The organism is Lentzea pudingi (genome assembly GCF_014646255.1).
Taxonomy (GTDB): domain Bacteria; phylum Actinomycetota; class Actinomycetes; order Mycobacteriales; family Pseudonocardiaceae; genus Lentzea; species Lentzea pudingi.
This window is the reverse complement of record NZ_BMNC01000013.1, coordinates 112,600-215,477: the sequence shown is the minus strand read 5'-3', so window position 1 is coordinate 215,477 and position 102,878 is coordinate 112,600. Positions and strand designations below refer to the sequence as shown.

Annotated in this window: 117 protein-coding genes and 1 tRNA gene (1 of these 118 running past the window's edge); 60 read left to right on the top strand and 58 right to left on the bottom strand. The window is 68.7% G+C overall.

The features are described 5' to 3' along the window. Window positions 1–228: hypothetical protein (locus IEY88_RS33685; RefSeq protein ID WP_189158932.1), on the top strand; the 228-nt coding region annotated here is incomplete at its 5' end. A gap of 148 nt (window positions 229–376) precedes the next feature. Here the strand turns inward: IEY88_RS33685 and IEY88_RS33680 are convergent. Together IEY88_RS33680 and IEY88_RS33675 are read right to left on the bottom strand one after the other, a co-directional pair. Beyond that, window positions 377–661: a MoaD/ThiS family protein gene (locus IEY88_RS33680; RefSeq protein ID WP_189158931.1), complete on the bottom strand. Its 285-nt coding sequence runs from the start codon at window positions 659–661 to the stop codon at window positions 377–379. After that, window positions 658–1,737, bottom strand: coding sequence for a WD40/YVTN/BNR-like repeat-containing protein (locus IEY88_RS33675; RefSeq protein WP_189158930.1), 1,080 nt, complete (start codon window positions 1,735–1,737; stop codon window positions 658–660). Before IEY88_RS33675 ends, IEY88_RS33680 begins: the two co-directional genes overlap by 4 nt. Window positions 1,738–1,865: 128 nt before the next feature. On the opposite strand from IEY88_RS33675, the gene IEY88_RS33670 reads away from it, so the two are divergent. Continuing rightward, window positions 1,866–3,575 (top strand): acyl-CoA dehydrogenase family protein, encoded by a 1,710-nt coding sequence (locus IEY88_RS33670; protein ID WP_189158929.1) that lies wholly within the window; start codon window positions 1,866–1,868, stop codon window positions 3,573–3,575. Here the strand turns inward: IEY88_RS33670 and IEY88_RS33665 are convergent. Further along, on the bottom strand, window positions 3,572–4,201 hold the full coding sequence (locus IEY88_RS33665; protein WP_189158928.1) for a TetR/AcrR family transcriptional regulator: 630 nt from the start codon (window positions 4,199–4,201) through the stop codon (window positions 3,572–3,574). The genes IEY88_RS33670 and IEY88_RS33665 overlap by 4 nt on opposite strands. 68 nt (window positions 4,202–4,269) lie before the next feature. Here IEY88_RS33665 and IEY88_RS33660 point away from each other — a divergent pair, with 68 nt between their 5' ends. Beyond that, entirely contained in the window at window positions 4,270–4,710 is a 441-nt protein-coding gene (locus IEY88_RS33660; protein ID WP_189158927.1) for an ester cyclase, read from the top strand. Here IEY88_RS33660 and IEY88_RS33655 read toward each other — a convergent pair. The 5 genes from IEY88_RS33655 to IEY88_RS33635 all read right to left on the bottom strand — a co-directional run bounded on the left by IEY88_RS33655 (window position 4,707) and on the right by IEY88_RS33635 (window position 8,160). Next, window positions 4,707–5,606, bottom strand: coding sequence for an asparaginase (locus IEY88_RS33655; protein WP_229694017.1), 900 nt, complete (start codon window positions 5,604–5,606; stop codon window positions 4,707–4,709). The genes IEY88_RS33660 and IEY88_RS33655 overlap by 4 nt on opposite strands. After that, on the bottom strand, window positions 5,587–6,354 hold the full coding sequence (locus tag IEY88_RS33650) for an amino acid ABC transporter permease (protein ID WP_189158926.1): 768 nt from the start codon (window positions 6,352–6,354) through the stop codon (window positions 5,587–5,589). The genes IEY88_RS33655 and IEY88_RS33650 overlap by 20 nt, the downstream gene beginning before the upstream one ends. Continuing rightward, complete coding sequence (locus IEY88_RS33645) at window positions 6,354–6,968, bottom strand: amino acid ABC transporter permease (protein ID WP_189158925.1); 615 nt, start codon at window positions 6,966–6,968, stop codon at window positions 6,354–6,356. The genes IEY88_RS33650 and IEY88_RS33645 overlap by 1 nt, the downstream gene beginning before the upstream one ends. Then, window positions 6,965–7,843 carry a glutamate ABC transporter substrate-binding protein gene (locus IEY88_RS33640; protein ID WP_189158924.1) on the bottom strand — a complete coding sequence of 293 codons (879 nt, stop codon included), beginning with the start codon at window positions 7,841–7,843 and terminating at the stop codon, window positions 6,965–6,967. Before IEY88_RS33640 ends, IEY88_RS33645 begins: the two co-directional genes overlap by 4 nt. A 110-nt stretch (window positions 7,844–7,953) precedes the next feature. After that, complete coding sequence (locus IEY88_RS33635; RefSeq protein ID WP_030479190.1) at window positions 7,954–8,160, bottom strand: cold-shock protein; 207 nt, start codon at window positions 8,158–8,160, stop codon at window positions 7,954–7,956. A 237-nt stretch (window positions 8,161–8,397) separates the two neighbouring features. On the opposite strand from IEY88_RS33635, the gene IEY88_RS33630 reads away from it, so the two are divergent. Together IEY88_RS33630 and IEY88_RS33625 are read left to right on the top strand one after the other, a co-directional pair. After that, complete coding sequence (locus IEY88_RS33630) at window positions 8,398–8,625, top strand: hypothetical protein (RefSeq protein WP_189158923.1); 228 nt, start codon at window positions 8,398–8,400, stop codon at window positions 8,623–8,625. Window positions 8,626–8,637: 12 nt separating this feature from the next. Continuing rightward, window positions 8,638–9,405, top strand: coding sequence for a hypothetical protein (locus IEY88_RS33625; RefSeq protein WP_229694016.1), 768 nt, complete (start codon window positions 8,638–8,640; stop codon window positions 9,403–9,405). Between the two features lie 7 nt (window positions 9,406–9,412). Here IEY88_RS33625 and IEY88_RS33620 read toward each other — a convergent pair whose 3' ends face one another. Then, window positions 9,413–10,510: a sugar ABC transporter substrate-binding protein gene (locus tag IEY88_RS33620; protein WP_189158922.1), complete on the bottom strand. Its 1,098-nt coding sequence runs from the start codon at window positions 10,508–10,510 to the stop codon at window positions 9,413–9,415. Between the two features lie 229 nt (window positions 10,511–10,739). Here IEY88_RS33620 and IEY88_RS33615 point away from each other — a divergent pair, with 229 nt between their 5' ends. From IEY88_RS33615 to IEY88_RS33595, 5 genes are all read left to right on the top strand, one after another. Continuing rightward, on the top strand, window positions 10,740–12,440 hold the full coding sequence (locus tag IEY88_RS33615; protein WP_189158958.1) for a S8 family serine peptidase: 1,701 nt from the start codon (window positions 10,740–10,742) through the stop codon (window positions 12,438–12,440). A gap of 167 nt (window positions 12,441–12,607) precedes the next feature. Beyond that, complete coding sequence (locus tag IEY88_RS33610) at window positions 12,608–13,324, top strand: helix-turn-helix domain-containing protein (protein ID WP_189158921.1); 717 nt, start codon at window positions 12,608–12,610, stop codon at window positions 13,322–13,324. 52 nt (window positions 13,325–13,376) lie between these two features. After that, the gene (locus IEY88_RS33605) at window positions 13,377–14,834 is read left to right on the top strand and encodes an alpha/beta hydrolase (protein WP_189158920.1); all 1,458 of its coding nucleotides are present in this window, start codon (window positions 13,377–13,379) and stop codon (window positions 14,832–14,834) included. A gap of 87 nt (window positions 14,835–14,921) precedes the next feature. Next, window positions 14,922–15,374: a hypothetical protein gene (locus IEY88_RS33600; protein WP_189158919.1), complete on the top strand. Its 453-nt coding sequence runs from the start codon at window positions 14,922–14,924 to the stop codon at window positions 15,372–15,374. 178 nt (window positions 15,375–15,552) lie between these two features. Continuing rightward, a complete protein-coding gene (locus tag IEY88_RS33595; protein WP_373294238.1) occupies window positions 15,553–16,335 on the top strand; it encodes a chitosanase in 783 nt (260 codons plus the stop codon). A 60-nt stretch (window positions 16,336–16,395) separates the two neighbouring features. On the opposite strand, the gene IEY88_RS33590 is transcribed toward IEY88_RS33595, so the two are convergent. Then, complete coding sequence (locus tag IEY88_RS33590) at window positions 16,396–19,326, bottom strand: glycine--tRNA ligase (RefSeq protein WP_189158956.1); 2,931 nt, start codon at window positions 19,324–19,326, stop codon at window positions 16,396–16,398. A 329-nt stretch (window positions 19,327–19,655) separates the two neighbouring features. Between IEY88_RS33590 and IEY88_RS33585 the strand changes: the two genes are divergently transcribed. The 4 genes from IEY88_RS33585 (at window position 19,656) to IEY88_RS33570 (ending at window position 23,998) form a co-directional block, all read left to right on the top strand. Then, window positions 19,656–21,347 (top strand): LCP family protein, encoded by a 1,692-nt coding sequence (locus IEY88_RS33585; RefSeq protein WP_229694014.1) that lies wholly within the window; start codon window positions 19,656–19,658, stop codon window positions 21,345–21,347. A 115-nt stretch (window positions 21,348–21,462) separates the two neighbouring features. Further along, complete coding sequence (locus IEY88_RS33580; RefSeq protein WP_229694013.1) at window positions 21,463–21,948, top strand: helix-turn-helix domain-containing protein; 486 nt, start codon at window positions 21,463–21,465, stop codon at window positions 21,946–21,948. 102 nt (window positions 21,949–22,050) lie between these two features. Beyond that, window positions 22,051–23,298, top strand: a complete 1,248-nt coding sequence (locus IEY88_RS33575) for a MurT ligase domain-containing protein (RefSeq protein ID WP_229694012.1) — start codon at window positions 22,051–22,053, stop codon at window positions 23,296–23,298. Next, window positions 23,291–23,998, top strand: a complete 708-nt coding sequence (locus tag IEY88_RS33570) for a type 1 glutamine amidotransferase (protein WP_189158918.1) — start codon at window positions 23,291–23,293, stop codon at window positions 23,996–23,998. Before IEY88_RS33575 ends, IEY88_RS33570 begins: the two co-directional genes overlap by 8 nt. On the opposite strand, the gene IEY88_RS33565 is transcribed toward IEY88_RS33570, so the two are convergent. After that, window positions 23,964–24,539, bottom strand: coding sequence for a TetR/AcrR family transcriptional regulator (locus tag IEY88_RS33565; protein WP_229694023.1), 576 nt, complete (start codon window positions 24,537–24,539; stop codon window positions 23,964–23,966). The genes IEY88_RS33570 and IEY88_RS33565 overlap by 35 nt on opposite strands. A 115-nt stretch (window positions 24,540–24,654) precedes the next feature. On the opposite strand from IEY88_RS33565, the gene IEY88_RS33560 reads away from it, so the two are divergent. Further along, a complete protein-coding gene (locus tag IEY88_RS33560; RefSeq protein ID WP_189158917.1) occupies window positions 24,655–26,127 on the top strand; it encodes a flavin-containing monooxygenase in 1,473 nt (490 codons plus the stop codon). On the opposite strand, the gene IEY88_RS33555 is transcribed toward IEY88_RS33560, so the two are convergent. Further along, window positions 26,111–27,145, bottom strand: a complete 1,035-nt coding sequence (locus IEY88_RS33555) for a zinc-dependent alcohol dehydrogenase family protein (protein ID WP_189158916.1) — start codon at window positions 27,143–27,145, stop codon at window positions 26,111–26,113. The two genes, IEY88_RS33560 and IEY88_RS33555, sit on opposite strands and share 17 nt — an antisense overlap. Before the next feature lie 110 nt (window positions 27,146–27,255). Between IEY88_RS33555 and IEY88_RS33550 the strand changes: the two genes are divergently transcribed. Further along, the gene (locus IEY88_RS33550; RefSeq protein ID WP_229694011.1) at window positions 27,256–28,392 is read left to right on the top strand and encodes a carboxylesterase family protein; all 1,137 of its coding nucleotides are present in this window, start codon (window positions 27,256–27,258) and stop codon (window positions 28,390–28,392) included. After that, entirely contained in the window at window positions 28,389–29,147 is a 759-nt protein-coding gene (locus IEY88_RS33545) for a class I SAM-dependent methyltransferase (protein ID WP_189158915.1), read from the top strand. The genes IEY88_RS33550 and IEY88_RS33545 overlap by 4 nt, the downstream gene beginning before the upstream one ends. Here the strand turns inward: IEY88_RS33545 and IEY88_RS33540 are convergent. Further along, complete coding sequence (locus IEY88_RS33540; RefSeq protein ID WP_189158914.1) at window positions 29,119–29,397, bottom strand: hypothetical protein; 279 nt, start codon at window positions 29,395–29,397, stop codon at window positions 29,119–29,121. The two genes, IEY88_RS33545 and IEY88_RS33540, sit on opposite strands and share 29 nt — an antisense overlap. Before the next feature lie 322 nt (window positions 29,398–29,719). Between IEY88_RS33540 and IEY88_RS33535 the strand changes: the two genes are divergently transcribed. Continuing rightward, window positions 29,720–30,334, top strand: coding sequence for a TetR/AcrR family transcriptional regulator (locus IEY88_RS33535; RefSeq protein WP_229694010.1), 615 nt, complete (start codon window positions 29,720–29,722; stop codon window positions 30,332–30,334). On the opposite strand, the gene IEY88_RS33530 is transcribed toward IEY88_RS33535, so the two are convergent. Next, window positions 30,331–30,552: a DUF3618 domain-containing protein gene (locus IEY88_RS33530; protein WP_189158913.1), complete on the bottom strand. Its 222-nt coding sequence runs from the start codon at window positions 30,550–30,552 to the stop codon at window positions 30,331–30,333. The two genes, IEY88_RS33535 and IEY88_RS33530, sit on opposite strands and share 4 nt — an antisense overlap. Window positions 30,553–30,661: 109 nt before the next feature. Between IEY88_RS33530 and IEY88_RS33525 the strand changes: the two genes are divergently transcribed. Next, window positions 30,662–30,735: transfer RNA gene (locus tag IEY88_RS33525), tRNA-Leu, on the top strand. 11 nt (window positions 30,736–30,746) lie between these two features. Here IEY88_RS33525 and IEY88_RS33520 read toward each other — a convergent pair. After that, window positions 30,747–31,835: an ATP-binding protein gene (locus tag IEY88_RS33520; protein WP_189158912.1), complete on the bottom strand. Its 1,089-nt coding sequence runs from the start codon at window positions 31,833–31,835 to the stop codon at window positions 30,747–30,749. A 345-nt stretch (window positions 31,836–32,180) separates the two neighbouring features. On the opposite strand from IEY88_RS33520, the gene IEY88_RS33515 reads away from it, so the two are divergent. Beyond that, window positions 32,181–32,795, top strand: coding sequence for a DedA family protein (locus tag IEY88_RS33515; RefSeq protein WP_229694009.1), 615 nt, complete (start codon window positions 32,181–32,183; stop codon window positions 32,793–32,795). A gap of 1,025 nt (window positions 32,796–33,820) precedes the next feature. Here the strand turns inward: IEY88_RS33515 and IEY88_RS33510 are convergent. Continuing rightward, window positions 33,821–34,867 (bottom strand): NAD(P)-binding domain-containing protein, encoded by a 1,047-nt coding sequence (locus tag IEY88_RS33510; RefSeq protein WP_229694008.1) that lies wholly within the window; start codon window positions 34,865–34,867, stop codon window positions 33,821–33,823. A 94-nt stretch (window positions 34,868–34,961) separates the two neighbouring features. Between IEY88_RS33510 and IEY88_RS33505 the strand changes: the two genes are divergently transcribed. The 5 genes from IEY88_RS33505 to IEY88_RS33485 all read left to right on the top strand — a co-directional run bounded on the left by IEY88_RS33505 (window position 34,962) and on the right by IEY88_RS33485 (window position 38,725). Then, window positions 34,962–35,714 carry a hypothetical protein gene (locus IEY88_RS33505; RefSeq protein WP_189158910.1) on the top strand — a complete coding sequence of 251 codons (753 nt, stop codon included), beginning with the start codon at window positions 34,962–34,964 and terminating at the stop codon, window positions 35,712–35,714. A 7-nt stretch (window positions 35,715–35,721) separates the two neighbouring features. Continuing rightward, entirely contained in the window at window positions 35,722–36,750 is a 1,029-nt protein-coding gene (locus IEY88_RS33500; protein WP_189158909.1) for an LLM class flavin-dependent oxidoreductase, read from the top strand. Window positions 36,751–37,087: 337 nt separating this feature from the next. Next, window positions 37,088–37,615 carry a hypothetical protein gene (locus IEY88_RS33495; RefSeq protein WP_189158908.1) on the top strand — a complete coding sequence of 176 codons (528 nt, stop codon included), beginning with the start codon at window positions 37,088–37,090 and terminating at the stop codon, window positions 37,613–37,615. Window positions 37,616–37,636: 21 nt separating this feature from the next. Beyond that, window positions 37,637–38,104, top strand: coding sequence for a thioredoxin-dependent thiol peroxidase (bcp, locus tag IEY88_RS33490; protein ID WP_189158907.1), 468 nt, complete (start codon window positions 37,637–37,639; stop codon window positions 38,102–38,104). Window positions 38,105–38,386: 282 nt separating this feature from the next. Next, a complete protein-coding gene (locus IEY88_RS33485; RefSeq protein WP_189158906.1) occupies window positions 38,387–38,725 on the top strand; it encodes a DMT family transporter in 339 nt (112 codons plus the stop codon). 55 nt (window positions 38,726–38,780) lie between these two features. Here the strand turns inward: IEY88_RS33485 and rdgB are convergent, their stop codons facing one another. Both rdgB and rph read right to left on the bottom strand, forming a co-directional pair. Next, complete coding sequence (gene rdgB / locus IEY88_RS33480; protein ID WP_189158905.1) at window positions 38,781–39,380, bottom strand: RdgB/HAM1 family non-canonical purine NTP pyrophosphatase; 600 nt, start codon at window positions 39,378–39,380, stop codon at window positions 38,781–38,783. Then, window positions 39,377–40,141 (bottom strand): ribonuclease PH, encoded by a 765-nt coding sequence (gene rph, locus IEY88_RS33475; RefSeq protein WP_189158904.1) that lies wholly within the window; start codon window positions 40,139–40,141, stop codon window positions 39,377–39,379. The genes rdgB and rph overlap by 4 nt, the downstream gene beginning before the upstream one ends. 49 nt (window positions 40,142–40,190) lie before the next feature. Between rph and IEY88_RS33470 the strand changes: the two genes are divergently transcribed. After that, the gene (locus IEY88_RS33470) at window positions 40,191–40,685 is read left to right on the top strand and encodes a DUF2231 domain-containing protein (protein ID WP_189158903.1); all 495 of its coding nucleotides are present in this window, start codon (window positions 40,191–40,193) and stop codon (window positions 40,683–40,685) included. On the opposite strand, the gene IEY88_RS33465 is transcribed toward IEY88_RS33470, so the two are convergent. The 4 genes from IEY88_RS33465 to IEY88_RS33450 are packed head-to-tail and all read right to left on the bottom strand — an operon-like array spanning window position 40,643 to window position 43,200. Continuing rightward, on the bottom strand, window positions 40,643–41,059 hold the full coding sequence (locus IEY88_RS33465; RefSeq protein ID WP_189158902.1) for an OsmC family protein: 417 nt from the start codon (window positions 41,057–41,059) through the stop codon (window positions 40,643–40,645). The genes IEY88_RS33470 and IEY88_RS33465 overlap by 43 nt on opposite strands. Continuing rightward, on the bottom strand, window positions 41,056–41,823 hold the full coding sequence (locus IEY88_RS33460) for an MBL fold metallo-hydrolase (RefSeq protein ID WP_189158901.1): 768 nt from the start codon (window positions 41,821–41,823) through the stop codon (window positions 41,056–41,058). The genes IEY88_RS33465 and IEY88_RS33460 overlap by 4 nt, the downstream gene beginning before the upstream one ends. A 1-nt stretch (window position 41,824) precedes the next feature. Beyond that, a complete protein-coding gene (gene murI / locus IEY88_RS33455) occupies window positions 41,825–42,577 on the bottom strand; it encodes a glutamate racemase (RefSeq protein ID WP_189158948.1) in 753 nt (250 codons plus the stop codon). Window positions 42,578–42,588: 11 nt separating this feature from the next. After that, window positions 42,589–43,200 (bottom strand): rhomboid family intramembrane serine protease, encoded by a 612-nt coding sequence (locus IEY88_RS33450; RefSeq protein WP_229694007.1) that lies wholly within the window; start codon window positions 43,198–43,200, stop codon window positions 42,589–42,591. Window positions 43,201–43,397: 197 nt separating this feature from the next. Between IEY88_RS33450 and IEY88_RS33445 the strand changes: the two genes are divergently transcribed. Next, a complete protein-coding gene (locus tag IEY88_RS33445) occupies window positions 43,398–44,258 on the top strand; it encodes an SMP-30/gluconolactonase/LRE family protein (protein ID WP_189158899.1) in 861 nt (286 codons plus the stop codon). A 91-nt stretch (window positions 44,259–44,349) separates the two neighbouring features. Here the strand turns inward: IEY88_RS33445 and IEY88_RS33440 are convergent, their stop codons facing one another. From IEY88_RS33440 to IEY88_RS33430, 3 genes are read right to left on the bottom strand one after another with little or no spacing between them, the layout of a single operon-like run. Next, complete coding sequence (locus IEY88_RS33440; protein WP_189158898.1) at window positions 44,350–45,300, bottom strand: PLP-dependent cysteine synthase family protein; 951 nt, start codon at window positions 45,298–45,300, stop codon at window positions 44,350–44,352. A gap of 8 nt (window positions 45,301–45,308) precedes the next feature. Then, window positions 45,309–45,581, bottom strand: coding sequence for a MoaD/ThiS family protein (locus IEY88_RS33435; RefSeq protein ID WP_030479225.1), 273 nt, complete (start codon window positions 45,579–45,581; stop codon window positions 45,309–45,311). A gap of 31 nt (window positions 45,582–45,612) precedes the next feature. Then, window positions 45,613–46,023: a M67 family metallopeptidase gene (locus IEY88_RS33430; RefSeq protein WP_268241277.1), complete on the bottom strand. Its 411-nt coding sequence runs from the start codon at window positions 46,021–46,023 to the stop codon at window positions 45,613–45,615. Window positions 46,024–46,101: 78 nt separating this feature from the next. Here IEY88_RS33430 and IEY88_RS33425 point away from each other — a divergent pair, with 78 nt between their 5' ends. After that, window positions 46,102–46,521 (top strand): SRPBCC family protein, encoded by a 420-nt coding sequence (locus IEY88_RS33425; RefSeq protein ID WP_189158897.1) that lies wholly within the window; start codon window positions 46,102–46,104, stop codon window positions 46,519–46,521. On the opposite strand, the gene IEY88_RS33420 is transcribed toward IEY88_RS33425, so the two are convergent. From IEY88_RS33420 to clpS, 4 genes are read right to left on the bottom strand one after another with little or no spacing between them, the layout of a single operon-like run. Then, window positions 46,505–46,801 (bottom strand): hypothetical protein, encoded by a 297-nt coding sequence (locus tag IEY88_RS33420; protein WP_189158896.1) that lies wholly within the window; start codon window positions 46,799–46,801, stop codon window positions 46,505–46,507. The two genes, IEY88_RS33425 and IEY88_RS33420, sit on opposite strands and share 17 nt — an antisense overlap. An 18-nt stretch (window positions 46,802–46,819) precedes the next feature. Next, complete coding sequence (locus IEY88_RS33415) at window positions 46,820–47,731, bottom strand: P1 family peptidase (protein ID WP_189158895.1); 912 nt, start codon at window positions 47,729–47,731, stop codon at window positions 46,820–46,822. Continuing rightward, on the bottom strand, window positions 47,728–48,285 hold the full coding sequence (locus tag IEY88_RS33410) for a DUF2017 domain-containing protein (protein ID WP_189158894.1): 558 nt from the start codon (window positions 48,283–48,285) through the stop codon (window positions 47,728–47,730). Before IEY88_RS33410 ends, IEY88_RS33415 begins: the two co-directional genes overlap by 4 nt. Further along, a complete protein-coding gene (clpS, locus tag IEY88_RS33405) occupies window positions 48,282–48,581 on the bottom strand; it encodes an ATP-dependent Clp protease adapter ClpS (protein WP_030479230.1) in 300 nt (99 codons plus the stop codon). The genes IEY88_RS33410 and clpS overlap by 4 nt, the downstream gene beginning before the upstream one ends. A 79-nt stretch (window positions 48,582–48,660) precedes the next feature. Here clpS and IEY88_RS33400 point away from each other — a divergent pair, with 79 nt between their 5' ends. Together IEY88_RS33400 and IEY88_RS33395 are read left to right on the top strand one after the other, a co-directional pair. Continuing rightward, the gene (locus IEY88_RS33400) at window positions 48,661–49,944 is read left to right on the top strand and encodes a nicotinate phosphoribosyltransferase (RefSeq protein ID WP_189158946.1); all 1,284 of its coding nucleotides are present in this window, start codon (window positions 48,661–48,663) and stop codon (window positions 49,942–49,944) included. Window position 49,945: 1 nt separating this feature from the next. Next, complete coding sequence (locus IEY88_RS33395; protein WP_189158893.1) at window positions 49,946–50,485, top strand: isochorismatase family protein; 540 nt, start codon at window positions 49,946–49,948, stop codon at window positions 50,483–50,485. A 30-nt stretch (window positions 50,486–50,515) separates the two neighbouring features. Here the strand turns inward: IEY88_RS33395 and IEY88_RS33390 are convergent, their stop codons facing one another. From IEY88_RS33390 to IEY88_RS33375, 4 genes are all read right to left on the bottom strand, one after another. Further along, window positions 50,516–51,172, bottom strand: coding sequence for a hypothetical protein (locus IEY88_RS33390; protein ID WP_229694006.1), 657 nt, complete (start codon window positions 51,170–51,172; stop codon window positions 50,516–50,518). Between the two features lie 123 nt (window positions 51,173–51,295). Beyond that, window positions 51,296–52,468: a non-hydrolyzing UDP-N-acetylglucosamine 2-epimerase gene (gene wecB / locus IEY88_RS33385; RefSeq protein ID WP_189158892.1), complete on the bottom strand. Its 1,173-nt coding sequence runs from the start codon at window positions 52,466–52,468 to the stop codon at window positions 51,296–51,298. Window positions 52,469–52,540: 72 nt separating this feature from the next. Beyond that, window positions 52,541–52,732, bottom strand: coding sequence for an LAXTG motif-containing small protein (locus IEY88_RS33380; protein WP_189158891.1), 192 nt, complete (start codon window positions 52,730–52,732; stop codon window positions 52,541–52,543). 16 nt (window positions 52,733–52,748) lie between these two features. After that, window positions 52,749–53,513, bottom strand: a complete 765-nt coding sequence (locus IEY88_RS33375; RefSeq protein WP_189158890.1) for a choice-of-anchor protein CoaP — start codon at window positions 53,511–53,513, stop codon at window positions 52,749–52,751. Window positions 53,514–53,808: 295 nt separating this feature from the next. On the opposite strand from IEY88_RS33375, the gene xrtP reads away from it, so the two are divergent. The 6 genes from xrtP to IEY88_RS33345 all read left to right on the top strand — a co-directional run bounded on the left by xrtP (window position 53,809) and on the right by IEY88_RS33345 (window position 59,942). Continuing rightward, window positions 53,809–54,327 (top strand): exosortase P, encoded by a 519-nt coding sequence (gene xrtP, locus IEY88_RS44570; protein ID WP_373294236.1) that lies wholly within the window; start codon window positions 53,809–53,811, stop codon window positions 54,325–54,327. Further along, entirely contained in the window at window positions 54,324–55,694 is a 1,371-nt protein-coding gene (locus tag IEY88_RS33365) for an XrtP-associated glycosyltransferase (protein WP_505744129.1), read from the top strand. Before xrtP ends, IEY88_RS33365 begins: the two co-directional genes overlap by 4 nt. 100 nt (window positions 55,695–55,794) lie before the next feature. Beyond that, window positions 55,795–56,367, top strand: coding sequence for a biotin transporter BioY (locus IEY88_RS33360; RefSeq protein WP_229694005.1), 573 nt, complete (start codon window positions 55,795–55,797; stop codon window positions 56,365–56,367). Window positions 56,368–56,461: 94 nt separating this feature from the next. Then, the gene (locus IEY88_RS44565) at window positions 56,462–57,040 is read left to right on the top strand and encodes a hypothetical protein (RefSeq protein ID WP_229694004.1); all 579 of its coding nucleotides are present in this window, start codon (window positions 56,462–56,464) and stop codon (window positions 57,038–57,040) included. Between the two features lie 22 nt (window positions 57,041–57,062). Continuing rightward, window positions 57,063–57,848 (top strand): TIGR04222 domain-containing membrane protein, encoded by a 786-nt coding sequence (locus tag IEY88_RS33350; RefSeq protein WP_189158888.1) that lies wholly within the window; start codon window positions 57,063–57,065, stop codon window positions 57,846–57,848. Window positions 57,849–57,938: 90 nt separating this feature from the next. Then, entirely contained in the window at window positions 57,939–59,942 is a 2,004-nt protein-coding gene (locus IEY88_RS33345; protein ID WP_308426029.1) for an ATP-dependent DNA helicase, read from the top strand. Here the strand turns inward: IEY88_RS33345 and IEY88_RS33340 are convergent. The 8 genes from IEY88_RS33340 to ctaD form a co-directional block, all read right to left on the bottom strand. Further along, window positions 59,911–60,507, bottom strand: a complete 597-nt coding sequence (locus IEY88_RS33340) for a DUF8817 family protein (RefSeq protein ID WP_189158887.1) — start codon at window positions 60,505–60,507, stop codon at window positions 59,911–59,913. The genes IEY88_RS33345 and IEY88_RS33340 overlap by 32 nt on opposite strands. A 48-nt stretch (window positions 60,508–60,555) precedes the next feature. After that, complete coding sequence (locus tag IEY88_RS33335; protein WP_189158886.1) at window positions 60,556–60,840, bottom strand: hypothetical protein; 285 nt, start codon at window positions 60,838–60,840, stop codon at window positions 60,556–60,558. Continuing rightward, window positions 60,837–61,142, bottom strand: a complete 306-nt coding sequence (locus tag IEY88_RS33330; RefSeq protein WP_189158885.1) for a PadR family transcriptional regulator — start codon at window positions 61,140–61,142, stop codon at window positions 60,837–60,839. The genes IEY88_RS33335 and IEY88_RS33330 overlap by 4 nt, the downstream gene beginning before the upstream one ends. Before the next feature lie 10 nt (window positions 61,143–61,152). Then, the gene (locus IEY88_RS33325) at window positions 61,153–61,725 is read right to left on the bottom strand and encodes a DUF8817 family protein (protein WP_189158884.1); all 573 of its coding nucleotides are present in this window, start codon (window positions 61,723–61,725) and stop codon (window positions 61,153–61,155) included. A 22-nt stretch (window positions 61,726–61,747) separates the two neighbouring features. Next, a complete protein-coding gene (locus IEY88_RS33320) occupies window positions 61,748–63,127 on the bottom strand; it encodes a phospholipase D-like domain-containing protein (RefSeq protein WP_229694003.1) in 1,380 nt (459 codons plus the stop codon). A gap of 30 nt (window positions 63,128–63,157) precedes the next feature. Continuing rightward, the gene (locus IEY88_RS33315) at window positions 63,158–63,835 is read right to left on the bottom strand and encodes a peptidyl-tRNA hydrolase (protein ID WP_189158883.1); all 678 of its coding nucleotides are present in this window, start codon (window positions 63,833–63,835) and stop codon (window positions 63,158–63,160) included. After that, entirely contained in the window at window positions 63,835–65,049 is a 1,215-nt protein-coding gene (gene serB / locus IEY88_RS33310) for a phosphoserine phosphatase SerB (RefSeq protein ID WP_189158882.1), read from the bottom strand. The genes IEY88_RS33315 and serB overlap by 1 nt, the downstream gene beginning before the upstream one ends. 81 nt (window positions 65,050–65,130) lie before the next feature. Then, a complete protein-coding gene (gene ctaD, locus IEY88_RS33305; protein WP_189158881.1) occupies window positions 65,131–66,921 on the bottom strand; it encodes an aa3-type cytochrome oxidase subunit I in 1,791 nt (596 codons plus the stop codon). A gap of 133 nt (window positions 66,922–67,054) precedes the next feature. Between ctaD and IEY88_RS33300 the strand changes: the two genes are divergently transcribed. After that, window positions 67,055–67,570: a DUF305 domain-containing protein gene (locus tag IEY88_RS33300; RefSeq protein ID WP_229694002.1), complete on the top strand. Its 516-nt coding sequence runs from the start codon at window positions 67,055–67,057 to the stop codon at window positions 67,568–67,570. A 40-nt stretch (window positions 67,571–67,610) separates the two neighbouring features. Continuing rightward, window positions 67,611–68,384: a phosphotransferase family protein gene (locus IEY88_RS33295; RefSeq protein ID WP_189158879.1), complete on the top strand. Its 774-nt coding sequence runs from the start codon at window positions 67,611–67,613 to the stop codon at window positions 68,382–68,384. On the opposite strand, the gene IEY88_RS33290 is transcribed toward IEY88_RS33295, so the two are convergent. The 3 genes from IEY88_RS33290 to IEY88_RS33280 all read right to left on the bottom strand — a co-directional run bounded on the left by IEY88_RS33290 (window position 68,381) and on the right by IEY88_RS33280 (window position 71,090). Continuing rightward, on the bottom strand, window positions 68,381–69,106 hold the full coding sequence (locus IEY88_RS33290; protein WP_189158878.1) for an LPXTG cell wall anchor domain-containing protein: 726 nt from the start codon (window positions 69,104–69,106) through the stop codon (window positions 68,381–68,383). The two genes, IEY88_RS33295 and IEY88_RS33290, sit on opposite strands and share 4 nt — an antisense overlap. A gap of 383 nt (window positions 69,107–69,489) precedes the next feature. Next, window positions 69,490–70,755, bottom strand: coding sequence for an aKG-HExxH-type peptide beta-hydroxylase (locus tag IEY88_RS33285; protein WP_189158877.1), 1,266 nt, complete (start codon window positions 70,753–70,755; stop codon window positions 69,490–69,492). A 182-nt stretch (window positions 70,756–70,937) separates the two neighbouring features. After that, on the bottom strand, window positions 70,938–71,090 hold the full coding sequence (locus tag IEY88_RS33280) for a hypothetical protein (RefSeq protein WP_189158876.1): 153 nt from the start codon (window positions 71,088–71,090) through the stop codon (window positions 70,938–70,940). Between the two features lie 158 nt (window positions 71,091–71,248). Here IEY88_RS33280 and IEY88_RS33275 point away from each other — a divergent pair, with 158 nt between their 5' ends. From IEY88_RS33275 to IEY88_RS33245, 7 genes are all read left to right on the top strand, one after another. Next, window positions 71,249–72,046: a FadR/GntR family transcriptional regulator gene (locus tag IEY88_RS33275; protein ID WP_189158875.1), complete on the top strand. Its 798-nt coding sequence runs from the start codon at window positions 71,249–71,251 to the stop codon at window positions 72,044–72,046. A gap of 129 nt (window positions 72,047–72,175) precedes the next feature. Further along, on the top strand, window positions 72,176–73,270 hold the full coding sequence (locus IEY88_RS33270; RefSeq protein WP_229694001.1) for a hypothetical protein: 1,095 nt from the start codon (window positions 72,176–72,178) through the stop codon (window positions 73,268–73,270). Window positions 73,271–73,493: 223 nt separating this feature from the next. After that, entirely contained in the window at window positions 73,494–74,477 is a 984-nt protein-coding gene (locus tag IEY88_RS33265) for a LacI family DNA-binding transcriptional regulator (protein ID WP_189158874.1), read from the top strand. 109 nt (window positions 74,478–74,586) lie between these two features. Beyond that, entirely contained in the window at window positions 74,587–75,924 is a 1,338-nt protein-coding gene (locus IEY88_RS33260) for an ABC transporter substrate-binding protein (protein ID WP_189158873.1), read from the top strand. Next, on the top strand, window positions 75,925–76,782 hold the full coding sequence (locus IEY88_RS33255; protein WP_189158872.1) for a carbohydrate ABC transporter permease: 858 nt from the start codon (window positions 75,925–75,927) through the stop codon (window positions 76,780–76,782). Continuing rightward, entirely contained in the window at window positions 76,779–77,612 is an 834-nt protein-coding gene (locus tag IEY88_RS33250) for a carbohydrate ABC transporter permease (RefSeq protein WP_189158871.1), read from the top strand. The genes IEY88_RS33255 and IEY88_RS33250 overlap by 4 nt, the downstream gene beginning before the upstream one ends. 11 nt (window positions 77,613–77,623) lie before the next feature. Further along, window positions 77,624–79,105, top strand: coding sequence for a glycoside hydrolase family 13 protein (locus tag IEY88_RS33245; protein WP_189158870.1), 1,482 nt, complete (start codon window positions 77,624–77,626; stop codon window positions 79,103–79,105). Between the two features lie 37 nt (window positions 79,106–79,142). Here IEY88_RS33245 and IEY88_RS33240 read toward each other — a convergent pair whose 3' ends face one another. Genes IEY88_RS33240 through IEY88_RS33225 form a run of 4 tightly spaced genes read right to left on the bottom strand, consistent with a single transcriptional unit; the run spans window position 79,143 to window position 81,296 of the window. Then, the gene (locus IEY88_RS33240; protein WP_189158869.1) at window positions 79,143–80,018 is read right to left on the bottom strand and encodes a WXG100 family type VII secretion target; all 876 of its coding nucleotides are present in this window, start codon (window positions 80,016–80,018) and stop codon (window positions 79,143–79,145) included. Further along, on the bottom strand, window positions 80,015–80,353 hold the full coding sequence (locus tag IEY88_RS33235) for a type VII secretion target (RefSeq protein ID WP_229694000.1): 339 nt from the start codon (window positions 80,351–80,353) through the stop codon (window positions 80,015–80,017). Before IEY88_RS33235 ends, IEY88_RS33240 begins: the two co-directional genes overlap by 4 nt. 4 nt (window positions 80,354–80,357) lie before the next feature. Then, on the bottom strand, window positions 80,358–80,819 hold the full coding sequence (locus tag IEY88_RS33230) for a YbaB/EbfC family nucleoid-associated protein (RefSeq protein WP_189158867.1): 462 nt from the start codon (window positions 80,817–80,819) through the stop codon (window positions 80,358–80,360). Further along, complete coding sequence (locus IEY88_RS33225; protein WP_189158866.1) at window positions 80,820–81,296, bottom strand: DUF6346 domain-containing protein; 477 nt, start codon at window positions 81,294–81,296, stop codon at window positions 80,820–80,822. It lies immediately after the preceding gene. A gap of 276 nt (window positions 81,297–81,572) precedes the next feature. Here IEY88_RS33225 and IEY88_RS33220 point away from each other — a divergent pair, with 276 nt between their 5' ends. From IEY88_RS33220 to IEY88_RS33180, 9 genes are all read left to right on the top strand, one after another. Continuing rightward, entirely contained in the window at window positions 81,573–82,334 is a 762-nt protein-coding gene (locus IEY88_RS33220) for a DeoR/GlpR family DNA-binding transcription regulator (RefSeq protein WP_090068339.1), read from the top strand. A 74-nt stretch (window positions 82,335–82,408) separates the two neighbouring features. Next, window positions 82,409–83,743, top strand: coding sequence for an ABC transporter substrate-binding protein (locus IEY88_RS33215; protein WP_189158865.1), 1,335 nt, complete (start codon window positions 82,409–82,411; stop codon window positions 83,741–83,743). A gap of 1 nt (window position 83,744) precedes the next feature. Continuing rightward, a complete protein-coding gene (locus IEY88_RS33210) occupies window positions 83,745–84,674 on the top strand; it encodes a carbohydrate ABC transporter permease (protein WP_189158864.1) in 930 nt (309 codons plus the stop codon). Next, entirely contained in the window at window positions 84,671–85,471 is an 801-nt protein-coding gene (locus IEY88_RS33205; protein ID WP_189158863.1) for a carbohydrate ABC transporter permease, read from the top strand. The genes IEY88_RS33210 and IEY88_RS33205 overlap by 4 nt, the downstream gene beginning before the upstream one ends. Further along, entirely contained in the window at window positions 85,468–86,457 is a 990-nt protein-coding gene (locus IEY88_RS33200) for a zinc-dependent alcohol dehydrogenase family protein (RefSeq protein WP_189158862.1), read from the top strand. The genes IEY88_RS33205 and IEY88_RS33200 overlap by 4 nt, the downstream gene beginning before the upstream one ends. A 74-nt stretch (window positions 86,458–86,531) precedes the next feature. Further along, window positions 86,532–86,801: a hypothetical protein gene (locus IEY88_RS33195; protein WP_189158861.1), complete on the top strand. Its 270-nt coding sequence runs from the start codon at window positions 86,532–86,534 to the stop codon at window positions 86,799–86,801. Beyond that, window positions 86,780–88,654: a sensor histidine kinase gene (locus IEY88_RS33190; protein ID WP_189158860.1), complete on the top strand. Its 1,875-nt coding sequence runs from the start codon at window positions 86,780–86,782 to the stop codon at window positions 88,652–88,654. The genes IEY88_RS33195 and IEY88_RS33190 overlap by 22 nt, the downstream gene beginning before the upstream one ends. 11 nt (window positions 88,655–88,665) lie before the next feature. Continuing rightward, window positions 88,666–89,310: a response regulator transcription factor gene (locus IEY88_RS33185; RefSeq protein ID WP_229694021.1), complete on the top strand. Its 645-nt coding sequence runs from the start codon at window positions 88,666–88,668 to the stop codon at window positions 89,308–89,310. A gap of 72 nt (window positions 89,311–89,382) precedes the next feature. Beyond that, window positions 89,383–89,928, top strand: a complete 546-nt coding sequence (locus IEY88_RS33180; RefSeq protein WP_189158859.1) for a radical SAM family protein — start codon at window positions 89,383–89,385, stop codon at window positions 89,926–89,928. Here the strand turns inward: IEY88_RS33180 and IEY88_RS33175 are convergent. From IEY88_RS33175 to IEY88_RS33165, 3 genes are all read right to left on the bottom strand, one after another. Beyond that, on the bottom strand, window positions 89,915–90,088 hold the full coding sequence (locus IEY88_RS33175) for a DUF397 domain-containing protein (protein WP_189158858.1): 174 nt from the start codon (window positions 90,086–90,088) through the stop codon (window positions 89,915–89,917). The two genes, IEY88_RS33180 and IEY88_RS33175, sit on opposite strands and share 14 nt — an antisense overlap. Next, window positions 90,063–90,908 (bottom strand): helix-turn-helix domain-containing protein, encoded by an 846-nt coding sequence (locus IEY88_RS33170; protein WP_189158857.1) that lies wholly within the window; start codon window positions 90,906–90,908, stop codon window positions 90,063–90,065. Before IEY88_RS33170 ends, IEY88_RS33175 begins: the two co-directional genes overlap by 26 nt. A 61-nt stretch (window positions 90,909–90,969) precedes the next feature. Beyond that, a complete protein-coding gene (locus tag IEY88_RS33165; protein WP_189158856.1) occupies window positions 90,970–91,905 on the bottom strand; it encodes an asparaginase in 936 nt (311 codons plus the stop codon). Window positions 91,906–91,929: 24 nt separating this feature from the next. On the opposite strand from IEY88_RS33165, the gene IEY88_RS33160 reads away from it, so the two are divergent. Continuing rightward, a complete protein-coding gene (locus tag IEY88_RS33160) occupies window positions 91,930–92,418 on the top strand; it encodes a GNAT family N-acetyltransferase (protein ID WP_189158855.1) in 489 nt (162 codons plus the stop codon). Here the strand turns inward: IEY88_RS33160 and IEY88_RS33155 are convergent. The 7 genes from IEY88_RS33155 to IEY88_RS33125 form a co-directional block, all read right to left on the bottom strand. Next, complete coding sequence (locus tag IEY88_RS33155) at window positions 92,403–93,080, bottom strand: polysaccharide lyase family 7 protein (protein WP_189158854.1); 678 nt, start codon at window positions 93,078–93,080, stop codon at window positions 92,403–92,405. The genes IEY88_RS33160 and IEY88_RS33155 overlap by 16 nt on opposite strands. Before the next feature lie 109 nt (window positions 93,081–93,189). Continuing rightward, a complete protein-coding gene (pip, locus tag IEY88_RS33150) occupies window positions 93,190–94,122 on the bottom strand; it encodes a prolyl aminopeptidase (RefSeq protein ID WP_189158853.1) in 933 nt (310 codons plus the stop codon). Then, entirely contained in the window at window positions 94,119–94,682 is a 564-nt protein-coding gene (locus tag IEY88_RS33145) for a 1,2-dihydroxy-3-keto-5-methylthiopentene dioxygenase (RefSeq protein ID WP_189158852.1), read from the bottom strand. Before IEY88_RS33145 ends, pip begins: the two co-directional genes overlap by 4 nt. Further along, window positions 94,679–95,275, bottom strand: a complete 597-nt coding sequence (gene mtnB, locus IEY88_RS33140; protein WP_189158851.1) for a methylthioribulose 1-phosphate dehydratase — start codon at window positions 95,273–95,275, stop codon at window positions 94,679–94,681. Before mtnB ends, IEY88_RS33145 begins: the two co-directional genes overlap by 4 nt. Beyond that, entirely contained in the window at window positions 95,272–95,928 is a 657-nt protein-coding gene (gene mtnC / locus IEY88_RS33135; RefSeq protein ID WP_189158850.1) for an acireductone synthase, read from the bottom strand. The genes mtnB and mtnC overlap by 4 nt, the downstream gene beginning before the upstream one ends. Then, window positions 95,925–96,926, bottom strand: coding sequence for a s-methyl-5-thioribose-1-phosphate isomerase (locus tag IEY88_RS33130; protein ID WP_189158849.1), 1,002 nt, complete (start codon window positions 96,924–96,926; stop codon window positions 95,925–95,927). Before IEY88_RS33130 ends, mtnC begins: the two co-directional genes overlap by 4 nt. Beyond that, window positions 96,926–98,026, bottom strand: a complete 1,101-nt coding sequence (locus IEY88_RS33125; protein ID WP_189158848.1) for an acyl-CoA dehydrogenase family protein — start codon at window positions 98,024–98,026, stop codon at window positions 96,926–96,928. Before IEY88_RS33125 ends, IEY88_RS33130 begins: the two co-directional genes overlap by 1 nt. A 141-nt stretch (window positions 98,027–98,167) precedes the next feature. Between IEY88_RS33125 and IEY88_RS33120 the strand changes: the two genes are divergently transcribed. The 5 genes from IEY88_RS33120 to IEY88_RS33100 all read left to right on the top strand — a co-directional run. Continuing rightward, the gene (locus IEY88_RS33120; RefSeq protein ID WP_030479286.1) at window positions 98,168–98,371 is read left to right on the top strand and encodes a cold-shock protein; all 204 of its coding nucleotides are present in this window, start codon (window positions 98,168–98,170) and stop codon (window positions 98,369–98,371) included. Window positions 98,372–99,018: 647 nt separating this feature from the next. Continuing rightward, window positions 99,019–99,429: a hypothetical protein gene (locus IEY88_RS33115; protein WP_189158847.1), complete on the top strand. Its 411-nt coding sequence runs from the start codon at window positions 99,019–99,021 to the stop codon at window positions 99,427–99,429. A 304-nt stretch (window positions 99,430–99,733) separates the two neighbouring features. Next, window positions 99,734–100,930 (top strand): PI-PLC domain-containing protein, encoded by a 1,197-nt coding sequence (locus IEY88_RS33110; protein WP_189158846.1) that lies wholly within the window; start codon window positions 99,734–99,736, stop codon window positions 100,928–100,930. Window positions 100,931–100,960: 30 nt separating this feature from the next. After that, window positions 100,961–102,037, top strand: a complete 1,077-nt coding sequence (locus IEY88_RS33105) for an aminotransferase-like domain-containing protein (protein WP_229693999.1) — start codon at window positions 100,961–100,963, stop codon at window positions 102,035–102,037. A 104-nt stretch (window positions 102,038–102,141) separates the two neighbouring features. After that, window positions 102,142–102,878, top strand: the 5' portion of a protein-coding gene (locus tag IEY88_RS33100; RefSeq protein WP_189158844.1) for an FAD-binding oxidoreductase. Its footprint extends 586 nt past the window's final position; the window shows 737 of its 1,323 coding nt (coding positions 1–737); its start codon is at window positions 102,142–102,144; the stop codon falls past the right edge of the window.

Here is a 102,878-nt window from a genome sequence, read left to right as displayed (position 1 = left end):
AGGGCGGCAGCGCGGCGGCGCGGCGGCGCGGCGGCGCGGCGGGGCGGTGCCGCAGCCGAGCAGGCGGTCAGCGGGCGCGGACGGCTGCCTGGCTGGCGGTTCGACCGGCTGAACAGTGCGCAGGCCCGAGTCGCCGAGTGGCTGCCCGCTGACCGGCTGGCGAGTGGATCGCAGGGCGCCGAAGTCGCCGCGACAGCGGCGGCAGCGGCTCGACATCGGCGTTCTTGAGGCGCCCACTTCGCCGCGCTGCCAGGTCACCGCGCTGCCAGGTCACCGCGAGGCGGGGCGCCGCGAGGCGGCGGTGCCGGCATGCGGGGGCGCCGCGGGGCCGGGTTGCGCCGCCATCCCCGGTCGGCGCGGCCCGGCGCCGCGGCCGTCAGCCGCCTGCCACGCTGGGCAGGATCTGGATCTCGGCGCCCGCCGGCAGCGGGGTGGCCGGGCCCGCGAGGCGGCGGCATTCCTCGCCGTTGACGTAGAAGTTCACGTAGCGGCGGAGGGTGGCGCGTTCGTCTCGTAGGCGGCGGTCCAGTAGTGGGTAGGTGTCTGCCAGGACGTCCAGGGCTGCGCCCAGGGTGGCTGGGTCTGGCACTTCCACGTCCAGGTGGGCCGCGCCGTCGGTCGCCGCGCGCAGGACGCCTGGGATCAGGACCTTGACCTTCACGTCGGGATCACCGCCGCCCGGACCGACATCACGTCCGGGAGGTGTGCTGCCACCCGGTGCCAGGTCTCGCCCTCGTCCGGGCTGGCGTAGACCTCGCCCGAGCGGGAGCCGAAGTAGACGCCGGGGACGTCGGCGTTGTCGGTGCACATGGCGTCGCGCATCACCGCTGTCCAGAAGTCGTCGGGCAGGCCGGTGCCCAGGGCCTGCCAGGTGGTGCCGGCGTCCTGGGAGCGGTAGACGCGGCACTTGCCCTCCGGTGGGAAGCGGCGGCCGTCGGCCTCGATCGGGAACGTGAAGATCGTGTCCGGGTCGTGGGGGTGGACGACCATCGCGAAGCCGAAGTCCGTGGGGAGACCGTCAGCTATGGACTGCCAGGTGTCGCCTCCGTCGTCGCTGCGGTAGACGCCGTGGTGGTTCTGGGCGTAGAAGCGCGATGGTGACGCGGGGTGCTGGGCGACCTTGTGGACGCACTGGCCGAACTCCGGCCACGGGTCCGGGAAGAAGTACGCCTTGATGCCCTTGTTGCGGGCCTCCCAGGACTTGCCGCCGTCGGCCGTGCGGTAGACGCCGCCGGTCGACATCGCCACCAGCATCCGGTCCGGGTCGGCCGGGTCGGGCACGATCGTGTGGACGGCCTGGCCGCCGAAGCCCGCCTCCCACTCCGGGCGGTGCGGGTGGTTCCAGAGGCCCTCGACGAACTCGAACGAGCGGCCGCCGTCGGTGGACTTGAACAGCGCCGACGGCTGGGTGCCCGCCCACACCACGCCCGGCTGCGAGGCCGGGGCGGGCTGGAGCTGCCAGACGCGCTCCAGTGCCGCGTCGTCCACCGGGAACGCGATCGGGGGTGTGGAGGGCTCCTCCCAGCTCGCCCCGAGGTCGTCCGAGATGGACACGCCGGGGCCGAAGTGCGGTGAGGCCACGCCCGCCAGCAGACGGAGGCCCGAACGCGCGTCGAACGCGACCGCGTACACCTCCTGCATCGCGTGGTGCGGGCCGTCGACCTGCCACGAGACACGGTCCTCACTGCGGGCCAGCCACAGCCCCTTGCGCGTACCGATCGCCACGACCACCGTCATCGCAACGCAACCTCCAAAGCCGGGAAGATGTGATGCGGAGCACGTTACGCCGGGGGTCTGACAATTTCTGAGCAGGAGGGAAACCCCACGTAGACCCACATGTTACTGACTGGTAGCGTCCGAGCGAGATGACGGCAAGGAGGCGCACAGTGCTGCTCGACCCGAACCACTACGACCCCGCCCACCTCGACGACGAGACCCGCCGCCTGCTCAGGGCGACCGTCGACTGGTTCGAGGCCCGCGGCAAGCGGCAGCTCATCGCGGACGCGCAGGACAAGGTCTGGTACACCGAGTTCCTCGACTTCGTGAAGCAGGAGAAGCTCTTCGCCACCTTCTGCACCCCGAGCAGCGTCGACGGCACCAAGCGCTGGGACGCTGCCCGCAACGCCGCGTTCAGCGAGGTGCTCGGCTTCTACGGCCTGCAGTACTGGTACGCCTGGCAGGTCACGGTCCTCGGCCTCGGCCCGATCTGGATGAGCAGCAACGAGGAGGCCAAGCAGAAGGCGGCGACCCTCCTCGACAGCGGCGCGGTCTTCGCGTTCGGCCTCTCCGAGAAGGAGCACGGCGCCGACGTCTACAGCACCGACATGATCGTCACGCCCACCGAGAACGGCTACACGGCCACCGGCGGCAAGTACTACATCGGCAACGGCAACGTCGCCGGCATGGTCAGCGTCTTCGGCAAGCTCGCCGACTCGGACGAGTACGTCTTCTTCGCCGTCGACAGCCGCCACGAGAACTTCCACCTGGTCAAGAACGTCGTCGACAGCCAGATGTTCGTCAGCGAGTTCCGCCTCGACGACTACCCGCTGACCGACGCCGACATCCTGCACCGCGGCCCCGACGCCTTCTCCGCCGCGCTCAACACCGTCAACGTCGGCAAGTTCAACCTCTGCACGGCCAGCATCGGCATCTGCGAGCACTCGTTCTACGAGGCGATCACCCACGCCCACAACCGGATCCTCTACGGCAACCCGGTCACGGACTTCCCGCACGTGCGCCAGAACTTCGTCGACGCCTACGCGCGCCTCACCGCGATGAAGCTCTTCGCGGACCGCAGCGTCGACTACTTCCGCAGCGCCGGCGAGAACGACCGCCGCTACCTCCTCTTCAACCCCATCACCAAGATGAAGGTGACGAGCGAGGGCGAGCAGGTGATCGACCTGCTCTGGGACGTCATCGCCGCCAAGGGCTTCGAGAAGGACACCTACTTCACCCGCGCCACGGCCGACATCCGCGCGCTGCCCAAGCTCGAGGGCACCGTGCACGTGAACCTGGCGCTGGTGCTCAAGTTCATGCCGAACTACCTCTTCAACCCGAAGAGCTACGACGAGGTCCCGACCCGCCACGACGCGACGGACGACGACTTCTTCTGGCACCAGGGCCCCGCACGCGGCCTCGGCAAGATCCAGTTCCACGACTGGGAGCCGATCTACCGCGAGCACGCCCACCTGCCGAACGTGAAGCTGTTCCACGAGCAGGCCGAAGCCATCAAGACCCTGCTCACGAAGGCCGCCCCGGACGAGGCCCAGCAGAAGGACCTCGACTTCCTGCTGAACCTCGGCCACCTCTTCACCCTCGTCGTCTACGGCCAGCTGGTCCTGGAGCAGGCGAAGATCACCGGCACGGACGACAGCGTCCTCGACCAGATCTTCGACGTCCTGGTCCGCGACTTCGCCGGATACGCGACGGCCCTGCACGGCAAGGCGAGCAGCACCGAGGCCCAGCAGCAGTGGGCGATCGGGCAGATCCGCAAGCCGCACGCCGACCAGGACCGCTTCAACGCCGTGTGGCAGCAGGTGGAAGCGCTCTCCGGCCGGTACGAGATGCGCCCCTAACGCCGGTACCGCTCCAAGGCCGCGATCATGAGTTCGAGCCCGAACTCGAACTCGTGATCGTGGTCGTAGGTGCCCAGCTCGTCGATCACCCCGGCGGACAACGGGAACGCCGTCACGTCGACGTCCGAATAGGGCGACAACGCGATCCCGCCGAGCTCGGGCGAGGTCGCGACCTCCCTCATCAACGTGCCCAGCAGGTACGACACCATCGCGCGCATCATCCCGACGGCGATCTTGCCGCGGAACCCGGCGCGGTCGAAGTTCAGCAGCGCCGCCTCGATCGTCCGGAACCCCGCCTCGCCGCTCAGCCTCCGCGTCGCCAGCATCACGAACGCGCGGGGGTGCCGGCGCGCCATCGCCCGCACCGCACGGGCGTGCGCCCGGATGTGGTCGCGCCAGTCGTCGCTGTCCACCTCGTACGGCTGCGCCTCGGCCATGAGCCGCTCGGCGGCGAGGTCGACGAGCACCGCCTTGTTCGGCACGTGGTTGTACAACGACATCGTGCCCGCGCCCAGTTCGGCGGCGAGCCGCCGCATCGAGACGGCCTCGACACCCTCGTGTTCGATCAACCGCACGGCCGCCTCCACGATGCGGGCGCGGGTCAGCGGCTCACGTGACGAGGACACTGGCGGAGACCACACGACGTGGAGTAACTTCCCTGCGACGTACGGCGTACGTAGGAGGGTCGGCCGGCATGACCGAGTCCAAGGCGCTCAGAGCGCTGCGTGAAGCGATCGTCTTGGAGCACATGGAGTCGCAGAACGACCACGACTTCGACACCTCTCTGAACACGTTTCCGCACCCCCGCTACGAGATCATGGCGTCCGGCCAGGTCCTCGACGGCGTCGACGCCGTCCGCGCCTACTGGCAACGCACCCGCGCCGCCTTCCCGGACCAGCGCAACAAGGTCATCGACGTCCACCACGCCGACAGCGCCGTGATCGTCGAGTTCGAACTCCAGGGCACGCACCTGGGCAGCCTCACCGGAGAAGAAGTTACCGGACGGTCGTTCAAGGTCAGGATGGCCGGTTTCTTCTTCTTCGACAAGGACGTCCTCATCTGCCAGCGGGTGTACGGCGACACGGCGACCGTCATGGCCCAGCTCGGCATGCTCGAAGTGCCCGAGCAGTTCTAGAACACGACCCGAACCTCACCGACGACCTGCCCGCCGCCGAGCACCGGCACGGACAGGGACTCCTTCGCGGGTGACACGTCGAACCCCAGCGCTGCCAACGCCGTGAGCCCGATCGCCGTGGTGGCGCGCGGATTGCCGTCGAGCACCTTGACCGCGACGGCGTGCCCGGCGTCGGTCGCCAGCACCAGCACGCCCTCCGCACCGCCCTTGGCCACCACTCCCGGCAGTTGCCGCATGACCACGGTGTTCACGTGCCCGGTTCCGCCGACGTACTCGGGAAACCCGCGCATGGCACCGGCAACGGGCGTGCGCTCCAGCCCTTGCATCGCGCGCGCCAAGCCGTGCAACGACAACCCGTACACCGGCGCGCCACAACCGTCGACCGCGGTGTGCGCCACGGACTCGCCGGACAGCTCCTCCACCGTCCGCATCACCAGTTGCTGCAACGGATGCGACGTCTCCAAATAGGTCTGCGTCGGCCACTGCGCCGCCAGGCACGTCGCGAGCATCGCCGCGTGCTTGCCGGAACAGTTCATCCGCACCCGGGAGGGCTCGGTCATCCGCCGCCGCGTCGGCTCGTCCTCCGGCCAGGACGGCGGGCAGCGCAACAACCCCACGGGCAACCCGCCGAGCAGCTGCATCACCAGCTCGACGTGCCGGTTCTCCCCCGTGTGCGACCCGGCCGCGATCGCCAGCGCGGGCCCGGCCAGCGGCGCTCCGGCGGCCAGGCACGCCAGCGCCTGGAACGGTTTCATGCACGACCGCGGCAGCACCGGGTCCTCCACCGCGCCAACGGAAACGCCCACGGCACCGGACGGCAGCAGGCCGACGACGCTGCCGTGGTGCAGGCTCTCCACGAACCCCGACCGGGTCACCTCAGCGAGCAGTGCGGGCACGGGCAGCCTCCAGCCGGTGGGCCAGCCTGGACAGCGCCAGGTTGACCACGAGGTACACGAGAGCGACGACGATGAACGTCTGGACCAGCAGACCGTTGTAGTTCGCGAGCACCCGCCCGTTGAACAACAACTCCGCGTAGGACACGACATAGCCCAGCGAGGTGTCCTTCAACAGGCTGACGGCCTGGGTCACGAGCAACGGTGTCATGTGCCGAACGGCCTGTGGCAGCACCACGAACCGCGTCACCACGCCGTCCGGCATGCCCAGCGCCAGCCCTGCCTCGCGCTGACCGGGATCGACCGACCCCACCCCCGCCCGGAAGATCACCGCGCAGGACGCCGCGTGCGACAACGCCAGCGGCACCACGAGCTTCCAGAACAGCGGCAGGTTCACGCCGAACGACGGCAGCACGAACAGCATCACGTACACGAGCAGCAGCACCGGAACCGTGCGCATGACCTCGGCATAGGCACGCGTGAACCGGTTGGGCCGCAGGGCGAGCAGCAGCCCGCCCGCCATCGCCAGCACACCCGTCGCACATGCCGCCACCACCGTCGACCACAGACCCCCGAGCAGATAACGCCAAACGGGCCAGGTCAGATACGGCCTCCACCGAACCGGGTCCAGCTGGCCGTTCGACGCGAACTGCCGCAACCCCAGTGCCAGCAGCCCGAGCAGCACCACGGCGGACACCGCGGAGACCCAGAAGACCCGGCGGCGGAACCGGGGGCCGGGAGCGTCGAACATCAGGCCAACCGCCGTTCCAGCGCACGGGCACCGAACCCGATCCCGGCCGCCATCACCAGATAACAGAGCCCGACGCCGGTGAACACCAGCAACGGCTGGGCGAGCTCCAGGTTGATCCGTTGCGCCGCACGGGTCATGTCCACTACTCCGACCACACCAGCGAGTGCCGTGGCCATCGTCAACGCGATCGCGATGTTCGCCAGCGGCTGCACCACGCGTTTCAAGGCCTGCGGCAGGACCACGTGCCACAACGACTGCCGGAACGAGAGCCCCAGCGCCCGCGCGGCCTCGCCCTGCCCGGACGCCACCGACCGCACGCCCGACCGCAGCGCCTCCGCCACGAAAGCCGCCTCGTACAGCGCGATCGCCGTGCAGGCCGTCCAGAACAACGGCATCGTCACGCCCACCTCGGGCAGTCCGAACACGAACAGCACCAGCCACGCGAGCAGCGGGACGTTCCGCCACACCTCGACGTAGACAGCGCCTGCCCCGCGCAGCAACGGCACCGGCACGATCCTCAGCACGGCCACCAGCAGCCCGACGAGCAGGGCGACGGCGAACGACAGCACGGTCAGGGCGACGGTGTTCAGGAACCCTTCGAGGACCAGGCTCATGAGGCGATCGCGGGTGGCGCCGGCGCGTCGCCGGTGACCACGGTGCCGATCGTCTGCTTCCAGACCTCCTGCCACAGCCCCGACTCGCCGATCTCACGCAGCCAGTCGTTCACGACCTTCGTGAACTCCGCGTCCCCGTGCCTGATGCCGATGCCGTACAGGTCCTCGGTGAACGGTTCGCCGACGAGCTGCAGCTCGCTGTCCTTCGACGCGTCGGCCACCAGGATCGCCTGGTCCTGGACGTAGGCCTCGCCGCGGCCCTGCTTCAGCGCCGTCACGCACTCGGGATCCGAGCCGAACTCGACGATCTTCGCGCTGGGCGCCGCGTCCCGCACCGCCTTCACCGCGGGGGTGTTCGCGCCGACGATGACGGTCTTGCCCGCCAGATCAGCGGGTCCGCCGATGCCGGACGTGCCCCTGCGCACCGCGATCGACTGCCCCGACCGGTAGTAGGGGCCGGCGAACGACACGCGCTCCTGACGGGCGGGCGTGATCGTGTAGGTCTGGATGATCACGTCGACGGTGCCGTTGGCCAGCAGCGGCTCACGGGTCTCCGACGTGGCGGACAGCAGCTCCGTCGAGGGCTTGCCGACGATGTGGTGCGCGAGCAGCTTGCCGAGGTAGGCGTCGAAGCCGGTGAGCTCGCCGCTGATCGGGTCGAGCTGGGACAGCAGCGGCGCGTCCTGGGAGCCGCCGATGAGCAACTCACCACGCTTCCTGATCCGGTCCACGGCCGAGCCAGGAGTAACTTGACCTGCGTAAACGGGCGCCTTCGCCAGCAGGGCGTCGATCTTGCCGCCGCCCGGCACCGCGTCCGAACCGCCGGAGCACCCGGCGACGAAGAGCAACAGAGCGGCTACGAACAGTCTCCCCATGCCCCGAAGCTACTGATCACGATCGAACGGGCACAAGACGCAGCAAAGCCGCCTGTCCGATAAAGGACAAGCGGCTTTGACTTCAGATCAGCTGTGCTGACCGATCAGACTCAGACGGCGCGAACGCCCTGGGCCTGCGGGCCCTTCTGGCCCTGACCGATCTCGAACTCGACCCGCTGGTTCTCGTCGAGGGACTTGTAGCCGTTCCCCTGGATCTCCGAGTAGTGGACGAACACGTCGGCGCCACCGTTGTCGGGGGAGATGAAGCCGAAGCCCTTCTCCGCGTTGAACCACTTGACGGTGCCCTGTACTGCCATCTTGCTACTTCTCCTCTAACAGGTGCCGGATCGCGCTCGCGACCACCGGGTCAAGTCACAGCGGCGTCTTCTCCGGAACCTGGAGAACCCGCGCACTCGCGACCTCGTTCCGCGAGCGGGGTAATCCACGAACACGAAACGTACGACCGAAGACAGTCAACCATGCCTCTCGCGCTCAGTCGAGACGTCGATTTCGCTGTTATCGTAAGACCCCAGACGAACCACGCGGAGGTCCTCGTGTCGGAGCAGACGACGGTGTCGATCACGGTCTGCGTCGGGCCCCACGCCTCCGGCGGCCTCGCCGCGCTCGCCGCGGCGCACCTCGCGGACGCCCTGGCCGAGTCCTCGCGGAAGGAGCGCCGCAAGGACCGCCCGACCATCTCGAACAAGCTGACCGGCCCCGTCCACGGCACCGTGTTCCAGATCGGCACCGTCCACAACAAGAACCCACCGGACGGCCGGTAACCTGGAGGGTCGTTGACCCAGGGGGCCGTGGCTTTGACCGGCAGCGAACGACTGCTCTTCTTCTTCATCGGCTTGGTGACCACATTCGTGTTCATCCGCATCAGCGTGCGCATGATCAGGGCGAAGGTGCGCTGGTGGCCGGGCAACATCGTGCACGGCGACACGCACGTGCACCACGTCGTGTTCGGCACCGTGCTGCTGCTGTTGTCCAGCGTCACGAGTCTCGTCATCCCGGACGACATGCACGGCGCCAGGCTCGTCGCCGCGGCCGGGCTCGGCGTGGGCGCGGCCCTGGTGCTGGACGAGTTCGCGCTGATCCTGCACCTGAGGGACGTCTACTGGACGAAGGCGGGCCGGCTGTCGGTCGACGCGGTGTTCCTCGCCGTCGGCCTGACCGGGACGTTCCTGCTGGGCGCGCGCCCGTTCGGTTACGACGAGGTGCTGCAGCTCAACCCGGAGACGACGCCGGCCTCCACGTTCACGCTGAGGGTGATCACCATCGGCGTGAACCTGTGCTTCGCCATCGTGGCGCTGCTCAAGGGCAAGATCTGGACCGGGCTGCTCGGCCTGCTCGTGCCGGTGGTGCCCGCCGTGGGCGCCGTGCGGCTCGCACGGCCCGGCTCACCGTGGGCGCGCTGGCGTTACCTGGAGGGCTCGCGCAAGCTGAGCCGGGCGTACCGCCGGGAGGCGAGGATCCGGCAGCCGATCATCAAGGCGAAGATCGCCGTGCAGGAGTTCATCTCGGGACGTCACGACCTGCCGGATCACGACAGGTCGTGACGGGGCTTCACCCTCCGAGGATGTCCTGCTGGGCACAGGCCGGGGCCAGGGCACCGGCGCACAGCTCCGCCGGCTTGACGATGCCCTCGGTGACCAGCGACCGGACGTTCTCCTTCTTGATCAGCGTCGCGCCGAGCAGCACCGACTTCATGTCGCGCCGCGACACGGGGTCCCTCAGGTTCCCGGTGGCGAGGTCGTCGGCACCCGAGAGGTCTCCGCGGGCGACGGCGATCGCCAGCCTGGCCGCGGCCTCGGCCTCGTCGCGCACCGGCTTGTAGACGGTGACGCACTGGTCGCCCCCCAGCACGGCCCGCAGACCGTCCACAGTGGCGTCCTGGCCGGTGACCGGGACCCTCAGGTTCTTCTTCTTGAGCACCGCGATGACCGCGCCGGCCAGGCCGTCGTTGGCGGCGACCACGCCGTCGACCTTGCCGCCGTTCTCGTTCAGGATCTGCTCGAACAGCCTCCCGCCGAGCTCGTTGTCCCAGTTGTCGACGGGTTGCGACTTGACGAGCTTGAGCGAGCCGCTGTCGTACTTCGGCGCGAGCCGCGACTTCTGGCCCTGGGTGAACAGCGTGGCGTTGTGGTCGGTCGGGGCGCCCTCGATCTCGATGATGTTGGCGCCCGGCTTGTCACCGAGGCAGCCCAGCAGACCGTCCGCCTGCAGCTGGCCGACGTTCACGCTGTCGAAACCGACGTGGTACTCCGCCTGGCCGCCGAGGGTGACGCGGTCGTAGTCGATGACCGGGATGCCCGCGGCCTTCGCCTTCTTCTGCACCGCGAGACCGCCCGCCGCCGACAGCGGTGTGATCATCATGACCTTCACCTTGCGGCGGATCATCTCGTCGGCGATCTGCGCGAACTTCCCCTCGTCGCCCTCCGCGTTCTCCATGAACGGTTCGATGTCGGCGTAGTTGAACGCCTGTGTGAGCAGAGGGCGGTCCTGCTCTTCCCAACGCGCGGATGTCGTTCGGTCGGGAAGGATTACCCCGACGATTGGTTTGGGACCGCGCGTGGGCAGCGTCGGAGCACCCTGACCAGCGTCACCACAGGCAGAGAGGAGAAAGAGCAGGCACGCCGACGATGCCATTACCCGTCTTCGCATAAACGCGGAGTCCAGTCCTTGAATCTTGTTAAGTCAAGATTTCTTCTCATAACATCACGCTCCGCTTCCGGACGGCTACAGTTCGATTCCGTACGAAAGGCGCTGATGCGCAGCCGAATTTCGTGTCAGTGTGTCCAACTTGGGCGGCGATCGGGGGCCGCACCGTGTTGTTGGATCCAGCCCTGACCGGGTGTGAGGAGACAGCTAGGTGAGAACGCGCAGAACCGTGATGGCGGTGGCGGCAACGGTGTCGCTGATCGCAGCGGGCACTTCGGCGGCGGGGGCCGCGCCGGCCACCACAGGGCCGACCACGGAGTACACCGTCCTTCTGGAAGAACCCGGAAACCGCGACTTCGCGATCGACGCCGTGGAAGCGGCGGGCGGCGAGGTCGTGCGGAGCAACGACGCCGTCGGTCTGCTGACGGTCAAGGCGCCCGCGAACGGCTTCGCGGAGAAGGTTTCCGCTTCGAGCGCGATCGTCGGTGCAGCTCGGTCCAAGCCGATCGGGCACGCGCCCGCGGCGAAGGCCGAGAAGACCAAGCGCGACAACGTCGAGAAGGAGAACAGGGGCGCGAAGCCGAACAAGGCTCCCGCGCAGCAGGGGTCCACGGCCGGCATGGACCCGCTCGACGGGGACCTGTGGGGCCTGAACCTCGTCCGCTCCAACATCGCGCGGGCCAAGCAGGCAGGCGACAAGCGCGTGTACGTCGGCGTTCTGGACACCGGTGTGGACGGTTCCCACCCGGACATCGCGCCGAACTTCAACAACGAGCTCTCCCGCAACTTCACCATCGACATCCCCAACGACTCCGATGGTGGCGTCTTCGACGGCCCGTGTGAGTTCCGCGGCTGTGTCGACCCGGCGAACTGGGACGACGGTGGCCACGGCACGCACGTCGCCGGCACCATCGGCGCCGCGGCCAACGGTTTCGGCATCTCCGGTGTCGCGCCGGGCGTCTCGCTCGTCAACATCCGCGGCGGCCAGGACGCGGGCTCGTTCTTCCTGACGCCCGTCGTCGACGCGATCACCTACGGCGCCGACATCGGCCTGGACGTCATCAACATGTCGTTCTACGTCGACCCCTGGTACATGAACTGCGCCAACGACCCCACGGCCTCGGCCGAGGAGCAGCTGGAGCAGCGCACGATCATCGCGACCGTTCAGCGCGCGCTGAACTACGCGCACCGCAAGGGCGTCACGCTGATCGGTGCCGGTGGCAACAACCACGAGGACCTGGGCAAGCCGCGCCAGGACACCGTGAGCCCGAACTACCCGCCGGGCCACAACCGCCCGCGTCCGGTCGACAACGCGACGTGCCTCAACCTCCCGACCGAGGGCAACCACGTCATCTCCGTGTCGTCGCTCGGCCCGTCGACCGCCAAGGCCGACTACTCGAACTACGGCGTCGAGCAGACCGCGCTCTCCGCTCCCGGTGGTTACTTCCGCGACTACTTCGGCACGCCGTGGTACCGCACCAACGAGAACATGATCCTGTCGACCTACCCGCGCAACGTCGCTCTCGCCGAGGGCAACATCGACGAGGCCGGCAACATCACGCAGATCGGTCTCGACGCCGGCGTGAAGAAGGCCGTGCAGGGCGACAAGGTCGGCTACTACCAGTACCTGCAGGGCACCTCGATGGCCGCCCCGCACGCCGCTGGTGTCGCCGCGCTGGTCGTCAGCGAGTACGGCAAGAAGGACAAGAAGAACCCCGGCCTGACCCTCGACCCGGACAAGGTCGAGAAGGTCCTCTACAAGACCGCGACGCAGCGCGCATGCCCGAACCCGCGCACCGTGTCGTACGTCAACGTGGGCCGCACGCCGGAGTTCGACGCCACCTGTGAGGGTGACGCGAAGTTCAACGGCTTCTACGGTCACGGCATCGTCGACGCCTATGGCGCCGTCACCCGCGGCAAGCAGTTCCTGTAAGTCCTTGTGAGTCGACAAAAGGCCCCCGGTGTCTTGCCGGGGGCCTTTTGCGTACGACGAAAGTGAACTCTCCCCGCAACCTTCGGCTGAACGTTCCGGCCTGCCTTGACCGTGCCGTAGCGGCATGGTTTCAACTGGGTCCCGTCAGCAACCGGGAGGAGGACGTCGTGGCGTGGAGCACCAGCCAGCTGGCCGATCTCGCCGGCACGACGTTGCGCACGATCCGGCACTACCACGACGTGGGCCTGCTCGCCGAGCCGGAACGCCGCGCCAACGGTTACAAGAGCTACGGCGTGCCCCACCTCGTGCGGGTGCTGAGGATCAAGCGCCTCACCGACCTCGGACTGTCGCTCACGCAGATCGCGGAGCTCGGTGAGGGGGACGAACATCCCCGCGAGGCGTTGCGGGAGCTCGACACCGAACTGGCCGCGCAGGTCGAACGCCTGCAGCGGATCAGGGCCGAGCTCGCACTGGTGCTGCGCCAGGAGGTGCCGACCGACCTGCCGCCGGACGTCGCGGCGATGATCGAGAACGCGGACCTGTCACCGCAGGACCGCTCGTTCACCGTCGTGCTGGCCCAGCTGCTCTCGCCGGAGACGCTGGTCAGGTATGCCGAGACGTTGAAGGACTACTCGAGGAACCCGGCGGTCGTCGAGTTCGACTCGCTGCCGGAGGACGCGGACGAGGAGACCCGGCAGAACCTGGCCGAACGCATGCGCGAGATGCCGTACATGGCCGAGATGCGGGCCGCGTTCCCGGATCCGGCCGGTCTGTACAGCGATGCGCCGCGCGGTGTGGAGCACGCGAGGCAGACGGTCGTCAAGGTGATGGTCGAGCTCTACAACAAGGCCCAGCTGGACGTCCTCGTCCGCATGGGCGGCTGAGCACTCATTTGTGGCGCGCCGATCGGGCGCGTCGTCGGGGAGGGATTTGCTAATGCGAAAAACGATGTCGTTGGCCGCGGTGGTGACCGCGGCGGCAGCGCTGGTGGTCGCACCGGGGGTGTCGTCGGCGGCGCCGGTCAACGAGGTGAAGTGGGTGGCGTGCCCGTCCGACGTGGCCGTTCCCGGTGTCGAGTGCGGCACGTTGAAGGTGCCGCTCGACTACACCAGGCCCCAGGGCCGCCAGACCGAGGTGATGATCTCGCGGCTGGCCAGCAAGAACCCGGAGAAGCGCAAGGGAATCCTGCTGACCAACCCCGGCGGGCCGAGCGAGGGCCTGACGTTCCCGGCGCTGCTGAAGCTCGTGGGCATGCCGCAGGACGTGCTGGACCGCTACGACGTGATCGGCATGGACCCGCGCGGCCTCGGCTACAGCTCACCGTCCACGTGCGACATGACCGAGGAGCAGATGGCGGCGGGCAGTGTGCCGCCGTACGCCGTGACGCCGGCCGACGTGCGCAAGCACGCCGATCTGACCAAGAAGATCGCTGAGCAGTGCCTCAGGTCGGCGAGCGCGGAAGCGTTGCCGTACAACACGACCAGGAACATTGCTCACGACCTGGACCGCGTGCGTGCGGCGCTGGGCGAGAAGAAGGCCTCGTTCCTCGGTTACTCGTACGGCACGTACCTGGGCTCGGTCTACGCGACGCTGCACCCGCGGACGACCGACCGCGTCGTGATCGACAGCAACCTGCCTGCGAGCGGCTGGGACGTCGAGGGCGGCCGGCTGATGGCCCGCGGCGTCGAGGACACGTTCCCGGACTTCGCGAAGTGGGCGGCGGCGCACCCCGAGTACGGTCTCGGCACCACGCCGCAGCAGGTGCGCGCCAAGTACTTCGACCTGGCGGGACGACTGGACGCCAAGCCGTCCGTCGAGGGCATCAACGGCCAGATGTTCCGCATGGGCACGTTCGCGGGCCTCTACGGCACCGGTGACGCGGCGTTCTCGAAGCTCGCCGCGTCGTGGAAGGCGTTCGACCTCGGCCAGCCGCAGCCGCCGCAGGAGTACCCGGAGGTCCCGCGCGTCCAGGCCCTGCTCGCGGGCCGGTTGAACGTGATCTGCGGTGACTCGCAGTGGCCTGCGAACGTCCGCGCCTACGAGCGCAACGTGGCCGTGGACCGCGTCCGCTACCCGATGTTCGGTGCGGCGGCGGCGAACATCCAGCCGTGCGCGTTCTTCCCGAAGCCGGTGGAGAAGCAGGTGCGGCTGTCCGACCGCGGACCGCGCAACATCCTGATGGTGCAGAACGAACGCGACCCCGCGACGCCGCTGGCCGGCGCTCGTTCGACGCGCGGCGCGTTCGGCGACAGGGCCGCGATGATCACCATCGACCAGGGCGGCCACGGCGCTTACCTGCTCGGGAAGAACAAGTGCGCCAACGACAAGGTGTCGGCGTACCTGCTCGGCGGAGACCGTCCGAAGGACACGAAGTGCGCCGCTGAGAACAACTGATTCAGCTAGTCTCGGCACCACAGCAGAAGAGGGGCACTCCACCTGGAGTGCCCCTCTTCGCACATCCACCATCTTCCTGGGGGAACGATGAAGGACTTCCGCAAAGGCGCCACCGTCCGTGCTCACTGGAGTTTCTCCTCCGACACCGAACACAGCTGGGTGTTCGGCGAGATCCTCTTCCTCAGCGACGGCAGGCTCCTGCGCCGTTACGGCGGCAGCAGCTACGGGGGCCAGCCGGCCGAGACGACCTGGAAGTTCACGGAGTGGTCCCAGATGGCCACCCTGACCGGCGATCTCTCCGTCGAGGGCGCGGCCCGCGCCCTCCGCGGCTGGGCCTACGACCTCTCCCTGCCCGGCCCCACGCGCATCGACCGCCTCACGGCGGGTCCGGTGCCGGGATCACCCGGCCGAGCAGTGGAGTACACCTCGCCGGACCAGCTTCCCGACTACACCGACCTGGAACTCGATCTGGAGGAGGACGACAGCTCCGACGAGAGGAAGCGGCCGTTCTCCGCTCTCAAGCGGTGGCTCCGCCAGTGAAAGATCCGGTAACACCGCTTGCCCATAAATTCCGTTGTGGAGCAAGGCTTTAGGCGTTTTGTCGCATCACGTGCGACGCGTGGCCCGCACTTTGGTAAACACTCTTGCCGATAGAGGGGCAGACCCCTTACCGTTGGCCCCACTGCCGCCCGGGACAACCCGGAGGACCTACGTGAAGATCACGGGCCGCCTCGCGGCCACGCTTCTGACGTGCGTCGCGCTCATCGCCACGACCACCAGCACCGCGCAAGCTGCCGACCTGGACGACCCGCGCATGAAGGACATCGCGATGCAGATCGTGTCCAGCGCGGAGAACTCCTCTACGAACTGGAAGGCCCAGTTCGGCTACATCGAGGACATCGAGGACGGCCGCGGCTACACCGCCGGCATCATCGGCTTCTGCAGCGGTACCGGCGACATGCTCGACCTGGTCGAGCTCTACAAGAAGCGCAAACCCGGCAACGTGCTGGAGAAGTACCTGCCCGCGCTGCGCAGGGTGAACGGCACCGACTCGCACGCGGGTCTCGATCCCGACTACACCAGGGATTGGAAGACCGCGGCCAAGGACTCCGTCTTCAAGGCCGCGCAGGAGTCGGAACGCGACCGCGTCTACTTCAACCCGGCGTTGAGGCAGGCGAGGGCCGACGGCGTGCGCGCGCTGGGCCAGTTCGCCTACTACGACGCGATCGTGATGCACGGCGACGGCTGGGGCAGCCTGGACTTCTCCGGCATCCGCAAGCGCGCTCTGGCCAAGGCGAAGCCGCCGTCGCAGGGCGGTAACGAGACCACGTGGCTCAACGCCTTCATGGACGCCCGCGTGTGGACCATGAAGCAGGAACCCGCGCACGAGGACACGACCCGTGTCGACACCGCGCAACGCGTGTGGCTCAAGGCCGGCAACCTCGACCTGAACACACCGCTGAAGTGGAAGGTCTACGGCCAAAGCTTCAGCATCAACTAACTCGTTGCCACAGCAGAAGAGGGGCGCTCCAGACCGGAGCGCCCCTCTTCGCACGTCGTTCTACAGCTGGGTCCAGTCCAGCACCGGCGCCGCGAAGTCGCGGATCGACGCCAGCAACCCGAGCCGGGCGGCCTTCACCTTCTCGTCCTCGGCCATCACGAGCACCTCGTCGAAGAACGTGTTGATGGGCCCGGTCAGCCCTTCGGCAGCGGCGAAGAACGCCGCCAGACCGACGACGTCGCGCGAAACCCCGTCGAACGCCTTGTGCAGCGCCACTTCCGCGGGCTCGGACAGCACCGAAGCGTCGTAGGAGGCCTCAACCGCCCCGGGCACGATCCGCCGCACTCGCTGCAGCGCGGCGGCCAGCGCGTCGAACGACTCGTTGCCCGCCAACGACTCCAGCTGCGTCAACGTCTCGTCGGCCAGCACCGGCGAGTCGGCCAGCGGCAGCACCGCCTGCACGAACCGGTGCTCGTGCCCACCGTCGAGCAGCGCCTGCTCGTACCGGCGGACCGCGAACTCCCGTGCCGTCTCCAACGCCTCCGCGGAGACCTCGAGCCCTTCCGCGGCAAGGGAAAGCGCGACCGGGAGGGTGATCGCCCGCAGGTCCGGGAACGCCCGCAGCACCGTCACCGCGCCGAGCGCCGCCCTGCGCAGCCCGAACGGGTCGGACGAGCCGGTCGGCTGCGCGCCGATCCCGAACAGCCCGGCCAGCAGGTCGAACCGGTCAGCCAGCGACAGCAGCGCACCCGGCACCGACGACGGCAACGCGTCACCGGCCGACCGCGGGAGTTCCATCTCCCACAGGGCCAGGGCGACCTCGGAGGTCTCCCCCGCCCGTGCCGCGTACTCCCGCGCCATGACACCGGCCAGCGACGACAGCTCGATCACCATCTGCGAGCCGAGGTCGAACTTGGCCAGTGCGCCGGCCCGGTCCAACGTCTCACGATCGACGTCCACCACGCCCGCGAACCGACCGGCGAGCGCGGCGATGCGGCCCGCGCGGTCCGCCATCGAGCCGAGCTTGTCCGCGAACGTCAGCTTCGCGAGCCCGGCCTTCATCTCCTCCAGCGGCGTCTTGAGGTCCGCCCGCCAGAAGAACGCCGCGTCCTCGTACCGCGCCCGCAGCACGGCCTCGTTGCCCGCCCGGACCAGATCGGCGTCCACGGAACCGTTCGCCACCGCCACGAAGTGCGGCAGCAACGAACCGTCCGCCGCGCGCACCGGCAGGTACCGCTGGTGCTTGCGCATCACGGTCGTGAGGATCTGCGCGGGCAGTTCCAGGTACCGCTCCTCGAACGAGCCGAGGATCGGCGTCGGCCATTCGACGAGGTTCGTGACCTCGTCCAGCAGTCCGTCGACCTCGACGACGCCGCCGACCGACGCGGCCAGCTCCTGCGCGGCCTCGACGATCGCGGCCGAACGGGCGGCGGCGTCGACCTGGATGCCGTGCGAGGTCAGGAACTCCAGGTAACCGTCCGCAGTGGACACCGCGACGACCGGCTCCGCTGCGGTCCGGTGCACGCGCGTGGAGGTGCCCGACGCGAGCGACGACACCGCGACCGGCACGGGCGTCTCCCCCAGCAGCGCGAGCAGCCAGCGGATCGGCCGGGTGAACGACAGCTTCGGGTCGTTCCACTTCATGTTCTTCTCGGAACGCAGGTCCGACACGACCTCGGCCAGCAGCCCGCTCAGCACCTCGACGGCGCCACGGCCGGCGTCGGACTTCGTCAGCGCCACGAACTCGACGTCGTTCTCGACCACGCGGCCCAGCGCCGGCACCTCGACGCCCTGGCCGCGCGCGAAGCCCTGCACGGCCTTCGTCGGGTTGCCGTCGGCGTCGAAGGCGGCGGAGACCCTCGGTCCACGCACGGTGCGTTCGGCATCGGGTTCACGCGGCGAGACCGCGGGCACCAGCACGACGATCCGGCGCGGCGTGCCGTGCACGGTCACCTCGCCGGAGGTCAGCCGGGTCGCGGCCAGCTTCGCCGTCACGGCCGCGCGCACCGCGTCGACGGTCCGCAGCACCTCGTGCGGCGGCAGTTCCTCGGTGCCGATCTCGAACAGCAGCGTCGACGGCGCGACGACGTCCGCGAAGGACGAGGGCTTCTCGACGGCGGCGGGCAGCTCGGCGACGCCCAGCGGGTGCCCGAGCTCGGAACGCCGCTCCGCCCACAGCGCCGCGACCTCCCGCGCCAGTCCTCGCATCCGGCCGAACGCGCGGGCGCGCTCGGTCGTGGAGATCGAACCGCGCGCGTCCAGCACGTTGAAGATGTGCGAGCACTTCAGCACGAAGCTGTGCGCCGGGACCGGGAGGCGGGCGTCGAGCATGCGCCGGGCCTCGGCCGCGAACTCCTCGAAGAGGCGCTTGTTCGCCTCCACGTCCGCGTCGTCGAGGTAGTACCGCGACATCTCGTACTCGGCCTGGCCGAACGCCTCGCCGTAGGAGATGCCGGGCGCGTAGGCGATCTTCTTGAAGTGGTCGACGCCCTGCAGCGCCATCATGATCCGCTCGATGCCGTAGGTGATCTCCACCGACACCGGGTCCAGCGTCATGCCGCCGGCCTGCTGGAAGTAGGTGAACTGGGTGATCTCCAGGCCGTCGAGCCAGACCTCCCAGCCGAGGCCCCAGGCGCCGAGTGCCGGCGAGGCCCAGTTGTCCTCGACGAACCGGACGTCGTGGCCGCGCACGTCGATGCCCAGCGCCTCGAGCGAACCGAGGTAGAGCTCCTGCGGGTCGCCCGGGTCGGGCTTGAGGATCACCTGGAACTGGGTGTGCGTCTGCAGCCGGTTCGGGTTCTCGCCGTAGCGGGCGTCGTCGGGCCGCACGGACGGCTCCACGTACGCGACGCGCCACGGCTCGGGACCCAGCACCCGCAGCACGGTGGCCGGGTTCAGCGTCCCCGCCCCGACCTCGGTGTTGAACGGCTGCACCACGATGCAACCTCGGTCGGTCCAGTACTTGGTCAGCGCGAGCAGCGCGTCCTGCATCGTCAACACGGCGACGAGTCTACGAAACGGGCGAAACCGCTGGTCAGGGGGCCTTGATCGGGTGCTCTCCGCCACTGTGTCACGCTTTGCACAACCGAGTGGACCTCCCGCACGTCTACTTGGGGTACCCGGATGTGCTGAGAGGAGTGGGTGTGGACAACCGGCCGCCGCGGCCGGGAGACCCGAACGGGAATCCCAGGCGACCCTCCGCCACCCCGCGTCCCCAGACGGGCCAGCCCCGCCGTCCCCCGGTGCCGCCGAAGGCCTCCGAGCCCCCGCGCAGGCAGCCCGGCAGGGCGGAACCCCCACGTCGCGAGCCTCCGAAGCGGGTGGAACCGCTGCGCCGCGAGCCGGCGGGCCGCAGCGAACCGCCCCGCCGTGAACCTCCGCGCAGGGAGTCCTCCGGCCGCAGCGAGCCCCCGCGCCGCATCCCGCCGTCCGCCTCGCGTCCGGTCGCCGACCGCCCCACGGTCCGCACCACGCCCGCGAAGGCGGAGGCCGCCGCTCCCGCACCCCGGCCGAGGCCCCGGCCCGCGCCCGCCCGCAGGCCGGGCAGGGCCGAGCGCGGCGCGTCCACCGGCGCCAAGATCTTCATCAGCATGCTGTCGGCGACGATCCTGCTGGTCACCGGCGTCGCGTGGCAGAACCTGACAGCGCTGACCGACGGTCTGACCAAGCAGGACCTGAACCTGGCCGACGCGGGTGAGAAGCCCGCCGACGGCGCGATCGACATCCTGCTGGTCGGCATGGACAGCCGCACCGACTCCAAGGGCAACCCGCTGCCGCAGAACATCCTCAACGAACTGCAGGCGGGCGGTACCGACGACGGCGGGTTCAACACCGACACGCTGATCCTGCTGCACATCCCGAACGACAGCGGCAAGGCCTACGCCGTCTCGTTCCCGCGCGACTCCTACGTCAAGATCGCGGGCGGATACGGGAAACACAAGATCAACTCTGCCTACGGCTACGCCAAGAACGACGCCGCCGAGAAGCTGAAGAGCAGCGGCAAGACCGGGCCCGAGGTCGAGATGGAGTCGCGCAAGGCCGGCGCGAAGAACCTGATCGAGACCGTCCAGACCCTGACCGGCGCGACGATCGACCACTACGCCGAGGTCAACCTGGTCGGCTTCTACGACATCACCAAGGCCATCGGCGGCATCGACGTCTGCCTCAACGCGAAGGTCCGCGACAGCTTCTCCGGCGCGAACTTCCCGGCTGGCCAGCAGACGATCGAGGGCAAGAACGCGCTCGCGTTCGTCCGCCAGCGCCACGGCCTGCCGTTGGGCGACCTCGACCGCGTCGTGCGCCAGCAGGTCTTCATGGCGGGCCTCGCCAAGAAGATGCTGTCCGCGGGCGTGCTCACCGACAGCACCAAGCGCAACGACATGATCAAGGCCGTGAGCGGCGCGATCGTGCTCGACGACGGCTGGGACATCACCAAGTTCGCCCTGCAGATGAAGGACATGACGGGCGGCAACATGACGTTCCAGACGATCCCGACCGGCAGCCCCGACCTGCAGACGCCGGAGGACGGCTCCGCGGTCGAGGTGACCGAGTCCGAGGTGCGCGCGTTCGTCAAGGGCCTCGGCAAGGCCCCGGGGACGTCGAACCCGGCGGACCCGAAGTTCGACAGGTCCACGGTCACCGTCGACGTCCGCAACGCCTCCGGCCAGCCGGGCCTCGCGGGCCAGGTGCTCGAGTCGCTCGTCGCGAAGGGCTTCAAGGGGGGTCAGGCGGGCAACGCCGCCGCGCTCGCGAAGTCGGTCGTCCGCTACGGCAAGGGCGGCGAGGCGGGCGCCGACGCGGTCCAGGAGGCCCTCGGCGGTCTCAACACCGAAGAGGACGTCAACGTCCCGACCGGCACCGTCCGCGTCTTCCTCGGCGCGGACTACTCGGGTCCCGGAGCGCAGGGCTTCACCGGTTCCGGAGTACTCGCCCTGGACGGTGCGCGTCAGCAACCGGCTGACCCCGCGGCCCCTCCGCCCATCTCCGCGGACGGCGTGCGCTGCGTAAACTGATACTCAGAGTAGAGATGTATACCCCGTTCGGGGGATTCTCCCAGTAAGTTGCGTAAGCGACGAAGCAACAGCGCCTTCCATCACCGTGAGACCCGCTCACGGGGTGGAGGGACCAGTGCAGACTGCGAACGGCCAAATCGACACAGCGGCGTACCAGCGCGTGCTCGGTGATGAGATCCGCAGCCTTCGCAAGCAGCGCGGATGGACCCGCAAGGAACTCAACAAGCGCTTGCAGACCGAGATCTCGCTGCAGACGCTCGCGACGTACGAGCTCGGCACGCGGCAATGCTCCGTGGTGCGTCTCGTCGAGATCTGCCACGCCCTCGACGTGCCGGCTCACCAAGTGCTCGCACGGGTCCACGAACGCTTCTTCGGCGACACCCCCGCAGGCCACCTGTCGCTGAGCCTCACCGCGATCGCCGCCACGGACAACCCGCGGATCCTGCCGCTCAAGCGGTGGGCGGCCGGACGGCTGCACGCGTTGCCGCCAGGTGCCTCACCCGAGGTGCACCTCGACCTGCCCGCACTCGAGAACATGGCGCAGCTGTGTCAACTCCCGACGGTGGAGCTCATCCGGATCCTGCGCGGACTGAGCCGGTGAGCTGAGCCGGTGAGCTGAGCCGGTAGTTGTACCGAACTCCGTTCACACCAACGCAACGACCGTCCAGGAAGGGCGAATTCCAACGCCGGTAACATCGCTGACGTGAACGATTCCCCCGCCCGCCTCCCTCTGCGCACCGCAGCCGCCGTGAAGCTGGGCAACCTGAGCTCCACGCTGTCCCAGAAGATGGGCCTCGGCGCCGGTGGCATGATCGGCGGCCGGGTTGCGCTGAAGCTCGACCCGCAGGCGCTGGGCCGCCTCACCCAGGGCCGCAGGGTCGCCGTGGTGACGGGCACCAACGGCAAGACGACCAGCACGATGATGCTGGCGCGGGCCGTGGGCGCGCTGGGCGAGGTCGCCACGAACCACAGCGGCGCGAACATGCCCGACGGCCACGTCACGGCGCTCTCGAAGCAGCCGGACGCGCCGTACGCGGTGCTGGAGTGCGACGAGGCCTACTTCCCGGCCGTCGCGGGCGCCAGCAACCCGTCCGTCGCGGTGATCCTGAACCTGAGCCGCGACCAGCTCGACCGCGTCGGCGAGGTCCGCACCATCGAGCGGTCGCTGCGGGACGCCGTCAACAAGCTGCAGAACTGCACGGTCATCGCCAACTGCGACGACGTGATGGTGACGAGCGCGGCTTGGAACGCCTCCAAGGTCGTCTGGGTCGCCACCGGCACCGGCTGGCACCACGACTCGGCGAGCTGCCCGCGCTGCGGCAACCCGATCCGCTGGCAGGGCGAGCACTGGCACTGCACGGGGTGCGACCTCTCCCGGCCGCACCCGAACTGGATCACCGCCGACGAGGCGATGATCACGCCGGAGCACCAGAAGCTCGAGCTGCGGCTCACGCTGCCGGGCAAGTTCAACCAGGCCAACGCCGTCATGGCGGCCGCGGCAGCCCACGCGATGGGCGTCCCGGCGGACGAGGCGGTGCGTCGTCTGCGCGGCGTCTCCAACGTGAGCGGCCGGTACCGCACGATCCAGCGGGGCGGCCGCAGTGCGCGCCTGTTGCTCAGCAAGAACCCGGCGGGCTGGAGCGAGACCCTCACGGTCGTCAAGGAGGCCAACCACCCGGCCGTCCTGGTGATCAACGCCCAGGAGGCCGACGGCCGCGACCTGAGCTGGCTGTGGGACGTCCCCTTCGAACGCCTGCAGGGCCGCACGGTGATCGCGTCCGGCGAACGGGCGACCGATCTCGCCGTCCGCCTGACCTACGCCGAGGTCCAGCACACGATCGTGCCCGACCCCCTGAAGGCCATCGACCAGATGCCCCAGGGTGCGGTCGAGGTCATCGCCAACTACACCGCGTTCCGCGACTTGAATGCCAGGGCTGCCGCTGATGAGTGAGTCGACAATCCAGATCGCGCTCGTGCTGCCGGATCTCCTCGGCACGTACGGCGACTTCGGCAACGCCGTGGTCCTCGAGAAGCGCATGACGTGGCGCGGGATCAAAGCCGAGATCGTGCCGATCAACTACGGCCAGCCGGTGCCGGACTCGTGCGACATCTACGTCGTCGGCGGAGGTGAGGACACCGCGCAGACGCTGGCGGTCAAGCACCTGCGCGAGCACCCCGGCCTGCAGCGCGCCGTCACGAAGAACGCCGTGGTGCTGGGCGTGTGCGCCGGCATCCAGATCTTCGGCGAGAGCTTCACCCGCGCCGACAACGTCACGCACCCCGGCATGGGCCTGATCGACTCGTCCTCCCACGCCGGCGGCAGCCGCGCGATCGGCGAGGTCGTCGCCGAGCCGATCAACGGCCTGTTCGCGGGCCCGCTGATCGGGTTCGAGAACCACCAGGGCCGCACCACGCTGGGCCCGGCCGCCCGGCCGCTCGCGCACGTCAAGGTCGGCACGGGCAACGACGGCAGCGTCGAGGGCGCGGTGCAGGGCCGGATCGTCTGCACGTACCTGCACGGCCCGGTGCTGCCGCGCAACCCGGCGCTCGCCGACATGCTGATCGAGTGGGCCACCGGCACGAAGGTCGCGCCGATCGACCTGCCCGCCGTGACCTCTATGCGGGCTGAGCGGGTTCGGGCAGCTTCCTAGCCACTCCAGGCCAGATCACGTTCATCACGTAGTCGGTTGCGAGCGCAGGTCCCACCGAGGGCCTGCGCTCCATCCACACCGCGAGCCGTTCGGTCGCACCGACGACGATCTCCGCGAACGCCTCCGCCTCCAGCGGGTCGATCTCCGGCGTGAACGACGCCAGCACGGCCCCGATCATGTCCGTCTGCTGCTGGCGGATGCCTTCCACCTCTTCCTGCGCCGACGGCACCGCCACGGCCGCCTCCTGCCGCAGCAACGCCCACGACCTGCGGTGCTCGTCGATGAACTCGAAGAACGCGAGCAGCCCCAGTCTGAGGAACTCCTCCGGGCTCGCCGCGCCCGAGATCGCCGCCGCCGTCTTCTCCCGCAGTTCCGTGCGCGCGCGGTGGATGCAGCCGATGAGCAGGCCTTCCTTCGAGCCGAAGTACTCGTAGAGCATCGGTTTCGAGACGCCGACGCGTTCGGCGATCTCGTCCATCGACGTGGCCAGATACCCCTGCTCGGCGAAGATCTCCTCCGCGACGGTGAGCATTTGAGCCATGCGCTGGGCCTTGGGCATGCGGCGGCGCGGAGCAGTCACGAAAGGAGTCTACCGCTCGTAACTTACTTCGAGTAACCTACTGCGAAGTAGCCACCGCGAGCGGAGGGACTCCCCCATGCACCGAACGACGAAAGTGCTCGTCATCGGCACCGGCTTCTCCGGCCTCGGCATGGCCATCGAGCTGAAGCGGCGCGGCGAGCACGACTTCGTGGTGCTGGAGAAGGCCGCGGACCTCGGCGGCACCTGGCGGGACAACTCCTACCCGGGCTGCGCCTGTGACGTGCCGTCGCACATGTACTCGTTCTCGTTCGAGATGAACCCGAAGTGGTCGCGGATGTTCGCGAAGCAGGGCGAGATCTTCGACTACCTGAAGCACGTCGCCGAGAAGTACCGGTTGCGGCCGCACATCCGCTTCAACACCAAGGTGTCCGGCGCGCAGTGGGACGACGAGGCCAAGCGCTGGAACGTCACGACCGAGCAGGGTGACACCTACACGGCGCAGGCCCTGGTCGCGGGCGTCGGCGCGTTGCACATCCCGAACGTCCCGGAACTGCCGGGCATCGAGAACTTCAGCGGCAAAGCCTTCCACTCAGCGCAGTGGGACCACGACCACGACCTGACCGGGAAGCGCGTCGCCGTCATCGGCACGGGCGCGTCCGCGATCCAGTTCGTGCCGAAGATCGCAGGCCGGGTCGCGTCGATGAAGATCTTCCAGCGCACGCCGCCGTGGATCATGCCCAAGGCCGACCGCGAGATCAACGGCTGGGAGCAGAAGCTGTTCCGCGCCCTGCCTTTCACGCAACGCGCCTACCGCAACTTCGTCTACTGGACGCGCGAGTCGTCCGCGCTGGGCTTCGCGGTGAACCCGAAGATCATGCAGTTCGCGCAGGGGATCGCGTTGCGGCACCTGAAGAAGCAGGTGCCGGACCCCGCACTGCGCCGCAAGCTCAAGCCCGACTACACCATGGGCTGCAAGCGCGTGCTGATCTCCAACGACTTCTACCCGGCGCTCGGCTACCCGAACGTCGACCTGGTGACGGACAAGGTCTCCGAGGTGCGCGAGAAGTCCATCGTGGACAGCGCGGGCGTCGAGCACGAGGTCGACGTCATCATCTACGGCACCGGGTTCCACGTCGTCGACTCGTTCGACTACCTGGACATCCAGGGCAAGGGCGGCGTCGACCTCGCGAAGCAGTGGCGCCAGGAGGGCATCGAGACCTACTACGGCATCACGGTCTCCGGCTTCCCCAACCTGTTCTTCCTGCTGGGCCCCAACACCGGACTCGGGCACAACTCGGTCGTGTTCATGATCGAGTCGCAGATCCGGTACATCTCGCAGTGCCTCCAGCTCCTCGAAAAACACCGCGCAGCGGAGCTGGACGTGCGAGTGGAGGCCCAGCAGGAGTTCAACGAGGAGCTCCAGCGGAAGCTCACCAAGGGCGTGTGGACCCAGGGCGGGTGCAAGAGCTGGTACCTCGACGCGCAGGGCGTGAACCGCACCGTGTGGCCGGGATTCACCTGGCGGTACTGGATGCGGACCAAGCGCGTGCGCGCCGAGGACTACGTGCTGACTACGGCTGCACGATGACCTTGAGGGCGGTCCGCTCGTCCATCGCCTGGTAGCCCTGGGCGACGTCGGCGAGCGCGACCGTCCGGTCGAACACGGGACCGGGGTCGATCCGCCCGGCGAGCACGTCGGCCAGCAGTTCCGGCAGGTACGCCCGCGCCGGGGCGACACCGCCACCGATGGCGATGTTGCGGCCGAACAGCTTGCCCAGCGGCAGCCCCGGCATCTCGTGCGGCACACCGACGTACCCGATCCGGCCGCCGTCGCGCACGATGCCCATCGCGGTCTCCCACGACTGCTCGGTGCCGACGCACTCCAGCACCGCGGACGCCCCGAGGCCGCCGGTCATCTCCTTGATGCGCTCGATCGCGGCCTCACCGCGTTCGGAGACCTGGTCCGTGGCGCCGAAGAGCGTCGCGATCTTCGCACGGTCCTCGTGGCGGCCCATCGCGATGATCCGCTCGGCACCGAGCCGCTTGGCCGCCAGCACGCCGCACAGCCCCACCGCGCCGTCACCCACGACCGCGACCGTCGCGCCGGGACCGACACCCGCGCCCATGGCGGCGTGGTGACCGGTGCCCATGACGTCGCTCAGGCTCAGGAACGCGGGCAGCAGCGACGCCGGCGCGTCCGCGGGGACCCGGACCAGCGTGCCGTCGGCCTGCGGCACCCTGACCGCCTCGCCCTGCCCGCCGTCGCTGCCCTTGCTGCCCCAGAACCCGCCGCTGCGGCAGGACGTCTGCAGCCCGGCCTGGCAGTACGCGCACGTGCCGTCGCTCCACACGAACGGCGCGATGACCCGGTCGCCGACCTGGACGCTCTTCACGTCCCCGCCGACCTCCTCGACGATGCCGAGGAACTCGTGGCCGATCCGCTGCCCGCCCTCGCGCTTGGCCACCCCGCGGTACGCCCACAGGTCGCTGCCGCAGATGCACGCGAGCTCGACCCGGACGACGACGTCGGTGGCCTCCTGAACGGCCGCGTCCGGCACCTCCTCAACGCGGATGTCACGGGTGCCGTAGATCGTCGTAGCCCGCACAGGGCGCCTCCTCTGCCTCGTTGTCCAACCGTCACAGCGTCCTCCTGTCCCGGTGTTCCCGCCGAATCGAGACGCTGTGCAATTGGTTACTCGTGCTTAGTATCGAGGGCGTGATCACTGCCGAAGGTCTCGTACGGGCACGCGGTATCCGTTATGCGACGGCCTCCCGATTCGCCGAGCCGACGCCGGTGCCGTGGGACGGTGCGCGCCCCTCCGAACGCGGTCCCGCCTGCCCGCAGCCTCCGTCCGCACTGGCCGCGCTGGTCGGCAACTCCGTCGAGGGCCTGTCGTTCGACGAGCACTGCCAGGTGCTCTCGGTGACCGCACCCGCCGACGCGTCCGGACTGCCGGTGATGGTGTGGTTCCACGGCGGTGCCTACGTGACCGGCAGCGGCGAGTCCACGAAGTACGAGGCCTCGCTGCTGGCCTCGGAAGGTGTCGTGGTCGTCAGCGTCAGCTACCGCCTCGGCGTCTTCGGTTACCTGCGGGACGACCTGGGGCTGCTCGACCAGCTCACGGCGTTGCGGTGGGTACGGGACAACATCGCGTCGTTCGGCGGTGATCCGGCGAACGTGACGGCGTTCGGGCAGTCCGCGGGTGCCGACTCGGTGTACGCGTTGATGCTCACGGACACGGAAGGGTTGTTCCGCCGGGCGATCCTGCAGAGCGCGCCGCTGGGCACGCGCAGCCCGGAACGCGCCGAGATGACGGCCGCGTTGCGTGCCGCACTCTCCGTCGACGGCGCCACCTCCGTCGAGGACGTGCTGGCGGCCCAGGTCGCCGCGGTCGCCGAGGTGGGACCGAAGTTCGCGCCGTCCGGTGGCATGCCGTTCGCGCCGGAACTGGGCTCGGTCGACCTCTCCGCCGTGGCGCCCCGCGTCGAGCTGCTCGTCGGGCACACGGCCGACGACGGCAGTCCGTACGTGCCCAGCCGCGAGCACTGGGAGGCCGTGACCGAGCTGGTCTTCGCTGGCGGTGCCCGTGAGCTGGCGCAGGACTGGGCCGTCGCGGGCGGCCAGGTCGCCACCTACCGCTTCACGTGGGCGCCCGCCGACGCCCCGCTGGGTTCGTGCCACTGCATGGAGCTGCCGTTCCTGTTCGATCCGGACGGCTGGCTCGGTGCGGGCATGCTCGCCGGGGAGGAGCCGGATCCCGTGCTGGCCAAGACGATCCGGGGCGTCTGGGCGGGGTTCGCGCGAAACGGGATGGACGCGCTGCCGTCCCGCTCGCTTGAATTCGGCGGGTGACCGACCGCGAGCGTTTGCGCACCACGTTCGGCGAGGACGCGGCCCGCTACCACCGGGCTCGTCCCGCCTATCCCCCGCAGCTGTTCGAACGGCTGCACGGCCCGCGCGTCCTGGAGATCGGCGCGGGCACCGGCCAGGCGACGCTGCCGCTGACGTCCCTGGGAGACGTGACGGCGGTCGAGCTGAGTCCGCTCATGGCCGAGATCGCTCGTTCGCACGCTCCTGCGGCGGACGTGGTGGTGGCGGACTTCGACGTCTGGCCGTTGCCCGCGGAGCCGTTCGACCTCGTCGTGTCGGCGACGGCGTTCCACTGGCTCGATCCCGCGACCCGGATGGCGCGCTGTGCCGCGGCGTTGCGTCCGGGCGGCTCGCTGGCGGTGATCTCGACGCACCACGTCGCGGGCGGGACCGAGCGGTTCTTCGTGGACGTGCAGGAGTGCTACGAGCGCTGGGACCCCGCCACGCCGCCGGGGCTGCGGCAGTCCCCCGCGTCGGGAATCCCTTGTGAGTTCGACGAAAGCTCGTTCTTCGGCGAGCCCGAGTTCCACCGGTACGAGTGGGAGCGGACCTACTCCTCCGAGGCCTACGTGGACCTGCTGCTGACGTACTCGAACCACATCGTGCTGCCGGACCGCGACCGGTTGATCGCGGACATCCGGCGCTTGATCGACACGCGGTACGACGGCCGGGTCGTGAAGCGGTACATGACCCAGCTCGCCCTGGCGGTCAAGGCCTCCGGGACTGACCGGCCATGACCACGGCCGCGCCGCCACCGCCCACGAGCAGCAGGCCGGCGAGGCCCAGCGGCAGCAGGTCGAGACCGGCCTTCGGCTGTGGTTGTGACTGCGGCACCGCAACGTCCTTTCTGGACTGTCCAGGTGGGACGCTCGGGTTGCCCGTGATCCCGTTCCCCTTGCCGTTTCCGGGGTCGGCGAGCGCCAGGCCAGGCGCCAACGCCAACGCGGCGGTCACCGCGAGAGCAGGGAGGAGACGCGTTGCCTTCATGCACGGCATATAGGGCGGACTGTGACCCGCGTTACACCAGGTCGGAGACCGTCCTCAGAGGACTCGGACCGGGTTTTTGAGCCCCGGCGCCCAGACCTCCGATGAACCGGTCTTTTCCCCGGTCTTTCGTCGGCCGGCTGGCGCTGGCGAGAACTCCGAAAGGTAGGACTTCTGAATCGAAAAACACAAGATTCAACTAAGCGCAACACAATGCGACAAAGCGGGTGCTGCCCACCCTGCAAGATGGGTAAGACGCCTAGGATGTGCCGCCAAAGGGGCGGGGAGGACACGCATGAGCCGTGCCCTGGTACGAGGAGGTGGCATGGCCGTGTCGACAGCGGCGTTCAACGAGGGCAGGGTCCCCCAGCGGGGCCGTCCTCGCGACGCCAGCAGGGACGACGCTTTACGTCAGGCAGCGCTCGAGGTGATGGCCGAGGTCGGGTACCGGGCCCTCACCATGGACGCGGTGGCGGCCCGTGCGAGGGCGGGCAAGGCGACGATCTACCGGCGGTGGGAGTCGAAGCTCGATCTCGTGATCGACACGTGCACCCAGCTCGCCACGCAGAACCTCGCGGCACCGGACACCGGTTCCCTGGCCGGAGACCTGCGCGAGTTCCTCTCGTCGTTCGCCGCGTTCCTCTCCGGACCGATCGGCAAGGCCGCTCAGGCACTCGTGGGCGAACTCCCGCACGAGCCCGAGCTGGCGGCGGCGTTCCGGGAGACCTTCCTGATCTCGCAGCGCGACGTGCTGCGCGGCATCATGGACCGCGCCGCCGAACGGGGCGAGCTCAAGGCCGACGCCCCGCGCGGCATGGCGGTGGAGATCGCGGGCGCCGCCCTGATCTACCGGCTGATGCTGACGGGGGACCCGCTCGACGAGCCGTTCGTGGAGAAGGTCGTCGAGCAGGTGCTCCTGCCGTTGGTGCGGGTCTCCTAGCGGAAGAGCTTGCGCACCAGCGCGAAGCCGACCACGACGCCGACCGCGATCAGCGTGTACTTGACCTTGGGCTGGCCCAGCACGTCGAGCACGGACGACTTGCCCTGCTCGACGAGCTTCTGCGGGTTGGCGCGCTCGCTGAGCTCGTCCAGGGTGGCGGCCAGCGCGGTGCGAGCCTGCTCGATCTCGCGCTGGATGGTGTCGGGATCGCGAGCCACATGTCCTCCTAGCAGCGGTTCTGCCCGCAACCGTAGTGGACGGCCGGTGCCGGGGCTTCGCGCGACCCGGGAGAGCGAGTCCATGGACTGCCTATAGGCTTCCACCCGAGGGGTCGTAGCCCAATTGGCAGAGGCACTGGGTTTAGGTCCCAGCCAGTGGGGGTTCGAGTCCCCCCGACCTCATTGATCAGCGGTTATGAGTGGCTCGCCGCGGGGGCTGCCCCGCGGCGGACCGCCTTCCCGGACTGCTCCGCGAGCCGTTCCCTGCCGTAGAGCCGGACCGACTCCAGCTGCTCGAACCGGCCGGCCCCGGTGAACGTGAGCAGCGACTTGGTCACGAGCGCGGACAGCACCACCAGCACCCGGTCCGAGGGCAGGTCGCAGGCCCGGACCGCGACGTCGAGCCCGAAGCCGCCGGACCCCTGCGAGATGCACCGGAACACGTGCTGCTCGTCGGCGCTCAGGTGGTCGTAGCTCCAGCCGATCGCGGCGCGCAGGCTCTGGTGCCGCCGGGCTGCGGTGCGGTTGCCGCGGTTGAGGAGTTCCAGGCGGTCGTCGAGCCGCGCCAGGACCTCCTCGACGGGCAACACTGTCACGAGCCTCGCCGCGAGCTCGATGGCCAGCGGGAGGCGGTCCAGGCGCGTGCACAGCGCGGCCAGCACGTCCCTGTCGCCCAGCCGCAGCCCCACCTGGTTCGCGCGGGCCCGGTCGGCGAACAGCTCCACCGCGTCCGTGATCGACAATGGCCGCACCGCGAACAACACCTCACCGGGCACCCGCAACGGTTCCCTGCTGGTCGCGACGACCGTGAGCCCTGGACAACCGAGCAGCAACGGCTCCAGCAGCGCCGCGCACCCCGCGACGACGTGCTCGCAGTTGTCCAGCACGAGCACTGTCTCGCGGCCCGCCAGCGCCCGCACCAGCGTGCTCAGCACGGGCGCCTCCGCGGGCTCGCCGAGCGCCACCGCGCACGCCCGCGCCACGTCCGTCGCCGAGGCGAGCTCGACCCACGTCGCCCGGTCCCCGGCGAACTCCTTGACCAGCCTGCTCTTCCCCACACCGGCCGGTCCGACGAGCGTGAGCAGGCGCGTGCCGGCGATCCCGCCGAGACGGTCCAGTTCGGCGTCACGACCTATGAAACTGTCCAGTGCCGTAACGGGTTCGTTGACGCGCCGCCGGTAAGCCCGCTGGCGGCAGGCGTTCGAGCAGTACCGCGCTTGCCTGCGCCGGGAGGTGGCGGTCGCGGTGCCGCAGTGCGCACACGTGCCCACCTGGTCAGCCATCGAAGTCCATCGTAGCCAAACGACCACACCCCGGAAAGGCTTTACCGGAACCTCGTGACCAACGGCTCTTCGGTCCTTTGTGGACTGATCTTCCAGGTGTGACCCGCACGCGTCTCCCGCTGTTTTGATGATCAAGGAGAACGTTGCTTCGAAATGGGGTGAGTACTCTCACGCCACGCGTTCTGGCTGGTGACGTCACCGCGTCCGCCGGCAGCGCTTCTCAAGCCGGCGCAGGATTTCACAGCCCGTAAGGGTCATCACCGAGTAGAGGGTGAGGTTTACCCCACCCCAATCCTGCGGTTTCCCCCAATGTCCCCCGCCCTCCCCCTCCGTACCGTGGACCCCATGAACTTGGTCGACTGGGTCACCGACCTGATGCACACGGCCGGCGCACCCGGAGCGGCTTTGGCGATCGCGCTGGAGAACCTGTTCCCGCCCCTGCCCAGCGAGGTCTTCCTGCCCCTGGCCGGCTTCACCGCCGCCCAGGGCAAGATGTCGCTGCTCGACGCCATCGCGTGGACCACGCTGGGCTCGGTCGCAGGCGCACTGCTGCTGTACTGGGTAGGCGCCCTGCTGGGCCGCGACCGCGTCCGCCGCATCGCCGCCCGCATGCCCCTGGTCCGCGTGTCCGATGTGGACAGGACAGAGGCCTGGTTCCTGCGCAACGGCTACCGCGCGGTCTTCTTCGGCCGCATGATCCCCGTCTTCCGCAGCCTGATCTCGATCCCGGCCGGCGTCGAACGCATGCGATTAGCACCGTTCCTGGCCTACACCGCGGCAGGCAGCCTGCTGTGGAACACGGCACTGATCCTCGCGGGCTACCTGCTGGGCGACAACTGGCACCTGGTCGAGCAGTACGTCGGCCTCGGCTCGAAGGTGGTCCTGGGCCTGGCAGCGGCAACCGCACTGCTCTTCGTGGTGACCCGCCTGTCGAAGAGGCGCGCAAAGTCCCGCACCTGACCGCCCCCACGCACGCCGACGGCACGCCGCTCCCACCGCAACGCAATCACTGCAGCCGTGAGCGATCCGCTCCGGCACCGCCCACAACGCGCCTCCACGAGCACCGCCAGCCCACGGCGAAGCGGCCGCATGAGACCAGGCCAGCTGCGTTGAGCCGCGCAGCAGCCCGCTCAAGCGTCGACACGACCCTCACCGGCCGCAGGCCCCAACACCACCCGCAGCACCCGCAGCACCCGCAGCACCCGCAACCGACGAAGCGGCCACCCTCTATAGCCGCACCACAACCCCGAAGCTGGCTGCGATCCCAGCCGCTCCCCCGGAGTGAGCCGCGGTCGAACCACACCGACCGTCGCCACACCTTCCGACGCCAACCCAGCCCGCCACGCCCGCCGGCGCCAACCCAGCCCCACCACACCCCCAGGCGTCACACCCCCCGGCGTCACTCCCTCCGGCGCCAACCCAGCCCGGCCGCACCCTCGATCGCCAACCCGACCCCGCCGCACCCTCCATCGCCAACCAGCCCTCGCCACGCCCCGGCCGCCAACCCGGTTCCGCCACCGTTCCGGCGCCAACTCAGCCCCGCCGCCCCTCCGGCGCCGACCCAGCCCCGCCGCGCCCCCGGTCGCCAACCCGGCCCCGCCACGCCCCCGGTCGCCAACCCGGCCCCGCCACGCCCCCGGTCGCCAACCCGGCCCCGCCACGCCCTCCGTCGTCAACCAGTCCGCGCCGCATCTCAGCGCCACCCCACGCCCGGTCGCGAACCCGGTTCCGCCACCCCTTCCGGCGCCGACCCAGCCCCGCCGCACCCCCGGTCGCCAACCAGCCCCGCCACGCCTCCGGTCGCCGGGGACCCCGCCGCACCCTCGATCGCCAACCCAGCCCACGCCACAACCCAGGTCGCCAACCAGCCCCCGCCACACCTTCAGCGCCACCCCACCCCCGCCACGCCCCGGTCACCACCCGCACACGCCACGCCCCCGGTCGCCAACCCGGCCCCGCGGACCCAGCCACCGCCATCCCCTCAACTAACCCGCGACCTCGAGCCCACCCAGGTACCCCATCAACTCCCGAACGGCACTCCGCCCAGCCCGGTTGGCCCCGATGGTGCTGGCCGAAGGCCCATACCCCACAAGATGAATCCGCGGATCGGACACCACCCGCGTCCCCTCCACCCGAATCCCCCCGCCCGAAGCCCGCAGGTGCAACGGCGCGAGGTGGTCCAGGTCGTGCCGGAACCCCGTGGCCCACAGGATGACGTCGGCGTCGAAGCGCTGCCCGGACGCCCACTCGACACCCGACGGCGTCACGCGCTCGAACATCGGCTTGCGGTCCAGCACGCCGGAAGCAAGGGCGGCGCGTGTCTCGTCGTTGATGGCCAAGCCGGTGACGCTGACGACGGAACGTGGGATCAGGCCCGCACGGACGCGTTCCTCGACCATTCCGACCACCCAGCGGCCGTAGTCCTCGGTGAACGGGCCTTCCCGCCACACCGGTTCGTGCCGCGTGACCCAGCGGGTCTCCGCTGCGAGAGGAGCCAGTTCCATCAGCAGTTGGGTGGCCGAGGCGCCTCCGCCCACGACCACGACGCGCTTGCCCGCGAAGTCGGCGGGGCCCTGGTAGTCGGCGGTGTGCAGCTGGCGGCCCTGGAACGTCTCCTGGCCTGGGTAGTACGGCCAGAACGGGCGGCGCCACGTGCCGGTCGCGTTGATCAGGCCGCGGGTGGTCCACACCCCGCCGGAGGTCTCGACCTTGAGCAGCGAGCCGTCGTTCACGACCTGGGTGACGTTCACCGGGCGCACGACGGGCAGGTCGAAGAGCTGTTCGTAGCGGGCGAAGTAGGACGGGATCGCCTCGTTGGCCCGCTCGTCGGGTGCGGGCTGTTCGAACGGCATGCCGGGCAGTTCGTGGATGCCGTGCACGGTCCGCATGCGCAGGCTGGGCCAGCGGTGCAGCCACGCGCCGCCGGGTGAGGCGTTCGCGTCCAGCACCACGTGGCCGACACCGCGCCGCTGCAAGAAGTACGAGGCGGACAGGCCCGCCTGTCCCGCGCCGATCACCACCACATCCGTCACATCACGAACAACGGAGGGAGTCAGCCGGTCCTTCTCACCTGTGACTCACAAAACATCGCGCAAAAGGATCACGTTGCCGCTAGCTTCCGGGGGCGTGCACCTGATTCTGACGATGGCGTTGCTCGCAGCCCCCGTGTCCACGACGGCGCCGGTCCCCGAACCGACGGCCTCCTACGCGGTCTACGACCGGATCACGCACCAGGTGACCGGCCGGGACGTGCACAAACCGATCAGATCGGCCTCGCTGGTCAAGATCCTGATCGCGATCGAGCAACTGGAGACGCGCGGCGACGACCCGCGCATCGAACCCATGCTGCGTGTCAGCGACGACTACGCGGCGAGTGAGCTGTGGGTGGAGAACGGGTGGGAGCAGGTCGTCGTGCGCACGGCCGAGCGGCTGAAGCTCGACGACACGCGGCCGCCGGAGAACCGCGGCATGTGGGGCTACACGGCGGTGAGCGCCTCGGACGTCGTGAAGATCTACCGGTACGTGCTGGAGAAGGCGAAGCCGCACGTCCGGCGCACGATCATGGGGCACCTGCACCGGGCGGAGAAGTGCGCGTCGGACGGGTTCGACCAGTCGTTCGGGCTGCCGTCCGCCACGAGGAAGCCCGCGTTCAAGCAGGGCTGGTCGGGGTTCGGCGACCCGACGGAGCCGTGCGTGAACACGCCGCGGCCGCGCATCCAGTGGGACCTGGACACGAAGTCACCGGCGCTGCACACGTCCGGGACGTGCTGGTTCAGCATCGTCGCGGTGCTGACGCTGCACCCGGAGGGCACGACCTACGAGAAGGCCGCGAAACGAGTTACCCGGCTCACGGAAGAAGTCACGAAGTATCGGTGTTGATCGATGTATGAGCCGTCTGAGTGAGATCCCGCTGTCTGTTCTCGACCTCGCGCCCATCACGTCGGGGTCGGACGCGACGACCGCGCTGCGGAACTCACGGGAGCTCGCCCAGCAGGCCGAACGTCTCGGCTACCACCGCTACTGGTTCGCCGAGCACCACAACATGCCCGGCATCGCCTCGTCCGCGCCCGCTGTGCTGATCGGGCACATCGCGGACGCGACCGAGACGATCCGCGTCGGTTCGGGCGGCGTCATGCTGCCCAACCACGCGCCGCTGGTGGTGGCCGAGCAGTTCGGCATGCTCGAGGCCCTGCACCCCGGCCGCATCGACCTCGGCATCGGCCGCGCGCCCGGCACCGACCAGAAGACGGCACGGGCGCTGCGGCGCACCGAGGCAGGTCTGTCCGCGGAGAACTTCCCGCAGGAGCTGACCGAGCTGATCAAGTACTTCGAGGGCACCGCCGAGCTCAACGCCGTGCCCGCCGCGGGCAACAAGCCGCCGATCTGGCTGCTCGGCTCCTCGGGTTACAGCGCGCAGGCGGCGGGGATGCTCGGCCTGCCGTTCGCGTTCGCCCACCACTTCAGCGCGCAGAACACGCTGCCCGCACTGGAGCTGTACCGGCGGCACTTCCGGCCGTCCGAGGTGCTCGACGCGCCCTACGCGATGGTGTGCGCCTCGGTGGTCGTCGCCGACTCCGACGAGCAGGCCCGCTACATCGCCGGCCCGGGAGCGCTCTCATTCGTGAAGCTGCGCCAGGGACGCCCGGAGCCGCTGGCGACCCCGCAGGAGGCCGCGGACTACCCGTACACCGAGATCGACGAGCTGGTGATCGAGGACCGCATGTCCAGCCAGATCATCGGGTCCCCCTCAACGGTCCGCTCCGGACTGGACGCGTTGATGGAGTCGACGGCGGCCGACGAGCTCATGGTGACGACCATCGTGCACGGGCACGATGACCGTCTGCGTTCGTTCGAACTGCTCAGCGAAGTGGCCGAACGGACGCCGTCCCTGGGCCGTTCAGCCGCACATACGTGAGTCGGCCAGGCGTGACCTTCACGTTTTGTACGACTGGTACTGCTCTGAACGGGTGATAAACGGCTCCGCTTGTAGCGCGCGGCACACAGTGGGCGATGATCGGTGTGAGCGCGCACGCCCCCCGACGCGCTCCCTAGCGTGACCCGCGGCCTCGGCCGCACGGACGGCGTGGGGCCGGCGCACTCTGTGGCGCCGCCCACGCCGCCCATCACGAGTCGGCCACGTCCCGGCACCAGGTCCGCTTCAGAGGCCACTTTCGTTCGCACTTCCCTCTTCGGCACCGTCACAGTTGACGTGAGTCGCTCACACCCACCGCCGGGGTGGGAAAGGGGAGTTCGTGAAGTTCGCCAGAACGGCCGCGGGCCTGTGCCTGTTGCTGGCCGTGGCGGGATGTGCGGGCCCCAGTGTCGCCGTCACCCCCGACGAGAACCTGACGGTCGAGCAGCGAGCCGAGACGCCGAGCGCGTCCGGTGCCGCCGCCTTCGGCACGCAACGCGTGTGGGCCTCGGGCCTGTCCGTCGTGGTCTCCGCCCCTCGCTCCCTCGCACCGTCCGAGACGGCGATCCCCAAGGCCGCGCGCACAGCGGTCTTCACGATCACCGTCTACAACGGCTCCAAGGCGCCCTACCTGTCCTCCCAGCTCGCCGTGCGCGCGACGGCGGACGGAGAACCAGCAGCGGAGCTGGTCGACTCCGTACAGGGCCTCAACGGCCTCGCCGCCGCCGTGGCCGAACTCCCGCCGGGCCGCGACACGCAGCTCCAGCTGGCGTTCGCGGTCTCCGAGGCACCGGTGCGCATGCAGCTGACCATCCAGCCGGGCGGGCAAGGCCAGGACGCGCCCACCGTCTTCGAGGGCCAGGCCTAGCTCCCGGAATAGTCTCTGGGCATGACCAGTCGTCTCGAACCTGGTGACACCGCGCCCGCGTTCACGCTGCCCGACAGCGAGGGCAAGCCGGTGTCGCTGTCCGACTACCTCGGCAAGTCCGTGGTCGTGTACTTCTACCCGGCCGCGAGCACCCCGGGCTGCATCAAGCAGGCCTGCGACTTCCGCGACAACCTCGGCGTGCTCGCCGGCTCCGGCTACGAGGTCGTCGGCATCTCGCCCGACAAGCAGGAGAAGCTCGCCAAGTTCCGCGACACCGAAGGCCTCACCTTCCCGCTCCTCGGCGACCCGGACAAGAAGGTCCTCACCGAATGGGGCGCCTTCGGCGAAAAGCAGAACTACGGCAAGACCGTCCAGGGCGTCATCCGCTCGACGTTCCTCGTGGGCCCGGACGGCAAGATCGTCAAGGCCATGTACAACGTCCGCGCCACCGGCCACGTGGCCAAGCTCCTGCGCGAACTCCCCGCCTGATCTCCGCCGCAAATGAGGCCGCCGTCGCTTTCACTGCGACGGCGGCCTCTTCTTCAGGTATGGTCGAACTGAGGGCGTGCAACAAAGCCGCCCCTGTTCCGGTGAGGGTGATACACCGTGTGTCGTTTGACGGCACCTAACGGCCCCGACATCCCGTCTGATTTCATCTTGCGAGTCCACTTCCCCACGCGCGGCGGCTGACCAGGGCTTTTCGCCCACCAGTCAACCGTTCTCTTCAACACGCACGCCTAGCGCTGCGTGCATTTCGTGCTGGGAAATTCAATGCTCAAGTGGATCCTGCTGGCCCTCGCCGTTGGCGCGGAGGTTTTCGCGACCCTCTGCCTCAAATACTCCGACGGCTTCACAAAACCCTGGCCGACAGCCGGTCTCGCAGCCGGCTTCCTGACGGCCCTCTACCTGGAATCGCTGGTGATCAGAATGGGCGTTCCGGTGGCCATCACCTACGCCATCTGGGCAGGCGCCGGCATCGCCCTGGTGGCCATCACCAGCCGAGTCCTCTTCGCCGACCCGCTGAACCTCGCGATGCTCACCGGCATGGCCCTGATCGCTGCGGGCGTCTGCGTCGTGTCGGTGGCCTCGCACGCCCAGGCAGCCGTCTGACCGCTCGCACGCCTGCGTCGGGGCCGACGAACCCGGCCCCGACGCAGGTGGCCGGTTAGACCAGCTTGCGCAGGTGCGGGACCAGGAGCTTCAGGGCGCGGCCCCGATGGGACTCCGCGTCCTTCTCCTCCGCCGTCATCTCGGCCGAGGTGACCTCGTACCCCTCAGGCACGAAGATCGGGTCGTAGCCGAAGCCGTTGGTACCACGACGTGCGCGCAGCAACGTGCCACGCCACTCGCCGCGCACGATGACCTCCTCGCCACCGGGCACGACCATCGCCACCACCGAGACGAACGCCGCACCACGGCGTTCGTCCGGCACGTCGCCCAACTGGCCGAGCAGCAGGTCGAGGTTGGCTTCGTCGTCGCCGTGACGACCGGACCAGCGCGCGGACAGCACGCCGGGCATGCCGTTCAGCTCGTCCACGGCCAGACCGGAGTCGTCGGCGACGGACACCAGGCCCGTGGCCGCGGCGGCGTCGCGGGCCTTCGCCAGAGCGTTGCCCTCGAAGTCCGGCGCCGTCTCGGGTGCCTCCGGGAACTCCGGAACGTCCGAAAGCGACAGCACCTCGATCCCTTCGAGCGACTCCGCCACCACGATGCGCTGGAGTTCGCGAAGCTTCTTCGCGTTGCGGGAGGCCAGGAGCAGCTTCACCGCTTGCCCGCCTTGGGCTCCGGCAGGATGCCGGGGTACGGCTGGGCCAGGGCCTCGGCCTGGAGGCGGTTCAGCTCCGCGCAGCCCTGCAGGGCGACGTCCAGCATGCGGTCCAAAGTGGACCGGGCGAACGTCGCGCCCTCGCCGGTGCCCTGGACCTCGATCAAGGTCCCGGCGTCGGTGGCGACGACGTTCATGTCGACCTCGGCGCGCGAGTCCTCCTCGTAGGGCAGGTCCAGCCGGACCCGGCCGTCCACGACACCGACCGAGATCGCGGAGACCGCGCACGACAGAGGTGACGGGTCGGCCAGGCGGCCCGCCGCACCCAGGTAGGTGACCGCGTCGGCCAGTGCCACGTAGGCGCCGGTGATCGCGGCCGTGCGGGTGCCGCCGTCGGCCTGGATGACGTCGCAGTCGATGACGATGGTGTTCTCACCCAACGCCGCGAGGTCGATGCAGGCACGGAGAGATCGGCCGATCAGGCGCGAGATCTCGTGCGTGCGGCCGCCGATGCGGCCCTTCACGGACTCGCGGTCGCTGCGGCTGTGCGTGGCTGAGGGGAGCATCGCGTACTCAGCGGTCACCCAGCCGAGGCCGGAGCCCTGGCGCCACCGGGGGACGCCTTCGGTGACACTCGCGGCGCACAGCACGCGGGTGTTCCCGAACTCGATCAGGACCGAGCCCGCGGGCCAGGTCTGATATCCACGCGTGATCCGGATGTCACGCAACACGTCGTCGTTTCGGCCGTCGCTTCGCACCACGGCGCCTACCCTAATGAACCCTGCGGAGCGCCATGGCGTAGGGAGATGCATGCTGACGATCGACGGTATTCCGGTTCACCCCTTGCTGGTGCACGCGGTGGTCGTGCTGCTCCCTCTCGCGGCCCTCAGTTCGGTGGCGATCGCGCTGGTCCCGGGCTGGCGGCGCAAGTACGCGTGGCCCGTTCTGGGGGTCACGCTGGCCGGTGTCGCGGCGGTTCCCGTGGCCAAGCAGGCCGGCGAGGACCTGCTGGCGGCGCTGCAGCGCAACGGCGTGCAGAACCCCGCCATCCAGACGCACGCGGACCTCGGCACCATGCTGCTGCCCATCGCGCTCGGGTTCGGCGTCGCGGTGATCGCGCTGCTGGTCGCGGGCCGGCTCGCGGACCGCGAACGCCAGGCCGAGGCACCCACCACGAAGACGTGGCGGGTGATCTCAGTCGTGGTGTCCGTGCTGGTGGTGCTGCTCGCGGTCGGGACGACGGTGCAGACCGTGCGCGCCGGTCACAGCGGGTCGGGTGCCGTCTGGAGCGGCGTCGGGAGCTGAAGCGGCGCCGTCGCCGACTGCTTCAACGTCCGCGTGACCGTGCAGAACTGCTCCACGGCACGCCGGACGACGGTTTCGAGCGCCTCGACGTCCTCCACCGCGGACAGGTCGTACGAGAGCGTCACGGGGATGGAGATCACCTCGTTGCCGCTCTCGGACTGGACCGCGTCCGCCTCGGCGGTCAGCCGGTCGCTGCCCGTCCGGCGCAGGATCACCGTCTCCGACGTGACCATGGCGCACCCGGCGGCGGCCGCGACCAGCAGTTCGACCGGGCTGAACGAGCCCTCCTGACCCTTGCGGCCGATCCTCACCGACGCGCCGCGCCCGTTGGTGGCGACGAACTCGTGCTCACCGACGCGCTCCAGGTTGATCATGTCCGCTCCCCCACCTCGTACCGGCCGCCCTGCACGACCAGCTCACCGGGCCCGGCGAACGCCGACCGGGCCTCCCCCAGCACGTCCTCGCGCGACGTCCACGGCGGGACGTGCGTGATCAGCAGCCGCCCTGCCCCGGCCCTGGCGGCCAGCTCCCCCGCCTCGCGGCCGGACAGGTGCAGGTCGGGCTGCCGGTCCGGGGCGTGCGTCCAGCTCGCCTCGCTCAGCAGCACGTCGGCACCCGCCGCCAGCGAGTTCAACGCGGCACACGGCCCGCTGTCGCCGGTGTAGGCCAGCGTCACGCCGCCGTAGGAGATCCGGAACCCGTAGGCCTCACAGGGGTGCGCCACCACGGCGGAGTCCACGGTGAACGGTCCGATCTCCACGCGCGACCCCAGCCCGTGGAATGAGAACACGTCGCTGAAGTCGAGCGACTCACGTTCGGCGGCGTTCGGCGCGTAGGAGGCGACGAACCGCGAGTGCGCTTCGGCGGGCGCGTAGACCGGCAAGGCGTTCGAGGGCGGTTCGGGGTGGTACTTCCGCGCCACGTAAAGGGAGGACACGTCGACGCAGTGGTCCGGGTGCAGGTGCGAGAGCACCAGCGCGTCCATCGAGAACAGCTCCCGCTCCTCCTGGAACCGCGACAGCACCCCGTTGCCGAACTCCAGTGCGAGCGTGAACCCCTCCGCCTCCACCAGGTAGCCCGACGCCGCCGCGCCGGGTCCGGGGATGCTGCCGGAGCAGCCGAGCACGGTCAGCAGCACATCAGCCCCACTGTTCGAAGGTCGGCAGGAACCGGGCGGCGAGCTTCGCGAACCGCTCCGGCGGGCCGGTGCACGTCACCCGGTGCACGGCCGGGCCGGAGGTGGCGAACTCGTCGCGCTCGGTCAGCACCCGCACGACGTCCTTCACCGTCTCCTCGGCGCTCGACACCAGCGTCACGCGTTCGCCCATGACGATCTGGATCACGCCCGTCAGCAACGGGTAGTGCGTGCAGCCCAGCACGACCGTGTCGACCTCGGCGCGCTGCAACGGTTCCAGGTACGCCTGCGCCAGCCCGAGCACCTGCCGCCCGGAGGTGATGCCGCGCTCCACGAAGTCGACGAACCGCGGGCACGCCGCCGCCGTCACCGTCACGTCGCGCGCGGCCTGGAACGAGTCCTGGTAGGCGTGCGAGTTGATCGTGCCGACCGTCGCGATCACACCGACGCGGCCGGACCTCGTCGTCATCACGGCCCGCCGCACCGCCGGGAGGATCACCTCGACCACCGGCACGTCGTAGCGCTCACGGGCGTCGCGGAAGCAGGCGGCGGACGCGGTGTTGCACGCGATCACGAGCATCTTCGCGCCCTCGTCCACGAGCCGGTCGCAGACCTCCAGCGCGTGCTTGCGGGCCTGCGCGATCGGCAGCGGCCCGTAGGGACCATGAGCCGTGTCGCCGATGTAGTGGATCGACTCGCCCGGCAACTGGTCCATGACCGCGCGGGCGACCGTGAGGCCGCCGACGCCCGAATCCATGATCCCGATCGTCACGCCGTGAATGTAGCCGGTGTTGTAGCGCGCCGGTTCTCACGGGAAACACCCCACGCAGCCAAAACGCCGCCGATTGCGCCGAACAGGTGGCCTTCCCACGACACGCCGGGCTGGCCCGGCAGCACACCCCACAGCGCGGCGCCGTACAGCGCGAACACGCCGACCGCGATCACCAGTTGCAGCCACGAGCGCGCGAAGACCCCGCGCACGAGCAGGAAGGCGAGGAACCCGAACACCAGCCCGGACGCGCCGATGTGGCTGCCGGGACTGCCGAACACCCACACACCCAGCGCGGACGACAGCCAGATGACGGCGGTGACCTGGAAGAACTGCTTGAGCCCACCGGAGTTCGCGAGGAATCCCAGCAGCAGCAACGGAACGGCGTTGCCGGTGAGGTGGCTCCAGTCGCCGTGGATCATCGGCATCCAGAGCAGGTTGTCCCACTCGCCGAAGTCACGCGGCCGCACGCCGTCGTCCTCGAGCGCGCCGCCGGTCGCCACGTCGAAGGCCTCGACGGCGTAGAGGAAGCCGACGAACCCCGCCACGACGAGCAACGACAGCACTGGATGCGGCGGTATTACCCGTTTCGCGAGCGCGGTGCGGTCCACGAGTCCAGCGTACGTGGGAATTAGGTCCTGCATCGAGGTCCCGTTCGATGAGAGCCGCGTCTGAGGTGGTTCCTGGTGGTGCGGCCGGACGGCCGGCATACCGGTGTTGTATGTGGGTCGTTCGGCCGTGCCGCCAGGGGCCGCCTCAGGCCCGGCTATCGCGAATGGGACCTCGATGCAGGACCTAAGGTGGTTGGGTGTCGATCGAAGTAGCGGTACGCGCATCCGCCCAGCTCGGCGAGGGGCCGACCTGGGACCACAGCAGCTCCACGTTGCTGTGGGTGGACATCCTCGCCTCCGAGGTGCACCGGTACGCACCCGCGCGCGACGACGACGCGGTGCTCCCGGTGCCCCAGCACGTGGGCGCCGCCAAGCCACGCGCGCAGGGCGGCATCGTCTGCAACCTGCGCGACGGCATCGCGCTGATCGACCGCGACGGCGCGAAGAGCTGGCTCGTCTACTGGGCACGGGAGGGCGTGCGCGGCAACGACGCGGGCATCGACCCGTCGGGCCGGTTGTGGGCCGGCACGATGCGCTACGACCAGGCCGCCGACGAGGGCTGGCTCGCCAGGGTCACCGGCGACGGGTCCGCGAAGGTCATGGTGGACAAGGTGAACACGAGCAACGGCGTCGGCTGGAGCCCGGACGCGAAGCTCATGTACTTCATCGACACGCCGACCCGCCGCATCGACGTCCTCGACTTCGACAACGCCACCGGCACCGTCGCGAACCGCCGCCCGCTGACCCACGTCGGCAACACCGACGGCTGGCCGGACGGGCTCACCGTGGACGCCGACGGGTGCGTGTGGGTCGCGTTGTGGGGTGGCCGCGCCGTGCGCCGGTACACGCCTGCGGGAGAATTGGACCGCGAGATCGTGGTGCCGGTCGACAACCCGACCGCGTGCTGCTTCGGCGGTCCCGACTTCACCGACCTGTACGTGACGTCCGCGCGTGTCGGACTGTCCGATGAGGCGTTGATGGACCGGCAGCTCAACGGTTCGGTGCTCGTGTTGCCCGGTGCCGGTGCGGGACTGCCGGGTACCGCCTTCAACGGCTGAAAAGCGGCGGAACAGGCTGACGCAGGGGTCCCCCCGAGCTGGGAACCCCTGCGTCACAACGTACTCGGCACCACCGACAAGATCGTCGGGCTCACGCCCAGAGGTGGCCGTCCAGCCGGGCCGCCGCCTCGTCCAGCGTTCCGGCGTACGCGCCGGTGGACAGGTACTTCCACCCGGCGTCCGCCACCACGAACACGATGTCCGCGGACTTCCCCGCCACCTCGGCCTTGGTCGCCACGGCCAGCGCCGCGTGCAGGATCGCCCCCGTCGAGATGCCGGCGAAGATGCCCTCGGTCTCGAGCAGCTGCCGGGTGCGGCGCAACGCGTCGTACGAGCCGACCGAGTACCGCCCGGTCAGCACCGACTCGTCGTACAGCTCCGGCACGAAGCCCTCGTCGAGGTTCCGCAGGCCGTAGACCAGCTCGCCGTAGCGGGGTTCGGCGGCGATGATCTGCACGTCCGGCTTGGCCTCGCGCAGGAACCGGCCGACGCCGACCAGCGTGCCCGTCGTGCCGAGACCGGCCACGAAGTGGGTGATGGACGGCAGGTCAGCGAGGATCTCCGGGCCGGTGCCGCGGAAGTGCGCCTCGGCGTTCGCCGGGTTCCCGTACTGGTAGAGCATGATCCAGTCCGGGTTCTGCTTGGCGAGCTCCTTGGCCGTGGCGACGGCCTGGTTCGACCCGCCGGCGGCAGGTGAGAACACGATCCGCGCGCCGTACGCCTGCAGCAGCTGCTTGCGCTCGGTCGAGGTGTTCTCGGGCATCACGCACACCAGGCCGTAGCCCTTGAGCTTCGCGGCCATCGCCAGGGAGATGCCGGTGTTGCCGGACGTCGGCTCCAGGATCGTCGCGCCGGGACGCAGCACGCCGTCCCGCTCCGCCGCCTCGATCATGGCCAGCGCGGGGCGGTCCTTGATCGAGCCGGTCGGGTTGCGGTCCTCGAGCTTCGCCCAGATGCGCACGTTCTCGGACGGCGACAGGCGGGGCAGGCCCACCAGCGGCGTGCCGCCGAGCGCGTCCAGGAGCGAGTCGTAGCGGGCCATGGGGGAGATCAGCCGCCCGCGACGGCCGGGAGGATGGTGACGTTGTCGCCGTCCTTCACCTCGGCCGCGAGGCCACCGGAGAAGCGCACGTCCTCGTCGTTGACGTAGACGTTGACGAAGCGGTGCAGCGTCCCTTCCTTGACCAGGCGGGCCTTGAGGCCGCCGTGGTTGTTCTCCAGGTCGTCGATGACCTCGGCGAGCGTCGTACCGGCAGCGGACACCGACTTCTCGCCCCCGGTGTGGGTGCGCAGGATGGTCGGGATCGACACGGTGACTGCCATGGTGGTTCTACCTCCGGGAAACGGGTGCAACTCAGGATTCGATGATCTTGACCGGTTCCTCGGTCACGACACCGTCGACGATGCGGTACGACCGCAGCTCGTGCTCGATCGGGTCACGCGTGGAGACCAGCACGTAATGGGCCTCCGGCTCACCCGCGAACGAGATGTCGGTGCGGGACGGGTACGCCTCCGTCGCGGTGTGCGAGTGGTAGATGACCACCGGCACCTCGTCGTTCGCGTCCATCCCGCGCCACACCTTGAGCTGCTCGGCCGCGTCGAACCGGTAGAACGTCGGCGACCGCTCCGCGTTCTCCATCTCGATGAAGCGCTCAGGACGATCGGACCCGTACGGCCCGGCGATCACCCCGCACGCCTCGTCGGGATGGTCGCGGCGCGCGTGGGCCACCATCGCGTCCACCAGGTCACGGCGAATCACCAGCACGCGCTCAATCCTACGGGCTGGCGAGACTTGTCTCGGTATGCGAGATAACAGCACGTGTACCTGGTTTAACCTGGCCGGATGCGCTTCACGAAGGAGATCGTGCTGGATCAGCCGATCGAACGGGTGCGGGTGCTCACGTCCGACCCCGCGCACCTGCACCGCTGGCAGCCGGACCTGGTCAGCATCACCCAGCACGGCGAGATGCCCGGCGCCGAAGGGTCCACGGCGACGCTGACCTACCGCAGGTTCACGCTCGAAGAGACCGTGCTGGCCGCGAACGCCCACGAACGGATCTCCCGCTACGAGACGCGCGGCATGGTCCACACGATCGCCAACCGCTACTCGGTGCTCGACGGGCGGCGCACGCTCCTGGTGTGCGAGAACGAGTTCGAGCTGTCCGGCCTGCTCAGGCTGGGCCGGAGGGTGCTGGAGAAGTCGCTGCGCGAGCAGGTCGAACGCAACGTCGAGAACTTCAAGAAGTTCATCGACGCCGGCTGAGCACCACCACGACGTAGAGGGCCAGCAAAGCCACGCCGCGGCGGCGTTGTGCCTGGTCGAGCCCGCGCCACGCGGCCAGCTCCGCCCAGGCGGCGAGCGGGGTGGCGGCGACGCCGAGCTTCATCAGCACCTTGCCCAGCCCTGGTGGCACCAGGAACGCCGCGGCGAACAGTCCCGCGGGCGCGACCACGGCCAGTTCCCTGCCGGGGATCTCCCTCGGCGCGCCGGGCGGTGCCAGTTCGGTGACGACACCTGCTGCTTGATCGATGACATCGGCCATGACAGCCGGATACCCAACTCAGAGGTCGCGGAACGCCGTCACGCCGTTCAAAGTCGTCGCTTCGCGCGTGCCCGACACCACGGCCTCCGCGAACATCTCGGCAGCGGCGGTGCACAACGCGTCGAGCGCGAACGCACGCGGCTCTGCGAGCGGCACGGCCCCCGTGGCGAGCGCGAACACCGTGTCGCCGTCGAACATCGAGTGCGCGGGACGCACGGCGCGCGCCAGGCCGTCCTGCGCGGCCATCGCGAGCCGCTGACACTCCGCTTTGGACAGCTCCGCGTCCACCGCGACCACGCCGATCGTGGTGTTGAGGCCCTCGGGCTTGGGTTCGGGCAGCGTCACCGGTGACGTTCCGAGCGAAGGCAGCCAGGGCAGTCCGGACGCGCGGTCGACGACCTCGCCGGACGCGTTCACCACGGCGAGCGCGCCGATCCGGTGCGCACCGACCGTCGCCGACGCGGCGCCGACACCGCCCTTCAGGGAACCGACCCGCGCACCGGCACCCGCGCCGACGCAGCCCAGGGCGAACTCGGAGGAGGCGGCTTCGCAGGCCGCGTGGCCGAACGAGGCGTCCGGCCGGTTGCCCCACTCCGACATGGGCAGGTCGAAGATCACCGCGCCGGGCACGATCGGCACGACGTGGTGCGGCTGCGTGCCGACCTGGAAGCCGATCGAGCGTTCCGAGAGCCAGCTCATGACGCCGTCCGCCGCCGCGAGCCCGTACGCCGACCCGCCGGACAGGCAGATCGCGTGCACCTGCTGGACCAGGTTCGCCGGGTCCAGCAGGTCGGTCTCGCGGGTGCCGGGCGCGCCACCGCGTCCGTCGACGGCACCGACCGCGCCCGCGGGCACCAGCACGACGGTCGTGCCCGTCGCCCAGCCCGGTTCGACGCGGTGGTGGTGTCCGACGAGGACGCCGGGGATCACGGCAGCATCGCCTCGACCAGGGTGTCCTGCACCCAGGTCAGCCAGTGGTAGACGCCGAGGTGCGGCGACCTCGGGTCCTCCGGCGGCAGTTCGTCCGGCATGTCCTCGGTGACGTCGAGCGCCGTCCCGAGGGCCAGACGCACGTCGTTGAGCGACGCCATCCAGGCCTCGGCCTGCGCGATGGTCAGCCGGATCTCACCGCCGTCGGGCGAGCACGTCCGCAGCACGGTCTCGGCCGCGCCCGTCTTGTGGTCCAGGAGCTCCGGCTCGTGCAACGAGCGCAGCGCCGCGGCCGAGTTGACCTCGTCCGGGTCGGGCGCGTCGTCGTCGAGGCGGTGGAAGTCGGGCAGCAGCCTGCCCAGGATCGGGTCGTCGGGAGCCTCCGACGACCCCGTCCTGATGCCGGTCAGCTCCGCGAGCTCGTCCTGGGGCGCCTCCTCGGCGCGGGCCAGCAGCATGTCCTGGATCTGGCTGACCAGACCGCGCACGACCGCGGCCTCCTGCCGGTCCAGCCGGCCGACGACCACGTCGCCGTCGCGGATCCACCTCTTCACGAGGCCCGCTGCATGGTCGCCCAGAGCCCTGCCGCGTGGAGTTTCGCCACGTCGGCCTCCACCTTGTCCTTGGTGCCCGATGTCACGATCGCCTTGCCCTTGTGGTGCACGTCGAGCATCAGCTTGGTCGCATGGTCCCTGCTGAACCCGAACAGCTTCTGGAACACGTACGTCACGTAGGACATGAGGTTTACCGGGTCGTTCCAGACCACGGTCTGCCAGGGTCGGTCCTCGGCGGCGACTTCCTCACCGACGGCCTCCGGCTGCGTCCGTTCCTGTTCGACGGGCGTGGTCATACCGCCAATGGTGTCATGTTCGCCGCAGTGACGGAGACCGCGTGCGGGTAAACCGGATGCGACCTTAGGGTTGGTGACCATGAACTCGACGGCGTTGCTGACGGACCACTACGAGCTCACCATGCTCGCGGCCGCGCTGCGTGACGGTACCGGTGACCGTCCGTGCGTGTTCGAACTCTTCGCACGGAGGTTGCCCAACGAACGGCGCTACGGCGTGGTCGCGGGCACGAACCGGCTGCTCGACGCGATCGCGGACTTCCGCTTCGGCGAGGAGGAGATCGACCAGCTGCGCCGCAACGCCGTGGTCGACGACTCCACCTTGGAGTGGCTCGCGAACTACCGCTTCTCCGGCGAGATCGACGGCTACCCCGAGGGTGAGCTGTACTTCCCCGGTTCGCCGGTGCTGACGGTCCGCGCGTCGTTCGCCGAGGGCGTCGTGCTGGAGACGCTCGCGCTCTCGATCCTCAACCACGACAGCGCGATCGCGTCCGCCGCCGCTCGCATGGTGACCGCCGCGAACGGCCGTCGCATGATCGAGATGGGCTCGCGCCGCACGCACGAGGAAGCCGCCGTGGCGTGCGCCCGCGCGGCCTATCTGGCGGGTTTCACGGCGACGTCCAACCTGGAGGCGGGCCGCCGGCACGGCATCCCGACGGCCGGCACGTGCGCGCACGCGTTCACGTTGCTGCACGACACCGAGGAAGAGGCGTTCCGCAGCCAGGTCGAGGCCCTCGGCGCCGGCACGACGTTGCTGGTCGACACCTACGACATCACCGAGGGGATCAAGACGGCCGTCAAGGTCGCCGGGCCCGACCTCGGCGCGATCCGGATCGACTCGGGCGACCTGGGCGTGCTCGCCCGCCAGGCCCGCGACCAGCTCGACTCGCTGGGCGCCCGCAGCACCCGGATCGTCGTGTCCGGCGACCTGGACGAGTACTCGATCGCCGCCCTGCGCGCCGAGCCGGTGGACGCCTACGGCGTCGGCACGTCGGTCGTGGTCGGGTCCGGCGCGCCGACCGCGGGCATGGTCTACAAGCTGGTCGAGGTCGACGGCAGGCACGTCGAGAAGCGCAGCACGTCCAAGACGTCGCGCGGCGGCTGGAAGAAGGCGTTGCGGCGTCACAAGGACACGGGCACGGCGCTGGAGGAGGTCGTGTTCCAGGCCTCGGCGCAGCCCGAGCTCGGCCCGCAGGACAGGCTCGTGCAGATCCCGCTGATGCGTGGTGGCAAGGTCACCGACGAGGTGCCCACGCTGGAGCAGAACCGCGAACGCCTGCGCGCGGCGCTGGTGAGCGTGCCGTGGGAGGGTCTCAAGCTCTCGCGCGGCGAGCCCGCGATCCCGACGATCTACCTGGAGAGCTGACATGACCAAGGCACTGATCGTCGTCGACGTGCAGAACGACTTCTGCGAGGGCGGCTCGCTGGCCGTCGCCGGTGGCGCGGCCGTCGCCGCGGCCATCTCGCGGCACATCGCCGCCTCGGCGTACGACCACGTCGTGGCGACGCGGGACTACCACGTCGACCCCGGCGCGCACTTCTCGCTGACGCCGGACTTCATCGACTCGTGGCCCGTGCACTGCGTGGCGGGCTCGCCGGGGGCGTCGTTCCACCCGGAGCTCGACGTGTCGGGGGTCGAGCAGGTCTTCTCGAAGGGCCGGTTCGCCGCCGCCTACTCGGGTTTCGAGGCCGAGAACGACCTCGCGGGCTGGCTGACGGAGAAGGGTGTGACCGAAGTGGACGTCGTCGGCATCGCGACGGACCACTGCGTCCGCGCCACGGCCCTCGACGCGCAGCGCCACGGCTTCCGCACCAGGGTGCTCGTCGACCTGACCGCCGCCGTGGCGCAGACGACCCGCGACGCCGCCGTTGAGGAGCTGCTCGCCGCGGGTGTCGCTGTCTCCTGAGGGCCTGTGTCGAAGTCCGCGACACAGGCCCTAAGGCGTCGGTGAGCAGGCCACCGTGCCGAGCGTGATGCTGCCGGTGTAGCCGGACGACGGTTCGAAGGTGATCTTCAACAGCGTCATCGAGATGCTGCCGTCGTTCGGCACCGGGAACACCGTGTCGGTGAACTTGGCCCTGGCGAGCACGGTTCCGTTGCCCGCCTTGACCTCGTGCACGTGCCCGGCCGGGATCTGCTGCGGCAGCCCGGCCCAGCCGGACATGCCCTTGAGCTCCCAGCCCGCGGCCGTGCCCTTCTCGTCGGCGTCGCAGTTGACCGACCACGACGCGATCTTGAGCCGCGGCCCCTTCTGGCCCGTGAGCGCGGACAGCTCGAAGCCGGAGCCCGTGGCCACCGACTTCGTCCTCGTCAGGAACTCGGCCGGGTTCACCGCCTCGGTCGTGCAGGCGGAACTGGTCTCGCCGATCTTCAGCCCGGTCCTGCTCACGGCCGGGCTGGAGCCGGTGACGGTGCCCGGCACGTCCGGGTTCACGTCGCACACCGCGAGCGGTGCCACCTTGAACGTCTGACCCGCCTTCGCGAAGTCCGCGGATCCCGACGACGCGGTGCCGGGCGGATTGGCCGCGAGTGCGGGGGCCGCGGTCGCGAACGTCAACGCGACCGCAGCGCCTGCGATCGAGATATTGCGCATTTTTCGCATTGCCTGGATTCCCACTGCCCGATAATGGTTGTGCGGCGCGCCGCTGATAACGACCCGGCCCCTCAAGTCACCCGTTCGTGAACGCAATTACCCGACCGAGTGACGGGCGTTCTGTCACCGCACCCCGACGAGCGTGGCGAACGGCTCCCGGCGCGGCAGGGCAGTGGGCAGGCCGGCCAGCCTTTCCAGTGCGGAGCACACCCGCACGGCGGCACGCCCGTCGCCGAACGGGTTGCGCCCCAGGGGAAGCCGCAGCCGGGAGCCGAGCACCCAGCCCGCCTCGGCGAGGATGCGGGTGGTGTCGGTGCCGACGAGCCAGGCGCACCCGGCGTCGACGGCGAGCATGCGTTCGGTGGTCTCGCGCAGCACCAGGACCGGCACGCCGAACGTGGGCGCCTCCTCCTGGATGCCTCCGGAGTCGGTCAGCACGAGGGCGGAGCGCCGCAGCACGCGCACCAGGTCCGGGTAGTCGAGCGGGTCGGTGATGACGACGCGCTCGTGGCCGCCCAGCAGCGACACGACCTGTTCGCGCACACCGGGGTTCGGGTGCGCGGGGATCAGCACGTGCAGGTCGGGGTGGCGGTCGGCGATGGAGCGCACGGCGTTGAGCACGCGCATGAGCGGGCGGCCCCACGACTCGCGGCGGTGCACGGTGACGAGCATGAGCCGGCCGCCGGTGGCGTCCAGGGTCCGTTCGAGGGCCACGACATCCGGGCTCGACGCGGGCAGGTCGGCGGACGCGACGCGCTGCACGGCGTCGACGACGGTGTTGCCCGTGACGACGATGTGGCTGTCCGGCAACGACTCGGAGTTCAGCGCGTTCGCGGCGTCGTCGGTCGGCGCGAGGTGCAGCGACGTGATGCGGGAGATCATCTGCCGGGTCCCCTCCTCGGGGAACGGGCCGTACAGGTCACCGGTCCGCAGCCCGGCTTCGAGGTGCGCCACGGGGATGCCGCGCCAGTACGAGGCCAGCGCCGCGGCCAGGGTCGTCGTGGTGTCGCCCTGCACGAGGGTGACCGCCGGGTCGCGCTCCTCCAGCACGGCGTCGAACTCGGGCAGCAGCCGGGAGACCAGTTCGGCCTGCGTGCCGGTGGTGCGGGGGACGTCCAGCCGCACGTCCGGCACCAGGTCGAACGCCGCGAGGGCCTGCTCGACCATGCCGGAGTGCTGTCCGCTGTGGACGATCGTGGGCCGCAGGCCGGGGTGGCCCTTCAGGGCGATGGCGACCGGGGCGATCTTCAGTGCTTCTGGCCGGGTGCCGGCCACCAGCAGAACCTCTTTGCTCACCGTTGTCCTCTTCCTCGCAGGCGATCGGGGAGGTCCGTCCCGGGGGCGGGGCCAACCCCGGGACGGACCATGTCAGCCGGCTCGATCCGGTCTGGTCTGGACGGGGACCACGCGCCGCCTCTTCCGCGCCGAGTGCAGGACGACCGCACCCGCGACGAGGAGGACGATTCCCGCGACGATCCACCACGTCACGTCCGCGCCGGTGACCGCGAGGGCACCCACGCCCGTGCCGACACCCACGCCGGTACCGGGGACCTTGTACATCTGCCGCTCTCCTCGGTCAGGCCGCGTCGAGGGACGCGCGACGGCGCATCGCCACGAAGGCGACCGGAGCGGCGACGACACCGAGCAGGCCGAGGCCGATCCACAGGCCCGCCCCCGACGCCATCGGGATGGGCAGGCCGGCGGGTCCGCACGTGGCGGACGAGATGATCACGTCGCCGGTGCCGAGGGAGCCGAGCACGCCCTGCAGCAGCTTGATGTGGATCGCGTTCACGGTGAGGCTGCCGTCGTTGTTCCTGATCTGCTCGTTGAAGATCACCTCGGCGATCTTGATGCCCGCGAGCTGCACGTCGAGCTTCGTGTTCGCGGCGGGATCGGCGTTGACTTGGCCGAGCTTGCCGAGCTTCACGCCCGCGAGCTTGGTGGCACCGGCCAGGCCCTTCTGGGTGGCCGTGCACTCCGCCTCCACCAGTTCGGCGGAGATCTTGCCGGTGACCTTGGAGAGCAGATCGACCCGGACGTCCGCGGTGCTCGCCCGCGAGTGGACGCCACCGGACTTCTCGTCCCGCGACGCCGAGGCGTTGATGAGACCGGTCTCGAGGATCCCGGTGAGGTCGACGCCTGCGAACGAGTTCTCGATCGGGCCGTTCGCATTGGCTGCGGCGAACGGTTCCGCGTTGACCGCGGGGTTGCCGAGCAGCGTCACGTTGAGCCTCGCACCGTAAGCCGAGGCGTCCCCCGGAGCGGCGGAAGCGGGTGCGGCACCGACCAGGAGTGCGGTAATCGCGATGACTCCAGCCAGTCCCGTCATTCGGACACGCATGAAACTCCTTCCCTTGATTCCTCCGGCCCCAGGGCGCGTTGATACCAATCTGGTTTCACGCTTTCCGGGGGCAATTACCGGCATCGGCTTTCTTTCGAGGGAACTGAGGGTTACTCCCCGTATCGGGCGACACGACCACTCGACTTGCCCAACCGGGGCCACTCATCGTGGGGTTTTTGATCAATTTCCGGTTACGGCGTCACCCGATCCGGGGGTGAGGGATGACGTTGCGTCTACCGATGGAACGTCAAGTAGCCCGTCTGGGCGCTCCCTCATCGGTGGAAAGGATCTTCGGGTGACGCTTGCCGTGCGCCGCACCGCATTCCCGAGCCGGGTGACGGTGGTCGCCCTGCTCGTCGTAGCGGCGGGACTCGTGTTCGCACACCGCCTGTACCGCACGGCGGAGATCTCCCTGTCCGGCGCGGTCCTGAGCGTCGTCAGCTCGTACGGCGTGGACGTGGTCCCCGAGCGCCAGACCGTCTACTTCGGACTGGGGTCGGACACCCCGCTGGGCCTGCGGATGACGCCGGAGTGCACGTCCGCGTTCCTGGTGCTGCCGCTGATCGTGGTGGGCGCGGTGATGATCGCCCTGCGCCCGCGCATCCAGTCGCGCGTGCTGTTCGCGCTGGGGGTCGCCGCGCTGGCGGTCGTGGTCGTGAACCAGTTCCGCGTGCTGACGCTCGTGGGACTGGTGAACTGGCTCGGCGTCGACACCGGGTACTACTGGGGTCACACGCTGCTCGGGTCGATGGTGAGCGTGTTCGGTGGCGCGGCCGCGTTGGTCGCGTTCGTCTGGCTGGCCACGCGGAAGTGAGCCTCGACCTCGTCCTCGGGTTCACGCAGGCGCTCGCCCTGACGATGAGCGTCGCCTTCGTGACGTACGTGTTCGTGATCGTGATCCCCTACCTGCGGCGCAAACCCGCGCCCATCGGGGATCCCTCGTCGCTGGAGTGGCACTTCTTCGTGCCGTGCCGCGACGAAGAGGCCGTCATCGGGGACACCATCCGTTATCTGAGGGGCACTTTCCCCATCGCGCACGTGTGGGTCATCGACGACGACTCGGACGACCGCACGGCAGGCGTCGTGCGGACGTTGAAGCGCAACGGCGGTGTGCGGGATCCGCAGATCCACCTCGTGCAACGCCAACGCCCCTATGCCCGCACCGGCAAGGGCAACGCGCTGAACGACGCCTACCGCACGTTGAAGATGTGGATGGGCCGGCGCGCGGATGTCGACCGCGCGATCGTCGTGGTGGTCGACGCCGACGGCCGGCCCGCGCCGAACTGCCTCGAAGTCTGTGCGGCACAACACCTCTTCGGCAACCCGCGGATCGGCGCCGTGCAGGTGGACGTGCGGATGATCAACGCGGGCCGGCGGCAGCCCGGTGTGACGCGCTGGCGGCGTGCGTTCGGGGCCGGGCTCGTGCGGATGCAGGACCTGGAGTTCCGCACGGCCATCGCGGCGATCCAGATGTCCCGCGGCGCCACCGGCACGATCTCCATGGGCGGCAACGGGCAGTTCACCCGTCTGTCCGCTTTGGACTCGATCGCCGGTTCGACCGGATCACCGTGGCGCGGTTCGTTGCTGGAGGACTTCGAGCTCGGCGTGCACCTGCTGACGGCGGGCTGGCACACCGGTTTCTCGTTGGACACGCACGTGAACCAGGAGGCGTTGTACTCGTTGCGCCGCTTCCTGGCGCAACGCACGCGGTGGGGCCAGGGGACCATGCAGTGCATGCGTTATCTGCGGCGCATCTGGGACTCCGACCACCTGACGACTCTCGGCGCCGCGGAGATGATGTACTACCTCGCGCAACCGTGGATGCAGTTGCTGGGCACCCTGATCTACCCGATTCCGATGGCGATGATGGCGTACCGATTCGCGGTGTCGCCTGCCGAAGTCGTGACGTGGTTCTTCGACGGCGCCTGGATCCTGTTCACCGTCTACGGCGCGTTCGGGCTGATGCCGTTCGTCCTGTGGGGACCGGTGTACCGCGCGCGCTGTGAACCCGTGGGGTTCTGGAAGTCCGTTGCGTACGGGTTCGGCTACGCGCTGTACATCTACACCTTCTACATCACGTCGTGGCGCGCGTTGATCCGTTTGGTGCGAGGCAACAACGGTTGGACCAAAACGCGGCGCAACGAGGACCGGGTGGCGGGCAAGGTCGCCCTGGACACCTGATGACGCATGTGTGACCGGTCACTTTGTAGAGATCGAACAAAGACGTTCTCCAGTCGGCGTGGTTAACCTCGGTTCACTCGATTCCGCCTGGGAGGGAACCGTGACTCTCGCACTCGCGCCCCGTCGCACCGTGCTCGCCGACTTCGTGCCGGGCGCCCTGGCCCGTGACCTGACGCTGGTCCTCGCCGGCGCCGCCTTCACCGGCCTCGCCGCACAGGTGGCGCTGCCGATCCCCGGCAGCCCGGTCCCGCTGACCGGCCAGACGTTCGCCGCCCTGCTCGTCGGCGCGTCGCTCGGCTGGCAGCGCGGCGCCACCTCGATGCTGCTCTACCTGATCGCGGGCGTCGCGGGCGTGCCGTGGTTCCAGGGCGGGACGTCGGGCGTCCCGGTCTCGCTCGGGTACGTCGTCGGTTTCGTGTTCGCCGGTGCCCTGGTGGGGTACCTGGCCGGCCGCGGCGGCGACCGCACGCCGTTGCGGACCGCGGGCACGATGGCGCTGGGCAACCTGGCGATCTACTCCGTCGGCGTGCCGTGGCTGATGGCGGCGACCGGCATGTCGTTCGGCAAGGCCCTGGCCGTGGGCGTGGTGCCGTTCCTGATCGGGGACGCGCTGAAGGTCGCCCTGGCCGCGGGCCTGCTGCCGGGAGCCTGGGCGCTCGTCCGCCGTCGGTAGCTTGGACCAGGTGATCACACCTGGGGACTATCTGGCTTTCTTGGATGCGCGCCTGCCCGGTCTAGTGGCAGGCGCGCACGTTTACGGGTCGCGTGTGCTGGACGATGTCGTTCCCGACTCGGACCTGGACATCGTGATCGAGCTTTCCTCTGCTCGTGAGCTGCCTGCGTTCGACGGCGCCGACGTCACGGTGGTGCTGGCGGGTTCACTGGAGAAGCCCGTTTTCGACGTGACGCCACTGGCTGGTGAGATCACTCCCGTGCTCTGGCAACAGCTGCGGACCGTCGGTCAGACCGTGCGCGGTACACGCCCCACATGCCCCGGCACTGCTGCTGATGTCGAGGCGTATTGCCGTGACAACCTCGTCAGCTACTGGAAGCTGGACTGGGACCGCTTCCGCTCGGCGGTTCCCACGCTGGACCCCGAAGCCCCCATTGCCCGCGACACTGTGCTGTGGGTGGGCCTGGGCCCGGCCCGGCTGTGGCACACGATCCGGACCGGCGAGATCGTCAGCAAGTCCCGCGCCGGCGAACTGGCCGCGGCCCGCTGGCCCGACCTCCCGATCCTGGACCTGGTCGCCTCCCGCCGGGGTGAGGACGTCCCGCTGAAGGTCGCGCACGGCCTGGCAGGCCTCGAACTGTTCGACCGGATCATGGCCGACGTAACGACGTAGGCCCCGCCGCCGAGAAATCCGCGTGACGACGCATACCGCCGAAGAGCTGGGCTGTCTGGTCGGCGGCCCGGCCCGCGCGGCCGAGGTGGCCCTGGCCCGCCTGATCCAGGCCGGCCTGGTCCGGGTCTCGCGCGAGGGCGTGCTGAGCGCCGTCCACGTGCCAGGCCGAGGCCCGTCCAGCCCGCTGGAAGCGCAGATCCTGACCGGTCTGCGCCACGGCCGCTACCTGAACGACGTCGTCCACGGCGCGTTCAGCTCGGCCGAGGCGGATGGCCTGCGGGCCCACCTGGTCGGCCGCGGCCTGCTGCGCCGCCGGCGTTCCCTGCGTCCCCGCCTCTACCCGTGGCTGTTCCTGCTGGCGCCTCTGCTCATGGTCGCGGGGGTGCTCGACGCCGTGGCTCCGGAACTCCAGCGGGAGTTCGTACCGCAGCTGCCGGAGTTCCCGTTCTGGTACTTCTTCGCGGCCGCCGCAGCGGTGTTCGTCCTCGGCTCGGTGCTGGCCGTGCGCGACCCGGGCCGGCTGCGCACGAGAGCCGGTTACGTCCTGATGAAACGGGCGCAGCGCGGGGTGAACGCGCACGACCCGGTCGGCGCGGTCGCCGTGCACGGGCTGCGCGGGAGGATCGCCGGACTGGCGATCGCGGGGATGTTCGGTCTCAGCGCCGTCGTGGTCGGGACGCTGCCCGGCCGTGACTCGTCGAGCAGCGGCAGCTGCGGCGGTGGCTGTTCGTCGAGCTCGTGCGGCAGCGGCGGTGGTGACGGCGGAGGCGGCTGCGGTGGCGGGTGCGGCGGAGGCGGCGGCGACTGACCCCCGTCACCACGCTCCGCATCCCCACTCGCCGCACACGACCCAGCGGGTCTGACGGGACTGTCGGACCTGCCGGGTACGGTTTCCCTCGTGCCTGAAGTTCCCCCCACCCTGAGCCTGCTCGAAACCGCCGTCCACGCCGTCGGCGGCGCGGAGCGTCCTGGTCAGGTGGAGATGGCCGAGGCCGTCGACCACTCGATCCGCACGGGCGAGCACCTCGCGGTGCAGGCGGGCACGGGTACCGGCAAGTCGCTCGCGTACCTGGTGCCGTCCATCCGGCACGCGGTGGCCGAGGCCGAGACGGTGGTGGTCTCGACGGCCACCATCGCGTTGCAGCGGCAGCTGGTGGACCGGGACCTGCCCCGGCTGTCGAAGGCGCTGAAGAAGGACCTGGGCCGGGAGCCCACGTTCGCGATCCTCAAGGGGCGCAGGAACTATCTGTGCATGCACCGCGTGCACAACGGTGCGCCGGACGAGCCCGAGGAGGACGCGCTGTTCGACCCGTTCGCGGTGTCGAAGCTCGGGCGCGAGGTGAAGCGGCTGCACGAGTGGTCCTCGGACACCGAGACCGGCGACCGCGACGAGCTGGTGCCCGGTGTCAGCGAGCAGGCGTGGCGGCAGGTCAGCGTCACGGCCCGGGAGTGCCTCGGCGTGTCCAAGTGCCCGATCGGGTCCGACTGCTTCGCGGAACGGGCTCGGGCCGAGGCCGGCAAGGCCGACGTGGTCGTCACGAACCACGCGATGCTCGCCATCGACGCGTTGGAGGGCTACCAGGTCCTGCCCGACCACGACGTGGTGGTGATCGACGAGGCGCACGACCTGGTGGACCGCATCACGTCCGTGGCCACGGAGGAGCTCAGCGGGGCGTCCGTGGGCATGGCCGCGCGGCGGTGCGGGCGGCTCATCGACCAGGACATCGCGGACCGGCTGGCCGAGGCGAGCGACGGGCTGGCGATGATCCTGGAGGACATGCCGTCCGGGCGGCTGGACGCGCTGCCGAGGGCTCTCGCGGGTGCGCTGGCGGCGACGCGCGACGCGGCGCACAACTGCATGTCGGCCATGGGGTCGGAGCGCAAGGAGGACCCGGACGGGGCGACGGCGCGCAAGCTCGCGCTGGCCTTGCTGGAAGAGGTCCACGACTGCGCGGTGCGGGTGCTGGAGGCGTTCGACGAGGAACGCGACGTCGTGTGGGTCTCGGGCGACTTCAACCAGAAGGCGCCGTCGCTGCGGGTCGCGCCGCTGGGTGTGGGCGGGCTGCTCAGAGAACGGCTGTTCGCCAAGCGCACCACCGTGCTGACGTCCGCCACGCTGACGTTGGGCGGCGCCTTCGACACGATGGCGCGCCAGTGGGGCCTGCCGCCGTCGGAGAAGGTCCGCAAGATCGAGGGCGCGGCGACCGAGAAGGACATCGACGGTCCCAGGTGGAGCGGCCTCGACGTCGGGTCGCCGTTCCAGCACGGCACGAGCGGAATCCTCTACGTGGCAAGGCATCTGCCGCAGCCGGGGCGCGACGGGCTGCCGCAGGAGTACCTCGACGAGATCGAGGGCCTGGTGAACGCGGCGGGCGGGCGCGCGCTCGGTCTGTTCTCCTCGACGCGCGCCGCGAAGCAGGCCACCGAAGCGCTCAGGGACAAGCTCGAGCACCCGATCCTGTGCCAGGGCGACGACGCGACGGGCCTGCTGATCAAGAAGTTCTCCGAGGACGAGCGCACGTGCCTGTTCGGCACGCTGTCGCTCTGGCAGGGCGTCGACGTGCCGGGCCCCAGCCTCCAGCTCGTGATCATGGACAGGATCCCGTTCCCGCGCCCGGACGACCCGCTGGCCTCCGCCCGCCAGAAGGCGGTGAGCTCACGCGGCGGCAACGGCTTCCTGACCGTCGCCGCCACGCACGCCGCCCTGCTGATGGCCCAGGGCGCGGGCCGGTTGCTGCGCTCGATGTCGGACAAGGGCGTGGTGGCCGTCCTCGACCCGCGCCTCGCCACCGCCCGTTACGGCGGCTTCCTCAGGGCCTCACTCCCGCCGTTCTGGACGACGTACGACCCCGAGGTCGTCCGCGCCGCCCTCAAGCGGTTGGACGCGGCTCAGACGAAGTGATCCGCTCGACCAGTTCGTCGCGGTAGGCCTGGGCATCCGGCAGTTCCGGTTCGGAACCGTCGGCGTGCTTCAACGCGCCTTCGAGGATCTTCAACGCCTGCCGTTCGTCCCCGCGCGCGTCGGCCTGCCGTGCCGCGTTCTCCATGGCCTTCGCGAGCTTGGTCTTCGCCTCGGCCTCCTGAACGCTCTTGCTGATCCGGACCCAGTTGCCGGCCGGATCCACCACGACGAACCCGGTGTACCGGTCGTTGCGCAGCCGCGGCCGGGTCATCCGCGGAATGCCGGAGATCAGCACCTTCCCGTGCACCGCGCGCATCCCCGCCGCGAACGCCTCGTACAACGGCCCGGTGTCCTCGACGATGACCACGCACGTGCTGTGCGAGTTCTCCGGAACGTGCCCAGGCATCCCGTAGAAGTGCAGGTTGATGTCCTCGCGCTTCATCGCGACATACGGGTTCGGACGCATCTGCCTGTACGTCTGTGTGAAGCCGAGCATCTCGTAGAAAGCCGACATCTCGTCGATGTCGACACACGGTAGAAGCGGGATTGTCAGTTCGTTTGCCACCGCCCGAAGCTAAGCCCGGACCAGCCAAAACGACACGGAGCTATTTGCTCAAGCAAACAGCATTGCGACTCCACCCAGCACCATCAACGCCGACACGACGGCGATGACCAGCACCCGTCCACGCGACGTCCCGGCGTGCTTCAACGCAATCCCCAACGGACCGACCACGACAGCCCCTTTCGAAGGCATCACAACAGCAGCGCGCACGACCCCGAACGCCACCGACAACGACGACATGCCAAGTTCCCGCGCGCCAACAACATCCGCTTCCCACTGCTCGCGATAGCGCGCATCAGGGGCCACCAACCGCACCAACAACAACGCGACTCTCATGTCGCCGCCCGAGGCACGAAGCGAGGCGCTGGAGCAGCCCGCGCGACGACCTTGCGAGCCTCCGCCGCCCCGTCGGCGGTCAGCAGGTACATCCGCCGGCGCGGGCCACGCCGTTCCGCGTCGTCGTCCCAGGCCGAGGTGACCCACCCCGCGCGTTCCAGCCGGTCCAGCAACGGGTAGACGCTGCCGGACGGCCTGCCGGTGAGCTTGATGATCTCCAGGCCCCAGCGCGGTTCATCCGCGCCGAGCAGGACGGTGAGCACGTCGACGGTGGCCTTGCCGATGCGTTGCAGTGGCTCCACGCCACCAAGACTACCTATGTAGATTAAGCCGTTCAAGCAGCTCTTCGCGGAACTCCAGCGCCGACGCCCGCTCCTCCTCCGAAGCGTGCACCTCCCGCACCAACGCCCCTTCGAGGATCTTCAACGCCTGCCGCTCCGCCCCGTGCGACCCGGCAAGCGTCACCGCGTTGGTCAGCGCCCGCGACAACCCGTTCCGCACGGTCTCGCGCTCCCGCACGGCGGGCACGACCCGGATCCAGTTGCCACCGGGGTCGACGAACAGGAACCCGTCCCGGCGCGGCCGCGTCATCCGCGGGATCCCCGTGATCAGCACCTGCCCGTAGACCCCGCGCATCCCGGCGGCGAACGCCTCGTACAGCTCACGCGGGTCCTCGGCCTGGATCAGGCACGAGCTGTACGACTCCGCCGGCTCGTAGCCCGGGATGCCGAAGAAGTGCAGGTTGATCTCCGAGCGGCGCACCGACAGGTACGCGGTCGGCCGGTGCTGCCGGTACGTGACCGTGAACCCGAGCATCACGTAGAACTCCGCCACCTCGTCGATGGAGGCGCACGGCAGCAGCGGGATCGTCACCTCGTTGGCCACGCCGCCAAACTAGCGCCGCAGGTCAGCCGTCGACCAGCAATCCGCGTAACGGTCCTTGCAATCTTCCGGCACGACGGGACACACCGGGCAGCGGCGTCACCCGCCCGGAACCCTTCAGCTCCGTCCGCCACACGTTGTCGACGACCTCGTGCACGGGACCGGAGACGTCGGCCTGCAGGTGTTCGGTCCACAGCCTCAGCCGTGTCGCCCGCACCACCTCCGCGTCGTCCGTCACGACGTTGACCTCGGTGTCGTTGAACAGCGAGTGCTCGTTCAGGTTCGCCGACCCGACCGACATCCACTTGTCGTCCACAATGGCCAATTTCGCGTGGATGTAGACCGGCGCATCACCATGCGACACAAGCGTTGCGGCGACGAGTCTCTCACCGGAGTCGACGTCGAGCAGCCGGCCGAGCTGGCCGCGGGTGGTGTCGGCGCCGTTGCTCGGCTTCTGCGGCAGCAGCAACACCATCCGGAACTCGTCGGACGGCGGGTTGCGCAGCTTCTCGAGCAGCACCTCGGTGATCTCCGGCGACCACAGGAACTGGTTCTCCACGTAGACCAGCGACTCCGCCGCGCGCAACGCCCGCAGGTACGAGTCGAGCAGGCTGAAGTCGCCGTGCGGGGCGAACGAGTAGGTCTTCTCCGGGATCGTCCGCACCACCTGCACCGATGACGACCCGGCCTCGGGCGGCACCTCGGGAGCGGGCAGGGTCTCGCCCGCGATCTCCAGCCACCGCGCCGCGAAGTGCGAGGCCACCTCCGCCACGACCGGACCCTCGACCTTGGCGATGTGGTCGTGCCAGCCCAGGTCACGCGGCGGGTGTTCCGGGGAGTCGTGGCGGTCGCCCTCCACGGCGGTCATGTCGAGGCCGCCGACGAACGCCACGTCGTCGACGATCACGATCTTCTCGTGGTGGCAGTGCAGCGTCCGCTCCCGCGCGTCCAGCTCGCACCGGACGGCGCCGCACTCCCAGAAAGCCTTCTGCGCGGCCAAAGCACGCTTGCGCGTCGGTTCGAACATCGGGAACGGCGGCCCGGCCCAGAGCAGCACGCGCACGGGAACCCGTTCCGCCGCAGCGGAAAGCAGTTCGCGCAGCTGCGGAGCACCCGGCTCGCGCGTCAGCCGGAAATCCGGCGAGGCGTGCCAGTTCGCGATGTGCACGTACTTCTGCGCGTTCTCGATCGCCTGCGCGATGACGGGAAACGCGTTGGCACCGTCGACGAGGACCTCGATCTTGCACCCGCGCTGCACCGGCCGGCGTGGGGTGAACCACCCCGCGCCGTCACCGGCGAGCACCTCTCCCCACCCCAGCCGCGTCAACCGCCGCGTGTGGTGGGAGCACAGCATGTTCTCCAGCCCGTCTCCGAGCCGGGCATCAAGAACGTCGAGGAAGCCCACGAGACGCGGATTTACCCGATTCGCGCGCTTCTAAACAGCGAGCACCGTCGTCGTGCCCGGCTCGACCTCCGTGAAGCCCGCGTCCCGCACCGCCACGACGTCGCCGCGGTGGATCAGCGAGTCCCACTCCGCCACCGACGGCGTCCGCACGGCACACCGGTAGTCGATCTCCGCCCACGCCTTCAGCTCGACCGCGGACAGGTGCGGCGCCAGCAGCATCGACGCGTGCCCGACCTGCGCCGCGAGCTTGCCGGCCGACATCTCGACCCGCGGGTTCACGTACAGCAGCCGGGCGCCCTCGGGAACGGCGCCGGGCTCGTCCACCGGCAGGTCGGACCCGGAGATCTGCAGCTTCGCGACCTCCCGGGGCGTCTCGGACACCAGCACGGGCAGCAGCGAACGGACCGAGGCGCCGTCCACGGTGATCGTCACCCCTGGCAGCTCCTGCACGGCCTCCCACTGCACCCCACGGGCCCGCCGCGACACCTTGCGGATCCGCCCGGCCACCCACGCCCGCACGGCCTCGTGCCACTCGCCGTCGACGTCGGCACGCGGGTCGAGGCACACCGCGACCGCCGAAGCGGCCGCGGCCTCCAGCAACGCCGTCCGCGACGGCGGGTCGACGCGTTCGATGCGCAACACCATCGGCATCGCGCGCACCTCGGACTCGTCGGCGTAGTTCCGGGAGGCGATCAGGTCGAGGATCATCACAGACGGGTCAGCTCCAGGCCGTCGGCCGCGTCGGCGGCCTCCACCTCGGCCCGCGTCACGCCGAGGATGAACAGGACCGCGTCCAGGAACGGGTGCGACAGCGCGGTGTCGGCCACCTCGCGCAGCGCGGGCTTGGCGTTGAACGCGATGCCGAGGCCCGCCGCGTTGAGCATGTCGATGTCGTTCGCGCCGTCCCCGACCGCGACGCACTGGGCCAGCGACACGCCGACCTCCTCGGCGAACCGCCGCAGCGCCACGGCCTTGCCCGGCCGGTCGACGATCTCGCCGACGACCTGCCCGGTCAGCTTGCCGTCCACGACCTCCAGCGTGTTCGCCGCGCAGAAGTCCAGCTGCAGCTCGTCCGCGAGACCCGTGATCACCGACGTGAATCCGCCGGACACCACACCGCAGTAGAAGCCGAGGCGCTTGAGCGTCCGGATCGTTGTGCGCGCACCGGCCGTGAGCTCGAGCGATGCCCCGACCTCCGCCAGCACCTTCTCGTCGAGGCCCTCCAGCAACGCCACCCGGCGTCGCAGCGACTCGGCGAAGTCGAGCTCGCCGCGCATCGCGGCCTCGGTGATCTCGCGCACCTGCTCCTCGCACCCGACGTGCGCGGCCAGCATCTCGATCACTTCGCCCTGGATCAGCGTGGAGTCGACGTCGAACACCACCAGGCGCTTGGCCCGGCGGGTCAGCCCGGCGCGTTCGACCGCGACGTCCAGACCGACCCGGACCGACACGTCGGCGAGCGCCGACCGCAGCGCCGCGTCGGCCTCCATCGTGTCGTCCGCGACGGAAACCCGCAGCTCGAGGCCCGTGACGGGGTAGTCGGCGACACCGCGGATCGCGTCGATGTTCACGCCGAGCGACGCCAGCCGGCGCGCGACCTCGGTGAACGCCTTCGCGGTGACCGGGCGGCCGAGCACGATCAGCACGTGCGAGGACTCCAGGCGCGCGGTCCGCTTCGAGTCGGCACCGATCTCGATCTCCACGTGCATCGAGACGGTGGCCATGGCCTGCTCCACCGACTCCTGCAGGCCCTCGGGGTCGTGGTCGGTCGAGACCAGCGCGCCGAGCACCAGGCGGCCCCGGATCACGACCTGCTCGACGTCCAGCACCTCGACGCCGTGCCTGGTCAGCACGGCGAAGAGCACCGAGGAGACGCCAGGCTTGTCGGGGCCGGTCACGGTGATGAGCACGGGCGTTTTCACGTCGTCGTCTCCTCGTAGAACGCGAAGAGCCCCGACCGCGTGAAGCAGCCGGGGCTCGTCGTTGAACCTGTGAAGAGCAGGTTACTTGTCGTGCTCCGAATCGTCCTTCTCGGAGGCGGTGCCCGACTTGATCGCTGATGCGGCCATCTCGGACAGCGCGGGTGCCGCCTTCTCGTGCGGGATGGTCTTGCCGGTGAAGGTCACGTGGCCCTCGTTCCGGATCCGCTCGATCATGTGCGGGTAGTGCAGCTCGAACGCCGGGCGCTCCGAACGGATCCGGGGCAGCTCGGTGAAGTTGTGGCGCGGCGGCGGGGACGAGGTCGCCCACTCGAGCGAGTTGCCGTAGCCCCACGGGTCGTCCACCGTCACGACCTCACCGAAGCGGTAGCTCCGGAAGACGTTCCAGATGAACGGCAGCGTCGACGCGCCCAGGATGTAGGCGCCGATCGTCGAGATCATGTTGAGCGTCGTGAAGCCGTCGGACGCCAGGTAGTCGGCGTACCGGCGCGGCATGCCCTCGTTGCCCAGCCAGTGCTGGACGAGGAACGTCGCGTGGAAGCCGAGGAACGTCGTCCAGAAGTGCAGCTTGCCGAGCGGCTCGTCCATGAACCGGCCCGTGATCTTCGGGAACCAGAAGTAGATGCCCGCGAAGGTCGCGAACACGATCGTGCCGTAGAGCACGTAGTGGAAGTGCGCGACGACGAAGTACGTGTCGGACACGTGGAAGTCGATCGCCGGCGCGGCCAGCAGGATGCCGGACAGACCACCGAAGAGGAACGTCACGATGAAGCCGATGCTGAACAGCATGGGCGTCTCGAACGTCAGCTGGCCCTTCCACATCGTGCCGATCCAGTTGAAGAACTTCACACCGGTCGGGACCGCGATGAGGAACGTCATGAAGGCGAAGAACGGCAGCAGCACGGCGCCGGTCGCGTACATGTGGTGCGCCCACACGGCGACGGACAGGGCCGCGATGCCGAGCGTCGCGTAGACCAGGCCGTTGTAACCGAAGATCGGCTTGCGGCTGAACACCGGGAAGATCTCCGACACGATGCCGAAGAACGGCAAGGCGACGATGTAGACCTCCGGGTGACCGAAGAACCAGAAGAGGTGCTGCCACAGGATCACGCCGCCGTTGGCGGGGTCGAACACGTGGGCGCCGAGGTGCCGGTCCGCCAGCAGGCCCAGCAGGGCCGCGGTCAGGATCGGGAACGCGAGCAGCACCAGCACCGACGTCACCAGGATGTTCCAGGTGAAGATCGGCATCCGGAACATCGTCATGCCGGGAGCGCGCAGGCAGACCACGGTGGTGATCATGTTCACCGCGCCGAGGATGGTGCCGAGACCACCGACCACCAGGCCGGAGATCCACAGGTCGGCGCCGACGCCGGGCGAGTGGATGGCGTTGCTCAGCGGCGTGTACGCGAACCAGCCGAAGTCAGCCGCACCACCGGGGGTGATGAAGCCCGCCATCACGATCAGGCCACCGAAGAGGTAGAGCCAGTACGAGAAGGCGTTCAGCCGCGGGAACGCGACGTCGGGCGAGCCGATCTGGAGCGGGAGCACGAAGTTCGCGAAGCCGAAGACGATCGGCGTCGCGTACAGCAGCAGCATCACGGTGCCGTGCATCGTGAAGAGCTGGTTGAACTGTTCCTGGGAGAGGAACTGCATGCCGGGCCGGGCCAGCTCGGTCCGCATCAGCATGGCCATCGCGCCGCCGACCATGAAGAAGGCGAACGAGGTGACCAGGTACATGATGCCGATTTGCTTGTGGTCCGTGGTGCGGAACATCCGCAGCAGGAAGGACCCCTTGACCGCAGTGCGCGTCGGATAAGGACGCGTTGCGATCGGCTGCGGGGCTACGGCCGTCACGGTACCTCCAGGCCTTGGTGGGACCAGTAGTTCGGGAAACTCCCCGGATATTAGACGGAGCCGATCAGCTCCATTCGGGTGGGCCATGCCCGGTGGCCAGCGGCGTAGCGCACGTCACACGTATCCTGCCGCCGTGCTCCGATTGCTCGCTGTCGCTTCTGTCCTGTTGCTGGCCGCCTGCGGCTCTCCCGCCACGCACAACTCCGCGGACGTCGCGTTCGCCCAGGGGATGGTGCCTCACCACGAGCAGGCGCTGGAGATGTCCGGGCTCGTCGCGTCCCGCACGGAGAACCCCCACGTGATCGACCTGGCCAAGCGCATCGCGGACGCGCAGAAGCCCGAGATCGACCGCATGAACGGCTGGCTCCGCACGTGGAACGCGCCGGTGCAGGCGTCGTCACACACCTCGCACGGCCACACGGAGTCGCACGGCATGGTCGACCTGGGCAACCTCGCCGACCTGGACGGCACCGACTTCGACCGCCAGTGGCTGTCGCTGATGATCCAGCACCACAGAGGCGCCGTGGAGATGGCGCAGAAGCACCTCGGGGCCGGCACCGACCCGGAGACCCGCAAACTCGCCCAGGACGTCGTCGGCCACCAGGAGAAGGAGATCGCGGAAATGGAGTCGCTCCTCCCCCAGGGCTGATGCCAGCCTTCGTGTCGTGGACGCAGGTGGCCTTCGTGCCGTGGATGCAGGTGTACGCGCCGCCGTCTCGCTGGCGGCCTCACACGGCCTGAGGTGCTCCGACCCTCTCGTGCTGAAGCACGGCAGCAACGTCCTCGTGCACCTGCACCCGGCCCCGGTCGTGGCCCGCATCGCCGCCCGCACGGCTTTGATCCGGCCTTCCGTGATCTCTCACTTCACCCGCGACCTGTCGGTGTCGTCGTTCCTGGCCGGGCGCGGCGTGCCGGTCGTGACGCCTTCTGACGAGCTTCCCGCCGGACCTCATGTCGTCGACGGCTTCGTGCTCTCTTTCAGCACGTACGTCGCGCACGAGCCCGGCGTGAGGCTTTCCCGCGAGGACGTTCTGAAGCTCCTGCCGGACCTGCACGCCGAACTACGGCTGTACGAGGGCGAGCTTCCGCTGCGCGGCCCGCTGGACGACATCGACAACATCCTGGGCTACCTGGACCGCCTCGGCGTGCCTGACCTCGGCCGCTTCCGCACCTGGCGCGACTCCCTGAACTGGCCCGAGCACCACAACGACGTCCAGCCGCTGCACGGCGATTCCCACGCCGGCAACCTGCTGGTGACACCCTCGGGCCCGGTCTGGAACGACTTCGAGGACACCTGGCGGGGTCCAGTCGCCTGGGACCTCGCGTGCGTTGGAATCGAAGAAGCCGCCCAACGCACCGTGGAGATCTACGGCGGCGGAGCGGCTTCTTCGGACGTGGAGTTCCACACCGAGACACGCAGGATGTTCGGCACGCTGTGGGACGTGTTGGTGCAGTGGTCTTAGGCGCGACGCCTGCGCATCATGAGCACTAGTGCAGCACCGGCGGCCACCAGCGCGGCACCGAACCCGAGCAGCCACGGAGATCCGAACCCGGTCGCGGCCAGTCCGCCCTCGTTGGCGACGGGGACGAACGCGGGGGTGGTGGTCGTGGTCGGCGCGACCTCAGAAGAGCTCGTAGCGCTGGTCGTGGTCGTGCTCGACGGGGTCGACGAGTGCGTCACGGTCGACTCGGACGTCGTGGTCGTGGTCGTCGTAGTAGTGGTGGTGGTCGTGGTGGTGGGGGTCTCGTCCTTCACACCACAGCCGAACCAGTGGCTGATCTGCGGGATCTGCCCGCCGTTGTTGAACGGCGACCGCAGGTCCTCCCACGGCAGCGCCGCACCGAGCTTGTCGTCGAGGTAGACGTTGAACTTGTCCCCGCCCTTCACCAGGATGCCCGTGATCTTGATGCCGGCGGGGACAGCCGTGATGTCGAGGTACTGCTCGTTGTCACCACCCGTGTAGGTGAACAGGTTCGGGTGAACCGTCGAACCGGTGAGTCCGCCGACCGTGCAGGCCTCGGGGTGGTTGATGTCGACGTTCTTGAGGAACGGCGTCGCACGGGGGTCGTCCGTGATCGGCACCTCGGGCTGCGCGAGGGCCGTGGTCGCCAGGACCATCGTGGCCACAGCGGCCGTGGCGGCCGAAGCGAGCAGGCCGGCTCTTCTCAGGGGCGTCAAACGCATCGAGTTACTCCGTGAGGTTGGCGGATGCGGCGATCTAAGACGATCGACGTCCCCCGAACGGGCTAGATGACGATCAACTTCACCCTTGTGGCCGATTCGTTATTCCCCTGTGAAGTGGCATCCCCAAACGACCGAACGCCGAGGCGCCGGCAGAACCGGCCCTCGGCGTTCTTCGTCGCTACGACTCAGACGTCCTGCTCGGTACGAGCAGGACGCAGGAACACGGTGCCACCACCGTTGGGCATACGCCTGAACCAGTCGACAGGGGTCACGGGGGTACCGATCACCGGACCCGCACCTCCGGGGAGGTGCGGAACAGGCAGGCCGGGAGTCTGCGAGGACTGCGGCCCGCGGAAAGGCTGGTTCGGGGTGGTCATAGTTCCTTAGAGTTCCTTTTCGGGAGTGCGCTCGACAAGATCGGCTAGCAGCAATTCTCCGAACGCGTTCTCAAGCCGGCGTCGCACCTCGGCTGATCCGACCTGCCACTCCCCGGTCGCCCTGAGAACGAGACGTTCGAACTTCTGCGGCGTTCCATCCCGCCCGCATTGGCCGATGGCCCAGCCGGCGTCCTCGTCGAGCCAATAGATCCTTGGCGGGTTTGCTTGCCTTCCGGCGACCACCCGACCCGAAATCGAACGCCTGTACTGGACGTTCGAACTCAGGCGAAATACGTGATCGCGCGAAAGATGGCAAGATACAGCCACACCCGGTGGATCGTCCACTTCGGACGGCGCTAGTCCCTGACCACTGGAATCAGTGGCTTCACCCATCAGGGCGCGGAGCAGCCACCGAGCGTCACCAAGAAGATCGCGCTCGTGGACCAGGAGCCATCGGCCGATCTCCGCTGCGCGCTCACTTGCTTTTGCCAGCAATGAATCCGGGCCGAGCTGTTCGGCACCAACCGACAGGAAGAACTGCGCGAGGCAGCTGTACGCGTGCCAAGCCGCGAACGTCTGTTCCAGTGGCCATCGAGCTCCGGACCACGAAGTCTGGAAATAGTCCGCGTCCTCCGCCCCGGAGTCAAGAAAATCTTTCGTGATTGCCATGTCGAAGAACTTTTCGTGCGCACCTTCGTGGACGAGCGCCTCGGCCACCTCCATGGGCACCGAAGGCTCGTCGATCAGTACGATGCCGGGGACGTAGCGCGTCGAAGCCGAGACCACGCCGCCCGAGGTCTCCCTCTTCATCACCGCGAGCATCGACACGTGACCGAGCAGGTCCTCGGCCATGGCGGGGGCCAGTTCGCGGAACAGTCGCACGCCCTCGGCCACGATCGCCAAGGCCGTCTCGAACCTGTCGCCGTCGACCTCCGTCAGCGGCTGGGGCCGGGTGTTCGGCGGGGCGACGATCCGCAGCGGCGCTTCCAGCACGTCGGCGGCGGCCGGGTCCGCGGCTACAGCGATTCCCACATCCCGCACCGACATCGCGGCGACCTCGATCAGACGCGCGGGATCCAGACCACTTTCACCGGCCAGTGCGCGGCCGATCTCGTAACGGACGATGGGGTGGTCGGCGAGGTTGTCGGACAACTCCGCATCCGGGGCGAAGAGATCCAGCCCGAGCCGGTAGAGCGCGCGGCGCTCGTCGACAAGCGTGACAGCAGGCGACAGCACCGCGTGAAGCGCATGCGTACTCGCGGGCGCAGCCATTCAGACTCCGTTCACGTCCCCCGACGCCATGGAGTCAGCGCCCCACAAGGGAATGTGCGCTGAGGGCGCCACTCTACACATGGTGAGGCATACCACATTCAGGTCCCCCTTACACGAAAACGTCCCGGTCCGCACCCCCCTGAGGAGCGGACCGGGACGTCTGAACTAGCGAGTTCTGTTCATCAGCCAAACATGATGCTGGTGACGTTCACGAAGCCGACGACAGCCAGCGCGATGATCGAGACGGCGACCATCGTGAGCACGGTCCGCCAGCCGATGGCCGTGACGGCGACCGCGACGGCACCTGCGATTCCGAGTGCACTCCCTGTGGACATCTCGTTTCCTCCCGACTAGGCGAGCTCGTGCTCCCAGGTGTGGGCGGTCCTGGGCGGCCTGCCATGACAAAAGGGTCTCGCGCTGTAGGTTGTCTGTCAACCGTCGACTGGTTGCCAGACAAGTTGCAACCAGACTGCGAGAGGCCTAAGCTGAACCAATGCCCGCCGACGAGTCTCATTCCGGCGAGAGCTGGGCGCTCTCGCCCGATTCGCGACGCCCGCTTCCGGAGCTGATCGAGCAGAAGCTCCGAGAGCAGATCATCGGCGGCACCCTCAAGGCGGGCGACCGCCTTCCCACCGAGCCGGAACTGGCCCGCAAGCTCGACGTCGCCCGGTCGTCGCTGCGCACAGCCCTGCAACGGCTGCAGTTGCAGGGCATCGTCGAGGTGCGACGCGGCCTTGGTTGGTACGTGCGCCGCACCGACCTCACCGCCGTGGACGACCGGCTGGAGGGCAAACTCGCCACCCGCCAGTTCTCGCAGACGGACCTGCTGGAAGTGCGGATCGCCCTGGAGACCACGGCCACGAGCCTCGCCGCGGTGCGCGCCGGAAACGGTGAGCTGGACGAGCTGGCCAAGCTGAACCACCAGTACCAGCGCGCGCAGGTCGAGGACACGCAGGAGGTGATCGAGCTGGACGAGGAGTTCCACTCGGCGCTGATCCGCGCGTCGCACAACGAACTGCTCGAGAGCATGTACCAGACGCTCGTGCCGGGCCTTCAGGACTGCAAGCGGCACACGAACACGACCCGCGAAGTGCACAACCGCTCGGCGAACGAGCACGAGCAGGTCATCTGGTTCCTGCGCAGGCACGACGAGGTGGGCGCGAAGAGCGCGATGACCTCCCACCTGCTGGGTCTGTACAACGACCTCGTCACCGACGACATCACGGTGAAGGCCACGCTCAGCACCTACGTCGGGGTGTCGGACAAGCCGATCTGGAACAAGCCCCGCTGATACGGCGGGCACCGAATGGGTCTGGCGCTGCTGCGCCATCCCTCCCACCATGTAGGGACTGCGGTGGAGTGAGGGGGCGGGCGACGGGTGGCGGCTGCGCGCAGGCACACAGGGGCGCTGGTCGTCGCATTGTCGCTCCTCGTTGTGGCGGCAGCGGACCTGACCGCGGTCCTGCTCTGGCAACCGACGTCGCGGAGCCTGTTGCACGACGTCCTGGTGGTGCTCTGGCCGCTACCCGCCCTGATCGGCCTCCTGGTCGGTGCCTACGAGCTCTTCCTGCACCGCCGCCTGGTCACCGAGATCAGCCGGATCACCGGCCCGAGCATCGTCGAGCACCTGTTGCCGGGTGACGTGCTGAAGACGTTCCTGTCGTCGATCTACGGCAGCAACGACGCCAATCAGGACGTGATCTCCGGCGTGCTCGGCGGCCACGGCGTGCAGCCCCACGGCAAGGACCTGACCATCAGCACGAACACCACTGTGCGGATGGAGCTCCAGGGCATCGACCCGACGACCTACCACCTGGTGATCACCCAGACCTACAACTTCCGGCACAACGTCCCGGTGGACCGCTTCGTCATCTTCGCGACCAGCAACGTGTTGCTGCGCGACACGATCAGCGCCGCGTGCCGCTACCCCCTCTTCGAGCTCTACTACATCACCGACCCGTCGCTATTCCTGGATTCGGTGGACGACCTGCTCGGCTCCGCCCAGATAGCGGTGGACTACGTCGACCACGCCGGCAGCGTGCGGTCCGCCGCGCCGAGCCAGATCCCGCCGGTCGAGGTGCGGTTCGACCAGTGGCAGAACTACCTGACGTTCTTCCGCGAGCCGATGTGGCCGCTGCCCAAGCTCAGCCCGCACGATCACATGGGAGACCTGCGGATCTTCGAGTGCGATCTCAGTGCCATCGCGGAGGACCACATGGTGCGGGCGATCCAGGGACTGAGCATCCGCTCGCGCACGCTCCAGCGGACGAACGAGGGCTTCTGCTACTGGCAGCCGCCCTATCCGTCCTATGTGGAGCAGATCAGTTTCGACGCACGCGGACTCGGGGTCGGCGAGTCCCCCGAGCACGAGTTCGCCATCATGCCGTTCCTGTTCCGCTCCAACACGGTGACCGGACAGTGGCTGAAAGCGGCCGACCTGGACGACCTCACGGTTCGGTCGTGGCTGCTTCCTGGTCACGGGGTGGCTCTGATGTGGCGGGAAGCGCGTGGTTGACCGTTCCGCCAGTAGGCGCGCGGCGGAACTAGTCGACTCCCCGCACCGGGTCCGCGGGGACCGGCGGCGGGGTGGGGACCGCAGGGCTGTCGTCGAGCGCCATGACGTCTCTCCTCGCCTCTGACCGACCTTCGAGCGTAGCCACAGCTCCGTTCGACGGGCGCCTGCCGAGCGGGTGAGCATGGCTTGCAAATGGGCGCAAGAAATTGCGTACACTTGCGGCATGACGCAACGGAGGCTGGCCGAGGTCGCGGCCAAGGTCGGGGTCAGCGAGGCCACCGTCAGCCGGGTGCTGAACGGCAAGCCGGGCGTCTCCGACGCCACGCGCAGTGCCGTGCTCACCGCGCTTGACGTGCTGGGTTACGAGAGGCCGACGCAGCTGCGGGGCGAGCGGGCAAGGCTCGTGGGGCTGGTGCTCCCGGAGTTGCAGAACCCGATCTTCCCCGCATTTGCGGACGTGGTCGGCAACGCTCTCGCGCAAAGGGGCTTCACCCCCGTCCTCTGCACCAGGACCGCCGGCGGGGTCACCGAGGCGGAGTACCTGGAGCTGTTGCTGGAGCAGCACGTCAGCGGGATCGTGTTCGCCGGTGGGCTGTACGCGCAGAAGGACGCTAGCCATGGGCACTACCAGCAGATGATGTCCCGGAAGCTGCCTACGGTGCTGGTCAACGCCGCCATAGACGACCTGGCGTTTCCGCGGGTGTCGTGTGATGACGCGGTGGCCGTGGAGCAGGCGTACGGGCACCTGGTCTCCCTTGGGCACAAGCGGATCGGGGCCGTGCTCGGGCCTCTGGACCACGTGCCGAGCTTGCGCAAGCAGCAGGCGCTCGACCGGTGTGGTGGCGCGGATGTCGAGCACGCGATGTTCAGCTTGGAGGGCGGGCAAGCCGCGGCTACCAAGCTCGTGCAGCGTGGGGTTACGGCGATCATCTGTGCCAGCGACCCACTCGCGTTGGGGGCGATCAGGGCCGTTAGGCGTGCTGGGTTGGATGTTCCGAAAGACGTGTCGATCATCGGGTATGACGATTCCGCGTTCATGACCTGCACTGATCCGCCTCTTACGACCGTGCGGCAGCCCATTGAGGCGATGGGGCGGGCGGCTGTCGAGCTGTTGGCGAACCAGATCTCCGGCAACGCGGTGGCGCCGGACGAGTTGCTGTTCGAGCCCGAGTTGGTGGTGCGGGCGTCCAGTGCGCCGGTGAGGTAACGAACGCAGTCAGCTTCTTGCGAGTTTTCGTCTGGATATTGCGTTCAGATGTAACGGCGCCTTATGGTCGCCGTCACATCGACGCGCTCGCGAGAAGGGCGGCCCCACCATGAAGAAGTCCGCTGCCGTGCTGATTGGCGGTGTCCTGGCCCTAAGCTCCGTCGGCTGTGGGAACGGTTCCACGACCGAGCCCGGCGGCAAGGTCCAGATCAACATCAACGGTCAGCCGCCGCAGACCCAGGCGTTCGACCGCAAGGTCTTCGACGAGGACGTCGCGGAGTTCGAGACAGCGAACCCGGACATCGACCTCGTGCCGCACGAGGGGTTCATGGACCCGAAGACGTTCAGCGCCAAGCTCGCCGGCGGCCAGTTGGAGGACGTCTTCTACGTCTACTTCACCGATCCCGCCGCTCTCATCGCCCGCAAGCAGGCCGCCGACCTGACGGACTACGTCAAGGACGTGCCGCACTACGGCGACCTCAAGCAGGAGCTCAAGGACGTCTTCACGGTCGACGGCAAGGTCTACGGGCTGCCCACGGCCAACTACACGATGGGGCTGCTCTACAGCCGCGCCAACTTCACCAAGGCCGGCCTGGACCCCGACAACCCGCCGAAGACGTGGGACGAGGTGCGCACGGCGGCCAAGAAGCTCAAGGACGCCGGTGTCACCGGGTTCGCCGAGTACAGCAAGAGCAACCAGGGCGGCTGGCACTTCACGACGTGGATCAAGTCCGTCGGCGGTGACGTCGCGAAGAAGGACGGCGACAAGTACGTCGCCGACTTCAACAACGACAAGGGCAAGGAAGTCCTGCGCAGGCTCAAGGAGATGCGCTGGGACGACAACTCCATGGGCGAGAAGCAGCTCCTGGAGATCGGCGACGTGCAGAACATGATGGGCGCCGGGCAGCTCGGCATGTACCTGGCCGCGCCGGACAACGTCGCCGCGATCGTCAACCAGTTCAAGGGCAAGTACGACGACTACGGCCTGGCCGCCATCCCGGAGCAGAAGGGCACGCTGCTCGGCGGCGAGGGTTACATGATCAACCCGAAGGCGACGCCGGAGAAGATCAAGGCGGGCCTGAAGTGGATCCAGTGGAAGTACCTGAACCCGGACCGCCTCGAGGGCAACCTGCAGAAGTACAAGGACCGCGGTCAGCCCGTCGGACTGCCGATCCCGCCGATCGCCGACATCTGGACCGGTGAGCCGCGCAAGAAGCAAGAAGACCTCAAGGCCAAGTACGCCACCATGCCGGTGAAGAACTTCCAGGCCTATGTGGACGGTTCGGAGAAGACCAAGGGTTCGCTCGAACCGCCGCAGGCGCAGCAGGTCTACGCGATCCTCGACAGCGTGGTGCAGGCGACCCTGACGAACAAGGACGCGGACCACGCGGCACTGCTGAAGGACGCGGAGACCAAGGTCAACGCCGTTCTGGCGCAGGTGAAGTAGGTGCGGCGCCACGTCACCGCGTACGGCTTCCTGAGTCTCGCGCTGGTCGTCTTCGCGATCTTCTCCTGGTGGCCCATCGTGCGCGGGGTGGTCCTGAGCTTCCAGCAGGTCAACTTCGTCACGAGTCCCGACTGGGTCGGCTGGGAGAACTTCGAGCGACTCTTCGCGGACCCGCTGTTCGGGGTGGCGTGGCGCAACACGCTGTACTTCACGCTTCTCGCACTGGTCCTCGGGTTCGGCGTGCCGTTCCTCACGGCCGTGGTGCTCAACGAGCTGCGGCACGCCAAGGGCTACTTCCGCCTGCTGGTCTACCTGCCGGTGATGTTGCCGCCGGTCGTCACGGCCCTGCTGTGGAAGTGGTTCTACGACCCGGGACCGGGGCTGTTCAACTCCGTCCTCAGAGGACTGAACCTCCCCACGCTCCAGTGGCTGGACTCCGCGAGCACCAGCATGATCAGCCTCGTCCTGGTGATCACGTGGGCGAACATGGGCTCGGCGACGCTGATCTACCTGGCGGCGCTGCAGACCATCCCCGGTGAGCTGTACGAGGCCGCGGACCTGGACGGCGCGGGCATCGTCAAGAAGGTCTGGCACGTCACGATCCCGCAGACCAAGTTCGTGATCCTGATGCTGTTGCTGCTGCAGGTCGTCGCGACGATGCAGATCTTCACCGAGCCGTTCATCATGACCGGCGGCGGTCCGGAGGAGTCCACGGTCACCGTGCTGCTCCTGCTGTACCGCTACGCCTTCTACTACAACGACTTCGGCACCGCGAGCGCGCTGAGCCTGATCCTCTTCGCGGTGCTGGGCGTCTTCTCCTTCCTCTACCTCAAGATCACCCGGAAGGCCGACGCATGAGGACTCTCACCAGGGGAACGGGCGCGACGTACTGGGTCGTCCTCGCCGGCACGCTGGTGCTGTTCACCGCGGCGTTCCTGCTCCCGCTCGTCTGGGTGCTGCTCGGCGCGTTCAAACCGCCGGCGGAACTGGCCCAGCAACCACCGACGATCCTGCCGCGGACGTGGGAACCGGGCGCGTACGTCGACGCCTGGAACTACATGGAACTGGGCAAGTTCTTCGTCAACACGCTCGTCGTCGCGATCGGCGCGTGGGCGGTGCAGATGGCCGTGATCGTCCCCGCGGCCTACGCGCTGAGCAAACTGCGGCCGATCTTCGGCAACGTGATCATGGGCCTGATGCTGGCGACGCTGATGTTGCCCTCGACGGCCGTGCTGGTCCCGGTCTACCTCACGCTCACGGACCTCGACCTGCTCAACAACCCGGCGGGCATCTGGCTGCCAGCCGCGGCGAACGCGCTGAACGTCTACCTGCTCAAACGCTTCTTCGACCAGATCCCGGAAGAGCTCCTCGAAGCGGCCAGGATCGACGGCGCGAACACGTGGACGACGCTCGTCCGCATCGTGCTGCCGATCTCGCGCCCCATCCTCGCCGTCGTCTCGATCTTCGCGGTCGTGGCGGCGTGGAAGGACTTCATCTGGCCGCTGCTCGTGTTCCCCGATCCGGCGAAGCAGACGCTCAGCGTTGCGCTTCAACGCTTCGCGCCGGACACACCGATCAACCTCCTGCTCGCGGGCCTCGTGCTGGCGAGCCTGCCGATGGTGGCGCTGTTCCTGGCGTTCCAGCGGCACATCCTCGCGGGGCTCACCGCGGGCGGCGTAAAAGGGTGAAAGGACACCACATGAGTTGGTGGCGCAACGCATCCATCTACCAGGTCTACCTGCGCAGCTTCGCGGACGGCAACGGTGACGGCATCGGCGACCTGGCCGGCCTCCGCGCCAAGCTCCAGCACATCGCGAGCCTCGGCTTCGACGCGATCTGGCTGAACCCGTGGTACCCGAGCCCGCTCGCCGACGGCGGTTACGACGTGGCGGACTACCGCGACATCGAGCCCGTGTTCGGGTCGCTCGCGGACGCCGAGAAGCTCATCGCGGACGCGCATGGCCTGGGCATCCGGATCATCATCGACCTCGTCCCGAACCACAGCAGCGACCAGCACCCGTGGTTCAAGGACGGCCTGTGGGACCGCTTCCACGTGCGGGACTCCGAGGAGATCCCGAACGACTGGCAGTCGCGCTTCGGCGGACCGGCGTGGAGCAAGCTGGAGGACGGCCGCTGGTACCTGCACCTCTACGCCGCCGAGCAGCCGGACTTCAACTGGGAGAACCAGCTCGTCCACGACGAGTTCGAGGACATCCTGCGGTTCTGGCTCGACCGCGGTGTCGACGGCTTCCGCATCGACGTGGCCGACGGCCTGGTCAAGGACTTCAGCAAGCCGAACGCGGAGCTGCCCTACTCCGACCAGGACGGCGTGCACGACATCTACCGCCGGTGGCGCGAGATCGTCGACGAGTACGACGGCGACCGCATCCTCGTCGGCGAGATGTGGCTGCCGGACCCGGTCCGGTTCGCCCGGTACCTCAGGCAGGACGAGATGCACTCGGCGTTCAACTTCGACTTCCTCTGCTGCCCGTGGAACGCGGGCGAGCTGCGCAAGGTCGTCGACAGCACGCTCGCCGCGCACGAACCCGTCGGCGCGCCACCGACCTGGGTGCTCTCGAACCACGACGTGACGAGGCACGTGACCCGCTACGGCCGCGAGAAGACGGGCTTCTCCTTCGCGGACAGGCAGCACGGCGCCCCGACCGACTTCGAACTGGGCACGCGCAGGGCACGGGCGGCGATCATGCTCACGGCGGCACTGCCCGGCGGCGTCTACGTCTACCAGGGCGAGGAGCTGGGCCTCTGGGAGGTCGAGGACCTGCCGGACGAGCTGCGCGAGGACCCGGTGTGGCACCGCTCGGGCTTCACCGACCGGGGCCGCGACGGCTGCCGCGTGCCGCTCCCCTGGTCCACAGAGGACGGTCCGAGCTGGCTGCCGCAGCCGGAGAACTGGCAGAAGTTCTCGGTCGCGGTCCAGTCGGACGACCCCGGGTCGATGCTCGCCCTGTACCGCCAGGTGTTCGCGCACCGCCGCGGCATCGACGGCGAACTGGAGTGGCTCGACCTGGGCGAGAACGTGCTGGCGTTCCAGCGTGGCGACCACACGTGCGTCGTCAACCTGTCGGACCGGGCGATCGATCTGCCGGGCGTGCCAACGTTGTCAAGCATTCCGCTCACCAACGGCCAGCTGCCGCCGGACGCCGCGGCCTGGCTGAAGTAGACAGGGGCCGGGGGTGGCCACGAGCCACCCCCGGGCTTCACCTCGTCGCGTACGGCGAGTTGTCGACCTTCGTGGACTCGGTCGGCAGGTTCTTCGCGACACCGATCGCCACGTTGTCCACGATGGTGTCCGCGGCGGCTTTCGGCATGACGCCGTTCAGCGCGGCCTTGGCGTCGTCCAGCACGCCGAAGATCTTGTCGATGATCTTGGATAGGCCCCGCAGGGCGTCGACGACCCTCTTGATCCAGCCGGAGACCTTCTCCGCCCACTTCACGACCAGCCGGATGCCGTCCGCGATGATGCCCGGCGTGGCGAGGCCCATCGTGATCAACGCCGCCGCGGCCCACCGGATGAGCGCCTGCGTCAGCTCGCTCATGCCCAGCGCGATGAGGTCGCGCACGATGGTGCGCACCGTGGCGACGGCGACACCGGCCCCGGTCAGCGCGGCACCCACGCCCTCGGCGGCGATGCCCGCGGCCTTGACCCCGGTCGCCTCCACCTTCGCCACGGCGGTGTAGGCGTCGACCGCGGCACCCCGCCACGCGGAGGTGTCGGCGGCGACGACGCGAGACATCTCCTCGGCCGCCTTCTTGAGGTGATCACCGACGTTGCCCCACGTGGCCGCGTTCTGGTTGATCACACCGGGGTTTCCCGCCAGCGAGTCGAGCATCGACTTCAGCGGCTCGACGTGCTCGATGAACCAGGCGAACGCGGACGACAGCAGTGTGCCGAACGGGTCGCTGAGAAAGCCGAGCGCGTCGATGCCGGCACCGCCGATGTTGACGAGGCCTTCTCCCCACTCGCCGCGCTGGATCGCGGAGATCGCGTCGGCCGCGGGCTCCACCAGGTTGAGGCCGGCGAGTGCGCCGGGGCCCTCGGGTGCCTTGGCCACCAACGGGTTCGGTGCGGTCACGACGTCCACTCCCCGAGCTTCTCGACGATCTTCTTGAAGTTGCCGCCGAGCTTCTGGTCGACGGCGTCGTAGGTGTCGGCCATGCCGTTCACACCGTCCACCGTCGCACTGACAACGCCGTGCGCGGTGTTGACGGCACCGGTGCCAGCGGCCTCGATCGTGCCCACGATCGGTTCGATCAGCGGGCTGCAGAGGATGCCGTACGCGTTGGCTCCGTTGATCTGCGCCTGCCCGATGGCCTGCTGCGCCGTCTCGATCTGCTTCACGATGCCCTCCAGCCGTTTGGCGTGCTCGCGCATCGCCTCCGTCTGGACGTTGAACCCTCCGCCGGTCACGTGATCACCAGCCCTTGTCGTCACGGGCGAAGTTGTGCCCGCCGAAGTCGTCGTCATCTACCGGTCCGGAAGGCCTCGGAGGCGCGGGGTCCTCGGGCGGCGGCTCCGGGAAGCGCTCGTGGTAACCACCCATCAACGCGTCCATGGTCGCGGAGTCGTCGCCGATGATCGGTGCCATGGCCTCCTGCATCCTGGCCGCGATCTGCGCCTGGGCGGTCCGCATCGCGCCGAGGATCTCGGCAGACAGCTGCGCGGGCTGCTTGCGCAACGCCGCGTCGGTCAGGTCCAGCGCGGAGACGATGCCGTTCTGGTCGACCGTGACGGACACCGAGCCGTCCGACGAACGCCGCGTCACGCTGACCGCGTTCGCGACCTGCTTCATCTCGTCGGCTTGCCGGAGCTTCGCCTGGATCTGCTCGTTCCACTGACGCATCATCGCGTCGGGATCGGCCGCTGCCGGATTCATCTAGTCCCTCTCCTGTGCCTTCTTGCGACGGGAGGCGACGGTGCCGAGCACGGCCAGCGCCCCGATCCCGCCGATCCCCATTCCCCCGAGCAACGAGCCGATGCCCAGCACGACGCTCGGTTCGTACACGGCTCGGTACACCGGTGAGTTGCCCGACCCGTTGCGGATCTTGTTCTCGCCCCGTTGCACGACCCGCACGTCGGTGTCCTCGTCGGACGGCGTGAGCTGGTCCGGTTCCGCCGTCACCCGCGTCCGCGCACCGCTCTCCCACACGACGTCGGCCTGGCAGGTCCACCAGGTGCCGAAGCCGTACCTGCTGACCGGTCCGTGGGACGTGCACCCGGTCACCCGAGCCACACCGGAGTCGGTGACGGCCTTCGTTCCCGCCGAGGGATCGAACCTCGTGAAGCCCGTCAGCCCCAGCAGGACACCGCAGCCCAAGACCACCAGGGCGAACATCCCAGCGACCCACTTCATGCGTTTCGTCCCCTCGCCGGTCCCTGTTCGACTTCGTATCGAAGCGCCCGGTTCCACCGAATTCAGCAACGACCTGGGGACCATCCGGGCACGCGGCGGGGGCGGTTCGGGCGTGCCCATTCTGGTCGACCTGCGTGAACAGCCCGTCACACGCTGCGAATCGGGCATAAATCGGGCAGGATCTCACCTACTTGTGGTGCCGACCACAGTGTTTCAAGGGTGTTTCATCTATGCACGGCCCGAACGGGCAACTCAAGAGCCGAATGGGCAGGTGACATGCGAGCCGAGGAACGCAAGCGCCGCATCCTGGCCAGGGCCCGCGCCGACGGCCGCGTCGACGTGGTGGAGATGGCGCAGGAACTGCGCGTCGCGCCCGAGACGGTCAGGCGCGACCTGCGCGTGCTCGACGAGCACGGTCTGGTGCGGCGCACGCACGGTGGTGGTGTGCCGGTCGAGAGCGCCGGCTTCGAGACAGGGCTCCGGTTCCGCGCCGGGTCGCACGTCCCGGAGAAGCGGCGCATCGCGAAAGCGGCCGCAGAACGGCTCGACGACGCCGAGACGGTCTTCATCGACGAGGGCTACACGCCGCAACTCGTCGCGGAGGCCCTGCCCACGACCAACCCGTTGACGATCATCACGGCAAGCCTCCCGACCGCGGCGGCGATGTCCGAGCACCCGTCGTGCACCGTCCTGCTGCTGGGCGGGCGCGTCAGGGGCCACACACTGGCCACTGTGGACCACTGGACCACCAGGATGCTCGGCGAGATGGTCATCGACCTCGCGTACATCGGCGCCAACGGCATCTCCCGCGAGCACGGTCTCACCACGCCCGACCCGGCGGTCGGCGCGGTGAAGGCCAAGGCGCTCAGCGCTTCCCGGCGGAAGATCTTCGTCGGGACGCACACGAAGTTCGGCGTCTCCAGCTTCCACCGGTTCGCCGAGGTCTCCGATCTGGAAGCGGTCGTCACCGACAGCGGCCTCACCGCGCACGAAGCCCACCGCTACACGTTGCTAGGCCCCAAGGTCATCAGAGCCTGACTCGCCCTCACACATTTGGGCACGCACATCCCCCGGTCTTCAGCGTGCCCAAAAACCCTTGAAAGGAACCGACGATGTCGTCGATTCGCACACTCGGAGCCGCCACCGCCGTGTTGCTGCTCGCGTCCGCCTGCTCGGGAGCCGGCGGCGGGGGCGGTGGTGAGAACTCGGTGAACGTCCTGATGGTGAACAACCCGCAGATGCAGGACCTGCAGAAGCTCACCGCGGACAACTTCACGAAGGACACCGGCATCAAGGTGAACTTCACCGTGCTGCCCGAGAACGACGTCCGGGACAAGATCAGCCAGGACTTCTCCAGCCAGGCGGGCCAGTACGACGTCGCGACGATCTCCAACTACGAGACGCCGATGTACGCCAAGAACGGCTGGCTCGCGCCGATGGACGACTTCGTGTCCAAGGACAGCGGATTCGACCAGGCCGACATCCTGGAGCCGATCAGGCAGTCGCTGACCGCGGCGGACGGCAAGGTCTACGCGCAGCCGTTCTACGGCGAGTCGTCGTTCCTCATGTACCGCAAGGACATCTTCGAGGCCAAGGGCGTCACGCTGCCCGAGAAGCCGACCTGGCAGCAGGTCGCGGAGGCGGCGGCGAAGGTCGCGACGCCCGAGGTCCGCGGCATCTGCCTGCGCGGCCAGCCGGGCTGGGGCCAGGTCATGGCGCCGCTCACGACGGTCGTGAACACCTTCGGCGGCACGTGGTTCACCAAGGACTGGCAGGCGCAGGTCAACGCGCCGGAGTTCAAGGAGGCCACCAAGTTCTACGTCGACCTCGTGCGCAACCACGGTGAGAACGGCGCTCCGCAGGCCGGGTTCGCCGAGTGCCTCAACAACATGACGCAGGGCAAGGTCGCGATGTGGTACGACGCCACGGTCGCCGCGGGCCTGCTCGAGGCCGACGACTCCCCCATCAAGGGCAAGCTCGGCTTCACCCAGGCGCCGGTCGTGAAGACCGACAGCTCCGGCTGGCTCTACACGTGGGCGTTCGGCATCCAGAAGGCCTCGAAGAAGCAGGACAACGCCTGGAAGTTCATCTCGTGGGCGTCCGGCAAGGGTTACGAGGAGCTCGTCGGCAAGAACCTCGGCTGGTCGAAGCTCCCCGACGGCAAGCGCTCGTCGACCTACCAGCGTCCCGAGTACAAGCAGTCCTCCGGCACGTTCTCCGCGATGGCCGAGGCCGCGATCAAGAGCGCGAAGCCGCTCAACCCCGGTGTGCAGGAACGTCCCGCCCCCGGCATCCAGTTCGTCGGCATCCCCGAGTTCACCGACCTCGGCACCCAGGTGTCGCAGCAGATCAGCTCGGCGATCGCGGGTGCGGTCACGGTGGACGACGCGCTGAACAACGGTCAGGGACTCGCCGAGAAGGTCGCCGCGAAGTACAAGGGGCAGTGACATGGCTGTCATAACGAGGGAGCGGTCGGTCGTCGACCGGCCGCCCCCCGTCCCCCGCAGGGACTACTCGAAGTGGGCGCGGCGGGGGCCCCTGCTCCCCGCGCTCATCTTCCTGATCATCGTGACGCAGCTGCCGTTCGTGGCGACGCTGGTGATCTCGTTCATGAAGTGGAACTCGCTCGACCCCGGCAGCCGCGGGTTCGCCGGGTTCGACAACTACGTCAACGTCTTCACCGACCCCGACCTGCGGTCCTCGGTCGTCAACACGATCGTGCTCACGGCGTCGGTGGTGCTGATCAGCCTGGTCCTCGGGCTGGGCCTCGCGCTGTTGCTGGACAAGAAGTTCAAGGGCCGCGGGCTCGTGCGCACCATGCTCATCGCGCCGTTCCTCGTGGTGCCGGTGGCGGCGGCGCTGATCTGGAAGCACGTGCTCTACAACCCGGAGTACGGCCTGTTCAACGGAATCCTGAACTGGCTGGGCTTCGACGCCCAGCCGGACTGGATCTCCACCATGCCGATGAGCGCCGTCGTGCTGTCGCTCGTGTGGCAGTGGACGCCGTTCATGATGCTGATCCTGCTGGCGGGCCTGCAGTCCAAGCCCATCGAACCCGTCGAGGCGGCCACGATCGACGGCGCCTCGTCGTTCCAGATCTTCCGGTACCTGACGTTCCCGCACCTGCGCCAGTACCTGGAGCTCGGCGGCCTGCTCGGGTCGATCTACATCGTGCAGAACTTCGACGCGGTCTTCACCATCACGTCCGGTGGTCTGGGCACGGCGAACCTGCCGTACATGATCTACCAGACCTTCTACCAGGCCCACGAGTACGGCGAGGCCTCCGCGGCCGGTGTCATCGTGGTGGCGGGGTCGATCATCATCGCGACCTTCGCGCTGCGCACGGTGTCCTCGTTGTTCAAGGAGGAGAAGCGATGAGCAGGATCTGGGGTGTGCTCGCCTGGTTCGCCGGCATCGTCTTCTTCGCGCCCGTGGCCTGGATGTTCCTGACCTCGCTGCACAGCGAGTCGGACGCGGCGACGAACCCGCCGTCCCTCACGGCACCGCTGACGCTCGACGGTTACGCCGAGTTCTTCGACGCGGGCGCGTGGCCGCCGCTGATCAACTCCTTCAGCGCCTCGATCGGATCGACGATCATCGTGCTGCTGCTGGCGATCCCGGCCGCGTACGCGTTGTCGATCAAGCCGGTGGAGAAGTGGACGGACGTCCTGTTCTTCTTCCTCTCCACCAAGATGATGCCGGTCGTCGCGGCGCTGCTGCCGATCTACCTGATCGCGCAGTTCTCCGGGATGCTCGACAACATCTCGTTCCTCACGCTGCTGTACTGCTCGATGAACCTGCCGATCGCGGTGTGGCTCATGCGGTCGTTCCTCGCCGAGGTCCCCAAGGAGATCCTCGAGGCGGCGTCGATCGACGGCGCCGGGCTGGTCACGACGCTGCGCCGGGTGGTGGCACCGATCGCCATGCCGGGCATCGCGGCGACGGCGTTGATCTGCTTCATCTTCAGCTGGAACGAGTTGCTCTTCGCACGGGTGCTCACCGGTGTCGTCGCCGGTACCGCCCCCGTGTACCTCACCGGGTTCGTCACCTCCCAGGGCCTGTTCCTGGCGAAGGTGTGCGCGGCCGCGGTCGTGGTGTCTCTGCCGGTGCTCATCGCCGGGTTCGCCGCCCAGGACAAGCTCGTCCAGGGCCTCTCGTTGGGAGCAGTCAAGTGAAAGCAGCAGTGATCACCGGCGTCGGGTCCGTCGAAGTGACCACTGTGGACGATCCTGCGTGCGGTCCCCGCGAAGTCGTCGTCCAGGTCGCGGCCTGCGGGCTCTGCGGCACGGACCTGCACATCCTGCAGGGTGAGTTCGCACCCACGCTGCCGGTCGTGCCGGGCCACGAGTTCGCCGGCACGATCGTCGAGATCGGTTCGCAGGTCAACGAGCTCGCCGTGGGTGACCGGGTCGCCGTCGACCCGTCGCTCTACTGCCACGAGTGCCGGATGTGCCGCTCGGGCAAGAACAACCTCTGCGAGCGCTGGGCCGCCATCGGCGTCACGACGTCCGGTGGCGCGGCGGAGTTCGCGAAGGCGCCCGTGGCGAACTGCGTGAAGCTGCCGGACCACGTGCGGACCGAGGACGCGGCGTTGATCGAACCGCTGTCGTGCGCCGTGCGCGGCTACGACGTGCTGCGGTCGCAGATGGCGTCGCGGGTGCTGATCTACGGCTCGGGCACGATGGGCCTGATGATGCTGCAGCTCGGCAAGCTGACCGGCGCGTCGTCGATCGAGGTCGTGGACCTCAACGAGGAGCGGTTGAAGACCGCCGTCCAGCTCGGCGTCTCTTCCGTCGCGACATCGGCGGACGAACTGGACCGTCCACAGGGCTGGGACGTCGTCATCGACGCCACCGGCAACGAGAAGGCCATCCAGGACGGCATCGGCCGGGTTGCGAAGGGAGGCACCTTCCTCCAGTTCGGAGTCTCCGACTACTCGGCCCGCGTGACCATCGAGCCGTACAAGATCTACAACCAGGAGATCACCATCACCGGCTCGATGGCGGTGCTGCACTCGTTCGAACGGGCGGCGGATCTCTTCGCGACCGGAGTACTCGACCCCGAGGTCTTCATCAGTGACAGGGTGCCGCTGGACGGTTACGCGAAGGCGTTGGACCAGTTCAAGGCGGGTGTGGGCCGCAAGATCCAGGTCCTGCCGTGAGCTGATCCGAGAAAGTTCTCAGAAGTTCGTGGGCACTCGTGTATCCAGACGAGTGCCCACGACTCCTTCCAGGCATGTCGAAGTCCGGGCAGAAAGTAACGCCGCCGTACTTTTCGCACATGTCCGACGAAGAGCTCCTCGCCTGGTACGCGGAGCTTCAGGTGCGCGCGATGAACGCGCCGCCTGGGGACGTCGATTTCGATCACAGCCACAAGCCCGCCGAACCGAAGACCGTGGAAGAGCTGCGTCACCGGATCATGACGTTCCAGGGCTGGCCGGGAGGCCTGTCCACGCTCGATTCCGGTTCTCCGTTCCACAACCTGTGGCACTGGCTCAGCGACTGACCCGCCGCGAGGTGAGCCTCGCGCGGGTCATTGGCGCGTTGGTGGCCGCCTGTGTGCTCTTCGCCGTCGTGCACACAGCGGTCACCGGCGCTGTCTCACATCCGCGGAACTGGCTGGTCGCGTTCGCCTGCACCCTGCTCGGGGTGCGGGTGATCGGTCACGTCCGCAGGTCGGCCGTCGGCTGGTTGCTGCTGACCATGGGCGTGTTCGGCGGGGTCGCCGTCGCGATCGCGGGTCAGCCGGAAGACCATCCCGCCCGATGGGTCGAGGCGTGGGTCTGGTGGCCCACGTACGCGCTGTTGCCCGCTGTGGCACTGGTCTTCCCCAACGGCAAGCCCTTGAGCAACCGCTGGTGGATCGCCATCGGCGCGTCACTGTTCAGCGTTGTCGCCGGCACCATCGGGATCGCGTGGGCGTCGTGGGGCGATCCCACGTCGTTCTGGCAGTCGAGCGGTGGTGGGCTCGCGAAGACGATCACGATGGTCGCCGTGTTGCTGGCCGGGCTCTCGGTGCTCGCGGCGGTCGTGTCCTTGGCGTTGCGGTGGCGGAGGGCTGAAGGGGACGAACGCCGGTCGCTCGTGTGGGCGTTCGCGTTGCTGACGCTGGCCGTCGTGGCGACCGTGGTGGAGACGACGGACGGGCACGTCGCGTGGATCGTCGGCGTGCTGGCGTTTCCTGCTGCCGCGGTGATCGCGATCGTGCGGTACGGCCTCTACGACATCAGCTTGCTGATCCACCGGTCGTTGCTCTACGGCTCGTTGACCGTCGTGCTGCTGTTGGTCTACCTCGGCGTGATGGTCGGGGCTGGCGAGTTGCTGACGGACGACACCGAGGTGATCGGGGTCGTGGCGGCGGGCCTGGCGTTCGCGCCGATCCGCAGTTGGCTGCAGCGCAAGCTCGACCGCTGGCTGTACGGGCAACGTTCTGATCCTTACGCGACGCTGTCCATGTTGAGCGAGAAGCTCGAACGGTCGCAGGACGTGCTTCCGACCGTGGCCCAGACGGTCGCCGAGTCGTTGAAACTGCCGTACGTGGCGATTCGCGGTGGGTCGGTGCTGGCCGAGCACGGACGTAGTCGCGGATGGCCGCAGCTGCGCTTTCCCATGACGTACCGGGGATCTGTCGTCGGCGATCTCGTGGTCGAGCCGCGTGCTCCGGACGAACGGCTGAGCGACCGCGAGCTGAACCTGTTGGTGGACCTGGCCCGATCGACCGCGCCGGCCGCGCAGTCGATCAAGCTGACCGCCGATCTGCAGCTCGCCCGCGAACGGCTCGTGCGCGCCCGCGAAGAAGAACGGTTGCGTCTCAGGCGAGACCTGCACGACGGCGTGGGACCGGCGTTGGTCGGGATCCGGTTGCAGCTCAAGGCGTTGCGCCGCTCGTTGGGTGACGTGCTGGACCCGGTGCTGGCCGACGTCGACACCACGGCCGTCGAGGTGCGCAGCCTCGTCGACGGGCTGCGGCCACCGATCCTCGACCAGGGCCTGGCCCTGGCCGTGCGCGACGAGGCCGCTCGTTTCAACGGCGACCTGCGCGTCGAGGTGGAGGCCGAACCGATCGAGGGGCTGTCCGCCGCCGTCGAGGTCGCCGCCTACCGGATCGTCGCGGAGGCGTTGACCAACACCGCGCGCCACTCCGGAGCGTCGACCTGCGTGATCACCGTGCGCGCGGACGGCGACCTGGTCGTGGAGATCGTGGACGACGGGCGCGGGGTCGCGGCCGATTCCAAGCCGGGTGTAGGTCTCGACTCGATGCGAGAACGGTGCGCCGAGCTGGGTGGATCGTGCACAGTGGGCCCTGCGGAACCACACGGGACTCGGGTGGTGGCGCGGATCCCGTTGGAGGCCCAATAGTGGCGGATGCAGTGACGCGCGTGGTGATCGCCGACGATCACCCGGTGTTCCGGCGCGGGCTCAAGGCGTTGCTGGACGGCGAGGACGGCATCTCGGTGGTCGGTGACGCCGCCGACGGCCAGGAGGCTGTCCGCGTCGTCCTCGACCTCGCGCCGGACGTCGTCGTGATGGACCTGCACATGCCGGTGATGGGCGGGGTCGAGGCCGCCAAGCAGATCCAGGCGGCCCTGCCGGACGTCGGTGTCCTCGTGCTGACCATGCACGAGGACGACGAACTGGTGTTCGCGGCGATGAAGGCCGGGGCGCGCGGATATCTCGTGAAGACGACAGATGACGACGAGATCGTGCGCGCGGTGCAGGCCATAGGAGCCGGTGAGGCGATCTTCAGCGCCACCATCGCCCAGCGGATGATGGGCTACTTCACCGCGATCTCGTCGTCCAAGGCGGTGCTGTTCCCGCAGCTCACGGACCGCGAACGGGACGTGCTGGAGCTGATGGCGTCCGGAATGGACAACACGTCGATAGCGCACCGGCTGAACCTGTCGGGCAAGACCGTGCGCAACCGGGTGTCCGCGATCTTCACCAAGCTCCAGGTGGCCGACCGCGCGCAGGCCATCGTGCGTGCCCGCGAGGCCGGGCTCGGAAGTCCCTCCTAAGTCGGGACATCGGTCACCTGACGGAGGGACAACGCCCCCGATGGGATCGGCGTATCCGCCGAAGGGGGCCCGATGGACATCACCTGGGACGTCGCACACGCGCGGCTCAGCCACGACCGAATGCTGCACATCGCACAGGCGCTCGTCTCGATGCGCCCCGAGAAAGTCACGCTGGGCGGCGGCGAGCCGCTCGGAGTACCCGGCCTGTTCGAGATCGTCGAGCTGTTCCGCACAGCGGGCATCGACGTCGTCCTGCGCACGTCCGGCAAGTCGCTGCACCCGTCGATGGTGCGGACGCTGCTCATGTCGTGCTCACGCATCGAAGTGTGCGCGATGGCGTTCACGCACGCCATGCACGCGCTGCACCTGTTCGACATCGGTGCCGCGAAGCTCGACCAGCACGCCGTGTTCGGGCTCGACGCCACCGGCATCCGGCGCGGGTTCGACCGCCTGGAGGACTTCTGCGCCACCACGGCGTTCGAACTCCCCCGGCTCGCGTTCATCGCGTTCAGCGACACGATCGGCTCGGACCACGCGCAGTACCTGCAGTCGCTGGCGCCTCAGACCGTGCGGGTGACGGTCGAGACCGCGAACACGTCGGTGGTCAGAGCGAGCTGAGCAGGGCGCGCCAGGCAGAGGTGGAGAACGCGAGTACCGGACCGCTCGCGTTCTTCGTGTCCCGGACCAGCGCGTTCTGGGCCAGCGAGACCTCCACGCAGTTGCCAGAACCGCTGCCGCCGCTGTAGCTGCTCTTACGCCAAGCCCGATCCTGGAACATCTGAGTCCTCTCGCAGTGCGCTGATGTAGTCCATCAGCATGCTCCGCGATTGTTCCTCATCCAGCGCGACGGCATCCAGCCGCTGAAAGAGCCTCTTCGCCCGTGCGACAGCGGTCTTCTCCTGGGCGAACACCTTCGCCATGTCGGTTTCGCAGTACACGACCGAAGGTGCCTTCTCGAACTCGTAGAGCACGCACGGCGAACGGAACGCGGTGATGTGCGCTGGCACGATCCGAATGATGTGCGTGTTGAAGAGGAGCCGCAGGTACTGATCTTCACGAATCGCGGCGGTGCCCAACTGCATCCGCAACGCAAGTTCGTGCACGTAGAACAGGCACTCCGGACGGTTCGGCCGCTTCAGGATCGCCTGCCGCTCGATACGTGCCCGGACGAACTTCTCGATGTCCTCCGGCGCCTCGATGTGGGAGTCGACGAACAACTCCCGAACGTAGTCCTCCACCTGCACAAGGCCGGGCATCGTCATGATGTCCAAGCTGATGATCTTGGAGGCCATCGCTTCGGTCATCACGAGCGTGCGCAGGTCGTCCGGCAATTGGGCGAAGAACAGGTCGAAGGCGTTGTAGTAGCGGCGGCGGAACTCGTTCGCGAAGTCGATGTTCTTGCCGCACGTCGCCAGGTACTGCACGAGGTCGACCTCGCTCGCCCGCACCTTCCCCAGCTCGACGTCGGACACCTTGCTCGGGTCCCAGCCCAGCTGAACGGCCATCGCGCGGCCGTGGAACGTCGTGCACGTCTCCCTCAGATGACGTAGTTCGTCACCGAGATCCCGGCTGTACGGGGTGGAAATGATCGCGGTCATGCCCAATGACGGTATGGCTTGGATTTACTCCATGCCACTGGCTCGTTCGGGTGAAAAAGAGCTAGAAAATGCCCCCGCGAGCTGCGAAAACGTCCCCGATAGGTTGCATAGCGCCGATAGCGAGCCGCAGCAGCACGCGTGACTTGCGGGGACATAGCCACCCGGCCATCACGACCCCACGCTTGATGAGGTCGGACTCGGATCCGACGAAGCCGTAGGTGGTGCGAAAGGTCGTCCCCGCGCCCGTCCGCGACGCCACCACGACCGGGAACCGGGCTCGCGAGATCGCCTCGGCCATGCCCGCCGACACGTGCCCGGCACCGGTGGCCGCGACCACCACACCCTTGACGTCGAGCCAGTCCAGGATGGCGCCGTCATCGTCCACAGTGGCCTCGATGAGCGGAACCGCCGGCATGTCGACAGGTCGGGGCAGCGCGGTCTGCTGGTAGGCGGGGTGGAAGTACCGCGGGGTGCCCTCGACGACGAGGCCGAGCGGGCCGGGGAACGACTCGAAGGCGTTCGGCAGGCTGCTGTGCGCCTTGCGGACCCAGCGGGCGGCGTGGATCTCGTCGTTCAGGACCAGCAGCGCGCCTCGGCCGCGGGAGTTCTGGGCGGCTGCCACGGAGACGGCGGCGGTGAGGTTGGCCGGGCCGTCGGCGCCGGGGAGTCCTGGGTGCCGCATGGCGCCGGTGACGACGATCGGTTCGTCGTGCGGCCACAGGCAGTCGAAGAAGTACGCGGTCTCTTCGAGGGTGTCGGTGCCCTGGATGACGACGACGCCCCGCGCGCCCTCGGACACCTGCTTGTCGGCCCAGTCGAAGGCTTCCAGGAGAGTCGTGAAGGTGAGCGAGGCGCCGGGGATCGTCGCGAGGGTGGCGATCTCGCCGACATCGAGGCCCTGGACGAGGTCCTGGGCGCCCAAGGTCGGCGACACCGCACCGGAGCCCGTCATCGTGATCGTGCCGCCGAGCGATGCCACCGCCACCTGTGAGCTCATGCGAGCCACTCTAGGGTGGATGCCATGACCGGACCCGCTTCCTGGCCACCCGCCCCGATCCGGACCGAACGGCTCGTGCTGCGCGAGTCCGGGGCGAGCGACCGGGAAGCGTTCATCGACCTGTTCTCGTCACCAGAGGTGGGCACGTACATCGGTGGTGCCCAGCCGCGTGACGAGCTCGAACGCACGGTGCCGGACGTTCCGGGCCGGCGCCACGGCCTGTTCGTCGTCGAACTCGACGGCGAGATGATCGGCATGATCACGTTCGACGTGGTGGGCGAGAACCGCGATCTGGGCTTCCTGTTCCTGCCGTCGTCGTGGGGCAAGGGCTACGCGTACGAGGCGTGTGCGGCGGCGCTCGACTGGTTCGCCGCCGCGCACCCCGGTGAGCCGCTCACGAGCGACACGCAGGTCGCCAACACGGCCTCAATGCGTCTCCTGGCGAAGCTGGGCTTCACCGAAGGCGAGCGCTACGAGGCTTGGGGCGCCGAGCAGAGTCACTGGCGCCAGTAGGTGATGTTGCGGAAGCGGGCCTCCGCGCGACCGCTGCCGTGGTGGTAGACGCCGTTCTTGAAGTACCGGGTCGCCGGGCCTTCGTCCTGGTGGGTCAGCTTCAGGGCGCCGTTGTAGTAGGTCTTCACGGTGCCGCGGCCGCCTGAGACCGCGGTGTGTTCGACGCGGATCTTGAACCACTTGTTGTAGATGCCCGTCGCGACGACCTGGTTGCTGTCCTTGCGCAGGGTGCCGCCGTTGATGTTGGCGACGTTGAGCATCACGTCGGTGGCACGGGTGCCGTCGGGGCGGCTGCCGCGCAGGATCTGCACGACGGTCGGGCCGCTGACGCCGGCCGGGATGTAGATCTCGCCCTCCCAGGCGCGCGAGCCGCTCGAGTACTCCTGGTTGAAGCGCAGCTCGGTGCGCGGGTCCGTCGGGCTGCCCTGGGTGTGCGGCTGGTCGTAGTCGTACACCCACGTCGTGTGGACGCCGTTCTCGAACTTGTACCGCGCGCTGGTGGCGAGGTTGTACGGCTTCTGGACGGTGTAGGTGTACGGCGCCGACACCCACTGCGCGGACGGCGGCTGGGCGAGGGCTGCGCCAGCCGGTGCCACGAGCAGGGGTGCGGTCAACGCGAGGGCGAGCACGGATCGTCGCGTGTGGAGTGCAGGGGTTTCCACGTTGAATCCCTCCGACCTTGATAAGTGGTCTGTACCACTGTGAGGACAAGGGCCGGAGGGATCAATACTTTGTTCAGTTTCCGGAACAATGTTCAGATAGGCGAACTTTTCACATTCTTGAAATGGCGAAGCGGTCGGTGGCCGCGCGAATCGCCGCGAACAGGCTGCCGCCTCCGTGGCCGGTGTCGTCGAGGACCACGAGCTCACTGCCGGGCCAGGCGCGGTGCAGCGCCCACGCCGTGGCGAGCGGACCGCTGACGTCGTAGCGCCCGTGGATCAGCACGCCGGGAATTCCGTGCAGCCGCTCGATGTCGCGCAGCAGCTGGCCTTCTTCCAAGAAGCAGCCGTGGGACCAGTAGTGCGTCACGAGGCGGGCGAAGGTCAGCTGGAAATCCGGGTCGGCGACCGACAGGAACGGTTCGGCGTCGGGAGCCAGCGACATGTGCGTGTCCTCCCACTCGCACCACATGTGTGCGGCGCGAGCGCGGACCTGCGGGTCGGGGTCGTGCAGCAGGCGGCTGTACGCCGCCGCCAGGTCACCGTCGCGTTCGGCGGAGGGCACGCCGTCGCGGAACCGTTCCCACTCGCGCGGGAAGACGCGGCCCATGTCGCGGGTGATCCAGTCGGTTTCGCTCCGGTCGCCGCTGGTCACGGCCGCGAGCACCAGCTCGGTCACCCGTTCCGGATGGGTTTGCGCGTACGCGAGACCGAGCGTGACGCCCCACGAGCCGCCCTCGACGAGCCAGCGCTCGATGCCCAGGTGGATCCGCAACGCCTCGATGTCCGCGATGAGGTGCTGGGTGGTGTTCGCCGACAGGTCGACGACCGGGTCGCTCGCCGGAGGGGTGCTGCGGCCGGCGTTGCGCTGGTCGAACTGGACCACGCGGTAGCGGTCCGGGTCGAACAGGTTCCGCGTGCGCGGAGAACTTCCCGACCCCGGACCGCCGTGCAGCACGACGGCGGGTTTGCCGTCCGGGTTGCCGGAGGTCTCCCAGTACAGCGAATGGCCGTCGCCGACCTCCAGCGCGCCTGTCTCGATCACAGGCCGGCGCGGAGTTCGTCGAACGTCGGGAACCTGGTGGCGATGTCGCTGCCGGTGAAGTTGCCGATCCAGCCGTCGTCGTCGTGGAAGAACCGGATCGACACGTAGTCGGGTTCCGTGCCCATGTCGAACCAGTGCGTCGTGTTGGCCGGAACGCTCAGCAGGTCGCCCGCCGTGCAGAACACCGCGTACACCTTGTCGCCGATGTGCAGGTAGAAAACGCCTGCGCCACGGGCGAAGTAGCGGTCCTCGTCGTCGTCGTGCGTGTGCTCGGCGAGGAACCTGTTCCGGAACTCGACGGCCTTCGCGCGGTACTCGTCCGTGTCGGCCGGGGTCATCTCCATCGCGTCGACGTAGCCGTAGCTCTCCGTCTCGCTGACGCGGGTGACTTCCTTCTCGTAGAGCTGCAAAGCGTTCTCTGCCGTCACACCGTCCACAACGGACCAACGGCTGAAACGCACGCCGTGCTCCTTGAGCGCGGTGGCGATCTCCTCGGCGTCGGTGGTGCGGAGGACGGTCTCCTCGGGGCCGGTTTCCGGCCACACCGTCAGCAGCGTCATGAGTGCCTCCCCGTAAAGATGTCTCGCGTCTCCACCTTGAAGCGCAGCAGCCACTCCAGGCATTCCAGCCGGTGCCGTGCCTGCACGAGGTCGTCGCCCCACACGTACACGCCGTGCCGTGCGACGAGCAGCGCCGGGACCAACGGGTCGAAGCCCTTCTCGAAGGCGTCGCCCAGTTCGAGCATGTCCTGCGAGTTGCGGACGACCGGGATCACGACCTCTTCGTGGTCGTACCGGCCGAAGCCCTTGAGCATCTCCAGGTCCTTGAGGACCACGCCGTCGGGCCAGTGTTCCGCCGCGACGACCGTGGCGAGCGCGTGGACGTGCACGACGGCACCCGCTCCGGCCACGTGCGCGATCCTGGCGTGCAGGGCCGCTTCGGCGGACGGGACCTTGTCGCTGTCCACGGCGTTGCCGTCGACGTCGATGACCACGCTGTCGTCCGCGGTGATCTCGCCCTTGTCGACGCCGCTGACCGTGACGGCGAGGCGGAGCGGATCACGTTGCAGGACAACGGAGAGGTTGCCGCTCGTGCCGCGCATCCAGCCCATCTGCGCGAAGCGGACGCACTCCCTCGCCAGCTCCGCAGTCATGAGAGCTCCCAGACCGTCGGGTGGGGCGAGAAGTCCGCGTTGGCGTACGGCTCGCCGGCGCGCGCGACGCCGACCGTCTTCCAGCCCGCCTCCTGCGCGGCGTGCAGCTCGGCCGGAACGTCGCTGTAGAAGGTGATGTCGTCGCTCTGCAGCGTCTCGGCGATCTTGTGGTACGACGCGGCCTCGCGCTTCGGGCCGGCGTTGACCGTGTCGAAGTGGTGCTCCAGCAACGGGGTCAGGTCGCCATCGGTGGTGTGCTGGAAGAACGCGATCTGGCCCGCGACCGAGCCGCTGGAGAAGATCGCGAGCTTCACGCCGTCGCCGTGCCACTTGCGGATCGCGGGGACGACGTCCGGGAAGAACTCCGCCACCAGGTCGCCCTGCGCGTACCCCTGCTGCCAGATGAGGCCCTGCAACGTCTTGAGGGGCGTGACCTTCTGGTCGGCGTCCATCCAGTCGTGCAGCGCTTTGACAACGTCGTCGTGGCCGCTGAGTTCCTTGATCTGCCGCACGGCGTCGGCGACCACCGGGTCGTCACCGTGCTGCTCGATCCACGGACCGAGCCTCGGGCGGGCGTAGTCGTAGAGGACGACCAGCACCTGGTCCGTCGCGCTCAGCGTGCCCTCGATGTCGAGCACGACCCACTTGCTCACCGCTGTTCTCCCTCGTAGTACTTGTCGAGCTCACCGGCGTTGTAGACGCCCCGGTCGGTCACCACTGTCGTGACGAAGCGCGGCGGCGTCACGTCGAACGCCGGGTAGTGCCCCTTCACCCTCGGCGTGGCACTCGGCCTGCCCAGCACCTGCAGCACTTCCGAGCCATCGCGGTACTCGATCTCCACGTGGTCCGTCGTGGGCGCTTGCAGATCGGGTGCCTGCACTTGGGCGTGGAACGGTACTCCGAACGCGTGCGCGGCCACGGCCAGACCCAGTGTGCCGACCTTGTTCACGACGTGCCCGTCCATGGTGACGCGGTCGGCCGCCGTGACCAATGCGTCGACCTGGCCGCTTTGCAGCACGGCGGCGCCCATGCCGTCCGTGATGAGCGTGGTGTCGACGCCCATCTCGATCAGCGTCTCCGCGGTGAGCCGGGCTCCCTGGAGGTACGGCCTGGTCTCCGTGCAGAAGAACCGCAGTGTCTTGTTCTGTTCTTGGGCGGCCCTGACCGTCTCCGTCAGGTACAGGTCGGCCCAGCAGTGGGTCATCACCGTGGCGTTGTCCTGCAACAGGTTCGCCGTGTGCTCGCCCAGTGCCTGGCTCTTGGCGCGGTACCTGCGGTCGCCTTCTTTTGCGCCTTCAAGTGCTCTGGCGATGTCCCGTGCGGCGTCCACGTGTTCCAGGACGATCTTGGTGGCTTTGCGCAGGGCGTTGTTGGTGCGCCTGGTGTTCTCGAGCAGGTGCGCGGTGTCCGCCAGTTGTGCGCGGGCCTGCTCGAACGGGAGGGCTTCGAGGGTGCGCGCCTTGAGCACCATGCCGTACAAGACCGCGAAGTACGGGCCCGAGGACTGGGTGACCATGTCCTCGATGGCCCGTCCGACCTCCTCGGCCGTCCGGCAGAGCACCCAGTTCCGTTCGAACGGGAACTGCCGGCGGTCGAGGATCAGCACGCCGTCGTCGGTGAGCCGCACCGAGTCCGCGAGAACGGGCTGCATCAGCTGTACCCGGTGTAGGCGGGACGCGCGCCGGTCAGGAAGTGCTCGCCGACCTCGCGGGCCTTGTAGACGACCGGGTCGTGCAGCGTGAGCGTGCGGGCGTTGCGCCAGAAGCGGTCGACGCCGTACTTGGCCGCGGTGCCGCGTGCGCCGACCTGCTCGAAGATGCGGCTGGTGACCTCGTTGACGAGCTTGGTGCTGACGACCTTGGCCTCCGAGATCGTGATCGCGACCTCGCCGCGCTTGGCGGGCGTGAGGTTGCGGCCGAGCTCGGTGGCCTCGTGCAGCTGGCGGGCGGCCTCGTCCGCGAGCAGCCCGGCGGCCCTGGTCTGCGACACCATCTCGCCGTAGGCCGCGACGATGTACGGGTCGTCGGTCGCGCTCTCGACGCCGCTGACGAACCACGGGCGGGTCTTCGTGCGGGTGTAGTCGGCGGCCTCGGCGAGCGCGCCTTCGGCGATGGCGACGTAGAGCTGGGCGAGCACGAGCTGGAAGCCGATCGCGGCGAGGCTGATCCGCGGGTCCTCGTTGACCGGCTGGACGCCGAGGACCTCGGTCACGCGGACGTTCTCGAAGTTCACGCCACCGGACGCGGTGAGGCGCTGGCCGATGTTGTCCCAATCGTCCAAGTAGGTGATTCCGCTCGCTTTTCCGTCGAGCAGGAACGTGAGTTTCTCGCCGTTGTCGGTGCGGGTCGCGCTGACGACGAGGCGGTCGGCGACGGCGGCTCCGGTGGCGAACGTCTTGCGGCCGTTGAGCGTGTAGCCGTTCTCGGCGGGGGTGAGTTCGAGGGCCGCGTCGAGCGGGTTGCTGACGCCCGCCCAGAACTCGTCGGGGAGGACGGTGAACTGCGCGTCGAAGAGCCCGCTGCGCCAGATCTGCAGGTAGTGGTACCCGAGGAGGTGTCCGGCGTTGGCGTCGGCGGCACCGATGACCCGCCCGATCCGCTGCTGCTGAGCCCAGTCCTTCACGTTCAGCAGGCCGCTCTGCCGGAGCAGTTCCACCTCTTTGGTCGGTGGCTGGTTGGCCCGGTCCCTGTCCGCCGCGTCGGACCTGAGCGCCGCCGCCACCTCGTGCGCGACGTCCAGCCAGTTCGACATTCCTGCTCCTCTCGGTGGTACCCGGACCAACTTACTTCTTCACACCACCGGGCTAACCACGATGTGAGAGAGACCGTGGCCTGGCAGACTGCTGCGCGAACCTCGCTCTGGCGGGGGTCCAACATCTAGGGAGCAATTCGTATGGCGCAGGGCACCGTGAAGTGGTTCAACGGCGAGAAGGGCTTCGGATTCATCGCGCAGGACGGCGGCGGTCCGGACGTGTTCGTGCACTACTCGCAGATCTCCGGCTCGGGCTTCAAGTCGCTTGAGGAGCAGCAGCGCGTGGAGTTCGAGATCGGGCAGGGTCAGAAGGGGCCGCAGGCGCAGGACGTCCGCGCCATCTGATTTCAGCTCTTCCTGGAACCCGCCCGGCTTCGCGCCGGGCGGGTTTTTTTGGTGGTTATCTGTGTCTGACCTGCGGTTTCCGAAATTGTCAGACTTGCCTGTCATGGTGGTCACACCAGCTCGTTTGGAGCGCCACGACGACCGGAAGGTTTGCCCACCATGCCCCGCCGCGCTTCGCTTCCCACTCGCCCGCCGCACCGGCCGGCTTCCTCGCTGCGCACCCGTCCGCCGGGGCGGAAGGGTGGTCGGTGATGGGGCGGCGGTGTGGTCGGAGTCGTGGGGACGGGCGTCGGTGTGCTGCTCTTGCCGCGTCTTGGGGGGTGCCCGATCCGGCCGCGCCTGTTGCGGATCCGGTGGCTTGTTGGGCGCATCTCAGCGAGGTTGAGCGTGGGGTTCGGGTTGGCAACCTCGCACGTGAGGTTGCTGGTGCGGTGGCTGGCGGGGGTCGGGGCACTCGCGGGGGTCGGGGCACTCGGGCCGCTTCGGCGTTGCATCGGGGAGGCCGGAGCTCTGGGGCCACCTCCGCGTCGCACCGCGAAGACCAACACACTCAGACCAGCTCCGCGACGCCCCGCAAAGGTCAGAAACCCACGCCACCCTCCAGTCCCCCGGCCGGAGACGCCCCGGCCGGAGACGCCCCGCCCTCATTGCGCGCGCTTCCCCCGCTGCCACGAGACGAGGCCGACTCGCCGCCGCCCGCACCCGCGGCTCGGGACCGGGCTCCCGGGCATGCGGCTCAGGACAGGGCTCCCGGGCATGCGGAGGACACCAGGCCTCAGCCAGCCGAAGCCGCCCCACCCCCGTGGCCACCGCAGCGCCCCACCCTCCAGACCCCCACCTCCCACAGCCTCCGCAAGTCCCTCAACAAGGCCGCCTTCCTCCTCGCGACCAACACCGGCCGCCACCCAGCCGCCGTCAACACCGAACTCAACGGCGTGATGGGCGTCAGCCAGCGCGCCGAGGCCGGCAAACGACAGCTGCGCGAAGGCTTGAGGTACATCGGCGACCAGTTGCGAGCGGCAGCCGGCGTCACGTTCAGCGGCGATCCGCCGTTCTGAGGCCTGGGCACGAGAAAGGCGCCGCGGCCCGTCGGCCACGACGCCTGTACTTCCCGCCGCGGGATGTCGACGAGGAGGGCCCACAGAATCCTGCGAGCTAGTGGCAACCGAGGGAGTCGAACCCTGCGCGGCTTGTGAAGGCGGCGCCCGAGTACCGGCCCGAACCCTTCGGTTGGGCGACGGCTGCCGTGGAGTTGTTCCAACTAGGTAGAGCGGCTTACCGCAGTGGAGATACCCACTGTGTTAAACGTCCAAACGACTGAGACCGTTTCATGTCTCACTCGGATGGGTGACTCTGGTCACCATGCGATACCTCCCTGCCATCGCAGCCCTGCTGCTCCTTCCCCTGGTGCCCGCCACCGCGCAAGCGGCTCCGGCTGGCACGTTCTACATCACCAGTGTCCGGACCGGCCTCAACATCGCCCAGAGCGGCAGTGGACTGGCACTGCACCGGCCGAAGGGCAACGAGGACCGCCAGCAGTGGCGGCTGAGCGACGGGAGGTTCGAGAACACCGACTCGCCGGGTCAGTGCATCACCCGTCAGCTCACCATGGGTTCGTGCTCACTAGGGGATACGGTTCACGAGCCTCGTCAGTTCGGTGATCAATGGGAAATCTTCACCCTGAGCGGCGAGACGCGGTGGTACCTGACTCCGGTCGTCAGCCAGACCTCGCCGATGCCACAGGACCCCAGGCTCGACCAGATGACGTTCCTGACCGCCCACAACGCCTATGCGAACGGGGTGGACGGTGGGTTCGCGCCGCCGTTCATCAATCTTGCCAAGAACCAGACGCGCGGCATCGTGCAGCAGATGAACGACGGGGTGCGGGGCTTCATGCTCGACATCCACCAGACGCCGGACGGCGCGATCCTGTGCCACAACAGTTGCACGCTCGTGAGCAAGCCGGTGGCGCTCCACGTCGACGTGCAGCGGATGGTCGACTTCCTGAAGAACAACCGCAGCGAGATCATCACGGTCTTCCTGGAGGACTACGTCGACGCGAACACGTTGCGCGCCGAACTGCGCAAGGTGCAGGGGCTGAACGACGTCCTGTACCGGGCGGAGGGCGTGCAGCAGAACGGGTGGCCCACGCGCAGCCAGATGCAGAGCAGCAACAAGCGGTTGCTCATCTTCACCGACCACGGCAGGGATGGGCGCGAGGACTCCGGCGTGCTCTACCAGCGCGACTGGACCGTCGAGAACTACTGGTCCATGGGTTCGGGGCTCGGCGGTTCCGACTGGTCCTGCTACTCCCGATGGGATGAAAAACCGCTGACCGCGACCGGCACCTTCCAGCCTTTGTTCGTCATGAACCACTTCCGGGACGTTCCGTTCACCGGCACGGCGACGACGGACAACGGCAAGCTCGCGAACCGGGCGCGGCAGTTCTGCCAGCCCGCGGCCAGGAAGAAGCCGAACTTCCTGGCGGTCGATCTCTACCACCTCGGAAACGCGGCCCAGGCCATGCAACAACTGAACGCATACGTATATCGGCCGTAGCCCGAATCGTGGGAGTTGTACGCTCCGCGCATGGCCTCGATCCTGTTCACGCGCGGAGCGCCCTCTCTCGACATCATCGACCAGGAAGGCCTGCGCGACGCCGCGCAGAAAGCCTTCACGGACGACCCCGGCGGCACCTTCGCGTACGGCACGAGCGTCGGCTACGTGCCCCTGCGCACCTGGCTCGCGGAGCAGCACGGCGTCGAGCCCGAGCAGGTGCTCGTCACCAACGGCTCGATGCAGGCCGACGCGTTCCTGTTCGAGCTGCTCGTCCAGGCGGGCGACGACGTCGTGGTCGAGGCTCCGACCTACGACCGCACGCTGCTGAACCTGCGCCAGCGCGGCGCGAAGATCCACGCGATCGAGCTGGAGACCGACGGCATCAACGTCGACGCGCTCGAGAAGCTGCTCGAGAGCGGTGTGCGGCCGAAGCTCGCGCACATCATCCCGAACTTCCACAACCCGGCCGGCTACACGCTGTCCGAGGCGAAGCGCGCGCGTCTGCTGGACCTCGCGGCCCAGTACGACTTCGTGCTGTTCGAGGACGACCCGTACGTCAAGGTGCGGTTCGAGGGCGAACCGCTGCCGACGATGCTGTCGCAGGACAAGAACGAGAAGGTCGTCTACGCGTCGTCGTTCTCGAAGACGATGGCGCCCGGCATCCGCTGCGGTTACCTGGTGGGGCCGAAGGCCGTCATCAAGAGCGTCCAGGACATCGCCACCACCACGTACATCTCGCCGAACATGGTGGCGCAGTCGATCGTGAACTCGTACTGCCGCTCCGGCCGTCTCGACGAGTCGGTCGTGAACGTCCGCACGGCGCTGCGTGCGCGCAGGGACGCCCTCGTGGCGGCGCTGCGGCGTGAGCTGCCGGAGGCGGTCTTCACCGCGCCGCAGGGCGGCTACTTCATGTGGGTCGAGCTGCCGGGCGTGTCGATCGACAAGCTCGTGCCGGTCGCCAAGGAGCACGGCGTCGAGTTCGTGAAGGGCTCGGACTTCCTGCTGGAGGGCGGCGACAACGCACTGCGGCTCGCGTTCTCGGGCGTCACGCCGGAGCAGATCGACGAGGGCATCACCCGCCTCGGCGCGGCGGTCCGCGCACTCTGAAGCCCTGACAAAGTGTCAGTTGCTGCCGATACTCCTGGCGGCAACTGGCACTTCGCGCATCGAGGCTGCGCGACCGAGGCCGCGCACGGCGCGTTGGAGCGGGCATGAAGCTGATCACGGACCCGAACACGCTGGCCGGTCTCAGCCACGACGAGGCCGAGTGGGCACCGGCGGGCACGCCGTACGCGGCGTTCCGGCCGCAGTCCACAGAGGACGTGCAAGAGGCCGTCAGGTACTGCGCTGCCCACAACATCCCGATCGTGCCACGAGGCGCGGGCACGGGGTTGTCCGGTGGCGCCAACGCGGTCGACGGCTGCCTGGTGCTCGACCTCAGCCGCATGAACGAGGTCCTGGAGATCGACCGGGAGAACCTGCTCGCCGTCGTGCGGCCGGGTGTCGTGAACGACGACCTGAAGAAAGCCGTTGCCGCGCAAGGGCTCTGGTATCCGCCGGACCCGGCCAGCTCGCCGTGGTCGACGATCGGCGGCAACGTCGCCACGAACGCCGGCGGTCTCTGCTGCCTCAAGTACGGCGTGACGCGTGACTACGTCCTCGGGCTGGAAGCCGTGATGGGCGGTCCCGTCGAGTACGGCACCGCGGTGCGGCTGGGCAGGCGCACGAACAAGGGCGTCGCGGGGTACGACCTGACCAGTCTCCTCGTCGGGTCCGAGGGCACGCTCGGCGTCGTCACCGAGGTCACCGTCCGCCTCCGCCCGGCCCCACGCCCGTCCGGCACGGTCGTCGGCGCGTTCTCCAGCCTCGTCGCCGCAGGTCAGGCCGTCGCGCTGACCACCGCCCGAGGTCTGCAACCCGCCGCATTGGAGCTGATCGACCGGGCCTG

Coding starts and splice junctions, on each gene's coding strand:
- IEY88_RS33675 (WP_189158930.1), bottom strand. CDS start 1,737: ATGACGGTGGTCGTGGCGATCGGTACGCGCAAGGGGCTGTGGCTGGCC.
- IEY88_RS33670 (WP_189158929.1), top strand. CDS start 1,866: ATGACGGCAAGGAGGCGCACAGTGCTGCTCGACCCGAACCACTACGAC.
- IEY88_RS33660 (WP_189158927.1), top strand. CDS start 4,270: ATGACCGAGTCCAAGGCGCTCAGAGCGCTGCGTGAAGCGATCGTCTTG.
- IEY88_RS33650 (WP_189158926.1), bottom strand. CDS start 6,354: ATGTTCGACGCTCCCGGCCCCCGGTTCCGCCGCCGGGTCTTCTGGGTC.
- IEY88_RS33645 (WP_189158925.1), bottom strand. CDS start 6,968: ATGAGCCTGGTCCTCGAAGGGTTCCTGAACACCGTCGCCCTGACCGTG.
- IEY88_RS33640 (WP_189158924.1), bottom strand. CDS start 7,843: ATGGGGAGACTGTTCGTAGCCGCTCTGTTGCTCTTCGTCGCCGGGTGC.
- IEY88_RS33635 (WP_030479190.1), bottom strand. CDS start 8,160: ATGGCAGTACAGGGCACCGTCAAGTGGTTCAACGCGGAGAAGGGCTTC.
- IEY88_RS33620 (WP_189158922.1), bottom strand. CDS start 10,510: ATGCGAAGACGGGTAATGGCATCGTCGGCGTGCCTGCTCTTTCTCCTC.
- IEY88_RS33615 (WP_189158958.1), top strand. CDS start 10,740: ATGGCGGTGGCGGCAACGGTGTCGCTGATCGCAGCGGGCACTTCGGCG.
- IEY88_RS33605 (WP_189158920.1), top strand. CDS start 13,377: ATGCGAAAAACGATGTCGTTGGCCGCGGTGGTGACCGCGGCGGCAGCG.
- IEY88_RS33600 (WP_189158919.1), top strand. CDS start 14,922: ATGAAGGACTTCCGCAAAGGCGCCACCGTCCGTGCTCACTGGAGTTTC.
- IEY88_RS33590 (WP_189158956.1), bottom strand. CDS start 19,326: ATGCAGGACGCGCTGCTCGCGCTGACCAAGTACTGGACCGACCGAGGT.
- IEY88_RS33570 (WP_189158918.1), top strand. CDS start 23,291: ATGAGTGAGTCGACAATCCAGATCGCGCTCGTGCTGCCGGATCTCCTC.
- IEY88_RS33565 (WP_229694023.1), bottom strand. CDS start 24,539: ATGGCTCAAATGCTCACCGTCGCGGAGGAGATCTTCGCCGAGCAGGGG.
- IEY88_RS33560 (WP_189158917.1), top strand. CDS start 24,655: ATGCACCGAACGACGAAAGTGCTCGTCATCGGCACCGGCTTCTCCGGC.
- IEY88_RS33540 (WP_189158914.1), bottom strand. CDS start 29,397: ATGAAGGCAACGCGTCTCCTCCCTGCTCTCGCGGTGACCGCCGCGTTG.
- IEY88_RS33535 (WP_229694010.1), top strand. CDS start 29,720: ATGGCCGTGTCGACAGCGGCGTTCAACGAGGGCAGGGTCCCCCAGCGG.
- IEY88_RS33520 (WP_189158912.1), bottom strand. CDS start 31,835: ATGGCTGACCAGGTGGGCACGTGTGCGCACTGCGGCACCGCGACCGCC.
- IEY88_RS33515 (WP_229694009.1), top strand. CDS start 32,181: ATGAACTTGGTCGACTGGGTCACCGACCTGATGCACACGGCCGGCGCA.
- IEY88_RS33500 (WP_189158909.1), top strand. CDS start 35,722: ATGAGCCGTCTGAGTGAGATCCCGCTGTCTGTTCTCGACCTCGCGCCC.
- bcp (WP_189158907.1), top strand. CDS start 37,637: ATGACCAGTCGTCTCGAACCTGGTGACACCGCGCCCGCGTTCACGCTG.
- IEY88_RS33485 (WP_189158906.1), top strand. CDS start 38,387: ATGCTCAAGTGGATCCTGCTGGCCCTCGCCGTTGGCGCGGAGGTTTTC.
- IEY88_RS33470 (WP_189158903.1), top strand. CDS start 40,191: ATGCTGACGATCGACGGTATTCCGGTTCACCCCTTGCTGGTGCACGCG.
- IEY88_RS33465 (WP_189158902.1), bottom strand. CDS start 41,059: ATGATCAACCTGGAGCGCGTCGGTGAGCACGAGTTCGTCGCCACCAAC.
- murI (WP_189158948.1), bottom strand. CDS start 42,577: ATGGATTCGGGCGTCGGCGGCCTCACGGTCGCCCGCGCGGTCATGGAC.
- IEY88_RS33440 (WP_189158898.1), bottom strand. CDS start 45,300: ATGGCCCGCTACGACTCGCTCCTGGACGCGCTCGGCGGCACGCCGCTG.
- IEY88_RS33435 (WP_030479225.1), bottom strand. CDS start 45,581: ATGGCAGTCACCGTGTCGATCCCGACCATCCTGCGCACCCACACCGGG.
- IEY88_RS33425 (WP_189158897.1), top strand. CDS start 46,102: ATGCGCTTCACGAAGGAGATCGTGCTGGATCAGCCGATCGAACGGGTG.
- IEY88_RS33420 (WP_189158896.1), bottom strand. CDS start 46,801: ATGGCCGATGTCATCGATCAAGCAGCAGGTGTCGTCACCGAACTGGCA.
- clpS (WP_030479230.1), bottom strand. CDS start 48,581: ATGACCACGCCCGTCGAACAGGAACGGACGCAGCCGGAGGCCGTCGGT.
- IEY88_RS33400 (WP_189158946.1), top strand. CDS start 48,661: ATGAACTCGACGGCGTTGCTGACGGACCACTACGAGCTCACCATGCTC.
- IEY88_RS33395 (WP_189158893.1), top strand. CDS start 49,946: ATGACCAAGGCACTGATCGTCGTCGACGTGCAGAACGACTTCTGCGAG.
- IEY88_RS33390 (WP_229694006.1), bottom strand. CDS start 51,172: ATGCGCAATATCTCGATCGCAGGCGCTGCGGTCGCGTTGACGTTCGCG.
- IEY88_RS33380 (WP_189158891.1), bottom strand. CDS start 52,732: ATGTACAAGGTCCCCGGTACCGGCGTGGGTGTCGGCACGGGCGTGGGT.
- IEY88_RS33375 (WP_189158890.1), bottom strand. CDS start 53,513: ATGCGTGTCCGAATGACGGGACTGGCTGGAGTCATCGCGATTACCGCA.
- IEY88_RS33335 (WP_189158886.1), bottom strand. CDS start 60,840: ATGAGAGTCGCGTTGTTGTTGGTGCGGTTGGTGGCCCCTGATGCGCGC.
- IEY88_RS33315 (WP_189158883.1), bottom strand. CDS start 63,835: ATGATCCTCGACCTGATCGCCTCCCGGAACTACGCCGACGAGTCCGAG.
- IEY88_RS33290 (WP_189158878.1), bottom strand. CDS start 69,106: ATGCGTTTGACGCCCCTGAGAAGAGCCGGCCTGCTCGCTTCGGCCGCC.
- IEY88_RS33285 (WP_189158877.1), bottom strand. CDS start 70,755: ATGGCTGCGCCCGCGAGTACGCATGCGCTTCACGCGGTGCTGTCGCCT.
- IEY88_RS33280 (WP_189158876.1), bottom strand. CDS start 71,090: ATGTCCACAGGGAGTGCACTCGGAATCGCAGGTGCCGTCGCGGTCGCC.
- IEY88_RS33275 (WP_189158875.1), top strand. CDS start 71,249: ATGCCCGCCGACGAGTCTCATTCCGGCGAGAGCTGGGCGCTCTCGCCC.
- IEY88_RS33265 (WP_189158874.1), top strand. CDS start 73,494: ATGACGCAACGGAGGCTGGCCGAGGTCGCGGCCAAGGTCGGGGTCAGC.
- IEY88_RS33260 (WP_189158873.1), top strand. CDS start 74,587: ATGAAGAAGTCCGCTGCCGTGCTGATTGGCGGTGTCCTGGCCCTAAGC.
- IEY88_RS33250 (WP_189158871.1), top strand. CDS start 76,779: ATGAGGACTCTCACCAGGGGAACGGGCGCGACGTACTGGGTCGTCCTC.
- IEY88_RS33245 (WP_189158870.1), top strand. CDS start 77,624: ATGAGTTGGTGGCGCAACGCATCCATCTACCAGGTCTACCTGCGCAGC.
- IEY88_RS33230 (WP_189158867.1), bottom strand. CDS start 80,819: ATGAATCCGGCAGCGGCCGATCCCGACGCGATGATGCGTCAGTGGAAC.
- IEY88_RS33225 (WP_189158866.1), bottom strand. CDS start 81,296: ATGAAGTGGGTCGCTGGGATGTTCGCCCTGGTGGTCTTGGGCTGCGGT.
- IEY88_RS33220 (WP_090068339.1), top strand. CDS start 81,573: ATGCGAGCCGAGGAACGCAAGCGCCGCATCCTGGCCAGGGCCCGCGCC.
- IEY88_RS33215 (WP_189158865.1), top strand. CDS start 82,409: ATGTCGTCGATTCGCACACTCGGAGCCGCCACCGCCGTGTTGCTGCTC.
- IEY88_RS33210 (WP_189158864.1), top strand. CDS start 83,745: ATGGCTGTCATAACGAGGGAGCGGTCGGTCGTCGACCGGCCGCCCCCC.
- IEY88_RS33205 (WP_189158863.1), top strand. CDS start 84,671: ATGAGCAGGATCTGGGGTGTGCTCGCCTGGTTCGCCGGCATCGTCTTC.
- IEY88_RS33195 (WP_189158861.1), top strand. CDS start 86,532: ATGTCGAAGTCCGGGCAGAAAGTAACGCCGCCGTACTTTTCGCACATG.
- IEY88_RS33180 (WP_189158859.1), top strand. CDS start 89,383: ATGGACATCACCTGGGACGTCGCACACGCGCGGCTCAGCCACGACCGA.
- IEY88_RS33175 (WP_189158858.1), bottom strand. CDS start 90,088: ATGTTCCAGGATCGGGCTTGGCGTAAGAGCAGCTACAGCGGCGGCAGC.
- IEY88_RS33170 (WP_189158857.1), bottom strand. CDS start 90,908: ATGACCGCGATCATTTCCACCCCGTACAGCCGGGATCTCGGTGACGAA.
- IEY88_RS33165 (WP_189158856.1), bottom strand. CDS start 91,905: ATGAGCTCACAGGTGGCGGTGGCATCGCTCGGCGGCACGATCACGATG.
- IEY88_RS33160 (WP_189158855.1), top strand. CDS start 91,930: ATGACCGGACCCGCTTCCTGGCCACCCGCCCCGATCCGGACCGAACGG.
- IEY88_RS33145 (WP_189158852.1), bottom strand. CDS start 94,682: ATGACGCTGCTGACGGTGTGGCCGGAAACCGGCCCCGAGGAGACCGTC.
- mtnB (WP_189158851.1), bottom strand. CDS start 95,275: ATGACTGCGGAGCTGGCGAGGGAGTGCGTCCGCTTCGCGCAGATGGGC.
- IEY88_RS33130 (WP_189158849.1), bottom strand. CDS start 96,926: ATGCAGCCCGTTCTCGCGGACTCGGTGCGGCTCACCGACGACGGCGTG.
- IEY88_RS33125 (WP_189158848.1), bottom strand. CDS start 98,026: ATGTCGAACTGGCTGGACGTCGCGCACGAGGTGGCGGCGGCGCTCAGG.
- IEY88_RS33120 (WP_030479286.1), top strand. CDS start 98,168: ATGGCGCAGGGCACCGTGAAGTGGTTCAACGGCGAGAAGGGCTTCGGA.
- IEY88_RS33110 (WP_189158846.1), top strand. CDS start 99,734: ATGCGATACCTCCCTGCCATCGCAGCCCTGCTGCTCCTTCCCCTGGTG.
- IEY88_RS33105 (WP_229693999.1), top strand. CDS start 100,961: ATGGCCTCGATCCTGTTCACGCGCGGAGCGCCCTCTCTCGACATCATC.